The organism is Enterobacter cloacae complex sp. SHL001 (genome assembly GCF_049236825.1).
Lineage (GTDB): Bacteria > Pseudomonadota > Gammaproteobacteria > Enterobacterales > Enterobacteriaceae > Enterobacter > Enterobacter hormaechei_C.
Genome location: NZ_JBMKIP010000003.1, coordinates 115344 through 229216 on the forward strand (window position 1 = coordinate 115344; position 113873 = coordinate 229216).

The window sequence follows — 113873 nt, forward strand, 5'->3', positions numbered from 1 at the left end:
GCCGAGCCGAACAGCGTCGTCGCCATTTTTGATGGCGCCACGCAGATTGGTACGGTGTCGGCAGACGGTACCGGCGCCTGGACATTTACCCCTGAAACCGCCCTCGGGGAAGGAACGCATGACTTTACGGTCAGAGCGACGGATCCGCAGGGCAACGTCAGCCAGCCGTCCGGCGTCTGGAGCATCAATATCGATCTGACGGCGCCACAGGTGCCGACGATCGATACGGTCAGCGACAACGCTCCGGGTGGCGTAACCGGCCCGCTTACCGCCGGGCAGGTCACCAATGACACCACGCCAACCCTGAGCGGCACCGGCCAGGCGGGTACCACCATTCACGTTCTGAATAACGGCGTGGAGATTGGTACCACTACGGTCGACGGCAACGGTAACTGGACCTTTACGCCGGACCCGGTTCTGACGGACGGGACGTATAACCTGCGCGTCAACGCCAGCGATGATGTCGGAAACGTCTCCGCCAACTCGCCAGTATTCGCCTTTACGGTGGATACCACTGGCCCTGCGGCCCCGGTGGTTACCACGGTGATAGACGATGTCAGCCCGGGAACGGGAATCATCGCCAGCAACGGTTCCACCAACGACACCCGTCCAACCTTCAACGGTACGGGGGAAGTGGGCGCAACGGTGCACGTTATTGTCGATGATATGGAAATCGGCACGGCGGTCGTCAACGCCCAGGGTAACTGGACCTTCACGCCGACCACCGCGCTGGGTGAAGGGCCGCATACCATTACCTTCAACGCCACCGATGCCGCAGGCAATACCGGGGTCACCTCGCCACCGTTCAACCTGACGGTGGATACGTCGGTGCCCGACGCACCAGTCTTTACCCCTGCCACCGACAATGCCGGTCCCGTGCTGGGCCCGGTCGCCTCGGGACAAAGCACAGACGACACCACGCCAACGCTGAACGGCACCGCGGCAGCCAACGCGACCATCACCATCTATGAGAATGGTCAGCAGGTGGGCACCGCCGTGGCGGATGCCAACGGCGTATGGAGCTTCACCACCGGCACGCTGGCAAACGGCAGCCACACCTGGACCGCCACGGCAACCGATGCCGCGGGCAACGTCAGTCCTGCCTCACCAGGCTTTACGCTGGTTGTGGATACGACTGCGCCTGCCGCGCCGGTTATCACCCAGGCGATTGACGATGTTGGCACCATCACCGGGGCGATTGGCTCCGGCCAGACCACGAACGATCCTCTCCCGCGCCTGGTGGGGACCAGCGAGCCGCTGGCCACCGTGAATATCTACGAAGGCACTACGCTGGTGGGCACCGGTACTGCCGATGCTAACGGCAACTGGACCGTGGATATCACCGTGCCGCTGGGCACCGGGTCACACACCTTTACCGCAGAAGCAACGGATCAGGCGGGGAACACCGGCACGCCGTCCGCCGACTTCAGCCTGACCATTGACACCACGCCGCCAGCGCTACCGGTGCTGACCAGCATCACCGACGACGTCGGTAATGCTGCGACGCCTGTCGCCAACGGCGGGTTAACCAACGATGCACGTCCAACGCTCACCGGTACGGCAGAAGCCGGCGCGACGGTAACCATCTATGACAATGGGGTACAGATTGGCACCGCGGTCGCCACCGGCGGCGCGTGGAGCTTTACGCCGTCCACCCCGCTGGCTGACGGGCCGCATAATCTGACCTTCTCCGCCACCGACGCCGTGGGCAACGCCAGCGCGCAGACCGGGGGTTACACCATCAATGTGGATGCCACCGCCCCTGTCGCACCGGCAATCACCTCGATTGTGGATGATGTGGGAACCGTCACCGGCCCTGTCACCGGCACCAACCCAACCAACGACACCCGTCCGACCTTAAACGGTACGGCGGAAGCCAATGCCACCGTACGTATTTACGACGGCACGACGCTGGTAGGAACCGTCACTGCCGATGCCAACGGCAACTGGACGCTGCCGCAAACCAGCACCACGCTGACCGAAGGCGCGCATAACTTCACCGCCACCGCCACCGATGCCGCGGGCAATACCAGCGCGCCATCGCCGATTATCACGATCAACGTTGACCTGACGCCGCCACCAGCCCCAACCGGGCTGGCGGTGATCACCAACGGGACGCAGGTTACCGGTACGGCGGAAGCAGGAAGTACCGTCACCATTACCAGCAGCACCGGAACCGTGCTTGGAACGGCCGTCGCGGACGGCAGCGGAAACTTCAGCGCCACCCTCACCCCTCCACAGACCGGCGGGGAGTCACTGATTGTATTTGCTACCGATAAGGCCGGTAACGCAGGTATCACCACCTCAGTGATTGCCCCGATCACCACGATCCCGAACGCGCCGGTTATCGCTAACATCGACGATAACGTTGGCACGGTGACGGGCAACCTGACCAACGGGAAAACCACCGATGACACCACGCCAACCCTGAGCGGCACGGCGCAGCCAAACGCGACTATCACCCTCTATAACAACGGGGTGCTGATGGGCACAGTCACCGCAAATGCCAGCGGCAACTGGAGCTTCACCACGCCGGTGCTGAGCGAAGGGCCGCATGCCTTCACCGCCACGGCGAGCAACGGCTCGGGCACCAGCCCGATTTCCACCTCGACCACCGTCATTGTCGATCTCACTGCGCCAACGGCCCCGACCGGGACCTTCAACGCAGACGGCAGTGTACTGACCGGTAGCGCCGAAGCGGGCAGTACCGTCACCATCCGTCTGGCGGATAACTCAACGGTCACCGCCACGGCAGACAGCAACGGCTCCTGGAGCTACACCTTCCTCAATAAACAGACGGAAGGCCAGACGCTGCAAATCACCGCCACCGACGCGGCAGGCAACGTCTCGCTGCCCGGCTCAGCCCTTGCGCCGGTGGTGCCGCTCTCAGCCAGCACCAACGTTGAAGAGCTGGCGCTGACAACCACCGCAACGGTGACCAACTCACAGTACAGCGACTATGGTTTCCTGCTGGTGGGCGCCGTAGGTAACGTGCTGACGCTGCTCGGCAACGACACCGCGCAGGTAGGTTTCACCGTCGGCAGCGGCGGCAGTGCGGATATTGCCGTGAACGCCAACGCCACGGGGGCCGTACTCTCCCTGCTCAATACCCTTGAGCTGGTGGTACAGCGCTTTGACGCCGCCAACAACACCTGGACCACCGTGGTCGACACCGGACAGCCGCAGTTCGCTGACCTGCTGACCCTCGGCGCGACGGGGGTGTCGCTGAACCTGACCGGCCTGGCGGATGGTCAGTATCGCGTCCTGAGCTACAACACTAACCTGCTGGCAACCGGCTCTTACACCAGCCTCGATGTGGCGGTGAAAGAGACCAGCGCAGGCACCGTGTCCGGCGAGACCAGCGTTGTCGGGAACGTCATCACCGACGTGGATCCAACCGCAGGCAGCGACAACGCCCCGGCGGGCACCACCGTCACCGCGGTCACCAACGCCCAGGGCACCACCACCAGCGTCACGGCTGACGGCACGGTGATTCAGGGGCAGTACGGCACGCTGACCATCAACCTGGACGGCAGCTATACCTATAACCTGACCAACACCAGCGCCGCCGTCATTGGGCGCACGGAGAACTTTACCTACACCATCACCCACAACGGCACCAGCGCCTCGGCAAATCTGGTGCTGTCGCTGGGCGAAGGCACCAGCAGCAGCGGTATCGTGGCCGTGGACGATACCGCCTCGCTGACCTTCGATACCACCGTGGAGGCGATCAACAACGGCACCTCGTCGCAGGGCGGCTTTACCCTGGTGGGGATCAACCTTGGCAATACGCTGGGGCTGAACCTGCTGGACGATCTGGCCAACCCGATCATCTATAACGTGGAAGAAGGCACCACCCGCACCATGACCGTTCAGGCGTCCGTGGGCGGCGTGGCGCTGGCCTCGGTGTTCGACCTCTACATCTATAAGTTCAACAATGCGACGCAGACCTTCGAGCAGATGCGCGTTGAACCCGGCTGGCTGCGCGCGCCGCTGCTGGGGGGCACCTCCTCGCAGCTGACGCTGAATCTGCCTGCCGGTGAGTACCTGTTCCTGCTCAATACGGCGGCGGGGATCACCGCGCTGACGGCCTACACGCTGAACGTCTTGCAGGATCATGTCTACAGCGTGGCAAGCGTGAGCGAGAGCACCACCGGGGATGTGCTGGCGGATGATATTGCACCAGCGGGTACCGTGGTCTCTGACGTGAACGGCGTGGCGGTGAACAGCAGCGGCCTGACGGAGATCACCGGCGAGTACGGTACGCTGCGGATCAACGCGGCCGGGGAGTACACCTACACCCTGGACAGCGGGGTCGGCGCGGACCATATCAGCACGCCGGATACCTTCGTCTACACCATCACCGCGCCTGACGGCTCGAAGGACACGGCATCGCTGAACATCACCCCAACCGCGCGCCCAATGGATGCGGTAAACGATGTCAGCACCGCGATGGACGTCACGTCGGTTCACCATACGTCAACCTATACGGATACCTCCGTCGGCACCGCCAGCTGGACTACCGCCCTGTTGGGGTCAACGCAGGGCAGCGGAAGCGGGACCTTCGTGGTGGATGCAAACACCGCGCTGCATAACGCCTCGCTGCACTTTAACGTGGCCTCGCTGCTGGCACTGGGCGGGCTGACGGTGAACTGGTCAATCACTGACGGGACGAATGTGATTCGCAGCGGCTCCTTCAGCGGAGGCTCACTGCTGGGCGGCAGCATCGACGTTCCGCTGACCGGGCTGGATCTCAACGCCGGGACCTATACGCTGAACTTTACCGGCAGCGTACCGGGGCTGAGCGTGGGGAACATCACCATTACCCCAAGCGTAAACGGCACGACCTACTCCCTGTCGCAGTACGACGCGACGGGCACCCACACCGTTGACGGCAATATCTTCGACGGCACCGGCTCCGCAGGAGCAATGGACCAGCTGCACTCGGTTGATACCCGTGTGAGCATTACCGGCTACGACGGCGTTACCACCCCCCTGGATCCGTACACCGGCAGCACGATGTCAAACATCACGGGCCACTACGGGACGCTGGCGATTGCCGCTGACGGCAGTTACACCTATACCCTTAACCCGGGGATCTCGCTCTCTACCATTACCAGCAAGGAGGTCTTTAACTACACCCTGACCGACGCCAGCGGCACCACGGATACCGCGTCGCTGACCATTGACATGGCGCCGAAGTTTGTCAGTTCGGAGCATAACGATGTGATTAGCGGCACGGCCTACGGCGACACGCTGATTTATCAGGTGTTGAACAATACGGCGGGTAACGCTACCGCAGGTAACAGCACGGGCGACCACTGGACGAACTTCTCCCTCACGCAGGGAGACAAGATCGACATTGGCGATCTGCTGGTGGGCTGGAACGGTAGTGCGTCGACGCTGGGGAACTATGTGTCTGTTTCACAAAGCGGTAACAATACTGTGATCTCCATCGACCGTGACGGCACGGGAGCCGCCTACACTAAATCTGCGCTCGTTACGCTGGACAACGTTCAGACCACCTACGACGAGCTTGTAAACCAGCAACACATCATTACCTGATAGCACCTGCAAGAAATGACCCGGGCGCGAACAGCGCCCGGGCATAAACAAAAAAGCAGTACTTTTTTATTAGGGACAAGACATGGGAAAGAAGATGCCTTACTGGTGGCTCTCGTGCTGCCTGATATCTGTGCCCGCTATCGCGGCAAACCCTGCGGCGATGATTAATACCGGACAATTAAGCGAAACGCAGGAACTCCCCTCTTTAAATGGTCGCGTGGCGCCCGTAGCCAGCAAAGCCGCCCCCGGCACGCTACAGCTGAATGAAGCGGTTAACCGCGCCGTGACCTGGCATCCGGCCATCAGTGAAGCCGTCGGCAAACTTTATCAGCAGAGCGAAAATGTGGACGTCGCCAAATCGAAATATTATCCGCAAATTAACGCCGGCATGGATAACGGCTATAGCCACGACGGTGACGATAATGGCTTTACCCCTTCGCTGGTGCTTTCTCTTTCGCAAATGCTTTACGACTTCGGCAAAGTCGCAAGCCAGGTACGCGCGGAAAACGCGGGCGTCGCCCAGCAGCAGGCCAACGTGCTGGTGAGCATCGACACCATCGCCCACGATACCGCCATCGCCATGGTGCAGGTGCAGACCTGGCAGCAGATGGTCGAGACCGCCAAAGAACAGCTGGATGCCCTGTCCTCCATCGGCACCCTGACGAAACAACGTAATGATGAAGGCGCAACGTCACTCTCTGACGTGGTGCAGACCGACGCCCGCATCGAAGGGGCGCGTGCGCAGCTGATGCAGTATCAGGCCAGCCTCGACAGCTCGCGCGCCACGCTGATGAGCCTGCTGGGCTGGGACAGCCTGAACGCGGTCAGCAATGACTTTCCGCAGAGTCTGGCCCGCAGCTGCGACATCGCCGAGCCGGACGATCGTCTGGTGCCCTCGGTATTAGCGGCCTGGGCGCAGGCCAACGTCGCGCAGGCTAATCTCGACTATGCCAACGCGCAAATGACCCCTACCGTTTCGCTGGAGCCGGAAGTTCGTCACTACCTGAACGACCGCTACGCCGGCAACGAAACGCGGGACCGCACCCAGTACTCCGCGTGGGTAAAAGTGCAGATGCCGCTCTATCAGGGCGGCGGCCTCACCGCCCGGCGTAACGCCGCCGGACACGCGGTGGAATCCGCCCAGTCCACCATCCAGCGCACCCGTCTTGAGGTGCGGCAAAAACTGCTGGAAGCGCGCAGCCAGGTGATGAGCCTGATGAGCACGCTTCAGATCCAGGGCCGTCAGGAAGCGCTCAGCGCCCGCACCCGCGAGCTGTATCAGCAGCAGTATCTCGATCTCGGTTCCCGCCCGCTGCTCGACGTGCTCAACGCCGAGCAGGAGGTGTATCAGGCGCGCTTTACCCAACAGCAAACCGCCGGACAGCTGCATCAGCTTCAGCTCAACTGTCTGTACAACACCGGGCGCCTGCGTCACGCGTTCGATCTTGAAAACCGCACCATCCAGACCGTGGAGATCCAGCCATGAAGCAACGCGATATTCCGCAGGGTGAAAACATGACGGATGAGGCGCTGGAGCAGTGGGCGCAGGCGTTTGGCTATGTGGCGACGCGCTATCGCGTTGCCTGCTCGCCAGGCTCGCTGATCGCCGGCGCGCCGTGGCTGAAAGGCAAACCGATGGTGCCCGCGCTGACGCAGCTCGCCCGTGAAGCCGGGCTGACATTCCAGCTGCTGACGGCCGATCAGCACGCTATCAACAGCTGGCGTCTGCCGGTGGTGGTGGAGCTGAACGACGGTAAAATCGGCGTGATCGACAATTTCGACGGCGAGGATACGCTTGAGGTCAGCTTTTTCGACGACAGCACGCACACCAACCGCCTGTCGATGAGCGCGATGCTGCCTGCCATCCGCCACGTCATCGCCCTGCGTCCGCTGGCGGCGCTGAAGGACAGCCGCGTGGATGCCTATATCTCAAAATACCGCCCGGACTGGCTCTACCGGCTGGTGATGCGCGACCTTCGCCCTTACAGCTGGGTGATGCTGGCGGCACTGTTCATTAACGTGCTCTCCCTCTCGGGCATCGTCTTTTCCATGCAGGTGTATGACCGGGTGATCCCCGCCCAGTCCTATCCGACGCTCTATGTGCTGACCATCGGGGTGCTGATCGCCACGCTGTTTGGCTTTGTGCTGCGCGTGGCGCGCGGACACATTATGGATCTGCTGGGTAAACGCTCGGATCTGCGCGTCTCGGATCGGGTGTTCGGCCACGCGCTGCGGCTGCGCCACAGCGCCATTCCGCGATCCACCGGCAGCTTTATCTCCCAGCTGCGCGAGCTGGAGCAGATCCGCGAGATGGTCACCTCCTCCACCATCTCCACCATCGTCGATCTGCCGTTTTTTATCCTGTTTGTGATTGTGCTGGCGATCATCGCTCCGCAGCTGGCGTGGATCGCCCCGGTGGCGGCGGTGATCATGGTCCTGCCTGGCCTGCTGCTGCAAAAGAAGCTGGCGGAGCTGGCGAAGCAGTCGGCGCATGAATCAACCCTGCGCAACGCGGTGCTGGTGGAGAGCGTGCAGGGGCTGGAGGACATCAAGCTGATGCAGGCGGAGAACCGCTTTTTGCAGCAGTGGAACAGCTATATCCAGATCACCGCTGAATCCGGCCTGCGCACCCGCGAGCTGACCCAGAACCTGATCAGCTGGGGGATGACCATTCAGAGCCTGGTGTATGCCGGGGTGATCGTGGTGGGCGCGCCGATGGTGATCGACGGCACCTTAACCACCGGTTCAGTGGTGGCCGCCTCAATGCTCGCCTCACGGATGATCGCCCCGATGGCGACGCTGTGCGGCGTGCTGGCCCGCTGGCAGCAGGTGAAGGCGGCCAAAGAGGGGCTGGACAGCATTATGCAGCTGCCGACCGAGAATCAGCGCGAAGAGACGCCGATCCGTCAGGACGTGCTGCGCGGACATTACCTGTTCGAGCAGGCGCAGTTTCGCTATCACCCGGAAGATCCGCGTATGGCGCTGCGCATTAACCGTCTGGAGATCAAAGCGGGCGAGAAAGTGGCGATCCTCGGGCGCAACGGCGCGGGCAAATCAACCCTGTTGCAGGCGATGGCGGGCGGGATGGATCTGGCGGGCGGTGAACTGCGGCTCGACAACCTTAGCCTGCCGCATCTGGACGTGGCTGACGTGCGGCGAAACGTCGGCTTTATGACCCAGAACGCCCGGCTGTTTTACGGCACCCTGCGCGAGAACATCACGCTCGGCATGCCGCGCGCCACCGATAAAGAGATCTTCGAGGTGCTGGAGATGTGCGGCGCGGCCAGCTTTGTGCAGAAGCTGCCGAAGGGGCTGGATTACCCGATTATGGAGAACGGCGTCGGGCTGTCCGGCGGGCAGCGGCAGTCCATCCTGCTGGCACGGATGCTACTGCGCGATCCGAATATCGTGCTGATGGACGAACCGACCGCTTCCCTTGATGAGCATACCGAGCGGGAATTTATTCAGCGCCTCGGGGCGTGGCTTGGCAACCGCACGCTGATTGTCGCGACCCACCGCGTGCCGGTGCTGGAGCTGGTGGAGCGCGTGGTGGTACTCAAAGATGGCATGCTGGTGATGGACGCGCCAAAAGCCCAGGCGCTGAACAACAGCCGTATGCAGCAACAGCAGCAGGCAACCGGACGGGAGTGGAAAAATGAAAATCAGTCAGCGTGACGTTGCCGCAGTAGAAGATCTGGATAACGCGCTCGACTCAGAAAGCGGTTATACCGGTGCCCGGCGCATTGTTTTCTTCTCCCTGCTGATGTTTGTGGTGCTTGGCGTCTGGGCGTGGTTCGGGGTGCTGGACGAAGTCTCAACCGGCACCGGGAAAGTGATCCCCAGCTCACGCGAGCAGGTATTGCAGTCGCTGGATGGGGGGATCCTCACCGAGCTGAACGTGCACGAAGGGGATCAGGTGCAGGCCGGACAGGTGCTGGCGCGGCTGGATCCTACCCGCTCGGAATCCAACGTCGGCGAAAGCGCGGCGCGTTACCGGGCATCGCTGGCCTCCAGCGCGCGTCTGTATGCCGAGGTGAACGATCTGCCGCTCAAATTCCCGCCGTCCCTGGCGAAATGGACCGACCTGACCGCCGCTGAAACGCGGCTCTACAACTCGCGCCGCGCCCAGCTTGAGGATACCCAGCGGGAGTTGCGCGCCGCGTTAGATCTCGCGAACAAAGAGCTGGCGATCACCCAGCGGCTGGTGAAAACCGGGGCCGCCAGCCACGTGGAAGTGCTGCGCCTGCAACGGCAGAAAAGCGACCTGGAGCTGAAGCTCACCGACGTGCGTTCCCAGTATTACGTGCAGGCCCGTGAAGCGCTGTCGAAGGCCAACGCCGAGGTGGATATGGTGTCAGCGATCCTGAAAGGCCGCGAGGATTCCGTTACCCGTCTGACGGTGAAGTCTCCGGTGCGCGGGATCGTGAAAAACATCAAAGTGACAACGATTGGCGGTGTGATCCCGCCCAACGGTGAGCTGATGGAAATTGTGCCGGTGGACGATCACCTGCTGATTGAAACCCGCCTCTCGCCGCGGGATATCGCCTTTATCCACCCTAATCAGGAGGCGCTGGTGAAAATCACCGCCTACGATTACGCGATTTACGGTGGGCTACACGGGGTGGTGGAGACCATTTCGCCGGACACTATTCAGGACGAAGCGAAGCCGGAGGTGTTCTATTACCGGGTGTTTATCCGTACCAGCCAGGATTATCTGGTGAATAAGGCGGGCAGACACTTCTCGATCGTGCCAGGGATGATAGCGACGGTGGATATCAAGACCGGTGAGAAAACGGTGCTGGATTATATGATCAAACCGTTTAACCGGGCGAAGGAGGCGCTGAGGGAGCGGTAGTCAAACGCCGGGTGGCGGCTGCGCCTTACCCGGCCTACATTCTCGCAGGCCCGCGCAAGCGCAGCGCCGCCGGGCATTAATCCGCACGCAAGACGTGGAATCCGCCTCGAAGAATTAACCTTTAGTCATGCATCACACTTCCCTTCAGCCATGACCAGGGTAATATTACTCGAAGACAAAACGCACTTGCGCACAGTGCAGGAGTGCATTACTATCCACTCAGCTTCAAGGACTGGAGCTTACCAGCATTATGATTAATCATTTTCGGGATCAATGGCTTGAGGATTTTTTTCTCTACGGGAGATCGAGCAATGTTATCCCTTTGAATCTGGAAACAGCGCTTGCAAGAAAGCTCGACATCATCAATGCGGCCATGTCGCACCTGGATTTACGATCGCCACCGGGCGATATGTATGAAGCATTGAGTCCTCCGTTGAAGGGATATTCCTCTATCCGGGTAAACAGACAATACAGGCTTGTATTTCGCTGGTCAGAGGGAAAAGCAGACGATCTCTATCTCTCTCCACACAAGTACACGCAACACAAGTGAGGCATCACCTATGACACTTCAACAGGCACTCCGCAAACCCACCACGCCGGGCGAGGTGTTGCAGTATGAGTATCTTGAACCGCTCAATCTGAAAATCAACGATCTGGCAGAGATGCTAAATGTACACCGCAATACCGTAAGCGCATTGGTCAATAACAATCGCAAACTTACTGCCGATATGGCGATCAAACTGGCAAAAGCCTTTAATACCACTATTGAATTTTGGCTGAACTTACAGCTAAACGTTGATATCTGGGAAGCGCAATCTAACTCCCGCACGCAGGAGGAGTTAAGCCGGATAAAAACCGTGGCGGAAGTCATGGCGAAGCGAAAATCCGGCAAGCCAGACGTTACCCTGCACGGGAACAGCGCATAACGGCATCTGCCATTATGCGCACCCTGTTACAGGGAAATTTTGAGGCGTCGAACCGCTTCTTTAAGCTGCTCATCCGTTGGGGTAACGAAAGACATGCGCAGCGTGGTATGGTCCGGCTCGTTGCAGTAGAAGAACTCACCCGGCACAAACACGACGCCGTTGCTCAACGTTTTTTCCAGCCATTTCGTCGTATTGATGCCGTTGTTCATTTTCGCCCACAGGAACATGCCGCCCTTTGGCTTGTGGAACGACATCACATCGCCCAGCTCCGCTTCCAGTTCCGTTGCAAAGGTCTGGTATTTCTGGCGATAGGCTTCGCGGATCATTTTAATCTGATTCGCCAGACGACCGGTTTTCAGATACTCGTACGTCATCAGCTGCGACAGCGTGCTGGTGTGCAGATCGGTGGTTTGCTTGAGGTTCACCACCGCGCGCTTCAGCCACTCCGGCACCAGCACCCAGCCCACGCGGGTGCCCGGCGCGAGGATTTTAGAGAAGGTGGAGGTGTACACCACGTTATCCTCATTGCCGATATCTTTGGCATGAGCAATCAGCGGGCGGAACGCTTCGTCGGTGTAGTTGATCTCGCTGTACGGGTCGTCTTCGATAATCACGAAGTCATAGCGCTTCGATAATTCCACCAGCTGTTTACGACGCGCTTCGGAGAGCGTCACGCCGCCCGGGTTACCAAAGGTTGGCACGATATAAACCGCTTTGATGGTTTTGGTGGCTACCAGCGCTTCAAGTTCATCCACTTTCATGCCGTCACCGTCGGTGCCGACGGATTCAAAATTCGCCTGCGCCAGGCCAAAGACCTGCAACGCGGCGAGGTAGGTAGGCCGCTCCACGACGACCGTATCGCCCGGGTTAATTAACGCCCGCGCCAGCACGTCAAGCGATTGTTGCGAGCCGGAAGTAATGACCACGTCATCGGCTTTACAGGCGATGCCGCGACCTTCACAGATGCGTTGGATCTCTTCGCGCAGCCCCGGGACGCCTTCCGTCAGGCCATACTGGAACGCTTCGCCAAAATGCTGAGAAAGCACGGCATCAGCGGCGATTTTTAAACCCTCATGATCGAACAGGTCCGGATTTGGAATACCGCCACCCAGCGAAATCACGCCTGCCATTTTGCTATGTTTTAATAATTCACGGATGGCAGAGGATTGCAGGCCCTGCGCGCTGCTGGCGAGTTTGTTTGCAGACATTCTTTACTTACCTTCTTTTTTTATATTGTGCCCAATCTTAGCAGAATATGGGCAATAAATTCCGTTAGCTTAGGCAGCGGCCGCAAATCCTGACGCCACAGTAAATGCACCGGCCTCGGCGCGGGCGTAAACGCTTCCAGAACCCGAACCAGCCTGCCGCTCGCCAGCTCTTCCGCCACCAACACTTCCGGTTGCAGCAGGAGTCCCGCCCCGGCTCGCGCCGCCATGCGTAAGCCGTAGCCGTCATTGCATCGTAAGACGGCATCACGCTTCCAGCGCACTTCGCCTTCCACTCCCGGCAGCCGCCACTCGTTACGCGCCGTCCAGACCGTGTGCGACAGGCACAGGTGATCCACCAGATCGGCTGGCGTTTGCGGCGTACCGTGACGCGCCAGATAATCCGGCGCGGCGCAGATCACCATGTTGTAGGGACACAGGTATTTCGCCACCAGATCCTCATTACGGATCTCACCGATACGAATGGCCAGATCGACCCCTTCCTCTACCAGATCCACCATTCGGTTGGTGAGATCCAGTTCGATGCGCACTTCCGGGTAACGCTGCAAAAACGTGGCCGTCAGAGGCGCGATAACGCAGCCGCCAAACGAGGTAGGCGCCGTCACGCGCAGGGTGCCGGCGGGTGTGGCTCGCAGACGCTCAACCGCGTTTTCAGCAATCGAGACCTGCTCCAGCACGCGCCTGGCCTCTTCGAAATAAACGCGTCCGGCATCCGTCAGGCTCTGGCGACGGGTGTTGCGCTCCAGCAGCCGCGTACCGAGCTGCGATTCCAGCTGCGCAATATACTTCCCGACCATTACCGCCGACATCTCCAGCCGGGCCGCCGCGCCGGTAAAGCTGCCGCTTTCCACCACCGCGATGAACGTCTCCATGCCGCGAAGCTTATCCATATTACGAACCTCTGGTTAGTAATCTTCTAACATCATCCCAGTTTATCTGAATTTTTATTTATTAAAGAATGAAGGCTCACAACATAAGGAGTCTGCTATGAAAATCGTCATTATTGGTGCCAGCGGTACCGTCGGTCGTGCTGTGACAGAAGAGCTAAGCCGTCGCCACGAGGTGATCCGCGTGGGTCGCACGCAGGGCGATCATCAGGTGGATATCACCTCGCAGGCGAGCGTGCAGGCGCTGTTCAAAAAGATCGGTCCGGTGGATGCGATTGTCTCCGCCAGCGGAGGGTTGCACTTCGGCCCGCTCTCAACCATGACCGACGGCGAGTTCAACCAGGGTTTGCAGGATAAGCTGCTGGGGCAGGTTCGTCTGGCGCTGACCGGCCAGCACTACCTGAACGAAGGTGGCTCGATTACGCTGATAAGCGGGATTGTGGCGCACGAGCCGATTGCCCAGGGTGTGAATGCCACCACGGTTAACGCCGCGCTGGAAGGGTTTGTGCGCGCCGCGGCCTGTGAACTGCCGCGCGGTATTCGCATTAATCTGATCAGCCCGACGGTGCTGACCGAATCCGCCGAAGCGTACGACGGCTTCTTCCCGGGCTTTGAAAGCGTTCCCGCCGCGACCGTTGCGCAGGCTTACCGCCGCAGCGTCGAAGGGGTGCAGAGCGGGCGGGTGTATAAAGTCGGTTATTAAGCCTTACGGGCGGCGATCAGCACCAGCATCGGGCGCTCTGCCTCTTCTGCCAGCGCGGGCCAGGCGTCAATTTGCGCCTGCGTTGGTCCCCACTCATTGACTTCGCTTATTGTTAATCCGGCCTTGATCAGCGCGTTAAGCGTGGTGCCCAGCGTACGGTGGTATTTAATCACCCCGTCTGCCAGCCAGTTGCTGACGCGCTGGCTTTCGTCCTGATAATGGTTCACGCCCCAGAACCGCTCGCCGCGGTTGTCCGTCAGCCAGCCCTGACGGGAGGCGCAGGTGTAAATCGGGTGCTCCATTGAGAAGACCAGGCAACCGCCGGGTTTAAGCGCGCGTTGAACGTGGGCAAATAATGTGTTCAGTTCCGGCAGATAGTGCAGCGCCAGCGAGCTGTAGACCAGATCGAGGCTGTTCTCGTTGAGCTTGAGAGACTCCAGATCGCTACGCTGATAGTGAATCTGTGGATCGGCGGTGAGCTCCACTGCGCGAGCGAGCATCTTTTCGGAGATATCCACGCCCGTGACGTCAGACGCGCCCAGCTCACGCGCCGCGCGGCAGAACCAACCATAGCCGCAGCCAAGATCGATAACCGATTTGCCGGTTAAATCCGGCAGCATCGCCCTGAGCGCAGGCCACTCCGGCGCGCCGTCCAACCCCTGCACCGAGCGCGGAAGCTGAGCGTAGCCTTCGAAAAACGCCGGATTGTCGTAGATGTTTTGTGCCATGGCAGATCCCTCTTTAAGAATGTGCATAGCAGTATACTGCATTGTCGGGTGGCGGCTTCGCCTTACCCGACCTACAAAATCTCCGAACCGTAGGCCGGGTAAGCGCAGCGCCACCCGGCACCACATTAGCCCACAGAGCCCCAGACCAGATTCCCCTTATGGAACGTCGCGGTACGCGGAGAGATGCGTGCCACGGCCTCGGCGGAACAGGAGGCATCCACCAGCACAAAGCTGGCGTCATCCTGCGCTTTCGGCCACGCGCGCTCGCCTTTGTCGTTCAGCGGCAGTACGTCGCCGGTGGCGATGCCCAGCGCACGCGAAAGCGTCTGCTCATTCGGGCGAATATAGAGCTGTGCATAGAGGTTGGCTTTCTCCAGCATGTCCCCCAGACCGTACGGCGACCAGTGGTCGATCACGCTGTCGGTACCGGTCATGACAAACACGCCTTTATCACGCAGCTGCTTCAGCGGCATGTGCAGAGTGCCAATCGGCACGGTGGAGGCGATGGTCACCTGTTGTGCCGCCATGCGGGTGGCGATCTCATCCACCTCTTGCTCGTTAAGCGTCGCCAGGGCGAAGGCGTGGCTGATGGTCAGCTTCCCCTTCAGCGCCGGCGTTTTCTCCACGGTTTGTACCATGTAGTTCACCGCCGCCACGCCCGCCGGGCTGGTTTCATGCAGATGGATATCCACCCCTTTGTCATAATCCAGCGCAATCTGGAACATGGTGTCGAGGGATTTCTCCATCGCGCCGTCGACGTTGGTCGGGTCCAGCCCGCCCACGTAATGCGCCCCCGCCTGCATCGCCTCGCGCATCAGCTTTTCAGAATGAGACAGCAGCAGGCCGTGCTGCGGGAAGGCAACGATTTCGCAGTCAAAGCCTGCGCCCCGGCGCGCCAGTACCGCCTGCAAATTTTCCAGGTTTTTCAGGCCGGAAACCGGCTCTATGTTGCAGTGGCTGCGGGCGATGGTTGACCCTTTGGACTGGAGCAGGTCGATCAGCTTTTCGGCGCGTTCTTGCGTGTAGGGCTGTAACTCCGGCAGCAGCTTCTGCTCCAGGCGGATCATGTCCTGAATGGTGGTGCCCGCCGGACGGTTCAGGGAGCGCCACGGGCCGCCGTAGAAGGTTTTATCCAGATGGATGTGCATGTCGCGCATCGCCGGGAGCATCAGCTTTTTGCCCGCGTCGAAGTGCGGCAGGGTCGCGTCCGCGTGGCTGTTGTTGTCGCGCAGGGCGAAGATTTTCCCGTCTTTGATTTCCAGCGTTTTCAGCTCGGTGCGGGTACTTGTCGCCACGCTGCCGTCGAAGTTAAACCCGGCTTCCAGCAGCACGTTGTCGAGATAGTAATGTTTTGCGGTGATGTTCATCGGTTTACCCGTCTCGCAGGTTGCCTTTGCAGAATCGGCAGCATACGCGACGGAACCCGTGGCGCCAAACAGCGCGCAGGCGGTAGCCATTTTGCCGCTCTGGCTGATAAACTCGCGGCGGCTTTTATTCTCACTCATCTTATCTTCCTTCATTAATAATGTGGGTACCCGTTTCACCGCGCAGCGCCGCGGGCAGGCAGTCCGGCGAGGTAATGATCACCCGCCTGCCGCCATGGCGTAAAAATTCCAGCGAGGCGACGATTTTCGGCAACATGCTGCCCGCCGGAAAATGCCCTTCTTCCATATAGCGCGTCATCTGCGCCACGTTCACCGTGCTCAGCGCCTGTTGATTCGGCTTGCCGAAGTGGATGCACACTTTCTCCACGCCGGTGGTGATCACCAGCACGTCGGCGCGGATCTCGCGCGCCAGCAGCGCGGTGGAGAGATCTTTATCTATCACCGCGTCCACGCTCTGGTAATCGCCCTGTTCACTGCGCACCACAGGAATGCCTCCGCCCCCCGCGCCGATCACCACAAATCCTTTCTGCGTCAGCGCCTTGATGGCATCCGACTCAACGATGCGCCGCGGCTGCGGTGAAGCCACCACGCGGCGATACCCCCGGCCTGAATCCTCAACAAAATGCCAGTCCGGGTGCGCAAGTTGCAGTTCGTCGCGCTGCGCCTCGCTGAAGAACGCGCCGATGGGTTTCGTCGGGTGCGTAAAACCAGGATCGTTTTTATCCACCTCCACCTGGGTGACGACCGTGACCGCTTTTTGTTCCCCGCGCGCCGCCAGGCGGTTGTTGAGCGCCTGCTGGATCAGGTAGCCGATCCCGCCCTGGGTATCCGCCACGCAGTTTGCCAGCGGGGTCAGCGGCAGCCCTTCCCGCTCGTGGGCGATTTCGGCGCGGCGCAGATCCAGCCCCACCTGGGGGCCATTGCCGTGGGTGAGCACGATGTCATAGTCCGAGGACAGCATTTCGAGCACCGACTCTGCCACCGCTTTGACCGCCTGCGCCTGATGCTCAATCGACTGGCTGGCGTTGTCTTTGATAATGCTGTTGCCGCCGATGGCGACGACCATAAGCTCTTTCATTTTGTTTCCTTTAGAAGGTGCGTTCTGGTGCCCTCATCCCGGCCCTCTCCCACAGGGAGAGGGGGATTAACAGAGGTATCCAGCACATGCTTCACCACAAACATCCCGCCCATCATCAGGTAGGCCGTGACGAACATCAGGGAACTGCCCTCGGCAAAGCCCACCACCGGCGCGTGGATCACCCCAAACAGCGCCAGCAGCGCTCCACCGGCCGCCGCGACGGCCCCCCGCAGCGGTTTGTTGAGGATGGCGAAAATGGCGATACAGCCCCAAAGCATGCTGGCGAGCGGCGCGCCGTTGCCGAGATGCATCAGGCCTTCGTAGTAGATCCCCTTGCTGTGCAGCACGTCGGTGCCGATTTTCGCCGCGCTGGTCCCCGCCGCGCTCATCACGCTGTTCATCATGGTCAGCGCCCAGTTGGCGATCCACGGGAACAGGCAGATGAAGATGACGGGTACCTCCACTTTCGGGGTTTCCCTCACCACCTGGTTGGCGGTGACGACGCCGATAAACACCAGAATCGGCACGATGGCGGTCATCGGTATGATGGCGAGCATAAAGGCCCCCAGCCCGAACAGCGGCACGATGAACATGGTCACGCCGGACGCCAGGGTGTAGCCGATGCTGGCGCCCATCGCTTTCCAGCCAGGATGGCCGACGTAGACCGTGACCGGGAACGGATTGCCCATCAGGCAGCCGAGCATCGAGGCCAGACCGTTCGCCAGCATTACCTTGCGGGTCGGGTATTCATCCCCCGCCGCGTGGGCGCTTTCGATGTTCTCCAGGTCAAAGATGTAGTTCGCCAGCCCCAGCGGTACGGCGGACGCCAGATACGGCAGCGCGTGCGGCAGTCCTTGCATGAAGCTGTCCACGTGCACTTCTGGCGGGTTAAAGCCGAATGATGACATGGACGCTTTAATGGCATCCGGGCTTTGCAGGCCGGAGATCCACGCAAGCAGAGTACCGGCAATTAACAGCAGCAGGCCGGTCGGGATTTTGGCAAAAATCGGCTTTTTACCGAACCAGTTAATGAAGATCAGCAGCAGGACGATAAACGACACGGTCGGCGCTTCGAACGCCTGCAACATCGGGTTCATCGCCAGCAGCAGCAGGCCAAGACCGGACAGGCACGACAGCAGCACGGTACGCGGGATCATCTTGCGGATGGTTTCCCCCAGGAAGGAACCGCCCGCGAGGATCATCGCTTCCACAAAGCACCACACCAGGCCAATCTGAATCGCGAAATCCGCATCGCCGGTTTGCTGGTAAACCGGCATTAAGACCAGGAAGGTCACGGTAAAAATCGACGGCGCGCTTGGGCCGGACGGCAGCGCGGTGACGTCCGTTCGTCCGGTGGCGCGCGCCATTTGCAGGCCAAACCACGTATAGCAAAGACTCGCCACCAGCACCGCCAGCCCGAAGGCTGGCGCGATGCGTCCATAAACAATCTCCTTCGGGATGCCGACGACAAAAATGAGCAGCCCCATCATGGTCAGCAAATTGGTCAGGTTGTTGGTCATCAACCCGAAATAAGCTGCCCAGTCACCTCTTTTCCACTCCAGTTTCATGTTTTTCATGGATGCATACCTTATAGAACGTAGCGATCGCGGAAGGTTAACAGCGCCTTTTCAAAACAGCTAAACGGCGGGTGAACGATGCCCGCCCCAATCATGCCGATCCCGGCGTCCTTGTGGGCAATGGCGGTATTAATGACCGGCAGAATGCCGCTGCCCGCAACCTTCATGATGTCGATGGCGGTCGGGATGCCCATAAACGACAGCAGCGGAATGGTGACGTTCGGGTTTTCGCCGAGGGTGATTTCGCGCATCTGGCGAGAAAAATCGATGGCTTCCTCCACCGTGCCGCCCACCAGCGCAACGATGGCCGGGGCCGTCGCCATTGCAAAGCCGCCGATGCCGTAGGTTTCGGTAATCGCGCTGTCGCCGATATCCAGCCCGGAGTCTTCCGGCTTATAGCCCGCGAACATCGGGCCGATCACCTGCTGCGCCGGGCCGGTGAACCACTGCCCCGGCAGGCCGGAAACGCGCAGGCCGAACTCGTAGCCGTTGCGCGCCATGGTGGTGACGACGGTGCTGTACTCAATGCCGTGGGCGGCATCCAGCGCGGCCTTACACATCGCCATCCACGTCGGACCGGAGAAGTAGTCGCTGCTGGCGACAAACTCGAACACTTCACGCTGCTGCGCCACCGGATAGCCCGCCTGGATCAGCCCCGGCGTCAGCGCCTGAATAAGCAGCGTGGTGCCCGCGTTGTTGCGGTTGTGGCACTCGTCGCCCATGTGCAGCGCCTGGGCCAGCATCAGGCGCAGGTCGATTTCGCCGATAATCTTCATTGCGTCGCGCAGCATCGGGCCGAGCACGTCGCGCATCCAGTTCAGGCGCTCGATCACGCTCTGGTCGTTAGCCCCCATGCGCAGGATCTTCGCCATTTGCTCGCTGAGGTTGGTGAAGGCGCGGTTGCCGTAGGTTTTGTTCTCAACGATGTGCATAAACATCGACGCGGAGGTGACGCCCGCCATCGAGCCCACGCAGTCATGCTCGTGGCAAGGCGAGAACGTAATATCTCCGGAGGCGGCGATCCTTGCCGCATCGTCCAGATCTTTCGCCAGCCCTTCAAACACCAGCGCCCCGGTGACCGCACCCTTCATTGCCCCGCACATGTTCTCCCAGGTAACAGGCGGACCGGCGTGCAGAATGGTCGTGCGGGTCATGCCCGGCACCACGTTGATGGCCTGGTCATAGCCCACCAGCACCGGATGGGACTGAATAATCCGCTCAAGGGCAATTTTGTTCGCGGCGGCAATTTTCTCCGCCAGCGGTTTTTCCACCAGCCGATCCAGCGCGTCCACCACCTGCATATTGCCCTGCCCCGGCGGCGTCCAGTCGAGCTGGGTCACGGGAACGTGCTGTTTTTTGAGGTCGTTGCTGAACATCGCAATCCCGACGTTAATCACGTTCAGCGGCTGGTTGAATAAGGTCGTCATTATGCTCTCTCCCCTTTGCAGACAAATTCGCGTGCCAGTAATCCGGTATTGGTGCTGCTGCTGGCCCAGATGACGCCTGCGTCAGTCAGCAGCTGGCACTGCTGCGCCAACGACTGCGGATCCTGATCGGTGCCGAGCACGTAGCCGAGAATTTCCAGCGGACGGTTGTCGGCTTTCGCGATCGCCTGTGCCTCTTTGATCGCCTCGATCATCACCCCAACCGGATCGTCATGCGCGCCAAAGCCAAGCACGAAATCCATCACGATCACCCCCACCTGCGGATCGCGCGCCTCCTGTAGCAGGCGGCTGATGCGGTTGGTCGGGTCGATCATCGGGTGTGGCTTGCCGTTGGTGAAGTCATCGTCACCGAAATCAAGGAAGGTGTGGGTCTGGCTGACGCTGATGTCTTTCAGACGCCTGGCCGGGTCCGGCTGGATGTTGCTGTAAACATCGTCAAACTTCTCCAGCGCGGCAAACATCGCTTCGTCGCACAGGGTGCCGCCGCAGAACAGGCCGCGAATGTACTTCTGCTGCGGCGTCAGGCGGGCGCGTACCTCTTCGATTAGCGGCCAGTTGAGCGGATGTAAATCCAGGGTGTCTTTTTTAATGCCGGTAAGCAGCACCGCTTTCAGGGCCGCCTCTTTGGTGCCACGAGCAAACTGTAAACGGTCTTCATCGGCAGGCGGTTCGTTGCGGCCCAGGAAGCACACAACCACAGGCTTGCGGCAGGCGCGTGCCCGGGCCAGTACTTTCTCAGCCACCGCGGGTGCAGGCGGTTTGGAGATGAGCGCTATCACCCGGGTCGCGTCGTCCGCCTCCAGCATGTCGATGGCATCGAGCATCATCAGGCCGCCGATCTTCTCGCTGAGATCGCGTCCGCCGGTGCCAATCAGCTGCGACACGCCGCCGCCGAACTCGTGAATGCGCACGCTCAGCTCCTGGCTGCCGGTGCCGGAGGCACCAACGATGCCAATCTGCCCGCGACGCACCGCATTGGCGAAGCACAGCCCCGCGCCGTTGATAATGGCGGTGCCGCAGTCTGGCCCCATCATCAGCAGACCCTTTTCATGCGCCAGCTGCTTCAGCGCCAGCTCGTCGTCGAGCGATACGTTATCGGAGAACAGCATCACGTTAAGATCGTTTTCCAGCGCCTGGCGCGCTTCCCGTGCGGCGAAGGTGCCGTTGACGGAAATCACCGCAAGGTTGCTGTCCGGACGATGGGTTTTGGCGCTGGCAATCGTCGCGTAGCGTGCTTCATGGGAGCCAGTGCGCTCTTTACGCGTGAATAACGCTTCAATGGCGGCGAGGGTTTCCTCATTCGCCGCGTCGCCTTTAATAACGATCATCAGGTCGCCGTTTTTCGCGTCCGCTAATTCCGGCGTTAATAGCCCGAGGTTTTTTAATACCCCTTTGTTCATTTCCGTCGCCATCGCCACAAACGCCTGCTCGACGCCCGGCAATTTATTGGCTTTGGTGGAAACCGACATTAAGGAAACCGAATCGAAATACGTATTCTTTTTTATGACGATTTTGGTTGGCATTATTTTCACCTGTTTAAGATAAAAGGGGGCCGCCGTCGTGCTAAATGCACGTCGGTAACAATGCGTTTATTGATTAACGGCCAGCCAGGGGAAGGCTGACCGAATGCACTATGCGCCTGCCGCCAGCAGCAGGTCTGCGATCGCGTTGAAGCCTTTTTCCCGCGCCAGTTCGAGCGGGGTTTTGCCGTATTTATCGGTCATGTGCGGGTTCGCGCCGTGATCGAGCAGCAGCTTCACAATTTCCTGCTGCTTTGCGCCGCCGTCGTTTAATACGATGGCCTCCAGCAGCGGCGTCCAGCCGACAAAATTGGTGTGGTTGACGTTGATGTCGGTTTTTTCCAGCAGCTCACGCACGATTTCAACGTGCCCTTTTTCACTGGCAGGGGTAATGCCCACGCCGCCAAAGCGCGTCAGACGATCGAGATTCGGATTTGCCGGAAGGACAATGCGCAGCAGGGTTAAATCATTGGTCAGGCAGCCGATCAGGAAGGGGTTAAAACAGGTCTGGTCCTGTTTATCAATATCCGCCCCGGCGGCAATTAAAAACTCCACACAGGCGTAATGCCTTTTCAGACTGGCAATAATGATGGCGGTTCTTTTCTGGCGGTTGGTCGCGTTAATATCCACGCCTTTCTCCAGGCAGGCTTTTAGCGCGTCGATATTGCCCTCTTCTGCCGCCAGCAGAAATTCTGTAACCAGTGCAGTTGCAGACATATTCAGACTCCCTATGTTTCACTTCTGATGACCTGAGAATAGCAACAGCCTGGTCATAAAAGAATCCGCTTAAAAATGATTCATCGACACGCAATTCATTGTTGAGTTAAATTCAACAGTCCGGGAGAAATGTGCGTCTGTGCAACCTTTTTCTTATGTTTTACCGCTTTTACGCGCTTCAGGCTGCATTATCCTTATGGCTGAAAAAGCCTTACACAGCGCGGTTCTACGTAAAAATCCAGAACTGTGATCGACATCAACTATGATGTAACGCCGCTGTTAAAATATGTTCAAAACTGATGGTCACCAGGAGCCATAATATGAATTCCATCTTTACCGAAGAGAATTTGCTGGCCTTCACCACCGCGGCACGTTTTGGCAGTTTTAGCAAAGCGGCTGCCGAACTGGGCGTGACCACCTCCGCCATCAGTTACACCATCAAACGCATGGAGACCGGACTGGACGTGGTGCTGTTTGTACGCAACACGCGCAGCATTGAGCTGACCGAATCCGGTTTTTATTTTTATCGTAAAGCGACCGACCTGCTGAATGACTTTCATGCCATCAAGCGCGGGATTGATACCATTTCTCAGGGCATTGAGACGCGGGTGCGCATCTGCATAAATCAGCTTTTGTATACGCCACGCCATACCGCGCGTTTGCTCCAGGTGCTGAAAAAACAGTTTCCCACCTGCCAGATCACGGTGACGACCGAGGTGTATAACGGCGTCTGGGATTCCATCATTAATAATCAGGCCAACATCGCCATTGGCGCGCCGGATACGCTGCTGGACGGCGGCGGCATTGATTACACCGAGATAGGGGCGATCCGCTGGGTATTTGCCATCGCGCCCACGCATCCGCTGGCGTTCGCCCCGGAGCCCATTTCCGAAAGTCAGCTGCGTCTGTATCCCAATATCATGGTCGAGGACACCGCGCATACCATCAACAAGAAGGTGGGCTGGCTGCTTCACGGTCAGGAGGCGATTCTGGTGCCGGACTTCAACACGAAATGCCAGTGTCAGATCCTGGGGGAAGGTATTGGCTTTTTACCGGAATATATGACGCGTGAGGCGGTGGAGGAAGGGCTGCTGGTAACGCGGCGGATCAATAATCCACGTCAGGATTCGCGCATGCTGCTCGCCACGCAGCATGCGGCGACCGGTCAGGTCACGCGCTGGATCAAACAGCAGTTTGGCCCGGAAGGCGTGCTGACCCGGATCTACAGTGACTTACTGTGGCGTACCTAGCTCTTCGTCTGAACCCAAAACGCGTGGATAAGACCGGGGAAGTAGCCCAGGATGGTCAGAAGGATATTCAGAATAAACGCCCAGCCCAGCCCCTTGCCAAGCAGCACGCCCAGCGGCGGGAGAATAATCGTAAAAACAACGCGCCAAAAACCCATAAAAAACTCCGTGCAAGCTAACCAATTGAAAATTATAAAAGACACTTCTCTAAGCGTAGCCAGTTTACGGTTAACTGCCATGCGTCTCTCGCGCTTTTACCTGCCTTTACCCTCTTTACACTGGCTTAAACCCCCGCCTTAAATGCTCTACTGTTCTGAAATTGACCGTAAGGAAACGCAATGTCTCTTCCTCTTATGTCGCCGCAGCAGGCAAACGCGCTGATTGCTGAAAGTGATGCCGTGGAACCGACGTACCTGATAAGGAGTATCTGAAAGATTAGGCTGTACCCCGCCCCCGGACGTGGGCTATGGTGAAGATCATGACAATGATGAGGAGGTGCTATGTTTTCTGTCGGTGATTATGTCCAACCGCGTCAGGGCGGTCCGAAACTGAAAGTGCTCGAAGTGAATGGTGAAAACATTGTGGCTGTGCAGGCCAGCAATGAGCAGGGCGAGAAATATCACCTGAAATCGGCGGACGTGGTTCTGTACTCCGAAGACGGTGACTTTGGCGTCTGCTAAGTCAATAATCGGGCGGAATACACCGCCCGAATAATCATCAGATCAGGAAATCGTCCAGCGATTTACCGTTTGCCAGTGCGGTTGCAATTGGCTTTGGCGTACGCCCCTGGCCGGTCCAGGTTTTTTCTTCACCGTTCGCGTCAATAAAACGATATTTCGCCGCACGCGCTTTACGTTTTTTCGTCGGCTGACCCGCCTGCGCCAGATCACTGCCTAACAGATCGCTCGGAGAAATACCGTCAGCTTTCATCAGTTCCAGCAGAGCATTAATTTTATCCTGCTGTTCAGCGCGTTGACGCTCTAATTCAGCCTGCTCGCTGCGTTTTTCTTCAGTGACAATCCGGAATTTTTCCAGCACTTCTTCCAGAACATCCATGGATAATTCACGTGCCAGCGCCCGGAGGGTACGAATATTATTAAGATTCTGTAACGTTAAAGCCATAATAATGAAAAACCTTTCTTCGTGTGTATAACATAAATCAGGCAACAGAATAATTGATTTTGGTTCTGATATCTACCCACCCTGACGTTTTGACATTATTGTAAATGTTTTAGAATATCCCGTTAATATAACCCCGAAATATATGTCTGTTTTAATGTGTAATATACCGCCCTTCCCCTGACCACAAGCTCCTGTTTAAAACAGTTCAAAAAACCGCCTCCACTCTCCCACACAACAGAGGTTTCACACGCACACAGACAAACTAATCCATTGATATATTTCACTAAAATAGGCGCGAGGAGAGAAAATAACGAAGCGCGCAAAAAACGAACAATTTTAGAGAATTTTATGGCCAAAGCGCCTGTAAATAAAAATTAATCACTACTTGTTAGTTAAAAGCCAGAGAGATACGCTATACACTCATAGCAAACCAACCTAAAGCACTAAAGGCCGCAGGTAAAACGCCACTTTTTTGTCCTGTTCGAGGAGTTCAGACATGTTCTCACCGCAGTCTCGCCTGCGCCATGCGGTAGCGGATACGTTCGCGATGGTCGTTTACTGTTCCGTCGTGAATATGCTGATTGAAATTTTCCTGTCGGGAATGTCCTTTGAGCAATCCCTCTCGTCGCGCCTGGTGGCCATTCCGGTGAATATCATGATTGCCTGGCCGTACGGCCTGTATCGCGATGCAGTGATGCGTTTAGCCCGGCGTATTAGCCCGGCGGGTTGGGTAAAAAACCTGGCGGACGTGCTGGCTTACGTGACGTTCCAGTCCCCGGTGTATGTGGTTATTTTGCTGACGGTGGGCGCAGACTGGCATCAAATCGCCGCTGCGGTAAGTTCAAATATCGTGGTATCTATGCTGATGGGTGCGGTGTACGGTTACTTTCTTGACTACTGCCGCCGCCTGTTTAAAGTCAGTCCTTATAGCCAGGCAAAAGCGTAAGTTAAGGCGACTGGCTCAGGCCAGTCGCAGAGTTATTGTACGTCGCCAAACAGCCCTTTCAGGAACCGCTCCAGCGCCATACGCGAGCTGAAACCGTGCGGAATACCATAATGTTCATGCGTCTCGCCGCCTAAATAGAGCGGAAATTGCTGATAATGATCGCAGGTTTTAATATCCGAGGCGGGCTCAGCAAATGACAGGCTTCTGTCTTTGAGTGTCGGGTGAATAATGAGAGCAGTACGCCCCATTCTTGCTTCACGGTTGACGTAAACATAATTCTCACCACGGCGATATCCGTACGCTTTTGATGTTACCTCATCCATGGTGAACCCTTCTTTTTCAAGAACGCGCGCCACCTCATCGGGTCGTAAATACATATCTTTTCCTCATTATCATTCCTGCCCGGCAACCTTACAGTATTCAGCATTAGCAGGGCTTTCAGAATATTCCATAAACTGCCCGATAAGCCGTGACTCGCTTCAGATATTACATTTCTGGACTAAACTAAACGGGAACACAAATTATGGAGGATCGTATGTTTAACAGACCGAACCGAAACGATATTAATGACGACACACAGGATATTCGTAACGATGTCAGCCAATTAGCGGACACACTGGAAGCCGTATTGAAATCCTGGGGCTCTGACGCGAAGGACGAAGCAGATGCCGCGAAACGTAAGGCTCAGTCTCTGCTGCGTGAAACGCGGGCAAGGATGAATGGCCGCTCACGTACCACTCAGGCGGCCTGCGACATGGCCAGCTGCGCCACCACCTTCGTACGTGAAAAACCACTTTGTACGCTGGGAACGGTCGCGGCGGTCGGGATTTTTGTCGGCGCCCTGCTTAGCCTGCGTAAGTAAGCGCGCGTTCTCAGCCCCGGTCGCCTCAGGCGCCGGGGCTTTTCTTTGCCTGACAGCCTGAAAAACCCGCACAGCCCGCCCTGCCCCGCCAGGCTCATCATTGGGGCCTTATTAATCTGTATTTCCCATATCTTGTGTGGTTGAAACTTATCGCAACTACATCTAGTATTCCCTTTAGAAAGACACACACAACATGACGCGTTTACTCGCGCCGTTCTCTCATTCTAAATGGAAATACGAATCATGAGCATTATTATTTACACTCGTAACGATTGTGTTCAGTGCCACGCCACGAAACGGGCGATGGAGAGCCGCGGCGTGGCATTTGAGATGGTCAATATTGATCAGGTGCCCGACGCGGCAGACACCCTGCGGGCGCAGGGGTTTCGTCAGCTTCCGGTTGTCGTTGCCGGCGACACCAGCTGGTCTGGCTTCCGTCCGGACATGATCAACCGCCTTGCCGCTCAGGGCGTCAGTGCATGAGCACGCTGGTCTACTTTTCCAGCAGCTCGGAAAACACGCTTCGGTTTATGGAGCGTCTCGGGCTGCCCGCGATACGCATTCCGCTGAACGAGCGGGAGCGTATTCAGGTAGACGAACCCTACATTCTGGTGGTGCCCAGCTATGGAGGTGGCGGCACCGCAGGGGCTGTGCCTCGTCAGGTGATCCGCTTTCTGAACGATCCCCATAACCGGCAGCTGATTCGCGGCGTGATCGCCGCAGGCAATCGCAACTTCGGCGAGGCCTTTGCCCGCGCCGGGGATGTCATCTCTCAAAAATGCGGCGTGCCGTATCTCTATCGTTTTGAACTGATGGGGACACAGCAGGACGTAGAGAACGTGCGTAAAGGAGTGAACGAATTTTGGCAACGACAACCGCAGAACGCGTGATTCAGGCGACGCCGGATTACCACGCATTAAACGCCATGCTAAACCTCTATGACCGCGAGGGGCGCATTCAGTTTGGCAAAGATCATGAGGCGGTGGACGCCTTTTTTGCCGCTCATGTACGCCCGAACAGCGTCGTCTTTGGCAGCCAGCAGGAACGTCTCGACTGGCTGGTAAAAGAGGGTTATTACGAAGAGCGTGTCCTCACCCGCTACGACCGCGCCTTCGTGGTGGCATTGTTCGAACGGGCGCACGCCAGCGGTTTTCGCTTCCAGACGTTTCTCGGCGCGTGGAAGTATTACACCAGCTACACCCTGAAAACCTTTGACGGCAAACGCTATTTAGAAAGCTTTGAAGATCGGGTGGTGATGGTGGCGCTGACGCTGGCGCAGGGCGATGAAGCGCTGGCCGAAAGACTCACGGAGGAGATCCTCTCCGGTCGCTTCCAGCCCGCCACGCCAACGTTCCTTAATTGCGGGAAAGCCCAGCGCGGCGAGCTGGTATCCTGCTTCCTGCTGCGTATTGAAGACAATATGGAGTCGATTGGCCGTGCGGTGAATTCGGCGCTACAGCTTTCGAAACGCGGCGGCGGCGTGGCGTTTCTGCTCTCGAACCTGCGGGAAGCGGGCGCGCCGATTAAGCGCATCGAAAACCAGTCTTCCGGCGTCATCCCGGTGATGAAGATGCTGGAAGATGCCTTCTCATACGCCAACCAGCTCGGCGCACGTCAGGGCGCGGGCGCGGTTTATCTGCACGCGCATCACCCGGACATTCTGCGTTTTCTGGATACCAAACGTGAAAACGCCGACGAAAAGATCCGCATCAAAACCCTGTCGCTTGGCGTGGTGATCCCGGATATCACGTTTAAGCTGGCTAAAGAGAATGCCGACATGGCGCTCTTCTCACCGTATGACGTTGAGCGGATTTACGGCAAAGCCTTTGGCGACGTGGCGATAAGCGAGCTGTACGACGAGCTGGTGGCCGACGATCGCATTCGCAAAAAAACCATCAACGCCCGCGATTTCTTCCAGACGCTGGCTGAAATTCAGTTTGAGTCCGGCTATCCGTACATCATGTACGAGGACACGGTGAACCGCGCTAACCCGATTGCCGGGCGCATCAACATGAGCAATCTGTGCTCGGAGATTTTGCAGGTCAACAGCGCGTCCAGCTACGACGAAAACCTCGACTACGCGGACGTGGGCAAGGATATCTCCTGTAACCTCGGGTCGCTGAATATTGCCCATACCATGGATTCACCCGATTTTGGCCGCACGGTACAGACCGCCATTCGCGGGCTGACGGCGGTATCGGACATGAGCCACATCCGCAGCGTACCGTCCATTGAGGCGGGCAACGCCGCGTCGCATGCCATCGGCCTTGGGCAGATGAACCTGCACGGCTATCTGGCGCGGGAGGGCATCGCCTACGGCAGCCCGGAAGGGCTGGATTTCACCAACCTTTATTTCTACACCATCACCTGGCATGCGCTGCATACCTCGATGATGCTGGCGCGCGAACGCCACCAGCGGTTCGCAGGCTTTGAGCAGTCCCGCTACGCCAGCGGAGAGTATTTCAGCCAGTATCTGGAAGGCGACTGGCAGCCGAAAACCGAAAAAGTACGCGCGCTGTTTGCCCGCGCTGGCATCACCCTGCCGACGCGTGAGATGTGGCAACAGCTGCGTGAAGAGGTGATGCGCTACGGCATTTATAACCAGAACCTTCAGGCGGTGCCGCCAACCGGCTCCATTTCCTATATCAATCACGCCACGTCGAGCATCCACCCCATCGTGTCGAAGATTGAAATCCGTAAGGAAGGCAAAACCGGGCGTGTCTACTACCCTGCCCCGTTTATGACCAACGAGAATCTGGCGCTGTACCAGGACGCCTATGAGATTGGCCCGGAAAAGATCATTGATACCTACGCCGAGGCGACTAAACATGTGGACCAGGGGCTGTCGCTGACGCTCTTCTTCCCGGACACCGCCACCACGCGGGATATCAACAAAGCGCAGATCTACGCCTGGAAGAAAGGCATCAAAACGCTGTACTACATTCGCCTGCGCCAGCTCGCGCTGGAAGGCACCGAAATTGAAGGCTGCGTGTCCTGCGCGCTGTAAGGAGAAAGGATGAAACTGTCACGCGTAAGTGCCGTTAACTGGAACAAAATTCAGGATGATAAAGACCTGGAGGTCTGGAACCGCCTGACCAGCAACTTCTGGCTGCCGGAAAAGGTCCCGCTCTCCAACGATATTCCGGCCTGGCAAACCCTGAGCCATGCCGAGCAGCAGCTGACAATCCGCGTCTTTACCGGCCTGACGCTGCTGGACACCATTCAGAATACCGTGGGTGCGCCCGCGCTGATGAGTGATGCGCTGACCCCGCACGAAGAGGCGGTAATGTCGAATATCAGCTTTATGGAGGCGGTGCATGCCCGCTCCTACAGCTCGATTTTCTCCACCCTGTGCCAGACCAGAGACGTGGACGCGGCCTACGCCTGGAGTGAAGAGAGCGCGTCATTGCAGCGCAAGGCAGATCTGGTGCTGGAATATTACCGGGCCGACGAGCCGCTGAAGAAGAAGATCGCCAGCGTGTTCCTGGAATCTTTCCTCTTCTATTCCGGCTTCTGGCTGCCTATGTACTGGTCGAGCCGGGGCAAGCTCACCAACACCGCCGATTTGATTCGCCTCATCATCCGCGATGAAGCGGTACACGGGTATTACATCGGCTATAAGTATCAGAAAGGGCTGGAGAAAGTCAGCGCGGAAAAACGCGAGGAACTCAAAGGTTTTGCCCTCGATTTACTGATGGATCTGTATGACAACGAGCTGAGCTATACCGAAGAGCTGTACGCCGGAACGGGCTGGGAAGAGGACGTAAAAGCTTTCCTCTGCTATAACGCCAACAAGGCGCTGATGAACCTGGGCTACGAAGCGTTATTCCCACCAGAAATGGCGGAGGTGAACCCGGCGATCCTCGCGGCGCTGTCGCCCAACGCCGATGAAAACCACGACTTCTTTTCCGGGTCCGGCTCGTCGTACGTGATGGGTAAAGCGGTGGAAACGCAAGACGAGGACTGGGATTTTTAATGAATGACTTAACGTTCATTAATTAACTCTGCATTTCATTATTTCCAGCCGAATATTCCACGACGTACTACACTGTAATTTCCCCGTCATATTCGCCTGAATCACACCGATTCAGGCGAAATTCTCCCATGCAACAGCAAAAAATTGAGAAAAATTCAAACCGCCCTCAGCCCTTTATTCATGGGAAATTCAGCCGTTTCGCTTGCGGCAAAATTCCGGCCTCAGGCCGGTCCAGGGTTGTCTCAGATTCTGAGTATGTTAGGGTAATGCCAGTTAACTATTTACCATGGTAATCATATCGACATAAACAAATAACAGGACACTCTCTATTGCATGGCAATTAAATTAGAAGTGAAAAATCTTTATAAAGTATTTGGCGAGCACCCGCAGCGCGCATTCAAATATATTGAGAAAGGCCTTACGAAAGAGCAAATTCTGGAAAAAACCGGGCTATCGCTTGGCGTTAAAGACGCCAGTCTGGCCATTGAAGAAGGCGAGATTTTTGTCATCATGGGATTATCCGGTTCGGGTAAATCCACTATGGTTCGCCTTCTCAATCGCCTGATTGAACCCACCCGCGGACAGGTGCTGATAGACGGCGTGGATATCGCCAGAATATCAGACGCAGATCTCCGTGAGGTGCGCAGAAAGAAAATTGCGATGGTGTTTCAGTCATTTGCACTGATGCCGCACATGACGGTACTCGATAATACCGCCTTTGGCATGGAGTTAGCCGGCACGCCCGCTCAGGAACGTCAGGAAAAAGCCCTTGATGCACTGCGTCAGGTCGGGCTGGAAAATTATGCTCATGCGTATCCGGATGAACTCTCCGGCGGTATGCGTCAGCGTGTGGGATTAGCGCGTGCATTAGCGATTAATCCGGACATTTTATTAATGGACGAAGCCTTCTCGGCGCTCGATCCCTTAATTCGCACCGAGATGCAGGATGAGCTGGTAAAATTACAGGCCAAACATCAGCGCACCATTGTTTTTATTTCTCACGATCTGGATGAAGCCATGCGTATTGGCGACCGTATCGCCATTATGCAAAATGGTGAAGTGGTGCAGGTCGGCACACCGGATGAAATTCTCAATAATCCGGCGAATGATTATGTGCGCACCTTCTTCCGCGGCGTGGATATTAGCCACGTATTCAGTGCGAAAGATATTGCCCGTCGAACACCAAACGGCATTATTCGTAAAACGCCAGGTTTTGGCCCGCGCTCCGCGCTGAAGCTGTTGCAGGACGAAGACCGTGAATACGGTTATCTGGTTGAACGCGGCAATAAATTGGTCGGCGTGGTCTCCATCGACTCTCTGAAAACCGCCCTGAGCGAAAACCAGGGAATCGATGCGGCGTTGATTGACGCTCCGCTTGCCGTGGACGCCGAAACGCCGCTCAGCGAGTTGCTCTCTCACGTGGGTCAGGCGCCGTGCGCCGTGCCGGTCGTCGGTGAAGAACAACAGTACGTTGGCATCATCTCAAAACGGATGCTGCTACAGGCTTTAGATCGCGAGGGGACAAACAATGGCTGATCAATCAAACCCATGGGGCACCACTGAAGCAGCGGACAGCGCGGCGCAATCTGCCGATGCGTGGGGGTCGACGCCTGCGCCTGCCGATGGCGGCGGCGCGGCAGACTGGCTCAACAGCGCACCAGCGCCTGCCCCAGAGCATTTCAATATTATGGATCCGTTCCACAAGACGCTGATCCCGCTGGATAGCTGGGTAACGGAGGGGATCGACTGGGTCGTTACCCACTTCCGTCCGGTGTTCCAGGGGATCCGCATCCCGGTGGATTACATCCTGAACGGCTTCCAGCAGCTGATGCTGGGCATGCCCGCGCCGGTGGCGATTATCCTGTTCTCGCTGATCGCATGGCAGTTCGGCAGCGCGGGTATGGGGATCGCCACGCTGATCTCCCTGATTGCCATCGGCGCGATTGGCGCGTGGTCTCAGGCGATGATCACCCTGGCGCTGGTGCTGACCGCCCTGCTGTTCTGCGTGGTGATCGGCCTGCCGATGGGGATCTGGCTGGCGCGCAGCCCCCGGGCCGCGAAGATTATCCGCCCGCTGCTGGATGCGATGCAGACCACGCCAGCGTTCGTTTACCTGGTGCCTATCGTGATGCTGTTCGGCATCGGTAACGTACCGGGGGTGGTCGTGACCATTATCTTCGCCCTGCCACCGATTATTCGCCTGACCATTCTGGGCATTAACCAGGTGCCTGCGGATCTGATAGAGGCATCGCGCTCGTTCGGCGCCAGCCCGCGTCAGATGCTGTTTAAGGTTCAGCTTCCGCTGGCGATGCCGACCATTATGGCAGGTGTTAACCAGACGCTGATGCTGGCGCTGTCGATGGTGGTGATCGCCTCGATGATTGCCGTTGGCGGGTTAGGTCAGATGGTACTGCGCGGCATTGGCCGTCTCGATATGGGGCTGGCGACCGTCGGCGGCGTCGGGATTGTGATCCTCGCCATCATTCTTGACCGCCTGACCCAGGCTGTCGGTCGTGATTCACGTAGTCGCGGCAACCGTCGCTGGTACACCACCGGCCCTGTCGGGTTACTCACCCGCCCATTTACAAAATAAGGAACAACGATGCGACATAACGTACTTTTTGCCACAGCGTTTGCGACCCTTGTCTCCACCAGCGCAGTTGCCGCTGACCTGCCGGGCAAAGGCATTACCGTGCAGCCGGTGCAGAGCACCATTTCGGAAGAGTCCTTCCAGACCCAGATTGTCAGCCGTGCGCTGGAGAAACTGGGCTATACGGTGAATACCGCCAGCGAAGTGGATTACAACGTGGGCTATACCTCCATTGCCTCCGGTGATGCCACCTTTACCGCCGTGAACTGGCAGCCGCTGCACGACGACATGTATGCCGCCGCAGGCGGTGACAAGAAATTCTACCGCGAAGGCACCTTTGTGACCGGCGCTGCGCAGGGATATCTGATCGACAAGAAAACCGCCGATAAATATCACATCACCAATATTGAACAGCTGAAAGATCCGAAGATCGCAAAACTGTTTGATACCAACGGTGACGGTAAAGCCGACATGATGGGCTGTTCGCCGGGCTGGGGCTGTGAAGCGGTGATTAACCACCAGAACAAAGCCTTCGATCTGGCGAAGACCGTCGACGTGAGCCACGGCAATTACTCTGCGATGATGGCCGACACCATCGCCCGCTTTAAAGAAGGCAAGCCGGTGATCTACTACACCTGGACGCCGTACTGGGTGAGCGACGTGCTGAAGCCGGGCAAAGACGTGGTGTGGTTGCAGGTGCCCTTCTCCTCCCTGCCAGGCGAGCAGAAAGATATCGACACCAAACTGCCAAACGGCATGAACTATGGCTTCCCGGTGAACACCATGCATATTGTGGCGAACAAAGCCTGGGCCGAGAAAAACCCGGCGGCGGCGAAGCTGTTCTCGGTGATGAAACTGCCGCTGGCAGACATTAACGCCCAGAACGCGATGATGCACGCGGGTAAATCATCCGAAGCTGATATCAAAGGCCACGTGGATGGCTGGATCAAAGCCCACCAGCAGCAGTTCGATGGCTGGGTGAAAGAGGCGCTTGAGGCGCAGAAGTAAAACATTTTCCCTCACCCTAACCTCTCCCAGGGGAAGAGGGAACGATGACCACCCTCTCCCCCTGGGAGAGGGTCGGGGTGAGGGGATCAAACCGCACCCAACCTTAACCGCACAATCCACCACGTAACAATTCCCCAACATTCACCATCATTGGTTATTATGTTTCCGGAAAAATAATCACTTAACTCACGATTCCTGAAACTAATGACAAAAACAACTCAAGGGCTTAGCCCCGCACTCATCCTTTTAATGTCCGTGGCAACGGGTCTGGCCGTCGCCAGCAACTATTACGCACAACCACTGCTCGACACCATCGCACGCGCCTTCGATCTTTCAGCCAGCTCCGCCGGGTTTATTGTCACCGCCGCACAGCTCGGCTATGCGGCCGGGCTGCTGTTCCTGGTGCCATTAGGCGATATGTTTGAGCGCCGGATGCTTATCGTCTCCATGACACTGCTGGCGGCGGGCGGGATGTTGATCACCGCCAGCAGCCAGTCGTTAACGATGATGATTATCGGCACCGCGCTGACGGGGCTGTTCTCGGTGGTGGCGCAAATTCTGGTTCCCCTCGCCGCGACGCTGGCTTCCCCGGAAAAACGCGGCAAAGTGGTCGGCACTATCATGAGCGGCCTGCTGCTGGGCATCCTGCTGGCGCGAACCGTTGCCGGGCTGCTGGCGAGCCTCGGTGGCTGGCGCACCGTTTACTGGGTGGCGAGCGTGCTGATGGTTATCATGGCGCTGGCCCTGTGGCGCGGCCTGCCAAAGGTGAAGCAGGAAAATCACCTGAACTATCCGCAGCTCCTCGCCTCCGTTTTCAGCCTCTTCACCCGGGATAAACTCCTGCGCACGCGCGCCGTTCTGGGGTGTCTCACCTTCGCTAACTTCAGCATCCTATGGACGTCGATGGCGTTTCTGCTCGCCGCACCGCCGTTTAACTACTCAGAAGGCGTGATTGGCCTGTTCGGGCTGGCAGGCGCGGCTGGCGCACTGGGCGCGCGCCCGGCGGGTGGGCTGGCCGACAAAGGCAAATCTCATATGACCACCTCCGCAGGGCTGGTTTTACTCCTGCTCTCCTGGGCGGCCATCTGGTACGGACACGTCTCCGTGCTGGCGCTGATTGTCGGTATTCTGGTGCTCGACCTCACCGTGCAGGGTGTACATATCACCAACCAGACCGTGATTTACCGCGTGAAGCCGGATGCCCGTAACCGTCTGACGGCCGGGTACATGACCAGCTACTTTATCGGCGGCGCGGCGGGCTCGCTCATCTCAGCCTCCGCCTGGCAGCATGCGGGCTGGACGGGCGTGTGCGCCATCGGCGCCATCGTCGCGGCGATAAATCTGCTGGTATGGTGGCGCGGCTATCACCGTCAGGAAGCAATTCACTAAGTTTTACATTGCTTTGGGCCCCCTGGGGTGTAAAGGGGGCCTGCATCTGTTAAGGTAACGGTAATCATTTATCCCAGAAATTTTACTGTGGGTGACATATTTACTACCGGCATGAATAGTTCAGACCCCTGTCCTCACATCCCCTCTTTCGCGGGTACACACCCCACGCTCTCTGTGCTCACCGGGTCACGGATTTACCCGGCGCTTTCTGATGGTGACATACGTTTGGCGGATATAACCGCACAAATAATTCATTTACATTATTTGTCACTGTCGTTACTATATCGGCTGTAATTAATGAGGTTATGCCCAAAATGGATAGTTCGTTTACGCCCATTGAACAAATGCTTAAGTTCCGCGCCAGTCGTCATGAGGACTTCCCGTATCAGGAAATTCTGCTGACCCGCCTGTGCATGCACATGCAGGGTAAGCTGCTGGAAAATCGTAACAAGATGCTGAAAGCGCAGGGGATTAACGAGACGTTGTTTATGGCGTTGATTACGCTGGAGTCTCAGGAAAATCACAGCATTCAGCCGTCGGAACTGAGCTGTGCGCTGGGGTCATCCCGTACCAATGCGACCCGTATCGCGGATGAACTGGAAAAGCGCGGCTGGATTGAACGCCGTGAAAGCGATAACGATCGCCGCTGCCTGCATCTGCAACTGACTGAAAAAGGTCACGAATTCTTGCGCGAAGTGCTGCCACCGCAGCACAACTGCCTGCACCAGCTCTGGTCTGCCCTCAGCACCGCCGAGCGCGACCAGCTTGAGCACATCACTCGCAAGCTGCTCACCCGTCTGGACCAGATGGATGAAGATGGCGTCATCCTTGAGGCGCTGCGCTAACGCGACGATCCGCTCAACATTCCAGATTGCTAAAAAGAAAAACTGACAGGCCAGCACGTGAAACTGCTGGCCTTTCTGACAACAGGTCGGCTCAGCCGATGTGAAAATAAAAAGATCGTGGAGAACAACAATGAGCGCAAATGCGGAGAACACCCTCCCGCAGCAACCGGCCAACAAAAAGGGCAAACGTAAGAGCGCCCTTATTCTGCTGACCTTGCTCTTTATTATTATTGCCGTGGCATATGGGATCTATTGGTTTTTAGTCTTGCGTCATGTTGAAGAGACAGACGATGCATACGTGGCAGGGAATCAGGTTCAAATCATGGCGCAGGTGTCAGGCAGCGTGACGAAAGTCTGGGCTGATAACACCGACTTTGTGAAAAAAGGCGATGTGCTGGTCACGCTCGACCCGACCGACGCCCAACAGGCGTTTGAAAAAGCACAAACGGCGCTGGCCTCCAGCGTTCGCCAGACCCGCCAGCTGATGATCAACAGCAAGCAGCTTCAGGCCAATATCGACGTGCAGAAAACGGCCCTGGCTCAGGCGCAGAGCGACCTCAATCGTCGTGTTCCTCTCGGCACCGCCAACCTGATTGGCCGTGAAGAGTTGCAGCACGCCCGCGACGCGGTGGCCAGCGCACAGGCGCAGCTGGACGTGGCGATCCAACAGTACAACGCCAACCAGGCGATGGTGTTGGGCACCTCTCTGGAAAACCAGCCAGCGGTGAAACAGGCAGCGACCGAAGTGCGTAACGCATGGCTTGCCCTGCAACGTACCAAAATCGTCAGCCCGATGACCGGCTACGTTTCCCGTCGTTCCGTACAGCCTGGGGCGCAGATTGGCACCACCACGCCGCTAATGGCGGTCGTTCCGGCGAACAATCTGTGGGTCGATGCGAACTTCAAAGAGACCCAGCTGGCGCATATGCGTATCGGCCAGACCGCGACCGTGGTCAGCGATATTTACGGCGATGACGTCAAGTACACCGGAAAAGTGGTCGGTCTGGACATGGGGACCGGCAGCGCGTTCAGCCTGCTGCCTGCACAGAACGCCACCGGCAACTGGATCAAAGTGGTACAGCGCTTGCCTGTGCGTATCGAGCTGGATCCTAAGCAGCTGGCAGACCATCCGCTGCGAATTGGCCTTTCCACGCTGGTGACGGTCGATACCGCTAACCGCGACGGTCAGATCCTCGCAAGCCAGGTGCGCAGTACGCCAGCTTATGAAAGTAACGCCCGTGAAATTAGCCTCGATCCGGTCAATAAGCTGATCGATGACATCGTGAAGGCAAACGCCGGTTAAGCCGAAGGTGAGCGTTATGCAACAGCAAAAGCCGCAAAAACCGCTGGAGGGGGCGCAGCTGGTCATTATGACCATTGCGCTGTCGCTGGCGACATTCATGCAGGTGCTGGACTCCACCATCGCAAACGTGGCGATCCCTACGATCGCCGGGAACCTTGGCTCATCGCTGAGCCAGGGGACCTGGGTCATTACCTCGTTCGGGGTGGCGAACGCCATCTCCATTCCCATCACCGGCTGGCTGGCGAAGCGCGTCGGTGAAGTGAAGCTGTTCCTCTGGTCGACGATCCTGTTCGTGCTGGCCTCCTGGGCCTGCGGCATGTCCAGCAGCCTGACGATGCTGATTTTCTTCCGCGTCATCCAGGGGATTGTCGCCGGGCCGTTGATTCCGCTGTCGCAGAGTTTGCTGCTGAACAACTATCCGCCCGCCAAGCGCTCCATCGCGCTCGCGCTGTGGTCGATGACGGTGATCGTCGCCCCAATTTGCGGGCCAATCCTCGGCGGCTATATCAGCGATAACTATCACTGGGGCTGGATCTTCTTCATCAACGTGCCCATCGGTGCGCTGGTGGTGCTGATGACGCTACAGTCTCTGCGTGGTCGCGAAACGCGGACCGAACAGCGGCGGATCGACGGCATCGGGCTGGCACTGCTGGTTGTCGGCATCGGCAGCCTGCAAATCATGCTCGACCGCGGCAAAGAGCTGGACTGGTTTGCCTCTACGGAAATCATTGTGCTGACGGTGGTCGCCGTGGTGGCCATCAGCTTCCTGATTGTCTGGGAGCTGACGGACGATAATCCGATAGTCGACCTCTCGCTGTTTAAATCGCGAAACTTCACCATCGGCTGCCTCTGTATCAGTCTCGCCTATATGCTCTACTTCGGCGCGATTGTTCTGCTGCCGCAGCTGTTGCAGGAGGTGTACGGCTATACCGCAACCTGGGCGGGGCTGGCCTCCGCGCCGGTGGGGTTAATTCCGGTTCTGCTGTCGCCGATTATTGGCCGTTTCGCCCATAAGCTCGACATGCGCAGGCTGGTGACGTTCAGCTTCATCATGTACGCCGTGTGCTTCTACTGGCGCGCGTATACGTTTGAACCGGGAATGGACTTTGGCGCCTCCGCGTGGCCGCAGTTTATTCAGGGCTTCGCCGTAGCGTGCTTCTTTATGCCGCTGACCACCATTACGCTTTCCGGCTTACCGCCTGAGCGGATGGCGGCGGCATCGAGCCTGTCGAACTTCACCCGTACGCTGGCGGGCTCCATCGGGACTTCGATCACCACCACGCTGTGGACCAACCGGGAATCGATGCACCATGCTCAACTCACCGAAGCGGTGAACCCGTTCAACCCTAACGCTCAGCAGATGTATAGCCAGCTTGAGGGGATGGGGATGACGGAGCAGCAGGCGTCCGGCTGGCTTGCCCAGCAGATCACCAACCAGGGGCTGATTATCTCGGCAAACGAGATTTTCTGGATATCGGCGGGGATCTTCATCGTCCTGCTGGGGCTGGTGTGGTTTGCCAAACCACCGTTTGGGGCCGGTAGCGGGGGCGGTGGGGCGCACTAGCCCTGTGCACGGGTTGCCGGGTGGCGGCTACGCCTTATCCGGCCTACGATCGTAGGCCCGGTAAGCGCAGCGCCACCGGGCAACAATCGCCCCCCTTGTCCAAAACGCGACAGCGATTGTCAGTTCCGATAAAGCAGCGCGCCTGAAATCGATTCACGATAGTGAAAAGACAACAGGAGCGCACCATGCTGAACACACCCGCCGACAAATACCAGCCTTACCCCACCCTTTCGTTGCCCGACCGCCGCTGGCCGGAGCAGATTATCACCCGCGCCCCGCGCTGGCTCTCGACCGACTTACGCGACGGTAACCAGGCGCTGGCCGAGCCGATGGACAGCGCGCGCAAGCTGCAATTCTGGGATCTGCTGCTGAGCTGCGGGTTTAAAGAAATCGAAGTCGCCTTCCCGTCCGCCTCGCAGACGGACTTCAATTTTGTGCGTCAGCTTATTGAGGAGAACCGCATCCCGGATGACGTCACCATTCAGGTGTTAACGCAGGCGCGGGACGATCTTATCCGTCGCACTTTCGACTCCCTGCGCGGTGCGAAACAGGCCACCGTCCATCTGTATAACGCCACCGCCCCGCTGTTCCGCCGTCTGGTATTCGGCATGGAGAAAGCGCAAATCGTCGAGCTGGCGACGCGCGCGACGCGCCTGATTCGTCAGCTGTGTGAAGAGAACCCTGACACCCGCTGGCAGTACGAGTACTCCCCGGAAACCTTCTGCTTTACCGAACCGGAGTTTGCGCTGGAGATTTGTGAAGCCGTAGCGGAGATCTGGCAGCCGTGCGCGGCGCGTCCGATGATCGTCAACCTGCCCGCTACCGTCGAAGTGAGCACGCCGAACGTCTATGCCGACCAGATCGAGTATTTCTGCCGCCACTTCAGCCGCCGCAGTGACGTCTGTATCAGCGTGCACCCGCATAACGATCGCGGTACCGGCGTCGCCAGCGCAGAGCTGGCCGTCATGGCCGGGGCTGACCGCGTGGAGGGCTGCCTGTTTGGTAACGGTGAACGCACGGGCAACGTCTGCCTGGTGACGCTGGCGATGAACCTCTACAGCCAGGGCATTAGCCCGAATCTGGATTTCAGTGATATGAATCGGGTGGTTGAAACGGTAGAAACCTGCAACCAGCTGCCCGTCCATCCGCGCCATCCGTGGGCGGGTCGTCTGGCTTACACCGCCTTCTCCGGCTCGCACCAGGATGCCATCAAGAAAGGTTTCGATGCCCGTAAGCCTGGCGAACGCTGGGAGATGCCCTATCTGCCCGTCGACCCGCAGGATATTGGCTGTACCTATGAAGCGGTGATCCGCGTGAACAGCCAGTCAGGAAAAAGCGGAAGCGCCTGGCTTATTGAGCAAAACCACGGCCTGAAATTGCCTCGCGCCCTGCAACAGGATTTTAGCCAGCACGTGCAGCAGGAAACGGATAACCATGGAAAAGAGATGACGCAGAATGCGCTCTGGCAGCTGTTCCGCGCCCGCTACGGCCTGGTGGCGAGCCCGCCATTAGCGCTGCAATCGTACCGCAGCGACAGCCAGCAGGACGGCCAGCTGCGGCTGACGGCAAGCGTCGCCACGCAAGGGGGCACCCGCCAGCTGGAAGGCCAGGGAAACGGTTTGCTCTCCGCCGCCGCTCACGGCTTAAGCCGCTGGATCAACGCACCGTTTGTGATCAAGGATTATCACGAACATACGTTAGGCGAACGCAGCGACAGCCGCTCGGTGGCCTATATCCGCTGCCTGTTCCAGGATGGGACCAGCCGCTGGGGCGTGGGCATCGACAGCGACGTAGCACGCGCGTCGATTCAGGCGCTTTTTAACGCGGTCAGTCATTCCTGAAGTAATCGCTGGGTGAGAGACCCATCACCCGACGAAACATTGCCGTAAAGGCGCTGTGGCTACCATACCCCAGATCCAGCGCCACGCGTAATACTGGCTGGCCCTGCGCCAGCCGCACCAAGGCTTCCAGCAGTCGCGCCCTTCTCACCCACTCGCCGTAGCTCAGGCCTGTCTGCTGCTGAAAATGGCGGTTCAGCGTGCGTTCGCTCATCCCCACAATACCTGCGGCCTGGGCGCTGCTCCAGCTTTCTCCCGGGGCCATTCGAATCTGCTGGCAGAGATGGCGCAGCGCTTCGCTTTCCGGCTCGGGCAGGTGAAACGGCAGTACCGGCATGAGGCGAATTTCATCGAGGATCAGCTCATAAACACGTTCATCGCGGCTTCCGGGTGCGTAAGATTCAGGAAGCGTAAGGGAGGTCAGGATCAGCTCGCGCAGCAGGGGCGAGATCTGCACGATCTGGCAGGTCGCCGGGAGATCGGCGCGCGCCAGCGGGTCGATAAACAGCGTGCGGGCAGCAACGTTGCCGGTGATGCGCAAGGCGTGCTGCGTACCCGCAGGTAGCCAGACGCCGCGACCGGGCGGCACCACCCAGCAGCCGGATGCGGTATCGACCCGCACGACGCCGGTGAGGCTGTGCAGGAGCTGCGCGCAGTCGTGCTGATGCCACGGCTCGCTGTCGCCATGAGCATAATCATGCGAAAACGGCACAAGCGGGCGATGGGTAAAGGAGAAGGTGGTGGTTGTCGTCATCAGAATTGTAGGCCCGGTCAGCGAAGCGCCACCGGGCATCCACAGGCACGATACTAAATGTGCAGTTCCTGAAGTTTTTCTTTTGGCAGGGCCAGCTCGTCATTGCTGTTTACACGAACATCACGTTCGATGATATGACGGGCAATCTCCTGAGCTTCTTCCAGAGAGTGCATCTGGTAAGTGCCGCACTGGTAAACGTTCAGCTCAGGGATCTGGTTCTGCTCTTTCACCTTCAGCACGTCTTCCATCGCCGCTTTCCACGCATCCGCGACGCGTTTCTCATCAGGCTGACCAATCAGGCTCATGTAGAAACCGGTGCGGCAGCCCATCGGAGAGATATCGATGATCTCCACGCCGTTGCCGTTCAGGTGGTCGCGCATGAATCCGGCGAACAGGTGTTCCAGCGTGTGAATGCCTTTCTCTGGCATCACTTCTTTATTGGGCACGCAGAAGCGCAGGTCGAAAACGGTGATCGTGTCGCCGTGCGGCGTGTTCATGGTCTTCGCCACGCGGACTGCTGGTGCTTCCATACGGGTATGGTCGACAGTAAAGCTATCTAATAACGGCATACGTCACCTCCGATAGTGATTTTTTTAAAATAAACTGAACTCTTCTACAGAATGCGCGTCTGAGTATATGAAAGACGCGCATTTGTTATCATCATCCCTGAATTCAGAGATGTATATTTTGGCCACAGCGATGTGGCCTTTTTCTTTTTGGTTCAGGCCTGCTTCGCCAGAAACGCCTCAAACGACTCCGTATCCGCCGCTTCGACCTCTTTCTGACGCACAACGGACGCATCACGCTCTGCCACAAAATCCGCTTCGCTCAGGATCTCTAACGGCTCCTGCATCAGCATCTCACGGTACTCCGCTGAGAGTGAACGCCCTGTGCCACCAATTCCCTGTTCAATCATAGAACGCAGAATTCGTGCTGAGAATGTCAGTTCCGGGTTATCAAAGCTTTCAACCAGTTCGTCGCAGACCTTCTGGTAAGCTTCGCCGCCGTACACGCTGTCCAGCGTCTGGGCTACGCGCTTCAGGTCATGGAACAGATCCTTCCCTACCTTAGACAGTGGGAACTGAGCCGTTTCACAGCCAATACCTAACGTCAGACCCGGCTTGCGCCCTTCCAGAATCACGCGATTCCAGTTGGCACGGGTACACAGCAGTTCGTCGGAACTCATTTCCGGCGCATCCGCCAGTACGCACCAGACCATAAACAGGTCAAGGAAGCGAACCTGCTGTTCGTCAACGCCAATCGGTGAGAACGGGTTGATATCCAGCGAGCGCACTTCAATGTATTCGATCCCGCCGCGCTGTAGCGCATCCGACGGCGTTTCACCGCTGCGCGTTACGCGCTTCGGACGAATAGGCGCATACAGCTCGTTTTCAATCTGCAATACGTTGGTGTTAATTTGCAGGCGCTTACCGTCTTTTTCGAGGCCGATTTTTTCGTACTCTTCCGACGGGGTTTTTATCGCCCGCTTCAAGCCTGCCACATATTCGTGCAGATCGTTAAACGTAATTCCGAGATTACTTTGCGATTTATTGGTATAGCCAAGGTCGCTCAGGCGCAGGGAGGTCGCATACGGCAGGTAATACATGCCACATTCGGTCTTCTCGAACGGCAGCGTGGTCGGTTTCCCTTGCAGGAACGAAGAACAGACGGCCGGTGACGCGCCGAACAGATACGGAATAACCCAGCCAAAGCGGTAGTAGTTGCGGATCAGGCGGAAATAGCCCGCGGAGATCGCTTCTTTATCCGTTTCACCGCACTTCGCCTGCCAGAACGCCATCGGCAGAGAGAAATTGTAGTGCACGCCAGAGATCGTCTGCATCAGTGCGCCGTAGCGATTTTTCAGTCCTTCGCGATACAGCGTTTTCAGCCGACCAATATTCGAGGTGCCGTACTGCGCCAGCTCGATATCCTGCCCCTGCTCGATATAGCACGGCATGCTGAGCGGCCACATACGCTCGTCGCCGAGGTTGCGGGCGGTGAAGCGATGCACGTCGCGCATGATCGTCAGCATATGATCAATATCACCGTCTACTGGCGTGATGAACTCCAGCAGCGCTTCGGCGAAATCGGTTGTGATCCATTTATGTGTCAGCGCCGAGCCTAACGCCTTCGGGTGTCCCGTAGTCGCTAAGCTACCATCCGCATTTACGCGCAGCGTTTCGCGCTCAAGCCCACGCTGAATACCCTTCAGTGCCTGAGGGTGATTTTCCAGCCAGGCCAGCGCCTGTGATACGTCCGGGATCAATTTGACCTCCCGCCTGTCAAAAAATTGTCACTCAGCATAATTGTAATGGTTGACGATTGAAGGTCGCGAATTCATTCCACCAATTAGTGCCACCACGTCATACCCTGTAGTGTTACCCATGCCAGTAAAACATAGCGTAACGCCTTGCCAAGGCACAAAAAAAAGAGCACCGGTCCCCAGGAAATGCGCATCCATCCCGCCAGCAGACACAGTAAATCGCCTATTACAGGCATCCAGCTTAATAACAGCGTGGCAGCGCCATAGCGTTTTAGCCAGCCGACTGCCTTTTCCTGCCAGCGAGATTTTTCGCGTAGCGGAAAGAAACGTCCAAGAATAACGTTAGTCAGCCCTCCAAGGCTATTACCCATTGTTGCTATTAAGACCAGCAACCAGGGCTGACTTACGCCGGACAACAGCATCGCCACCAGCACCACTTCCGAATTCCCCGGTAAGAGGGTGGAGCTTAAAAAACTGCTGGCGAATAATGAAGCGAGTGACAGCGCGTCACTCACAGTAAGCGAACGTCCACCGCCGCCATTCCGGCATCACGCGCGGCCTGAATGCCAAAATCAGCATCTTCAAACACCACGCATTTTGCAGGTGGAACACCCATTAATTCTGCACAGAGCAGGAAGGTATCCGGTGCGGGTTTGTGATGTTTAACATGATCGGCGGCAACGACGGCAGAAAAATAGTGGCGCAGGCCAAGGTGGTTGAGTAGCGCTTCAGCAATCGCGCTCTCGCTGCCCGTGCCGACAGACATAGGACGACGCCCGTGCCACTCCTTGACGACGTCAATGAGTGGTAAAGGCTGCACGGTGTCTAACAGTATGGCTTTTACCGCGTCGGTTTTTTCACGCGCGAGCTGATGCGGGTCGAGATCGGCCTGATTCAGCTCAATCACGGCCTGTGCGATACGCCAGGTGGGCGATCCATTGAGGGCAATCATCGCCTGTAAATCGAAACGCATACCGTAACGGCCCAGGACTTCGGTCCAGGCCTGACGATGCGTGGGTTCGGTATCCAGGAGGGTGCCGTCCATGTCGAAGATCAAACCGTCATACTGTGCGTACATCGTGCTCTCGCTAAACGATTAACAAAGCATTACTTTATCGTAAAAGGGGATTTTTGTCGCTGATTGCGAAGTGATAACAATGAGAGTGATTAAGAACTAAACATCGAAGGGGATCACAAGAAGAGATGGTGCATCCGGGAGGATTCGAACCTCCGACCGCTCGGTTCGTAGCCGAGTACTCTATCCAGCTGAGCTACGGATGCATCGGGATTTACTGCTGTACTTCTCGATACTCATATCACTTCAAAAGCAATATGAATTAAAAAATGGTGCATCCGGGAGGATTCGAACCTCCGACCGCTCGGTTCGTAGCCGAGTACTCTATCCAGCTGAGCTACGGATGCATCGGGATTTACTGCTGTACTTATCGATACTCATATCACTTCAAAAGCAATATAAAGTAAAAAATGGTGCATCCGGGAGGATTCGAACCTCCGACCGCTCGGTTCGTAGCCGAGTACTCTATCCAGCTGAGCTACGGATGCATCGGGATTTACTGCTGTACTTATCGATACTCATATCACTTCAAAAGCAATATAAAGTAAAAAATGGTGCATCCGGGAGGATTCGAACCTCCGACCGCTCGGTTCGTAGCCGAGTACTCTATCCAGCTGAGCTACGGATGCATCGGGATTTACTACTGTACTGCTCGATATTCATATCACTTCGAAAGCAATATGAAGTAATAGATGGTGCATCCGGGAGGATTCGAACCTCCGACCGCTCGGTTCGTAGCCGAGTACTCTATCCAGCTGAGCTACGGATGCAAAATGGCGGTGAGGCGGGGATTCGAACCCCGGATGCAGCTTTTGACCGCATACTCCCTTAGCAGGGGAGCGCCTTCAGCCTCTCGGCCACCTCACCACACAACGCCTCTTTCGAGTGCTTCGAGCAACTCGTTAAGAGCTTCTCGTCGCTGCGTGGCGCATATATTACTTTCTGGGACTTATAAGTCAAACAATTTTCCACATGCTTTTTTCGTTTGCACAATTCGCACCCAATTCGCATGTAAAAGCCGCAAAGAGAGTGTTTTATAAGCGGATTTTGCAGGCATCTTCACAGAATTGTGTTGAGAGAAGCGCGTCTTTTGGATGAGATAAGATTATGAGAGTGGTCAAAAACGAAGCGTTTGAAATAGAACGGTAACTTTATGCAGCAAAAATAGCAGGAGGGTTGCGTCTCGCCCGACAGCGAGACGCGACAATATCAGTAACTGGACTGCTGGGATTTTTCAGCCTGGATACGCTGGTAGATCTCTTCACGGTGGACAGATACTTCTTTAGGAGCGTTAACACCAATACGTACCTGGTTACCCTTTACCCCTAAAACTGTCACGGTGACCTCATCCCCAATCATGAGGGTCTCACCAACTCGACGAGTCAGAATCAGCATTCTTTGCTCCTTGAAAGATTAAAAGAGTCGGGTCTCTTGTATCCCGGCATTATCCATCATATAACGCCAAAAAGTAAGCGATGACAAACACGTAAAGTGTAAGCAGTCACGGCATCACATTCTGTTAAACGTAAGTTTAGCCGATATACACAAACTCAACCTGACTTTATCGTTATCGATAGCGCAGTGAGCAAGACGCCATAACGTTACCGCTATGGCGTCTGCTTGTGCTTTGTAGTTATTACAGTTTCGCGCTTACCCAGCTTTCAACGCTGGCTAATGCCGCGGGAAGTGCCGCCGCATCCGTACCACCGGCTTGCGCCATGTCCGGACGACCGCCACCTTTGCCACCCACCTGCTGGGCGACCATGCCAATCAGTTCCCCTGCTTTAACACGATCCGTCACATCCTTAGAGACGCCCGCAATCAGAGAAACCTTACCCTCTGCGACCGTTGCCAGCACGATAACCGTCGAACCAAGCTGGTTCTTCAGATCGTCGACCATGGTACGCAGCATCTTAGGCTCAACGCCCGCCAGATCGCTGACCAGCAGTTTGACGCCCTTAATGTCTACCGCTTTGCTGGAGAGGTTTGCGCTCTCCTGCGCCGCAGCCTGTTCTTTCAGCTGCTGGAGTTCTTTTTCCAGCTGACGGGTACGATCCAGCGCGACACGCACTTTTTCGCCCAGGTTTTGACTATCGCCTTTCAGCAGCTGCGCGATCTCGTGCAGCTGGTCGCTCTGCGCATGCAGGCTGGCAATTGCGCCTTCCCCGGTCACCGCCTCAATACGACGCACGCCTGCCGCCGTCCCCGACTCGGAAACGATGCGGAACAAGCCGATGTCACCGGTGCGGGATGCGTGAGTACCGCCACACAGTTCGGTAGAGAAGTCGCCCATGCTCAGCACGCGAACGCGGTCGTCATATTTCTCGCCAAACAGCGCCATCGCACCTTTCTTCTTCGCTGCCTCAAGATCCATGATGTGGGTTTCGATTGGCAGGTTACGACGGATCTGGGCATTCACCAGGTCTTCCACCGCACGAATTTCAGACGGCTTCATTGCTTCAAAATGCGAGAAGTCGAAACGCAGCACTTTGTCATTAACCAGAGAACCTTTCTGTGCAACGTGCGTACCCAGCACTTCGCGCAGGGCTGCGTGCATCAGGTGGGTTGCCGAGTGGTTCAGACGAATGCGCGCGCGGCGAGCTTCGTCAACGTTGGCCTGAACGCCCTCGCCCACTTTCAGAGAGCCGGAAACCAGTTTGCCCTGGTGACCAATTGCCTGACCGTATTTCTGGGTATCGCTTACGCTGAAGCTGAAGCCATTGCCTTTCAGTTCGCCTTTATCGCCAACCTGGCCGCCCGATTCCGCATAGAACGGCGTTTTATCCAGGATAACAACCGCTTCCTGGCCCGCGCTAATGCTGTCTACGGCTTTACCGTCAACAAACAGCGCGGTCACGTTGCTGGTCAGGGCCAGCTCTTCGTAGCCTTTAAATTCAGACGCGCTATCAACGCGGATCATCGCGTTGTAGTCCGCGCCAAAACCGCTGGATTCACGCGCACGACGACGCTGCTCTTCCATCGCGGCTTCAAAGCCTGCTTCGTCAACTTTGATGTCGCGCTCGCGGCAAACGTCAGCCGTCAGGTCAACCGGGAAGCCGTAGGTGTCGTACAGGCGGAAAGCGGTTTCGCCATCCAGCGTGTCGCCCTTGAGTTTCGCCAGCTCGTCGTCCAGCAGCGCCAGACCGCGCTCCAGCGTACGGGCAAACTGCTCCTCTTCGGTTTTCAGAACCTGTTCAACCTGCGCCTGCTGGCGTTTCAGCTCATCGCCGGCAGAGCCCATCACGCCAATCAGTGGCCCAACGAGTTTATAGAAGAAGGTGTCCTTCGCGCCCAGCATGTTGCCATGGCGGATCGCACGACGAATGATACGACGCAGCACATAGCCACGGTTTTCATTCGACGGGATAACGCCGTCAGCAATCAGGAACGCACAGGAACGAATATGGTCTGCGATAACGCGTAGTGATTTGTTGCTCAGATCGGTTGCGCCCGTTACCTCAGCAACGGCTTTGATCAGGGTGCTGAACAGGTCAATCTCATAGTTGGAGTTAACGTGTTGCAGAACGGCCGCGATACGCTCAAGGCCCATACCGGTATCTACGGACGGTTTTGGCAGCGGCTCCATGGTGCCGTCGGCCTGACGGTTGAACTGCATGAAGACGATGTTCCAGATCTCAATGTAGCGATCGCCATCTTCTTCCGCGCTTCCCGGAGGGCCGCCCCAGATGTGGTCGCCATGATCGTAGAAGATCTCGGTGCACGGACCGCAAGGGCCGGTGTCGCCCATCTGCCAGAAGTTATCAGACGCGTAAGGCGCGCCTTTGTTGTCACCGATACGGATGATACGTTCGCGCGGGATACCCACTTCTTTTTCCCAGATGTCGAACGCTTCGTCATCGGTCTCATACACGGTCACCCACAGACGCTCTTTCGGCAGATTGAACCAGTTTTCACCGGTCAGCAGTTCCCACGCGTATTGAATGGCATCGTGTTTGAAATAGTCGCCGAAGCTGAAGTTACCCAGCATTTCGAAGAAGGTGTGGTGGCGCGCGGTGTAACCGACGTTTTCCAGATCGTTGTGTTTACCGCCCGCACGCACGCAACGCTGTGAGGTTGTGGCGCGGGAATAATTACGCTTGTCGAGACCAAGGAACACATCCTTGAACTGGTTCATCCCGGCGTTGGTAAACAGCAGAGTCGGGTCATTGTTCGGTACCAGGGAGCTGCTGGCAACAACCTGGTGTCCCTTACTATGGAAAAAATCGAGAAACGCCTGACGGATCTCAGCGGTGCTCTTGCTCATAATTATCCTGAAATCAAGCTAACGAAATGTCGCAGCAGATCTGTATCTGTAAACAGTTGGACGGACCAGCTACTGGAAAAAGTGGGAATAAGATAAGTTTTCTTTAGTGGGAAGTAAAATCCCGCATGCGTTCAATCGGTAAAATTACGCCAGATATCCTGAATATCTTCCATCAGGAAGCCGCGGTAGAGCAAAAAGCGCTGGATTTTAACTTTTTCTGAAAATTCACGCGGCAGCGGCTCACCGTACTTTCGTACCGCCTGCTCACGCGCCAGTTCGCACCAGTCAATTTCACTTTCGCGCATGGCTTTTTCAATCGATTCACGGGCTACCCCTTTCTGGTTCAGCTCCTGGCGGATACGCGCTGGCCCATAGCCTTTACGACCACGGCTGGCAAGAAAGCGAGCGGCAAAACGGCCGTCATCCAGATAGTGATGCTCGTAGCACCAGGCAACCACGCGGTCATAATCTTCCGCGGTGGCATCAATGTCTTCCGGACCGTTTTTGCTCATGACGGGCGCTGACAGTTTCCGCCGCAGCTCCTGTTCGCTATGGTCACGCACGGCAAGAATACGCACGGCCCGATCCAGCAAGCGTGAGTAGGCTGGTCGGCGTGATGTCGGTTCACTCATAAAAAACCTGTCGATTCAGAAATGCAAAAAGGGCCGCATCAGCAGCCCTTCATTTTTATCCGAGAGGATTAAAAGTCTTCGTTGGTTTCTTCAGCATCCGCGCCGTCGACCACGAAATCAGGTTTAGAGTCCTGGTTGTTCAGCAGGAGTTCACGCACCTTCTTCTCAATCTCTTTCGCCGCCGCCGGGTTCTCTTTCAGCCAGGAGATAGCATTCGCTTTACCCTGACCAATCTTGTCACCGTTGTAGCTGTACCATGCGCCCGCTTTTTCAATCAGCTTCTCTTTCACGCCCAGGTCAACCAGCTCGCCGAGGAAGTTGATACCTTCGCCGTAGAGGATCTGGAACTCAGCCTGTTTGAACGGTGCTGCGATTTTGTTCTTCACAACCTTCACGCGGGTTTCGCTACCGACTACGTTATCCCCCTCTTTCACCGCGCCGATACGGCGGATATCCAGACGGACAGAAGCGTAGAATTTCAGTGCGTTACCGCCGGTGGTGGTTTCCGGGTTACCGAACATTACACCAATTTTCATACGGATCTGGTTGATGAAGATCAGCAGCGTATTGGACTGCTTCAGGTTACCCGCCAGCTTACGCATCGCCTGGCTCATCATACGTGCCGCGAGGCCCATGTGAGAGTCACCGATTTCACCTTCAATTTCCGCTTTTGGCGTCAGCGCCGCAACGGAGTCGACGATGATCACGTCAACCGCGCCTGAGCGCGCCAGCGCGTCACAAATTTCCAGTGCCTGCTCGCCGGTGTCCGGCTGGGAGCACAGCAGGTTGTCGATATCAACGCCCAGTTTACGGGCATAGACCGGGTCCAGCGCGTGCTCGGCATCGATAAACGCACAGGTTTTACCTTCGCGCTGTGCCGCCGCAACAACCTGCAACGTCAGGGTAGTTTTACCCGAGGATTCCGGACCGTAGATTTCTACGATACGGCCCATCGGCAAACCGCCAGCGCCCAGTGCGATATCAAGAGAAAGCGAACCAGTGGAGATAGTTTCCACATCCATGGAACGGTCTTCACCCAGGCGCATGATGGAGCCTTTACCGAATTGCTTTTCGATCTGGCCCAGTGCTGCCGCCAACGCTTTCTGTTTGTTTTCGTCGATAGCCATTATTACTCCTGTCATGCCGGGAGAAGCAACTGCGCTTCACCATGGACTTCTGTTCTGTTGAGGCAATTATACTGTATAGTCATACAGTATCAAGTATTTTGTAGAAATTGTTGCCAGAGCGTTTTTAACGCGTATTCCGTTGCCTGACGACGCACGCTTTCGCGGTCGCCGCTGAAGCATTCCCGGCGGGTGATCCCTTCACCTTTTGAGGTGGCAAAGCCAAACCAGACGGTGCCGACAGGCTTCACGTCGCTGCCGCCGTCCGGCCCCGCGATACCGCTGATGGAGATAGCGTAATCTGCGCGCGCCTCTTTCAGCGCGCCAATCGCCATCTCGATCACCACCGGCTCGCTGACCGCGCCATGCTGCTCAAGCGTGGCTTCACGCACGCCGATCATCTGCGCTTTCGCCTCGTTACTGTAGGTCACAAAGCCGCGTTCAAACCAGGCGGAACTGCCAGCAATATCGGTAATTGCTTTCGCCACCCAGCCGCCGGTGCAGGATTCTGCGGTCGTGAGAGTCGCGCCGCGCTGTTTCAGCGCCAGCCCCACCACTTCGCTTAGCTGCATCAATTCATGGTCAGTCATTCTCGCTCCAGGCCTTAGAAAAACATGCAGCACAAGATAGCACTTTCTCATCAAATATGGGGATGCGCGTCGGGTTTTACGAGGGGGCTTCAGAAAAAAGCCGATGCGGACGCATCGGCCAGAGAGACGCTTATTTCATGCTGTTAGCGAGGGTGTCCACATTGTGGCGAAACGCCTTGACGTAGGTGTCCGCCACGCCGCCCTTCGCGGACAGCGCTTCCGGGTAAAGTTCACCACCCGGCTGGGCGCCCGTGGCGGTCGCAATCTGCTTCACCAGGCGTGGGTCAAGCTGGTTTTCCATAAACCAGGTTTTCACGCCGTCAGCTTTAATCTGATTGATGATCTCCGCTACCTGCGCCGCGCTGGCTTCACTCTCAGACGACAGCCCCTGCGGCGCCATAAACGTCACGCCGTAGGCGCGGCTGAAATAGCCGAAGGCGTCGTGGCTGGTCAGCACTTTGCGCTTCGCCTGTGGGATGTCGCTGAAACGCTTTTTAGCCCAACCGTCCAGCTGAGAGAGCTGCGCAATATAGGGTTTACCGGTAGATTCAAGCGCCGCCGTATCTTCAGGATCGGCCTTCACCAGCCCTGAGAGAATATTTTGCGCATACAGCGCGCCGTTCGCCGCGCTGTTCCACGCGTGCGGATCGGTCACGGTTTTACCGTCCTCTTCCAGCGTGTGCGTTTTCACGCCGTCCGAAGCAACCACCAGCTGGCCTTTGAATCCGGAGGCTTTCACCAGACGGTCGAGCCAGCCCTCCAGCCCCAGCCCATTGACCACCACCACGTCAGCTTTACTCAGCGCCGCGCTGTCTTTGGGCGAGGGTTCGAAAGTATGGGGATCACCGTCCGGCCCCACCAGCGTCGTCACCTTCACACGATCGCCGCCAACCTGCTGCGTGATGTCTCCCAGGATGGAAAAGCTGGTCACCACATTAAGCGTTTTCGCCATTACGCCGTGCGTCATCATGCCGAGCGCGAGCGCCACGGCTAATCCTGTACGTTTCATCGTTTCCCCTTGCGTTAAAAAAGCGCCCGCAGGCTATCCGCCAGCCTGCTGCGCGTGCCAAATAAAACTGAAATAAAGAACAATGCGCTGGCGGTCAGCACAATGGAGGGCCCGGCGGGCAGACTCACTGCCCAGGAAAGGCTTAAGCCCAGCCACGCGCAAAAAATACCGCTGATACCCGCCATCAAAAGTAACCCTGGCAATGTGCGCACCCAGCAGCGTGCCGCCACGGCGGGTAACATCATCAGCCCGACGGCCATCAGCGTGCCGAGCACCTGAAAACCGGCTACCAGGTTGAGCACCAGCAGCGCCAGAAACAGACCGTGTAACATCCCGGGCAGCCAGCGCGCGTTCACCTGCAACCACGCGGTATCAAACGCTTCGCTGACCAGCCCCCGATAAAAAATCGCCAGCGTGAGGAGCGTGAACATGCAAACGCCCGTCACGAACAGGGCTGACGCGCTATCCACGGCGAGAATGGAGCCAAACAGAAGATGAAGCAGATCGACATTTGAACCGCGCAGCGACACCAGCGTGACGCCCAGCGCCAGCGAGCCCAGGTAAAACCCCGCGAAGCTGGCATCCTCTTTAAGCGGCGTGCGGCGGCTGACCAGCCCGGCCACCAGCGCAACGGCGATCCCGGCAATAAACCCGCCGACAGTCATTGCCAGCAGCGACATCCCGCTGAGCAGATAGCCCACCGCGACACCCGGCAAAATGGCGTGAGAAAGGGCATCCCCCATCAGGCTCATCCGACGCAGTTGAAGAAATACGCCCAGCGCAGTGGTGCTGACGGAGAGCGCCAGGCAAACCACCAGCGCGCGCCGCATAAAGCCGTACTCAATAAACGGCTGGAAGAAGAGATGCCAGATCATGCCACCCTCACCCGCTCGGTTTTCCAGTGCGGCGTATCAGCATCCAGCCGCAGCGTTTGTGGGAAGTGGCGCGAGACGCGTTCGCTGTCGTGCAGTACCGCCAGCAGGGTCTGCCCCTGCATATACATCTCCAGCATCAGATCCATCAGCACGTTGCAGGTCGCTTCATCGACGCCGGTGAAAGGCTCATCCAGCATCACCAGCGGCGCCTGCTGCACCAAAACGCGGGCAAACAGCATGCGCTGAAACTGGCCGCCGGAAAGTTCATCAATGGTGGAGAGCGCCATGGACTCCAGCCCCACGCGCTCCAGCGCGCCAGCAATGCGCATGCGGGTATCCCGACGAAAACCGGCAAACAGTGAGATTGCTGGCCAGCAGCCCATACTCACCACGTCCTGCACGGTCAGAGGAAATTGCGCCTCCAGCGCGTGACGCTGCGCCAGCCAGCCCACCACCGGACGTCTCCCCTGCCAGCGAAACGTACCGCTGACGGGCGGAATAAAGCCGGCGAGCGTTTTCAGCAGCGTGGATTTGCCGCAGCCGTTGGCCCCGACGATAGCGGTCATGCTCCCGCGTTCAATCACGCCGGACAGCGCGCGCGTAACGGGCTGGCGATCGTAACCCGCCACCAGGTCGTTCATCACGATCATGGCAACGCCACCGCCCAGCGCACGGCCAGGCCGAGAAACAGAATGATCACCAGCGCCAGCAGCAGCCGAACCGGGGATGAGAGAGAAAACAGGGACATGGAAATCTCAATTCAAAAATAATGTTATAACATAACAATAATGAAAGTCGATTAAGATGTAAACGGTGGGAGTGAAATGGGAGTGTGGCGAAATGTTTCTGCAAAATTCCCCTCTCCCGTGGGAGAGGGTCAGGGTGAGGGCATCAGGCCGCACCGTGCATGCAGCCATGCCGGGTGGCGGCGTTGCCTTACCCGGCCTACCCGTCAGGGTAACTTACTGGCTAAACGGTGACGCTGCCGGCACACGCGCCTGAGACACCGCCAGCCCCAGCTGCCACACCGCCATCGCATAGTGCGTGCTGTGGTTGTAGCGGGTAATGGTGTAGAAGTTCGGCAGCCCGAACCAGTACTGATAACCGGTTCCGACATCCAGGCGCAGCAGGCTCACCTGGTCAACATTGCCCAGCGGCTGCGACGGCGTTAAGCCTGCCGCTGCCAGCTGCGCCACGCTGTATTTGGTTTTAAATCCGTTTTCCAGACCAAACGCCTCGCCGTTCGCCTGCACCGCCACCTGGCCGCCCGGCGTCCAGCCATGCGCTTTGAAGTAATTGGCCACGCTGCCAATGGCGTCTTCGGGATCCCACAGGTTGATGTGACCATCCCCGTTAAAATCTACCGCGTACTGCTTATAGGAGGACGGCATAAACTGGCCGTAGCCCATTGCCCCGGCGAACGACCCTTTCAGATCGAGCGGATCGTCCTGTTCGTCTCGCGCCATCAGCAGGAAGGTTTCCAGCTCGGAAGAGAAATACTCGGCGCGGCGCGGGTAGTTGAAGGAGAGCGTCGCCAGCGCATCAAGGATGCGGGTTTTACCCATAATGCGTCCCCAGCGGGTCTCGACCCCAATAATACCGACGATGATCTCCGGCGGCACGCCATAGACCTGCCACGCACGGTTCAGGGCGTCTTCATACTGATTCCAGAACACCACGCCATTCTGCACGTTGTCCGGGGTAATAAACTGTTTGCGATAGCGCAGCCACGCGCCGTTTGGCCCGGTCGGCACCTGGGCTGTCGGCGCCTGCCTGTCCATCAGGCGCAGCACGTAGTCCAGACGCTTCGCCTGAGACAAAATGGCATGCAGCTGCTGGCGGTCAAAACCGTGCTTGCTCACCATTTTATCGATGAACTGTTCGGCCGCAGGGTTATTCGCGAAGTCGCCGCCCATCTGCATCATATTGTGCTGCGGCTCCAGCAGGAATCCTCCGGAAGGCGCGCCCGCCGTTGGCTGAGCGGCTTCGGTCTTGGGTTTGCTACTACAGGCGGACAGGAGAATAAGCGCAGGCAACAGCGCTGCATAACGACGCTTGAACATGTGGCATCCATTTAACGAGTTCGGTAAGAACCCAGTATGGTAAAGCATCCCCAACTCCTCAAGGAAGCGGTACGCACCTCCCCGACGCAAATCCGTGCTTTTTTCCACCAAAAATTATTCACCTCACCAATAAACTTTCAAAATAATACATTTTTCTTTCATTGTGAGATATGATTAACACCTTAAAACCTTTCAAAGTGATTATTATTAGCCGCAGATAGACAAAAACAAACGCCCTACAGGAGAGAAGAATGATAGAAACCATCACCCACGGCGCCGAGTGGTTCATCGGGCTGTTTCAGAAAGGCGGCGAGGTATTCACCGGCATGGTGACCGGGATCCTGCCCCTGCTGATCAGCCTGCTGGTGATCATGAACGCCCTGATTAACTTTATCGGCCAGCAGCGTATTGAACGCTTCGCCCAGCGCTGTGCCGGCAATCCGCTGTCCCGCTACCTGATCCTGCCCTTCATCGGCACCTTTGTGTTCTGCAACCCGATGACCTTAAGCCTCGGCCGCTTTATGCCAGAGAAGTACAAGCCGAGTTATTACGCCGCCGCCTCCTACAGCTGCCATTCAATGAACGGCCTGTTCCCGCACATTAACCCCGGCGAGCTGTTTGTTTACCTCGGGATTGCCAGCGGTCTCACTACGCTGGGACTGCCGCTCGGCCCGCTGGCGGTGAGCTATCTGCTGGTCGGCCTGGTGACCAACTTCTTCCGCGGCTGGGTAACGGACCTCACTACCGCCATTTTTGAGAAAAAAATGGGCATTCAGCTTGATGAGAAAGTCCAGCTTTCGGGAGCCACAGTATGAACCGGATCCGCATAGAGAAAGGCACGGGCGGCTGGGGCGGCCCGCTGGAGTTCGACGCCACCGAAGGCAAAAAGATCGTCTACATCACCGCGGGCACGCGCCCGGCGATCGTCGACACGCTGCGCGAGCTGACCGGCTGGGAAGCAGTCGACGGCTTCAAAGAGGGTGAGCCGCCGGAAGCGGAAATCGGCGTGGCGGTAATCGACTGCGGCGGCACGCTGCGCTGCGGCATCTACCCGAAGCGCCGCATTCCGACGGTGAATATTCACTCCACGGGCAAATCAGGCCCGCTGGCGCAGTACATCCTTGAGGACATTTATGTCTCGGGCGTGAAGGAGGACAACATCACGCTGGTAAATGGCACACCCGCGCCGCAAAAAGCAGCCCCGCGCGACTACGACACCAGCAAAAAAATCACCGAGCAGAGCGACGGCCTGCTGGCGAAGGTCGGGATGGGGATGGGGTCCGCCGTGGCGGTGCTGTTCCAGTCCGGGCGCGACACCATCGACACGGTGCTGAAAACCATTCTGCCGTTTATGGCGTTCGTCTCGGCGCTGATCGGCATCATCATGGCCTCCGGCCTCGGCGACTGGATTGCCCACGGCCTCGCCCCGCTCGCCAGCCACCCGCTCGGCCTGGTGACGCTGGCGCTGATCTGCTCCTTCCCGCTGCTGTCGCCGTTTCTCGGCCCGGGCGCGGTGATTGCCCAGGTCATTGGCGTGCTGATTGGCGTGCAGATTGGTCTGGGGAATATTCCCCCGCACCTCGCCCTGCCCGCCCTGTTTGCCATTAACGCTCAGGCGGCGTGCGACTTCATCCCCGTCGGGCTGTCACTGGCGGAAGCGCGCCAGGAGACCGTGCGCGTGGGCGTCCCCTCCGTGCTGGTGAGCCGCTTCCTGACGGGCGCGCCAACGGTGCTAATTGCCTGGTTTGTCTCCGGCTTTATTTATCAATAAGAGGTTCCTGCCATGACCGTGATTTACCAGACCACCATTACCCGCATCGGCCAGAGCGCGGCCGATGCGCTGAGCGACCAGATGCTGATCACCTTCCGCGAAGGCGCCCCGGCAGATATCGAAGAGTTTTGCTTTATCCACTGCCACGGCGAGTTAAACGGCGAGCTGAAGGCCGGTGGCCAGCTGGAGCTGGGCAAGGCGCGCTATGCCGTAACCGCCGTCGGTGACGTCGCCGAGCAAAACCTGCGCGAGCTGGGGCACATCACCTTGCGTTTCGACGGCCAGCCGCGGGCGGAGTATCCCGGCACGGTTCACGTTGAGGGGCCGGTTCCGCAGGCCGTCACCCCAGGCTGCACGTTAAAATTTATTTCGTAATAAAGGAGAGACACATGAGTCAGGTTGCCGTTGTCATTGGTGGGGGACAAACCTTAGGCGAGTTCCTCTGCCATGGGCTTGTCGCAGAGGGCTACCGCGTGGCGGTCGTGGATATTCAGAGTGAGAAAGCCGCCCGCGTAGCGGACGCCATCAACACCGAATTTGGCGAAGGGATGGCGTATGGATTTGGCGCCGACGCCACCAGCGAGCAGAGCGTGATGGCGCTGGCCCGCGGCGTGGATGAGATTTTTGGTCGCACCGATCTGCTGGTCTACAGCGCGGGGATTGCGAAAGCGGCCTTTATCAGCGATTTCGAACTGGGGGATTTTGATCGCTCGTTGCAGGTGAATCTGGTGGGCTATTTCCTCTGCGCCCGCGAATTTTCCCGTCTGATGATCCGCGACGGTATTCAGGGTCGCATCATTCAGATCAACTCAAAATCGGGGAAAGTGGGCAGCAAGCACAACTCCGGCTACAGCGCGGCGAAGTTTGGCGGCGTCGGGCTGACGCAGTCTCTGGCGCTGGATCTGGCCGAATACGGCATAACCGTGCACGCGCTGATGCTGGGTAATCTGCTGAAATCCCCGATGTTCCAGTCCCTGCTGCCGCAGTATGCCGCCAAACTTGGCATCAAAGCAGAGGACGTCGAACAGTACTACATCGACAAAGTGCCGCTGAAGCGCGGGTGCGATTATCAGGACGTGCTGAACATGCTGCTGTTTTACGCCAGCCCGAAAGCCTCGTACTGCACCGGGCAGTCGATTAACGTCACCGGTGGGCAGGTGATGTTCTGAGTTCATTCCCCGGTGGCGCTGCGCTTACCGGGGCTACAATCCCCGTAGGCCGGGTAAGGCGCAGCCGCCACCCGGCAGTTAAGGAGCCGATATGGTCACCGCACTCATCACCGTCGCCGCCCTCGCCTGGCTTTGCCAGATGGCGTTTGGCGGCTGGCAAATCCGTCAGTTTAACCGCGCCTTTGATGCCCTGTGTCAGAAGGGACGCGTGGGCGTCGGGCGTTCCGGGGGACGCTTCAAACCGCGGGTTGTCGTCGCTGTTGCGCTGGATGAAAACAATATGGTTTGCGATTCCCTCATCATGCGCGGCGTAACGGTGTTTGCCCGTCCGACCAAAATCCAGGCGATCGACGGCATTTCGCTGCATGAATTACAACCTGATGTGATCTTCCCCCATGATTCACTCTGTCAGAATGCACTATCATTAGCGCTTAATCTGAAACATGGATAATTTCGTTGTGAAAGTTATAAACTTGCGGAATTATCATTTCGCAACGTAAGGAACGAAGCGCCTATGAAACCACGTCAGCGGCAGGCGGCCATACTTGAGCATCTGCAAAAGCAGGGAAAGTGCTCGGTAGAGGATCTGGCCCACTACTTTGACACCACCGGCACGACAATACGCAAGGACCTGGTGTTGCTCGAAAACTCCGGCGCCGTCATTCGTACCTACGGCGGCGTGGTGCTCAATAAAGACGAAGCCGACCCGCCTATCGACCACAAAACGCTGATCAATACTCACCAGAAAGCGCTGATTGCCGAAGCCGCCGTCAAATTTATCCAGGACGGCGATTCCATTATCCTCGACGCAGGCAGTACCGTCCTACAGATGATCCCGCTGCTCAGCCGCTTTAATAACATCACCGTGATGACCAACAGCCTGCACATCGTCAATGCCCTGTCAGAGTTCGACAGCGAGCAGACCATCCTGATGCCCGGCGGCACCTTCCGTAAAAAATCCGCGTCGTTTCACGGGCAGCTGGCGGAGAATGCCTTCGACCACTTCAGCTTCGATAAGCTGTTTATGGGCACGGACGGCATCGACCTCAACGCGGGCGTGACCACCTTCAACGAGGTGTTCAGCGTCAGCAAAGCGATGTGCAACGCCGCGCGGGAAGTGATTTTGATGGCGGACTCGTCGAAGTTTGGCCGTAAAAGCCCCAACATTGTCTGTAGCCTTGAAAGCGTCGATAAGCTGATTACCGACGCAGGTATCGATCCGGCATTTAAAAAAGCGCTGGAAGCGAAGGGCATCGACGTGATCGTAACCGGAGAGAAAAATGAGTGATTTTCTGTTAAACGCAGGCCGTCAGACCCTGCTGCTGGAGCTACAGGAAGCCAGCCGCCTGCCGGAGCGTCTGGGTGAGGATTTTGTTCGTGCAGCCAACACCATTATCCACTGCGAGGGCAAAGTGATCGTGGCGGGTATCGGTAAATCCGGTCATATCGGCAAGAAGATTGCCGCGACGCTTGCCAGCACCGGCACCCCGGCGTTCTTCGTGCATCCTGCCGAAGCGCTGCACGGCGATCTGGGGATGATCGAAAGCCGCGACGTGATGCTGTTTATCTCCTACTCCGGTTCAGCCAAAGAGCTGGATCTCATCATCCCTCGCCTGCAAGAAAAATCGGTGGCCCTGTTAGCGATGACCGGCAAATCCCGTTCGCCGCTGGCGCTGGCCGCGAAAGCAACGCTGGATATTTCCGTTGAGCGCGAAGCCTGTCCGATGCACCTGGCACCGACCTCCAGCACCGTCAACACGCTGATGATGGGCGACGCCCTGGCGATGGCGGTGATGCAGGCGCGCGGTTTTAATGAGGAAGATTTCGCCCGCTCCCATCCTGCGGGCGCGCTTGGGGCTCGTCTGCTCAACAAGGTTCACCACCTGATGCGCACCGACGATGCCATTCCTCAGGTTAAACTCGACACCAGCGTGATGGACGCCATGCTGGAGCTGAGCCGCACCGGGCTGGGGCTGGTTGCGGTATGCGACAACGACCGTCAGGTGAAGGGCGTCTTCACCGACGGCGACCTGCGCCGCTGGCTGGTGGGAGGCGGCAGGCTGGAGGCGCGGGTATCCGAAGCAATGACCCGGGGCGGGCTGACGCTGAATGCCGACAGCCGCGCCATTGAAGCCAAAGAGGTGCTGATGAAGCGCAAAATCACCGCCGCACCGGTGGTGGACGAGCACGGCAGGCTGTGCGGCGCAATCAACCTGCAAGACTTCTACCAGGCGGGGATTATTTAACCCTTCAGCCCCAGACGTTTCGCCAGCCTGTGGAGGTTGGCGACGTCCATCTCCAGCGCCCGCGCGCACGCCGCCCAGCTGCGGTTATTCTGCTCCAGCGCGCGGGCGATCATCTGACGCTGGAACGCATCCGTCGCCTCGCGCAGGTTTTCGTTCACGCTCTCAGGTATCACCGGCTTCACGGGCGGCATCGTTTCCTCATGCAGCGCGAAATGGCGCGCATGAATAACCACTTCATCCCCCGAACGCGTTGCCCGCGCCAGCACCACCGCGCGGTGGATCGCATGTTCCAGCTCACGCACGTTACCCGGCCAGCCGTAGCTCAGCAGGTGCGTCCTCGCGCCGGGACTTAGCACCACGCGGGAAAGCCCCATTTTGAGCCGACACTGTTCGCAGAAAAAGCCCGCCAGCAGAACCACATCCTCGCCCCGCTCGCGCAGCGGCGGCACCGTGAGCGGGAACACGCTCAGACGGTGGAACAGATCGGCGCGGAAATTCCCCGCCAGCACCTCTTCGCGCAGATCGCGGTTCGTCGCCGCCAGCACGCGCACATCCACGCGTAAGCTGCGATCGTCTCCCACGCGTTGAATATCGCCATACTGCAACACCCGCAGCAGTTTGGCCTGAAGCGAAAGGGAGAGTTCGCCAATTTCATCGAGGAACAGCGTGCCGTTATCAGCCATTTCGAACTTGCCGCTGCGGTTGCTGATCGCCCCGGTAAAGGCCCCTTTGACGTGTCCGAACAGCTCGCTTTCCGCCACGCTTTCCGGCAACGCCGCGCAGTTGAGATAGACCAGCGGATTCACCGCACGGGGCGAGGCTTCGTGGATCGCTTTTGCCACCAGCTCTTTACCGGTGCCGGTCTCCCCGAAGATCAGCACGTTCAAATCAGACGCGGCGACAATCTCAATCTCCTTTTTGAGCTGCGCCATGCCTGGCGAAAGGCCGATCATTTCGGTGTGCGCCACCTGCTCAAACGCCGTCGGGCTACCCGGAAGAATATTCTGGCTCTCCAGCTGTTCTATCAGCAGGGCGTTGTTCAGCGCCCCGGCCGCCAGCGCGGCAATCAGCCGTAGCTCTTCGTCGCTGAAGGTATCGAACTGATCCGGCGACATGCCGTCGAGGGTTAACGCGCCAATCAGGTTCTGCCCGGCAAACAGCGGCAGGCCGATACAGGCGTGCACCTTCAGGCTCTCCTGTCCGGGGATCAGGCCGTCGTAAGGATCGGGCAGATCGCTGTCTGCCGGGAAACGCACCACGTCACCCGCGCGGGCGATGGTTTCCAGACGCGGGTGGCCCTCCAGGGTAAAGCGCCGCCCGAGTACGTCCTTCGCCAGACCGTCGATAGCCAGCGGAATAAACTGCCGCCCTTCGTAACGCAGCAGCGCCGACGCATCGCAATCCAGCACGTGGCGCAACGTGGAGATCAGCCGCTGAAAGCGGTCCTGATGACCAATACCGGTTTGCAGTTCTATGGCGATCTTCGCCAGCACATCTACGGAAAAGCTCATCTCTGCCTCACTGTCATTTTGACAATACATAGTGTCATATTGACAATTTTTAAGATAGTCAAAATGACTACCCACTAAGGAGCATCGAAACGAAAACACATTATTTTCAACAAGTTAAAAAGTTGGCACGCAACTTGATATATGACAGTCATCTTATTTGAAAACGCCGTATTAAGTTGAGGTTGCTATGTCTATTCTGGTTAAAAATAACATTCATTGGGTGGGTCAACGTGACTGGGAAGTACGTGATTTTCACGGGACGGAATACAAAACGCTGCGCGGCAGCAGCTACAACAGCTATCTCATTCGTGAAGGTAAAAACGTCCTGATCGATACCGTCGATCACAAATTCAGCCGCGAGTTCGTGCAGAACCTGCGCAGCGAAATCGATCTGAATGAGATCGACTACATTATCATCAACCACGCGGAAGAGGATCATGCCGGGGCGCTGACCGAGCTGATGTCCCACATTCCGGATACCCCGATCTACTGCACCACCAACGCCATTGACTCCATCAACGGCCACCACCACCATCCGGAGTGGAACTTCCACACCGTGAAAACCGGCGACACGCTGGATATCGGCAATGGCAAACAGCTGATCTTCGTGGAAACCCCAATGCTGCACTGGCCGGACAGCATGATGACCTACATGACCGGTGACGCGGTGCTGTTCAGTAACGACGCCTTCGGCCAGCACTACTGTGACGAACGTCTGTTCAACGACGAAGTGGATCAGACCGAGCTGTTCGAACAGTGCCAGCGCTACTACGCCAACATCCTGACCCCGTTCAGCCGTCTGGTCACGCCAAAAATCACCGAGATCCTCGGCTTCAACCTGCCGGTGGATATGATTGCCACCTCCCACGGCGTGGTATGGCGTGAAAATCCAACCCAGATTGTCGAACTGTACCTGAAGTGGGCGGCGGACTATCAGGAAGATCGCATCACCATCTTCTACGACACCATGTCCAACAACACCCGCATGATGGCGGACGCCATTGCCCAGGGCATCAACGAAGTTGACCCGAACGTGGCGGTGAAAATCTTCAATGTGGCGCGCAGCGATAAGAATGAGGTATTGACCAACGTCTTCCGCTCCAAAGGCGTGCTGGTGGGTACCTCCACCATGAATAACGTGATGATGCCGAAAATTGCCGGACTGGTGGAAGAGATGACCGGCCTGCGCTTTCGTAACAAACGCGCCAGCGCCTTTGGTTCACACGGCTGGAGCGGCGGCGCGGTAGACCGTCTCTCCACCCGTTTACAGGATGCCGGTTTTGAGATGTCCCTGAGCCTGAAGGCGAAATGGCGTCCGGATCTCGACGCGCTGGAAATCTGTCGTCAGCACGGTCGCGACATTGCCCGCCAGTGGGCGCTTGCGCCGCTGCCGGAAACCGCACCCGCCGCGGCGGTTACGCCGAAAGCTGTAGCAGAAGCTGCCGCTGCCGACCTTGGCCCTTGCATGCAGTGCAGCGTCTGCCAGTGGATTTACGATCCTGAGCTGGGCGAGCCGTTGCAGGATGTCGCGCCGGGTACGCCGTGGAGCGAGGTGCCGGACAACTTCCTCTGCCCGGAATGTTCCCTCGGGAAAGACGTCTTTGATGAACTGGCAACGGAGGCAAAATGAGCCACGGCATCGTCATTATCGGCTCGGGCTTTGCCGCCCGCCAGCTGGTGAAAAATATCCGCAAACAGGATGCTAACGTGCCGCTGACGGTGATCGCCGCCGACAGCATGGATGAGTACAACAAGCCTGATTTAAGCCACGTCATTAGCCAGAATCAGCGCGCCGACGATCTCACCCGCCAGACGGCGGGGGAGTTCGCAGAACAGTTTAACCTGCGTCTGTTTCCGTACACCTGGGTCACCGATATCGACGCCGACGCCCACGTGGTGAACGCGAAAGATAAAACCTGGCAGTACGACAAACTGGTGCTGGCGACGGGGGCATCGGCGTTTGTGCCGCCGGTTGAGGGCCGCGAGCTGATGGTCACGCTCAACAGCCAGCAGGAGTATCAGGCCAGCGAGACCCTGTTACGCGACGCCACGCGGGTGATGATTGTCGGCGGCGGACTGATTGGCACCGAGCTGGCGATGGACTTCTGCCGGGCGGGAAAATCCGTCACCCTGGTTGACCACGCGGCCAGCATTCTGTCAGGGCTGATGCCAGCAGAAGTAAGCAGTCGCTTACAGCATCGTCTGACCGACATGGGCGTGCATCTGCTGCTGAAATCGCAGTTACAGAGCCTGAGCAAAACCGAAACCGGCATTTGTGCGACGCTCGACCGCAACCGCAGCGTGGAAGTGGATGTGGTTATTGCGGCGACGGGGTTGCGCCCGGAAACCGCGCTGGCGCACCGCGCGGGCGCAGAGATCAATCGAGGCGTGAAGGTGGATAGCTACCTGCAAACCACCCGGCCGGACATTTATGCCCTGGGCGACTGCGCGGAAATTAACGGCCAGGTGCTGCCGTTCCTGCAACCGATTCAGTTAAGCGCCATGTTCCTGGCGAAAAACCTGCTCGGCGGCAACGCCCCGGTGAAATTACCCGCCATGCTGGTGAAGGTAAAAACGCCGGAACTACCGCTGCATCTCGCAGGTGAAACGCAGCGTCAGGATCTGGACTGGGAGATTGTCCTTTCGCCTCAGGGCATGGTGGCGCGCGGCACCGATACCGACGGTCAGATGCGCGCCTTTGTCGTCAGCGAAGACAGAATGAAGGAGGCCTTCGCGCTGCTGAAATCGCTACCAGCTTAACCCTCGTCATGCCGGGTGGCGCTCCGCTTACCCGGCCTACAGTACTGCCACGCTTACTTAACCTTTGGATTTTGTTGTCCACCGCCCCGATGTCCCGGGGCTTTTTTTATCGCTACACTTTCAGCGTCAGGAGCGCACCACCAGCGCGTCATAACCGCGCCAGCGATAGTTCGCCATCGAGATCAGCCAGCAGGCGACAAACAGCCCGACCACCACAAATCCGGCGTCGCCCAGGTTATCGTTCACCGCGCCAATCAGATCCCACACGCCGCCGCTGAGGGCGAACTTGTCCATCAGCAGACCCATCGCTTCCAGGCCGCCGATAAACAGCGCCACCACCACCGAAGTGCCGGTGATGGTCATGTTGTAGTAGAGCTTGCGCTGCGGCTTGTTAAACGCCCAGCCGTAGGCACCCACCATCAGCAGGTTATCGAGCGTATCCACCAGCGCCATGCCGCTGGCGAAGAGCGCCGGGAAGATCATGATCGACCACACCGACATCCCGCTGGAGGCGCTGGCGGCGGAGATCCCCAACACGCCGATTTCGGTGGCGGTGTCGAACCCCAGGCCGAACAGGAAACCGACCAGGTACATCTGCCAGCTTTTATTGACGAGGCGGAAGGTTTTGCCGAACAGCCAGTTCATGACGCCGCCCTGTGCAGGCAGCGTGATGTCGCCCTGCACGGGATTGCCGTGTTTCAGCGCCTGAAAACTGCGCCAGACGCCGCGCAGGATCACCATATTCACCAGCGCCATCGCCAGCAGGAAGGTGGCGGAGACGGCGGTGCCAATCAGGCTGCCGGTTTCGTGGAACCATGCCATGTTTTTCTGAAACGCCGTGGCGGTCGCGGCGATAGCAATGGAGGCCAGCACCACGATGGTGGAGTGTCCGAGGGAAAACCATGCGCCCACGCCGGACGGGCGCTTGCCCTGCTGCATCATTTTACGCGTCACGGTATCAATCGCGGCGATATGGTCGGCATCCACCGCATGACGCAGTCCGTAACACCAGGCCAGCAGGCTGGCCGCCATCAGCGCCGTACTGCCGCTAAAGGTGTGCCACGCCAGCCCCCAGGCCAGCAGGTTAGCCATCCCGAGAGCCAGCAGCAGGCACGCTGCACGAGGTTCATTGCGTAAAAGTCGTAACATTTTAAATCCCTTGTGAACATGATCGGGCGGCAGCAACCACCGCCTGCCCGAAGGAGATCGCTCCGTCGCCTGCGGGCAGGCGCGAAGGAAAAAGAAGCGTGAAATCAGAAAGGTAATGACGAAGGCGCGCGCGCAGCAGGCGGTTGTGAAGGACGCCTCCGCTGAAGCACACCGTCGTGAGCGACCGTCGGCGGGCATGCGTTGCCGCCAGTTCGCTCAGCCCTTTTGCCAGCGCATCGTGAAAAGCCCAGGCACGCTCGCCGGGTTCCGCCCGCCAGGTAAGCCACTGTTGCCAGAACAGCGCAAGGTTATCCGTCTGGAGCGTCACCGGATGATCAACCCCTGCGCAGCGTTCGGCCAGCGCCTCCAGCCGGCACGCGGCTTCGCCCTCATAGCGTTGCGTTTCAATGCCCAGCGCACAGGCCACGGCGTCGAACAGACGACCACAGGAGGAGGCCCGCGGCGCATTGATACCGCGCGACACAGCCGTTGCCAGCAGCGGCCAGTTTTGACGCTGTACCACCTCTGTTTCCGGGTACTGCTGCCAGTCAGGTACGAACGCCAGACAGTGGGCGAGCAAATTGCGCCACGGCTGTTTTGCCGCCAGATCGCCCCCCGGCAGCGCAACGGCTGGCAGACCGCCCAGCCGTTCGCAGTCGCGATAGTTCACCCGCAGGCACTCGCCGCCCCACAGCGCGCCGTTCTCGCCCATGCCGATCCCGTCCAGGGTCAGGGCAATAACATCCCCGCCGTCGAGCGGCCAGCCATTCTCCGCCAGACACGCTGCCGCATGCGCATGATGATGCAGCACGGTCTCAACGGGCAGCGCCTGCGCCCGGGCCCACTGTCGGGCGTGATATCCCGGATGGGCATCGCACACCACGCGCTCAGGCTGAAAGGCGTAGATGTCCTGCATCGTCGAGAGCGCACTGCGCCACTGCGCCTCTACCCCCTCGTCGCTCAGATCGCCAAAATGCTGGCTCAGCACCGCCTGGTTGCCACGCACCAGGCTGAAGGTGTTTTTCATCTCCGCGCCGGTGCATAACATGGGCGGGATGTCGCGGAATCCGGCGGGCAATGTGATGGCATCCGGCACAAAACCGCGTGCGCGACGCAGCATCGTGCCCTCCTGGTCCATCACTGAATCATCCATCCGTTGCAGGATGTCGCGGTTGTGCAGCAGGAAGCCGTCAGCGATGTCACTGAGTTCTTCCAGCGCCTGCTGGTTGCTTATGGCGGGTGGATGGCCGCTGAGGTTGCCGGAGGTCATCACCAGCGGGCGCTGGCAGTCCAGCATCAGCAAATGCTGGAGCGGGTTCGCAGGCAGCATCACGCCGACCGTATCCAGCCCCGGCGCAATCTCCTCAGGAAACGCAGGAAGGCAGGCTTTTGGCGTCAGCACAATCGGCGCAACGGGTGAACGTAACAGCGTCTGGATGGCCTCCGGCAGATCGTCCGCATGCGGGATCATCACCGCCAGCGGCCTGGTCGGGCGCTGCTTGCGTGCCCGTAATTTCCGAACCGCCTGCGGGTTAAGCGCGTCGCAGACCAGGTGAAAACCGCCCAGCCCTTTGACCGCCACAATCCCGCCGCCTTCCAGCATCGCCACCGCCGCGCTTAACGCCGATTCGCGGGTGGCAGCAGCCTCCCCGGCTCGCCACTCCAGCTGCGGTCCGCAATCCGGGCAGGCCACCGGCTGGGCGTGAAAACGCCGGTCAGCCGGGTTGAGGTACTCCGTTTCACAGGGCACACAGAGCGGGAATGGCGCCATTGACGTGGCCGGGCGGTCATAGGGCATGGCGCGGATAATGGTAAACCGCGGCCCACAGTGGGTGCAGTTGATAAACGGGTAGCGGTAGCGACGTTCGCGGGGATCGCGCATCTCCGCCAGGCATGCGGGACAGGTGGCGGCATCCGGGACGATTTGCGTGTCCATCGCCCCACTCTCGCTGTGGCGGATGACAAACTCGTCCGGCAGCGTCGTCCAGCTGAACGGCTGCGTTTCAACGCGATCGATGCGCGCCAGCGGTGGGCAGTCCTGGCGCAGTCTCGCGGTAAAGTCACCCCCACTGCCCGCGAGACGCACCAGGACACCCTCTCCGTCGTTGCAGACGTCGCCTGCCAGCCCCAGCTGGTGCGCAAGCTGCCAGACGAAAGGACGAAATCCTACCCCCTGCACCTTGCCGCGTACCCGAAGCTGTACGCCGTTAACGCTCATCGCAATTTAAAACAGCAGCGATGACGAGGTGTCGAACGCCGCGCGGCGGCGTTTTTCGGCACTCATCTGTTCGAGCTTGTCGCGATCGACGCAGACCAGCGCATGCGTCGGACAGGCTTCCATACACGCCGGACCGGCGTCGCGGTGGTAGCAGAGGTCACATTTATTGGCTTCGGCTTTCTCCGCGCGCACGCTCAGCCCGATACCGCTGTTGCGCACTACCGGGCGAACCACCACCTCCATCGCGCCATACGGGCACGCCACCACACAGGTTTTGCACCCGATGCAGCGCTCCTGCATCACATGCACGAAGCCTTTCTCGCGCTTAATCGCCCCGTTCGGACAGACGTTGGCGCACGGCGCGTCTTCGCACTGGCGACAGATAGCGGCGGTAGAAATATTCACGCCTTTAATGACGTGGATGCGCGGCAGGAAAGTATCAGGGGTGAGAGAGGCGCAATCCTGCTCTGCCTGATGGGACACCACGCACGCCACTTCACAGGTACGGCAACCAATGCATTTGCTGGCATCGGCCATAATAAAACGGTTCATCTGCTTCTCCGGCATTACTGTTATGCGCGAAGCTATTCATAAACCGTGCCAATATTTAATGCATTGATTTTATAGGGAAATTTAAAAGAGAAGGATCTGTCATCGTCATTAGTGACGATGACAGATGTCGACGTCAGCGATGCGGGCCGTCAATGACGGAGTCGCGCAGGATAAGCTCGCCGGAGAAGGTTTGCTGAGGCTTAAACTCACCGCCGTCGAGCATGAAAATCATACGGCTGATGGTCTCCTGAATCATCTCCGTTACCGGAATACGCACGCTGGAGAGGGACGGCACGATATAGGGCGCGATTGCCACGTCGTCAAAGCCTATGACGGACACTGCGCCCGGCGTGGCGACGCCGCTCTCGTGCAGCTGCCTGATGGCGCCAATCGCCATATCGTCGTTACTCGCCACCAGCGCGGTAAACGTTTCGCCGCGGGTGAGCAACTGAGAGACCGCCGCCGCGCCGCTGGCCGGGTTCCACTTCCCTTCGGCGATCAGCGCGTCGCGAACTGCAATCCCGTGCTGCGCCAGCGCGTCCTTGTAGCCGGAAAGACGCTCCACCCCGGTGGGGGAATCCAGCGAACCGGTGATAAACGCAATCTCCCGGTGGCCTTTCTCAATCAGCTGCGATACCGCGTCCTGACACGACGCTTTATGATCGGACCAGACGCTGTGACTGCTGTTTTTCCGCAAACGGCGGTTGAGCACCATGATCGGCTGCTCGCATTTCTCAATGATCTCGTCCAGCGCTTCCACGCTCAGAAAACGCGGATAGATGATTACCGCGTCGCAGCGCATGTCGAGCAGGTACTGGATCGCCTCGCGCTCCTCTTCGGCGCTGTGCTTGCCGTCCGCCAGGATCAGCTGACGCCCCTTCTCTTCCGTCATCCGCGCGGCGTTAAACAGCAGCTCGCTAAAGTAGACCCCATGGTACAGGGTGTTCGTCACTACCAGCCCCAGAGTCTGGGTGCGTTTGGTCGCCAGGTTTCGCGCCAGCAGATTGGGGCGATACCCGCTCTCTTCGATGGCCTGAAAAACCCGGTCTTTCGTCTCCTGGCTGACGTAACCGTTCCCCGACAGTACCCGGGAGACCGTCGCTTTTGATACGCCTGCCCGCTTCGCCACTTCCAGCATCGTGGTCATATTATTATTCCGTCTGAACCTGATGGGCGCAGTGTACTGCACCGCAGAAAAATTGTCGCAGCGGCGTTATCACGCTTTTTACGGCCACGAGTGATCGTCATCACGAAACGAAAAAATGCATAAAAAGTGGTCTTGTTTCATTAAAAGAAACTCATGATGATTGTGTGAAACCGGTTTCCTACACTTCTCACAACGATAACAGGATCACATCCGATGGCAAAAAATTACGCTGCGCTGGCGACCGACGTCGTTAGCGCGCTGGGCGGCAAAGAGAACATCGTCGCCGTCACCCACTGTATGACGCGACTGCGCTTCGTCCTGAAAGACGAAAGTCTCACCGACGCCGCACGCCTGAAAAGCATCAGCGGCGTGCTCGGCGTGGTGCGCAACGACAACCAGTGTCAGGTGATCATCGGCAACACCGTGTCCCAGGCATACCGTGAAGTGGTGAGCCTGCTGCCCGCTAACCTGCAACCTGCCGTAGCGGAAGGTCCACAGAAGCTCACGCTGCGCCGCATTGGTGCCGGGATCCTCGATGCGCTGATCGGCACCATGTCTCCGCTGATCCCGGCGATCATCGGCGGGTCAATGGTCAAGCTGCTGGCGATGATCCTTGAGATGACCGGCGTGCTGGGCAAAGGCGACCCGACGCTGACGATCCTGACCGTTATCGGCGATGGCGCGTTCTTCTTCCTGCCGCTGATGGTGGCGGCGTCCGCGGCGGTGAAGTTCAAAACCAACATGTCGCTGGCAATCGCCATCGCGGGCGTGTTGGTTCACCCGAGCTTTATCGAGCTGATGGCGAAAGCCGCGCAGGGCGAGCACGTTGAGTTCGCCTTCATTCCGGTGACGGCGGTGAAATACACCTACACGGTGATCCCCGCCCTGGTGATGACCTGGTGCCTGTCATACATCGAACGCTGGGTGGATCGCATTACCCCGGCGGTGACCAAAAACTTCCTCAAGCCGATGCTGATCGTGCTGATTGCCGCCCCGCTCGCCATCGTGCTGATTGGCCCGCTCGGGATCTGGATCGGCAGCGCCATCTCCGCGCTGGTCTACACCATTCACGGCTATCTGGGCTGGCTCTCCGTTGCCATTATGGGCGCGCTGTGGCCGCTGCTGGTGATGACCGGGATGCACCGCGTGTTTACGCCGACCATCATCCAGACCATTGCCGAAACGGGCAAAGAAGGGATGGTGATGCCGTCGGAGATCGGCGCCAACCTGTCGCTCGGCGGCTCGTCGCTGGCGGTGGCGTGGAAAACCAAAAACCCGGAGCTGCGCCAGACGGCGCTGGCCGCGGCGGCCTCCGCCATCATGGCGGGGATCTCTGAACCGGCCCTGTACGGCGTAGCGGTACGCCTGAAGCGTCCGCTGATTGCGAGCCTGATCAGCGGCTTTATCTGCGGCGCGGTGGCAGGCATGGCAGGCCTTGCCAGCCATTCGATGGCGGCGCCGGGGCTGTTTACCAGCGTGCAGTTCTTCGACCCAGCCAACCCGATGACCATCGTCTGGGTGTTTGGCGTGATGGGTCTGGCGGTAGTGCTGTCGTTTGTGCTAACCCTGCTGTTAGGGTTTGAGGATATCCCGGTAGAAGACGAAGCCGAAAAAGCACGCGCCCTGCAAACCGCACCGGTACAGAACAAAGCAGCAGAAGCATAAACTGAAAGCGAGGTAAGAATGTCTGTTTTTCCACAAGGATTTTTATGGGGCGGCGCGCTTGCCGCCAACCAGAGTGAAGGGGCTTACCGTGAAGGCGGCAAAGGACTGACGACGGTCGACATGATCCCCCACGGCGCAAACCGTCTGGCGGTAAAAGTCGGCAAGGAAAAACGGTTTTCGTTGCGGGACGACGAATTCTACCCGAGCCACGAGGCGATTGATTTTTACCATCGCTACAAAGAAGACATCGCCCTGATGGCGGAGATGGGCTTTACGGTGTTCCGCACCTCGATTGCCTGGAGCCGCCTCTACCCGAACGGCGACGAACCGCTGCCGAATCAGGAAGGCATTGCCTTCTACCGCGCGGTGTTCGAGGAGTGTAAAAAGTACAACATCGAGCCGCTGGTGACGCTCTGCCACTTCGACGTGCCGATGCACCTGGTGACGGAGTACGGCTCCTGGCGCAACCGTAAGATGGTGGATTTCTTCGCCCGCTACGCCCGCACCTGCTTCGAGGCGTTTAACGGGCTGGTGAAATACTGGCTGACCTTCAACGAAATCAACATCATGCTGCACAGCCCGTTCTCCGGCGCGGGGCTGGTATTTGAAGAAGGTGAAAACGAGGACCAGGTGAAGTACCAGGCCGCGCACCACGAGCTGGTGGCGAGCGCGCTGGCGACCAAAATTGCCCACGAGGTGAACCCGGAAAACCAGGTCGGTTGTATGCTGGCGGGCGGCAATTTTTACCCCTGGTCCTGCAAGCCGGAAGACGTGTGGATGGCGCTGGAAAAAGACCGCGAGAACCTGTTCTTTATCGACGTGCAGGCGCGCGGCAGCTATCCGGCTTACTCTGCCCGCGTGTTCCGCGAGAAAGGCGTGGTGATTGTGAAAGACCCGGGCGACGATGAACTGCTGAAAAACACCGTCGACTTTGTCTCGTTCAGCTATTACGCCTCGCGCTGCGCGTCGGCGGACATGAACGCGGGAAACACCAGCGCGGCGAACATCGTGAAGTCCCTGCGCAACCCGCATATTCAGGTGAGCGAATGGGGCTGGGGCATTGACCCGCTCGGCCTGCGCATCACCATGAACATGATGTACGACCGCTACCAGAAGCCGCTGTTCCTGGTGGAAAACGGCCTTGGAGCGAAGGACGTCATTGATGAAAACGGCGAGATCAACGACGACTACCGCATCAGCTACCTGCGCGAGCATATTCGCGCGATGGCTGATGCGATTGAGGACGGCGTACCGCTGCTGGGCTACACCACCTGGGGCTGCATTGACCTTGTCTCGGCCTCAACGGGGGAAATGAGCAAGCGCTACGGGTTTGTGTACGTCGACCGGGACGACGCCGGCAACGGCACGCTGGACCGCAGGCGCAAGAAATCGTTCTGGTGGTATAAGAAGGTGATTGCGAGTAACGGGGGGGATCTGGAGTAGCCTGTTGCCCTCACCCCAGCCCTCTCCCACAGGGAGAGGGAGATGGGTTTGGTAGGCCGGGTAAGGCGAAGCCGCCACCCGGCACTGCTCAGAGCTGAGAAAATCCCCCATCCCCAACCCACCCGGCAAGCCGTGAATAGACCACGTCCACCGCCTCTTTCACCGGCTGCGTCATCGGGTAATAGAACCCGACAATGTCCGGCTGAATCCCCAGAAACAGCACCTCACCCACGTCGTCTTTAATCTGATCGACCAGGTAGTTCAGCGGCATATTGTGCGTCGTCATCATAAACATTTCGGCGATGTCGTCCGGGTCAATCAGGCGGATCTCACCGGGGTTGAGCCCCATATCGGTGGCATCAACGATTAACAGCCTGTCCGGGCGCAGCTCGCGAATGGCCACCACGTCGTTTTCCGGCGCGCTGCCGCCGTCAATCACCACCCAGCTGCCCGGCGGGTTTGCGGCGCACAGTTCCGCCAGCAGCGGACCCGCGCCGTCGTCGCCCATCATGCTGTTGCCGACACACAGTAAAACGTCAGTCACGTAATCTCCTCACCATCAGGTAGATGGCACTCTCCTGATGAATATCGTGCAGCATGCTAAGCAGTGTTTTGCTCCACGCCTGCTGCTCGGGGGTTTGCCTGCTCAGCGCCTCGTCAAAGGCGTTGGCGAGCATCGCAATGTGGTTGGCATCGATGACGATCTCGCCGTATTTCGGCACGCCCTCCATCTTGCGCCGCGCCGTGCTGCCCTCCTCCAGCGTGGCGATCCACGCCAGGTAATCGGCCCACGGGCAGCTCAGCGCCGCCTCCAGGCAGTCGATCACCCCTAGGTGATGCCCAATCGCCAGGCTGTAATAGACCACCTGCTGCGCCGCAGCCGGCGTGGCATCGTTCTCATCAATAAACTTACGGCTCAGCTGGCTGAACACCACCGTTTCACTCATCGGATACGCGCCTCATCGACGATGCTGTTCAGGTTCGCCACGATCTCATTGAGACGCGGATCGTTTTCCGCCTCCAGCCAGCGCGCCACCTGATGGTCGCCCTGGCTCAGCAGGCGCAGATAATCGTCGGCAATCTGGCGTCCGTAGCGGTAGCCCGCCAGTTTCCGCGCCGTGCGGTCAACCTTCACCCGCAGCGGCTGCACCATATCCGGGTGCAGGATAGTGGCTGGCTGGTTGTCCAGCTCGCCCGGCTCGCGGGCGTGGATTTTCTGCTCCAGCAGGCCGAGCGCCATGGCAAAACCGTACAGCGTCGCGGCGGGCGTCGGCGGGCAGCCCGGAATGTAGACGTCCACCGGCACGATTTTGTCGGTGCCGCCCCAGACGCAGTACAGGTCGTGGAAGATGCCGCCGCTGTTGCCGCAGGCACCGTACGAGATGCAGATTTTCGGGTCCGGCGCGGACTGCCAGGCGCGCAGCGCGGGGGATCGCATGGCGCGGGTGACGGCCCCGGTAAACAGCAGAATGTCCGCATGGCGCGGAGACGGCACCACTTTGATGCCGAAGCGCTCGGCGTCAAACAGCGGTGACAGCGTGGCGAAGATCTCAATCTCGCAGCCGTTGCAGCCGCCGCAGTCCACGCGGTAGACGTAGGCCGAGCGTTTGATTTTTTTCAGCAGCGACGCCTTCATGCTGGCGATGGATTCGTCCACCGTCATCGGCACCGGAATGCCGTTAGCGTCGCGCGGGCCGAGTAAGTTTTCCATCAGCTGGCCTCTCTCATATGGCGGGTTAAATCGATGCGGTCAGACGGCAGCAGGCATTTCTGACGCTTGCACTCCGGGCAGGTTTCGAAGTTTTCGCGGTGATGCTCCGCGCGGACGTCGCCGTTGTGCTTCAGCAGCGCGATGGCGTAGTCGATCTCTTTTTGCACGGCGAACGGACGCTTGCAGACGCGGCAGTTGCACAGCGCAAAGCGCGACTGCTGGAGGAAGTCCTCTTTTTTCCACACCGCCAGCTCGTACTCCTGAGACAGGCGAATGGCCACCGTCGGGCAGACCTCCTCGCAGCGGCCGCAGAAGATGCAGCGCCCGAGGTTAAACTGCCAGGCCAGCTCGCCGGTTTTCAGGTCCGTTTCCACCGTTAAGGCATTCGACGGGCAGGCGTTGACGCAGGCCGCGCAGCCGATGCACTGCTGCGGGTTGTGCTCCGGCTTGCCGCGAAAGTTTTTATCCACCGGGATCGGCTCCAGCGGATAACTGCTGGTCTGCGCGCCGGTTTTGATCACTTTTTTGATGAAGGTAAACATGGCGAATCCTTATTTCAGCGGCGAGTTCTTACGCTCGATGCTGTAGCGCTCAAGCTCTTTGTACGGCACCACCTGGCTTTTCTTCTTGCGCACGTCCACGACGGTCATGCGGTCGGTGCAGGAGTAGCACGGGTCGAGGCTGCCGATGATCAGCGGCGCGTCAGAGACCGTATTGCCGCGCAGCATGTAGCGCAGGGTTGGCCAGTTGGCGTAGGTCGCCGCGCGGCAGCGCCAGCGGTAGAGCTTCTGGTTGTCGCCGGTCATGCTCCAGTGGATGTCGTCCCCGCGCGGCGCTTCGGCAAAGCCGAGGGCAAAGCGGTTTGGAATGTAGGTGAAGCCTTCCACCATCAGCGGGCCGCCCGGCAGATTATCGAGGCCGTAGTCGATCATGTTCAACGCGGTGAATACCTCGTTGATGCGCACCTTCAGACGGGAGATGACGTCGCAGCCCTGTTCGCTGTGCACGGTCATCGGCAGCAGGCCGTAGCCGACGAACGGGTGATCGGCGCGGGTATCGCGGGCGTGGCCGCTGGCGCGCACCATCGGACCAACATTACTGAAGTCGCGGGCGATTTCCGGGTCAAGACGGCCGATGCCCACGGTGCGCTGCTCGATGTTTGGCGTGCTGAGCAGCATGTCCACCAGCTCCTGCACGTCCCGCCGCATCTGCTGCGCCAGCTGGCGGGTCTGGATCATGTCGTCTTTCAGCAGGTCGCGGCGGATCCCGCCGATCAGGTTCAGGCCGTAGGTTTTACGCGCCCCGGTAAGGATCTCCGCCATCTTCATCGACGCCTCGCGCACGCGGAAGAACTGCATAAACCCGGAGTCAAAGCCGACGAAGTGGCAGGCCAGGCCGAGGTTGAGCAGGTGCGAGTGCAGGCGCTCCACCTCCAGCAGAATGGCGCGGATCATCTGCGCGCGTTCCGGCACCACGATCCCCATGCCGTTTTCCACCGAGGTGGTGTAGGCGGTGCTGTGGGCAAAGCCGCAGATGCCGCACACGCGGTCAGAGAGGAACGTGACTTCGTTGTAGCCCATGCGGGTCTCCGCCAGCTTCTCCATGCCGCGGTGGACGTAGAACAGGCGGTAGTCGGCGTCGATAATGTTCTCGCCGTCGACGAACAGGCGGAAGTGGCCCGGTTCGTCGGAGGTAACGTGCAGCGGGCCAATCGGCACCACGTTATTCTTCTTGCTGCCCAGCTCGTTGATGAACTCGTAGGTTTCGCTGTCGGTGGTCGGGGCCGGGCGCTGGCGATAGTCCATGCTGTCCTTGCGCAGCGGATAGAGTTCATCCGGCCAGTCGTCCGGCAGCACCAGGCGACGCTCGTCAGGCAGGCCAACCGGCACCAGACCATACATGTCGCGCACTTCGCGCTCGCCCCAGACGGCGGCAGGCACGCGCGGCGTGACGGAGGGGTATTCCGGTTTAGCCGGATCGACCTCTACGCGCACGGTGAGCCAGCACTTCTCCCCCTGCTCCATCGACATCACGTAGTACACCGCATAGTTGCCACACAGCTGACGCTCGTCGTTGCCGAACAGCACTGACAGCCAGCCGCCCTGCTGGTAATAGAGAAACTCCACCACTTCCGGCAGATAGTTCACCTTAATGGTGACGGTGATCTGGTCTTTGGTTTGCCAGGACTCCTCCAGCACCACGCCCGGGAAAGCCTGATGCAACGCGGCGAGATACTGCTGACCTTTCTTTTCTTCAGACATAAACACTCTCTTTAATCACGCCACCAGCAAGGAGACGAACGCTAAAAATGCAAAACCAAAACCGGCCCAGGTGATGCGTGACGTTTCGACAAAACGCAGGCGCGCCATGCTGTTTTCAAACAGGGCAATCACCAGCACGCCGATAAGCAGCTTGAGCGCAGCCACCACCACGGCCAGCAGCAGGCCGCCCGCAGAGAAGTGCGTCATCTGCCCCCACGGGAAGAAAACGCCGACGAACATCTGCAACACCACCAGCTGCTTGAGGCTGATGCCCCACTTCAGCACCGCAAAGCCGTAGCCGCTGTATTCGGTGAGCGGCCCCTCCTGTAATTCCTGCTCCGCTTCCGCGAGATCGAACGGCAGCTTGCCCATCTCGATAAAGGTGGCGAACGCGCAGGCGCAGAGCGCCAGCACCAGCGGGAGAGAACGTGAAACCGGCCAGTGGTAAACGGTGTCGGTGATGAAACTGATGTGGGTCGAGCCTGCAACCTGCGCGGCGACCCACAGCCCCAGCAGCAGAATTGGCTCAACCAGCACGCCGAGCATCGCCTCGCGGCTGGCGCCGATACCCGTAAACGGGCTGCCGGTATCCAGACCCGCAATCGCAAAGAAGAAACGCGCGATGGCGAAGAGGTAGATCAGCGTAATCAGATCGCCCAGCACCGGCAGCGGCGAGCCCACCGTCACCACCGGCAGCGCGGTGGCGATGGTCAGCATCACGCCCACCATCACAAACGGCGTCAGGCGGAACACCCAGCCTGCGGCGTCCGGCGCGACGCTCTGACGGGAAAGCAGTTTGAAGAGATCGCGGTACTCCTGGAGCACGCCAGGTCCGCGACGGTTGTGCAGCCGGGCGCGCGCCACGCGCGTGATGCCCGACAGCAGCGGCGCGGCGGCGAACAGCACCAGCGCCTGAAGAATTGCCAGTAACAGACTCATGTCAGGCTCCTCGTGAAATGACAATCACCACCAGCACCGCCAGCTCGATCAGCGCCAGGCGGCGGAACAGCACGGGCACGGCGGCACCCTGCCAGCCCGGCACCCAGCCCACCGGGTTCAGCCAGTGGCGCAGCTTCAGCACGGCGGCGAAGTTCTCCTTCACCGGCATAGCGAAACCGTGGGCGGTGATGACCATCGACTGCTCATGTTCGTAGCCGCAGGCCCACGCCGCGCCGCGCGAGCGGGAGGCGAGACGGTCGCGTCTGAAGAACAGCATCAGCACGAACGGCAGGAGCGGCGCGGCAATCAGCAGCAGCGCCATCATCGGCTGGGAAACGACGGTATGCGCAGTGACCAGCGGCAGCGGAATGGCGTGGCCCAGCAGCGGCAGCAACCACGGCGCGGCGACGCCGCCCGCGATGCAGCACAGCGCCAGTGCAACCACGCTTACGCCCATCAGTAGCGGTGCGCAGCAGGCGTTCTCAGCCTCACGCGTACGCGGTGCGCCCAGGAAGGTGACGCCGTAAACCTTCGCCATACACATCACCGCCAGCGCGCCGGTGATCGCCAGGCCCACCGCCAGCAGCGGGCCGAGTAAACGCCCGATAAACGCCTCGCTCTGGCCGAGGGCGAAGAAGGACTGATAAATCACCCACTCGCCGGCAAAGCCGTTCAGCGGCGGCAGCGCAGCCATCGCCATCAGCCCGACCAGCATCGCCAGCGAAATGACGGGCATTTTTTTGCCAATCCCGCCGAGCTTTTCAATATCGCGGTGCCCGGTGCGGAACCAGACGCTGCCCGCACCGAGGAACAGGGTGCTTTTAAACAGACTGTGGTTGATAAGGTGATACAGACCGCCAATAAACCCGGCGGCAATCAGCGCCGGCTGGTTGAGCGCCAGCCCGGTGACGCCCGCGCCCATGCCGAGCAGGATAATCCCGATGTTCTCCAGGGTGTGGTACGCCAGCAGACGCTGGATGTTGTGCTCCATCAGCGCGTACAGCCCGCCGACGAACGCGGTGATCATCCCCGCAATCAGCAGCGCCACGCCCCACCACAGCGGCGGCTGACCGCCCGTCAGGGTTATCATCAGGATGCCGAACAGACCGACCTTCATCACCACGGTGGAGAACAGCGCAGCGGCCGGGGCTGAGGCATTGGCATGCGCCTGCGGCACCCAGCCGTGCAGCGGGATAATCCCGGCCAGCAGGCCAAAACCGACTACGCCCAACAGCCAGACGCCGTTGCCCAGCGGCTGACCGTTAAGCGCGGCAAAATCCAGCGTGCCGAAACGCTGCCACACCAGCCAGCAGGCCAGCGCCAGCAGCAGCGTACCGAGACGTCCGAGCGCAAACCACAGCTTGCCGGAGGCGCTGCATCCGGTCAGGAACACGCCGCACAGGGCCATGATTTCTGCCATCACCACCAGCGCGCCGAGGTTGCTGGCGATAACGGTACAGACCGCGGCGGCCATCAACAGGTTAACCAGCAGGCCGTTGGCTTTGGTGTGCTGATGTCGGTGCCAGTCGATATTAAACAGGCTGATAAACAGCCCGCACAGGCCAAAGGTTATCAGCCAGATGGCGTTCAGCGGCGTAAGGTCAACGGCGTGGTGAATCAGCGGGATGAGGGTGTCAACAGACTGGCCGTCGATCAGGACAACCCCGCCCGCCGCCAGCGTCATCAGGCTGCCAACCGCCCCGCCGATACCGGCGATCACCCCGCTCAGCGTTTTATGGAAGGAGAGAAGCAGCGCCAGGACAGCGGCGGCGGCAAACCAGGCCACACCGCTGGTCATCATAACTATCGCGTTCATTTCGCCCCCTCGTTAAGCGCCCGCAGTAGCGAAAGATCGCCGACGTCGGTATTGATGGTCAGCTCGCGCTTGCGTTTGCTGGTGCGAGCGATGTCGCGGATGTTGACCAGGACCAGCGCCCGGGTCGGGCAGGTCCGCACGCAGGCCGGACCCTGCTCATCGAAGCTGCACAGATCGCACTTCACCGCAACGGCGCGAATGCCCGGCACCCAGTCCAGCAGCGTACTCACGCGTGCCGGAGCCGGTGGCGCAGGCGGCGCTTTCGCAGTATTAGCATTCGCCGGAATATGCAGCGGGCGGCTGCCTGAAAACTCAATGGCGCCGAACGGACAGGCGATGCCGCACAGCTTGCAGCTCACGCACAGGCTTTCGTTCAGCTGTACCGCGCCGTCAACGCGGGTGATGGCATTGACAGGACAGACGCCCGCGCACGGGGCGTCTTCACAGTGGTGACAGAGCTGCGGGGCAGACTCTTTCTCATTACGCATGACGCGCAGGCGCGGCATGGACTGTAGCCCGTGCAGGCGGTGCGTTTCCGAGCACGCCGCCTCACAGGTCCGACAGCCAATACAGACCGTCGAGTCAGCAATTACAAAACGGTTCACCGGGTCATCCTCTGGTGATGGTCATTTTTGACGAAAAAAAACTGTCTTATCGACACTTCTCGACACTCGTTTTTCAGGCCACGTTCGCGGAGGATTTTCCGTCGATCAGCTGTTTCAGGTTGACTGGGCTGTCATGCTCAACGGCGGCGTAGAGGCCGTTATAAACCGGCGCGATTTTCTCCAGATAGTGCTCCAGCACCTGCTGGCGATCGCGGTTGCTGACGTGACCGTCCACCATGCCGTCCGCCATCAGCTGCGCCCGGGCGATGCAGTGCCTGTCGCCCTCTTTCGTCTCGACGTAGTACTCAATCGTGTGGCTGTTGAAGGTCTCCGCCAGGGTGACGTAAATCGTAAAGTGACCGAACAGGACAAAACGCATATCCCCCTGCGCCGCACAGCTCATGGCGTGATGCAGATGGGCCTTCGACAGCGTGATCCCCTGGATCAGTGAATTGCAGTACAGGTGCCATTGCTCCTGGAGCTGCTGATGACGTTGTGCGATGTAATCCGCTTTTTCGCTAATTTCCCAAATAGTCATAAAAGGTATCCGGTTAATGGAGTTAGCGGCTGTTAAGCAGATTTCGTGCCAGTTTTTAATTTGTTGATTTAAATGGATTTTAAAGAGATGCGCACTGTCACCGCCGCGGTGTCGACGTGTCATTTCGACAGCGTTGACATCGTCACGCCGTAACGCAAATCAAGCTGGCACCGTTATTGCATTGAAGGGGCAATTCATTAAGGAGGCGTCATGCACGAAATCACCCTCTGCCAGCGGGCACTGGAACTTATCGAACAGCAGGCAGTGCAAAACCACGCGAAACGCGTCACCGCCGTCTGGCTGAAGGTCGGGGCGTTTTCCTGCGTCGAGACCAGCGCCCTCACCTTCTGTTTTGAGCTGGTGTGCCGCGGCACGCTGGCGGAAGGCTGCGCGCTGCATATCGACGAGCAGCAGGCAGAGTGCTGGTGCGAGCAGTGTCAGCAATACGTCACGCTGCTGTCATCGAAGGTACAGCGCTGTCCGCAGTGCCAGAGCAGCGGGCTGCGCATCGTGGCGGATGACGGTATGCAGATCCAACGCCTCGAAATCGAGAAGGAGTAATGTATGTGTAGTACCTGCGGTTGCGCTGAAGGCAACCTGTATATAGAAGGGGATGAACACCGTCCCCACTCCGCGTTTCGCTCCGCGCCCTTTTCTCCTGCCCCGCGTCCCGCGGCGGCCCTGACCGGCATCACCTTTGCCCCGCAGCGTTCCGACGCGGGCGACCTCCATTACGGCCACGGCGAAGCGGGTACGCACGCGCCGGGCATCAGCCAGCGCCAGATGCTGGAGGTGGAGATCAACGTGCTGGACAAGAATAACCAGCTCGCCGCCCGCAATCGCGCCCGCTTTGCCGCGCGCGAACAGCTGGTGCTGAACCTGGTCTCCAGCCCCGGCTCCGGTAAAACCACGCTGCTGACCGAAACACTTAAACGTCTGAACGAACACGTCTCCTGCGCCGTAATCGAAGGCGACCAGCAAACGGTAAACGACGCCGCGCGCATCCGCGAAACCGGTACGCCTGCGATTCAGGTCAACACCGGGAAAGGGTGCCACCTGGACGCGCAGATGATTGCCGACGCCGCCCCGCGCCTGCCGCTGGCGGATAACGGTATCCTGTTTATTGAAAACGTCGGCAACCTGGTCTGCCCGGCAAGCTTCGACCTCGGCGAGCGGCATAAAGTGGCGGTGCTCTCCGTGACCGAAGGGGAAGACAAGCCGCTGAAATATCCGCATATGTTTGCCGCCGCCTCCCTCATGCTGCTGAACAAGGTCGACCTGCTGCCGTACCTGAATTTCGACGTGGATAAGTGCCTGGCTTACGCCCGGGAAGTGAACCCGGACATTGAGATCCTGCTGGTTTCCGCCACGCGCGGCGACGGGATGGACGCCTGGCTGAACTGGCTGGAGAACGAACGATGTGCATAGGCGTCCCCGGACAAATTCATTCCCTCGACGGCAATCAGGCCAAAGTGGAGGTCTGCGGCATCCTGCGCGATGTCGACCTGACGCTGGTAGGCAGCCACGATGAGACCGGCGCAACGCGTCTCGGCCAGTGGGTGCTGGTCCACGTGGGTTTTGCCATGAGCGTGATTAATGAGGAAGAAGCCCGCGACACGCTGGATGCGCTACAGAATATGTTTGACGTCGAGCCGGACGTGGGCGCCCTGCTGTATGGCGAGGAGCGATAACACATGCGTTACGTTGATGAATATCGCGCGCCGGAGCAGGTGTTGCAGCTTATCGATCGCCTGAAAACCCGCGCCTCGCTGCTGGACTACACGAAAGAAAAACCGCTGCGGATCATGGAGGTGTGCGGCGGACACACCCACGCCATCTTTAAATTTGGCCTCGACCAGCTGCTGCCGGAGAACATCGAGTTTATCCACGGCCCCGGCTGCCCGGTGTGCGTGCTGCCGATGGGGCGCATCGACAGCTGTATCGACATCGCCAGCCGCCCCGGTGTGATTTTTTGCACCTTTGGCGACGCCATGCGTGTACCGGGAAAAAATGGCTCGCTGCTCCAGGCGAAGGCGCGCGGCGCAGACGTGCGGATCGTCTACTCACCGATGGATGCCCTGACGCTGGCGATGGCTAATCCTGAGCGTAAGGTCGTCTTTTTCGGGCTGGGTTTTGAAACCACCATGCCCGCCACCGCCATTACCCTCCAGCAGGCGAAAGCCCGCAACGTCACTAACTTTTACTTTTTCTGCCAGCACATCACGCTTATTCCCACGCTGCGCAGCCTGCTTGAAGCGCCGGATAACGGTATCGACGCGTTTCTGGCGCCGGGCCACGTCAGCATGGTGATCGGCACAGAAGCCTACGGTTTTATCGCTGAACAGTACAATCGTCCGTTAGTGGTGGCTGGTTTCGAGCCACTTGATCTACTGCAAGGCGTGACCATGCTGGTTGAGCAGAAAATAGCGGCCCTGAGTGCGGTGGAAAATCAGTATCGTCGCGTGGTGCCCGATGCAGGTAACAGACGGGCACAGCAGGCCATAGCCGACGTGTTTAGCGTCGAAGGCGACAGCGAGTGGCGCGGACTGGGGCTGATTGCCGAATCCGGCGTGCACCTGACGCCCACGTATCGCGCCTTCGACGCCGAAGCGCATTTCCGCCCGCAGCCGCAGCAGGTGTGCGACGATCCCCGCGCCCGCTGTGGCGACGTACTCACCGGCAAATGCAAACCTCATCACTGCCCGTTATTTGGCAACGCCTGTAACCCGCAAACCGCGTTTGGCGCGCTGATGGTCTCTTCCGAAGGGGCATGCGCCGCGTGGTATCACTATCGCAACCAGGAGTGTGAAGCATGAACACGGTGGAAATGGCGCACGGAAGCGGTGGACAGGCGATGCAGCAGCTGATTAACCGGCTGTTTATGGAAGCCTTTAATAACCCCTGGCTCGCCGAGCAGGAAGATCAGGCGCGTATTGACCTCGCGGCCCTGACCGCCCACGGTGACAGGCTGGCGTTCTCTACCGACAGCTACGTGATTGACCCGCTGTTCTTCCCGGGCGGCGATATCGGCAAGCTCGCCGTCTGCGGCACGGCAAACGACGTCGCCGTCAGCGGCGCGATCCCCCGCTACCTCTCCTGCGGGTTTATCCTCGAAGAAGGGTTACCGATGGAGACGCTCACGGCGGTGGTCAACAGCATGGCGCACACCGCCCGCGAGGCGGGGATCGCCATCGTCACCGGGGATACCAAGGTGGTGCAGCGCGGCGCGGCGGATAAGCTCTTCATCAACACCGCCGGGATGGGGGCGATCCCTGCCGACATTCACTGGAGCGCGCAGCAGCTTTGCGCAGGCGACGTGCTGATTGTCAGCGGCACGCTGGGCTGCCACGGGGCAACCATCCTGAACCTGCGCGAAGGCCTGGGGCTGGATGGCGAGCTGCGCAGTGACTGCGCGGTACTCACGCCGCTGATCCAGACGCTGCGCGACATGCCGGGCGTAAAAGCCCTGCGCGACGCCACGCGGGGCGGCGTGAATGCCGTGGTGCACGAGTTCGCGGCAAGCTGCGGCTGCGGGATTGAGCTGACCGAGCGCGGCCTGCCCGTTAAGCCCGCCGTGCGCGGGCTGTGCGAGCTATTAGGGCTAGACCCGCTTAACTTTGCCAACGAGGGCAAGCTGGTGATCGGCGTGGAACGCGCGGCGGCGGAAGCCGTACTTGCACAGCTGCGCGCGCATCCTTTAGGGAAAGACGCGGCCATCATCGGCGACGTGGTTGAGCGCAAAGGGGTGCGCCTGACCGGGCTTTACGGCGTGAAGCGCACGCTGGATCTGCCGCACGCTGAACCGTTACCCCGAATTTGCTAGACCGCGCCAAAAGCGGTCAGCGCTGAATTTCTCTTTTTGCCAGTTTCTATTGGAAAGCAACAATGCCGTATACACCGATGAGCGATCTTGGACAGCAGGGCCTGTTTGACATCACGCGCACACTTTTACAACAGCCCGATCTCGGCGCGCTGAGCGATGCCCTGACGCGGCTGGTCAGGCAATCAGCGCTGGCGGACAGCGCCGCCATTGTGCTCTGGCATAGCGCAACCCACCGCGCGAGCTATTTCTCTACGCGTGATAACGGCAAAATCTTCGAATATGAAGATGAAACGTTTCTGGCCCACGGCCCGGTGCGGCGTATCCTCTCCCGCCCGGAAGCGCTGCACTGCAATTTTGACCAGTTTCGCCAGGCCTGGCCGAAGCTGGCAGAGAGCAATCTTTACCACCCGTTCGGCCACTACAGCATGCTGCCGCTGGCGGTGGAAGGGCAAATTTTTGGCGGCTGCGAGTTTATCCGCGATACCGACCAGCCCTGGAGCGAGGCGGAGTACGAACGCCTGCACACCTTTACCCAAATTGTGGCCGTTGTCGCGGAGCAGATCCAAAGCCGCGTCACCAATAACGTGGATTACGACCTGCTGAGCCGCGAGCGCGATAACTTCCGCATTCTGGTTGCCATCACCAACGCCGTGCTCTCCCGCCTGGACATGGATGAGTTGGTCAGCGAAGTGTCAAAAGAGATCCATCACTATTTTAAAATCGATGCCATCAGCATTGCGCTACGCGGCAACCGGAAAGGCAAGCTGAACATCTACTCCACCCACTACCTTGATGAAGCCAACCCGGCGCACGAGCAGAGCGAAGTGGACGAAGCGGGAACGCTGTCCGAGCGGGTATTTAAAAGCAAAGAGATCCTGCTGCTCAATCTCAATGAACAGGATCCGGTAGCCCCCTACGAGCGGATGTTGTTCAACACCTGGGGCAACAAGATCCAGACCCTGTGCCTGCTGCCGCTGATGTCCGGCAACACCATGCTCGGCGTGCTTAAACTGGCGCAGTGCGATGAGGCCGTATTTACCACCGCCAACCTGAAGCTGCTGCGCCAGATCGCCGAGCGTATCTCCATTGCGCTGGATAACGCCCTCGCCTATCAGGAGATCCACCGCCTGAAGGAGAGGCTGGTGGACGAAAACCTGGCGCTGACCGAGCAGCTCAACAACGTGGACAGCGAGTTTGGCGAAATCATCGGACGCAGCGATGCCATGTACAGCGTCCTTAAGCAGGTGGAAATGGTGGCGCAGAGCGACAGCACGGTGCTGATCCTCGGTGAAACCGGCACCGGGAAAGAGCTGATTGCCCGGGCGATCCACAACCTGAGCAACCGCAACAGCCGCCGGATGGTGAAGATGAACTGCGCGGCGATGCCTGCGGGCTTACTGGAAAGCGACCTGTTCGGCCACGAGCGCGGCGCCTTTACCGGCGCCAGCAGCCAGCGGCTGGGCCGTTTTGAACTGGCGGATAAAAGCTCGTTGTTCCTCGACGAAGTGGGCGATATGCCGCTGGAGCTTCAGCCCAAGCTGCTGCGCGTTTTGCAGGAGCAGGAGTTCGAGCGCCTCGGCAGCAACAAGCTGATCCAGACCGACGTGCGTCTGATTGCCGCCACCAATCGCGATCTGAAAAAAATGGTCGCCGACCGCGAGTTTCGCAGCGATCTTTACTATCGCCTGAACGTCTTCCCGATCTGCCTGCCGCCGCTGCGCGAGCGCCCGGAAGATATTCCGCTGCTGGTAAAAGCCTTTACCGCGAAGATTGCCCGCCGGATGGGGCGAAATATCGACAGTATTCCTGCCGAAACGCTACGCACACTCTCGGCGATGGAGTGGCCGGGGAACGTGCGCGAGCTGGAAAACGTCATTGAGCGCGCGGTCCTGCTGACCCGCGGGAACGTGCTCCAGCTCTCCCTGCCAGAGGTTACTCTCTCTGAAACGACCGTGACCGCAACCGAGCTTGCGAAAGAGGGAGAAGATGAATATCAGCTCATTATGCGAGTGCTGAAGGAGACCAACGGCGTGGTAGCCGGACCGAAAGGTGCGGCGCAACGGCTGGGGCTGAAGCGTACCACCCTGCTCTCGCGCATGAAGCGTCTGGGAATCGATAAAGAGAGCCTGAATTAACCCGTCATTCCGGCGACGTCGCCCTGCGCGTAATTTGTCGCCCACTGCGGCGCGGAGCCGGTTATTTTTTGGGCCGATACTTTTCGGGTAATTCCGGAACCGGACGGCGATCGTCGATCAGATGACGGATGGTCAGAATCGGATGGCGCCATAACATACGTGGCCCTGCCCAGCGCATCACCTGCTTCATCTCTTCCCGTCGGGCGGGCTGATAACAGTGCACAGGGCACTGTTTGCAGGCAGGTTTTTCCTCACCAAACACGCATTTATCCAGCCGCTTATCGGCATAAGCCTTGAGCGCTGAATAGTGCCCCTCTTCTTTTATGGCGTGCGGACACCTGTTTTCGTACAGGGCGATCATTCTGGCGATCGTCTTTTTTTCTCGTGAAATACGTTTACCGGACATAACGTCGTCCTCAACAATAAAGTGCATTTATAATACCCTTTTATCCGCACATTTTCAGTCATTGCATTCCATTTTCTGAAGCGCCCTTCCAGAATTACCCCGCCCCCCGCTGCGTTTTACTGGTATTTTATACAGGCATAAATAACCACCTTTGACCGCATTCACCGGAGAGCTTATGCAAGAGATCGCGATCGCCAAACCCTATCGTCACTTGAAAGTGGGTTACTTCAGAAAACGTCATGAAGACCGTAAAACGAAAATTCCAAAACGCTACAGCGTACACGCAGCGCTGAGCCTGAAAGGCGACTGGCTTGAGCAAGCGGGATTTACCACCAACTCGCAGGTTCGGGTGGGCGTCGAGCACGGGAAAATCATCATTGAATTAATGGTGGAAGATGCCTCGTAAAGTCGTGACTTTTTTCTGCGCCGCACCTTTTTTTCATGCGACAATAGAAGGAACAATCGGCCATTGAGCCGCTCAAAGCGTAATATTTTCAAAGAAATGGATATCATAACTCCATGAGCACAATCGACAATTTCGACGCGCATACGCCAATGATGCAGCAGTACCTGAAGCTGAAAGCACAGCATCCGGAAATTTTGCTGTTTTACCGTATGGGCGATTTTTACGAGCTTTTTTATGACGATGCGAAACGTGCGTCTCAGCTGCTCGACATTTCCCTGACGAAACGTGGCGCGTCGGCAGGCGAGCCCATCCCGATGGCAGGTATCCCGCATCACGCGGTTGAAAACTATCTGGCGAAGCTGGTGAACCAGGGTGAGTCTGTCGCTATCTGCGAACAAATTGGCGACCCGGCCACGTCGAAAGGCCCCGTTGAGCGCAAGGTCGTACGCATCGTGACGCCGGGAACCATCAGCGATGAGGCCCTGCTTCAGGAGCGCCAGGATAACCTGCTGGCGGCGATCTGGCAGGACGGTAAAGGGTTTGGCTACGCCACGCTGGATATCAGCTCCGGTCGTTTTCGCCTGAGTGAACCGGCTGACCGTGAAACCATGGCGGCTGAACTACAGCGCACCAATCCGGCAGAACTGCTTTATGCAGAGGATTTCGCCGAGATGGCGCTGATTGAAGGTCGCCGCGGCCTGCGTCGTCGCCCACTGTGGGAGTTTGAAATTGATACCGCGCGCCAGCAGCTGAACCTGCAATTTGGCACGCGCGATTTGATTGGCTTTGGCGTAGAAAACGCCCCGCGCGGGCTGTGTGCCGCAGGCTGCCTGTTGCAGTACGTTAAGGATACGCAGCGTACCGCCCTGCCCCATATCCGCTCCATTACCATGGAGCGTCAGCAGGACAGCATCATCATGGATGCCGCCACCCGCCGCAACCTGGAGATCACTCAGAATCTCGCTGGCGGCATGGAAAATACGCTGGCGTCGGTTCTCGACAGCACGGTTACCCCCATGGGCAGCCGTATGCTCAAACGCTGGCTGCATATGCCGATCCGCAATACCGACACGCTTATCGGCCGCCAGCAAACCATTGCCGCATTGCAGGATCGTTACACCGAATTGCAGCCGGTGCTGCGTCAGGTGGGTGATCTTGAGCGTATCCTGGCGCGCCTGGCACTGCGTACCGCGCGTCCACGCGATCTCGCCCGTATGCGCCACGCGTTCCAGCAGTTGCCGGAACTGCGCGCCCAGCTGGGAGAGATCGACAGCGCGCCAGTGCAAAAGCTGCGCGAAACCATGGGCGAATTTACCGAGCTTCGCGAACTGCTGGAACGCGCCATCATTGATGCGCCGCCTGTTCTGGTGCGGGATGGCGGGGTTATTGCTCCGGGTTATAACGAAGAGCTGGACGAATGGCGTGCGCTGGCCGATGGCGCGACGGATTATCTGGATAAGCTGGAAATCCGCGAGCGTGAACGTCTGGGGCTCGACACCCTGAAAGTCGGCTACAATGCGGTACACGGTTACTATATCCAGATCAGCCGTGGGCAGAGCCACCTGGCACCGATTCACTACGTTCGCCGCCAGACGCTGAAAAATGCCGAGCGCTACATTATTCCCGAGCTGAAAGAGTACGAAGACAAAGTGCTCACGTCGAAAGGTAAAGCGCTGGCGCTGGAGAAACAGCTGTATGACGAGCTGTTCGACATCCTGTTGCCGCACCTGGCTGACCTGCAACTGAGCGCCGCTGCGCTGGCCGAGCTGGATGTCCTGGTTAACCTGGCCGAGCGCGCCGATACGCTGAACTACACCTGTCCGACCTTTACTGACAAACCCGGCATTCGCATTACCGAAGGCCGCCACCCGGTGGTTGAGCAGGTGCTGAACGAACCGTTTATTGCCAACCCGTTGAACCTGTCACCACAGCGAAGAATGCTGATCATTACCGGCCCCAACATGGGCGGTAAAAGCACCTATATGCGCCAGACAGCCCTTATCGCGCTGCTCGCCTACATCGGCAGCTACGTTCCGGCGCAGAAGGTTGAGATTGGCCCTATCGACCGTATCTTCACCCGTGTGGGTGCGGCGGACGATCTGGCGAGCGGTCGCTCTACCTTTATGGTCGAGATGACCGAAACCGCCAACATTCTGCATAACGCGACAGAGAACAGTCTGGTGTTGATGGACGAAGTAGGACGCGGTACCTCCACCTATGACGGCCTGTCCCTGGCCTGGGCGTGCGCGGAAAGTCTGGCAAATAAAATCAAGGCGCTGACGCTGTTCGCAACGCACTATTTCGAACTGACACAGCTGCCAGAGAAAATGGAAGGCGTGGCTAACGTCCACCTTGATGCGCTTGAGCACGGCGACACCATCGCCTTTATGCACACGGTGCAGGACGGCGCGGCAAGCAAGAGTTATGGCCTGGCCGTCGCGGCGCTGGCGGGCGTGCCGAAAGAGGTGATCAAGCGCGCGCGTCAGAAACTGCGTGAGCTGGAAAGTTTGTCACCGAATGCGGCGGCGACGCAGATAGATGGTACGCAGATGTCACTGCTGGCGGTCCCGGAAGAGACCTCTCCGGCCGTGGAAGCGCTGGAAAATCTCGACCCGGATTCCCTGACGCCGCGACAGGCGCTGGAGTGGATTTATCGGTTGAAGAGTCTGGTTTAGTTCTCTGCGGTCTTTTTTGCCGGGTGACGGCTTCGCCTTACCCGGCCTACAAAACCCGTAGGCCCGGTAAGCGTAGCGCCACCGGGCAAAGGACCGCACAATATTATCGCCCGGTAAGCGCAGCCGCCACCGGGCTTTTTTTACAGCAGCGGCGGGATCGTCGGCACCTGCGGCGCCTCATCAATATCCTTCTGCGTCATGCGGAACGCTTCCGGGTAATGCTCGCGGCTGGTACGGCGCAGCGGTTCGGTATCGCGCCAGGTATACAGACAGTGCTGACACTGGTATACCGTCCAGACACCTTTCACCGGTGATGTTGCCATCACTTCAATATGTTCATCGGCACAACGTGGACAAATCATTTTTTCCTCCTTATTGACGTGCCGCCAGCATCGCGGTCAGTTTTTCGGCCCAGGCTTTGGTTTCAGGGAGATCCTGTACCGGCTGGCTGTAGTGACCACGGTTGTCCGGGGCAACAGGGGTGGTGGCATCAATGATCAGCTTGTCAGTGATCCCCGCCGGGCTGGAGCCAGGGTCAAGCTCGAGCACAGACATATTCGGTAGCTGCACCAGATCGCCTGCCGGATTGACCTTCGATGACAGCGCCCACATCACCTGCGGCAGGTTAAACGGATCGACATCTTCATCCACCATAATCACCATCTTCACGTAACCCAGACCGTGTGGCGTGGTCATGGCGCGGAGCCCGACCGCACGGGCAAAACCGCCGTAACGCTTTTTAGTGGAGATAATCGCCAGCAGACCGTGGGTGTACATGGCGTTTACCGCCTGCACTTCCGGGAATTCAGCCTTCAGCTGCTGATAGAGCGGTACGCAGGTGGCGGGCCCCATCAGATAATCAATCTCGGTCCACGGCATGCCCAGGTAGAGAGATTCGAAAATCGGTTTAGTGCGGTAAGAAACTTTGTCGATACGCACAACCGTCATGTTGCGCCCGCCGGAGTAGTGACCGGTAAACTCACCGAAGGGCCCTTCAATTTCACGTTTCCGGCCTTCAATCACCCCTTCCAGGATCACTTCCGACCCCCACGGCACATCGAAACCGGTCAGCGGAGCCGTCGCAATCGGATACGGGCTTTCACGTAGCGCACCGGCCATCTCATACTCGGATTGATCGTATTTCAGCGGCGTGGCGCCCATCAGAGTGATGATCGGATCGTTACCCAGCGTAATGGCAATTGGCAGGTCTTCGCCGCGCTCTTCTGCCTTATGCAGATGCAACGCAATATCGTGCATCGGCACCGGTTGCAGGCCGAGCTTACGCTTGCCCTTCACTTCCATACGATAGATCCCGACGTTCTGCTTGCCGAAGTGATCGGGGTCGAGCGGATCGCGGGAGACAACGCATGCTTTATCGAGATAAAAGCCCCCGTCACCGTCGTTCAGGCGGAACAGCGGCAGAATGTCGAACAGGTTAATGTCTTCCCCGTCCACCGTGTTCTGCGCCCAGGCCGGGTTTGCACGACGCTCTGGCGCGACGGGAAATTTGTCCCAGCGACGAATAAACTCGTCGATCTGTTTTTTCACCGGGGTATTCGCCGGCAGCCCCATCGAAATAGCGTGGTTTTGCCACGAGCCGATAGTGTTCATCACCACACGGGCATCGGTGAAACCGCGAATATTATCGAACCACAGCGCAGGCGCGCCATCGCCAATGCGCCCGGTAGCGTTGGCGGCCGCCGCTAAATCCGGCTCAGCGTTTACCTCTTCCTCAATTTTCAGCAGCTGCCCTTGCTCATCGAGCGCCTGCAAGAAGCTTCTCAAATCATCAAATGCCATCTTTATTCTCCTGTGAAAAATGTTTCGCTGCCTGCAAACCTTCCCAGCGCCGGGCTTTTTTATGCTCCAGACCAAACTGGTCGAGAACGCGGGTCACGATATGCTGGGTAATGTCATCGGCGGTTTGCGGGTGGTTGTAGTACGCAGGCATAGGCGGCACCATCGCCACGCCCATGCGGGAAAGGGCAAGCATGTTCTCGAGATGGATGGTGCTGAGCGGCGTCTCACGGGGAACCAGCACCAGCTTGCGTCCCTCTTTCAGCACCACGTCTGCCGCACGCCCTACCAGCCCTTCGGCGTAGCCCGCGCGGATACCCGCAAGCGTTTTCATGCTGCACGGGATGACGATCATGCCGTCGGTGCGAAACGAGCCGGAGGAGATGGTGGCAGCCTGATCGGCCGGGCTATGGACGACATCCGCCAGGGCAGCAACGTCATGCGCAGTGAAGGGCGTTTCCAGCTCAATCGTGGTTTTTGCCCACTTCGACATCACCAGATGCGTTTCCACCTCCGGTATTTCCCGCAGCGCCTGCAACAACGCCACGCCTAATGGCGCACCCGTTGCGCCCGTCATTCCCACAATCAATCTCATTCAGCACCTCAATTAGTTTGTTCGTATACGAACATATTAATTAAACTACGCCTTGATCCTGCTGCTGACAAGATCGTTCGTATACGATCACACTAATCGCTAAAAAACTCTCGCGTTAAAATTCAGCCCGAGAGCGGCTATCATAGAGGGAGTATTTTTCCGTCGGAGTGTCCATGGAGTTAAGACAAGAAGCTTTCCACCTGCTACGTCAGCTTTTTCAACAGCATACAGCCCAGTGGCAGCACGCATTGCCGGAACTGACCAAGCCACAATATGCGGTGATGCGGTCAATTGCTGAAAATCCTGGCATTGAGCAGGTTGCCCTGACTGAAGTCGCGGTGAGCACCAAAGCGACGCTGGCAGAAATGCTGAGCCGCATGGAAGCACGCGGCCTGGTCAGGCGCGAGCACGATCCGGCGGACAAGCGCCGTCGGTTTGTCTTTCTGACGGCCGAAGGTGAGGCCCTGCTTGAGAGCAGTAAACCGATTGGAAATGAGGTGGATGAGGCGTTTTTAGGGCGCCTTAACGGCGCGGAACGAGAGCAATTTTCAGCGCTCATTAAAAAGATGATGCAGGATTAAGTAACCCTGACGCGCATAAAATCAATAAATGTTCGCACTTTCGCGGGCACATGCCGGGCATCAGGATAAACGGCATAGATGCCCTGCTGAGCGAACGTGTACGCCGGTAACAGCGAGACCAGTTCCCCTGCATCCAGTGCGTTTCGCACCAGCCACTCCGGCAGCAGCGCCACTCCACATCCCGCGAGGGCAAAAGCCATCAGCGTCTGGGCGCTGTCTGCATACAGGCGCGGCGCTCTCTTGATCTCAAAGGAAACCGACTGCCCATCAACGCCTCTCACCTGCCAGCGCAGCGGAGAGGTTAAACGCTCGTGAATGATCCAGTCCGCTTCCGCCAGCTGCTCCAGCGAGTTAACCGGATGGTTTGCCAGCCAGCCTGGCGTTGCCACGGGAAGGATGGTGAAGGAGGTCATCAACGCGGCGTGGTAGCGCGAATCTGCAAGCGTGCCGAGCCGGATAGCGACATCGAAGCGCTCGGCGATAAGATCGGCATGCAAAGAGGACGAGACATGCCGCACGCGGAGATCCGGGTGCAGCTGGCTAAATTCAGCCAGCAAAGGCACCACCACCTGCGAGCCATATTCGGGCGTGGTGGTGATCCGCAGTTCTCCCGTCAGCCCGGCGTGGTTGGCGCGAACATCATCCTGCAATCGCTCTGCATCCCGTAACAGCATCACGCTTCGTTGATGAAAGAGCTTCCCCGCCTCGGTCAGCGTCAGGCGTCGGGTGGTTCGCAGCAACAGGGTGACGCCCAGCTCCTCTTCAAGCTGACGAATATGAAAGCTGACCACCGCTTTTGTCAGCCCCATCGCCTCCGCTGCGGCGGTGAAACTGCCGGTGTCCGCTACGGCGATAAACATCGCCGTACGCTGTAAATTAAGCATCGCTTGCCTGGTTAACTGTCAAAATAATGTTGACAGTATATCGTGCTTTGTCGCGTTTATCCGTAACGCGCGGGCCGATACGATACGCCACCTCACCGGAGGAACTTCCATGACGTATCGCAGCAAAATCGCCGTCGTCTTTCTGCTCGGCTTTTTCCTTGATTTGATAAACATGTTTATTGCCAGTATCGCCTTTCCGGCGATGGCTCGTGCTTTCAATACCACACCTTCCGCGCTTGCCTGGGTAAGTAACGGATACATTGCCGGGCTGACGCTAGTCATCCCTTTCAGCAGTATCCTGACGCGCCGCGTCGGGCCGAAGCGCGTTATCCTGCTCTCACTGCTTCTCTTTAGCGCGGCCTCCGTTGCGGCGGGTCTCTCATCTTCGCTGGAAAGTCTGATTGCCTGGCGAGTCGTACAGGGCGCCGGAGGGGGTTTACTGATCCCGGTTGGTCAGGCGCTGACCTGGCAACAGTTTAAGCCTCATGAGCGGGCCAGACTCTCCTCGGCGGTGATGCTGGTCGCACTGCTTGCCCCCGCGTGCTCACCGGCTGTGGGCGGTATGCTGGTTCAGACATTCAGCTGGCGCTGGATATTTTTTGCCACCCTGCCCGTCGCCATTGTCACCTTTGCTTTGGCCTGCGCGTGGCTTAAAACAGAACCGTCGCCGATAAACACCACCAGGACAGTAAACCTGTCTTTGCTGACGGAACCGCTGTTGCGCTTATCCATGCTTATCTATGTGTGCGTACCCGGCATTTTTATCGGCGTGAACGTAACGGGCATGTATTACCTCCAGAGCGAGGCCAATATGACACCCGCCGCAACGGGCATGCTTATGCTGCCGTGGTCTGTGGCTTCGTTTGTGGCTATCACCGCGACAGGACGCTATTTCAACCGTATCGGCCCCCGGCCGCTGGTGGTCATCGGTTGCCTGTTGCAGGCGACGGGCATTCTGCTTTTAGTTAACGTCGGCCCGGCAATGCTGCTACCTGCCGTTGCGTTTGCGCTGATGGGCGCGGGGGGAAGCCTTTGCAGCAGTACGGCTCAGAGCAGCGCGTTTTTGACGATGCGACCGGAAGATATGCCCGATGCCAGCGCGCTATGGAATCTGAATCGTCAGTTGAGCTTTTTTGCGGGCGCTCTGCTGCTGGCGCAGGCGCTGAGCTTCATGCAGGATTATGTCGCGCCGCTGGCCGCCTGGCACGGGATGTTTGTTTTTGCCGCAGTCATCACCCTACTGCCCGTACTGTACGTCTACCGTCTTAACAACACGCAGTTACTTGCGCAACTGCAACAGGAGCAACCATGACCCATTTCGAACAAGAGATCCTCGACATTCACGTCGCCCTTGAAAACTGGTTAGGTGCAGGCGAAGGCGATCGGGACGCCCTGCTCGCCCGTTTCCGTCCGGATTTTCTGATGGTTCCACCGAGTGGCAACCCTTTAGATCATCACGCGCTTGCCCAATTTTTATATGCGCAGCGGGGAACCCGACCGGGGCTCAGGATCGACATTGATGCGTTAACAACGCTTCAGACATGGGACAACGGCGCAGTGCTCCATTACCGGGAGACGCAAACCCGGCCAGGCCAGCCCGTCAACGTGCGCTGGTCAACCGCAGTGCTTAATCAGGAAGGGGATAACATCACCTGGCGTTTGCTGCACGAAACGGCGCAGCCGTAAGGCATAAAAAAGGCCCGTCTCACGACGGGCCTTTTCTGACGAATGGTTGCTTACTCGCGGAACAGCGCTTCGATATTCAGACCTTGCCCTTGCAGGATTTCACGCAGGCGACGTAGTCCTTCAACCTGAATCTGACGAACACGTTCACGGGTCAGGCCAATCTCACGACCGACGTCTTCCAGTGTCGCAGCTTCATACCCCAGTAAACCGAAACGACGTGCCAGCACTTCACGCTGTTTGGCGTTCAGTTCGAACAGCCATTTGACGATGCTCTGTTTCATGTCATCGTCCTGCGTGGTGTCTTCCGGGCCGTTGTCTTTTTCATCGGCCAGGATGTCCAGCAGCGCTTTTTCGGAGTCGCCACCCAGCGGGGTGTCAACCGAGGTAATGCGCTCGTTGAGACGCAGCATACGGCTTACGTCATCAACCGGTTTGTCGAGTTGCTCTGCAATCTCTTCCGCACTTGGCTCGTGGTCCAGTTTATGGGACAACTCGCGCGCGGTACGCAGATAAACATTCAACTCTTTGACGATGTGGATCGGCAGTCGAATCGTACGGGTCTGGTTCATAATAGCCCGTTCGATGGTCTGACGAATCCACCAGGTCGCGTAGGTTGAGAAACGGAACCCGCGTTCCGGGTCAAACTTCTCAACTGCGCGGATGAGACCTAAGTTGCCCTCTTCAATCAGATCCAGCAGAGCCAGACCACGATTGCCGTAACGGCGGGCAATTTTCACGACCAGTCGCAGGTTACTTTCGATCATGCGACGACGCGAGGCAACATCACCACGCAAAGCACGACGTGCGAAATAGACTTCTTCTTCGGCCGTTAGCAGTGGGGAGTAACCAATCTCCCCAAGGTAAAGCTGAGTCGCGTCCAGCACACGCTGTGTGGCACCCTGCGATAACAGCTCTTCTTCAGCCAAATCGTTATCACTGGGTTCCTCTTCTACTAAGGCTTTTTCGTCAAAAGCCTCTGCTCCGTTCTCATCAAATTCCGCGTCTTCATTTAAATCATGAACTTTCAGCGTATTCTGACTCATAAGGTGGCTCCTACCCGTGATCCCTGGACGAGACACCCTGGCTGGCATGTCCCATCAATTTATCGCTGCGGTAAATATTGCAGCGGGTTTACGGATTTCCCCTTGTAACGAATTTCAAAATGCAAGCGTGTAGAACTGGTTCCGGTGCTACCCATGGTAGCGATTTTTTGCCCCGCCTTAACTTCTTGTTGTTCCCGGACCAGCATAGTGTCGTTATGGGCGTAGGCACTCAGGTAATCATCATTATGTTTGATGATAATAAGATTACCGTAACCGCGCAGTGCGTTACCGGCATAGACAACGCGCCCGTCTGCGGTCGCGATGATTGCCTGTCCTTTACTGCCTGCGATATCGATCCCTTTGTTGCCCCCCTCAGAGGTAGCAAAGTTCTCGATAATCTTGCCGTCAGTTGGCCAGCGCCAGGTGGTGATTGACGAGCTGGCATTCTGACTGCTTGCAGTCGGTACAGTAGAGCTAACCACAGGTGCCGTAGTCGGTGCTGTGACAACAGTCGCAGTACCTTTATTATTCGGCAACATTTTGTTAGCACTCTGATCACCTGAATCCTCAGAATACGTAATTACAGGTTGTGAAGCAACCACCGTGGTGGATTTTTGTGCAGGCTTAACGCTGTTATTTTGAGCCGTCACATCGGCCGCTGAAACCGTGTTGCCAGGCGTCAGTGGGGTACCCGTTGCATTGCCAACCTGAAGCGTTTGCCCGACTTCCAGACCATACGGGGCCTGGACGTTGTTTCGCTGTGCCAGATCGCGGAAATCGTTCCCGGTGATCCAGGCAATATAGAACAGCGTATCGCCGCGCTTCACGGTATAGGTGCTGCCGCCGGTATAGCTACCTTTCGGAATGTTCCCATACTTACGGTTATACACTATGCGGCCATTTTCGGTCTGAACAGGCTGATCCACTGGCTGAATCTGCGAAGGCTGCGTAACTGGACGCTGGACCGGCTGGATCTGCGGAGTTTGCTGCGCCGTGGACGTGCCCATTTTAGGCGGAGGGGTAATCAACATTCCGCTGGACGTGTTACCCGAGCCGCTGGTTCCATTGACGGAACTGACGGGCGCAGGTGCATTGTCAGAACTTGTACAGCCTGCCAGCCAGAGCGAAACCAGTGATAATGCCGCAACACGGCTGATGGTGAATTTTGGGCTTCCCGCGCTCATTTATCCCCCAGGAATGTGTTAACTACCAGTGACTTAAAAATAACCGTGATGGCACGAACCTATCGCGCCACACCATACGCTGAATTTGCCTCAATAACCCTGGAAAAATCCGAGTCTCAGGCCAGCTCGCCCTTAACCAGGGGCACAAAGCGCACGGCTTCCACGGTATCGATAATAAACTCGCCGCCGCGTCGACGAACGCGCTTTAAAAGCTGCTGCTCATCGCCGACGGGCAAAACTAGAATGCCGCCCTCGTCCAGCTGCGAGAGAAGTGCAGCGGGAATTTCAGGTGGCGCTGCCGTGACTATTATGGCGTCAAACGGGGCGCGAGCCTGCCAACCCTGCCATCCATCGCCGTGGCGTGTCGATACATTATGTAAATCAAGCTGTTTCAGACGACGGCGCGCCTGCCACTGCAAGCCTTTAATCCGTTCCACGGAACAAACATGGTGCACAAGGTGGGCCAGGATCGCGGTCTGATACCCTGAACCGGTGCCAATTTCCAGCACCCGGGAGTCTGGCGTTAACTCCAGAAGCTCCGTCATACGCGCCACCATGTAAGGCTGCGAAATCGTCTGGCCTTGCCCAATGGGCAGCGCCACGTTTTCCCACGCTTTGTGTTCAAACGCCTCATCTACAAACTTCTCACGGGGAACCTGGGCAAGCGCATCCAGCACCTGCTCGTTGGCGATCCCCTGTGCGCGTAATTGTTCCAGAAGAGTTTGTACACGTTTACTTACCATTGCGCGTTCACTCCGACCCGATCTAACCAGTCCGACACCACATCATGCGCGCTATAAGCGGTTAAATCTACGTGCAACGGCGTAACGGAAACGTAACCCTCATCCACCGCAGCGAAGTCGGTGTCTGGCCCGGCATCGCATTTATCTCCCGGCGGGCCGATCCAGTACAGGGTATTGCCGCGCGGATCCTGCTGGGGAATAACCTGATCGGCCGGATGGCGACTGCCGCAGCGCGTCACGCGGATCCCTCTAATCTCGTCCAGCGGGAGATCCGGCACGTTAATATTGAGGATACGTCCGGTACGCAGCGGCTCGCGGCCAAGCGCACGGAGAATGGAGCAGGTCACCGCGGCGGCAGTGTCATAGTGGGTGTGGCCGTTTAACGAGACCGCCAGCGCCGGGAAACCCAGGTGACGCCCCTCCATCGCCGCGGCCACGGTGCCGGAGTAAATCACATCATCGCCAAGATTCGGCCCGGCATTGATGCCGGAGACCACAACATCCGGCCGCGGGCGCATCAGCGCATTTACGCCCAGAAACACGCAGTCGGTCGGCGTCCCCATCTGGACGGCAATATCGCCATTCTCAAAGGTAAAGGTGCGAAGTGAAGACTCCAGCGTCAATGAGTTAGACGCGCCACTGCGGTTACGATCGGGAGCCACGACCTGCACATCCGCAAATTCGCGGAGGTGTTTCGCCAGCGTCTGAATACCTGGCGCATGGATCCCGTCATCGTTACTCAGCAATATTCGCATAATCACCCGACGTGTTGATAAGTTCCCTGACAACACTGGTGGCAAAGCTACCTGCCGGCAGCCAGAAGCGTAACTCGACGGTTACGTCATCCCACCAGTTCCAGCTCAGCTGTTGCGGGTAGAGGAGCATCGCACGGCGCGCCGCCTCGACTTTTTCCCGCACCAGCAATGATTGTAATTCTGGCGCATCCGCCACCGCTGACAGCTCAGCGGCCAGCGCCTCGCCCTGAGTTCCCCAGTCGCCTGAGCCCGGCAAGGCGGCGGTAATCATCAACGCTTTAGCGTCCACGCGCGACTGGGCATCGGCCATCTCATCGGCCGTTGCCACAAACCAGCTTCCGCGTCCCGCTAATTGTAGCGCATCGCCGACAACAACTTGATTCGCGTCCGGTTTTTTCAGCCGTTCGCTCACAATCTGATTAAACAACGCACTGCGGGCTGCCGACAACCAAAAACTGCGTTTATTCCTGTCGCGCACCGGCGCGCTGCTTTGCGCCCAGCGCAGCGCGCCCAGCAGGTTGCTGCCACCAATGCCAAAGCGCTGTGCGCCAAAATAGTTTGGCACGCCGCGTTCGGTAATGGCCTTCAGGCGTTTTTCAACGTCATCGCGGTCGGTCACTTCACGCAGCACCAGCGTGAAATCGTTGCCTTTCAACGCTCCCGGACGCAATTTGCGTTTGTGGCGGGCATACTCCAGTACCTTACAGCCCTCAAGCTCAAATTTGCTTAAATCGGGCATGGCATTGCCGGGCACGCGGGCGCAAAGCCACTGTTCGGTCACGGCATGCTTATCCTTTTGACCGGCAAAGCTCACTTCGCGGGCGTGAATTTTGAGGAATTTTGCCAGCGCGTCCGCCACGAAGCGGGTGTTGCAGCCGTTTTTCAGAATGCGCACCAGGATGTGCTCGCCTTCGCCGTCCGGCTCAAAACCCAGATCTTCCACCACCACGAAATCTTCAGGGTTGGCTTTCAGCAGACCCTTGCCCTGCGGTTTACCGTGCAGATACGTCAGGTTGTCGAAATCCGTCATTTGACCGCCTTCACCAGCAGCGCCACGGCTTCACAGGCAATGCCTTCGCCACGACCGGTAAAGCCCAGCTTCTCCGTGGTGGTCGCTTTGACGTTGACGTCGTCCATATGGCAGCCCAGATCTTCAGCGATAAACACGCGCATCTGAGGGATGTGCGGCAGCATCTTCGGTGCCTGAGCAATGATCGTCACATCAACGTTGCCGAGGGTGTAGCCTTTGGCCTGAATACGACGCCAGGCTTCGCGCAGCAGTTCGCGGCTGTCTGCGCCTTTAAAAGCAGGATCGGTGTCCGGGAACAGTTTGCCAATGTCGCCCAGCGCGGCGGCACCCAGCAGCGCGTCGGTCAGCGCATGCAGCGCCACGTCGCCATCAGAATGCGCCAGCAAACCTTTTTCGTATGGAATGCGCACGCCGCCAATGATAATTGGGCCAACGCCGCCAAAGGCGTGTACATCAAAACCGTGTCCAATACGCATTATGCCTTCTCCTGAGGGGTCGTACGGGTAAGATAAAATTCCGCGAGCTGTAAGTCTTCCGGGCGCGTCACTTTTATATTATCAGCGCGCCCTTCAACAAGCGTTGGGTGGAAACCGCAATACTCCAGCGCCGAGGCTTCGTCCGTAATGGTCGCACCTTCTTTAAGCGCACGCGTTAAGCAGTCGTGGAGTAATTCGCGGGGAAAAAATTGTGGCGTCAGCGCGTGCCATAAATCCACGCGCTCGACGGTGTGGGCAATCGCCGGTTTACCCGGTTCGGCACGCTTCATGGTGTCACGCACCGGGGCGGCCAGAATGCCGCCCACGTTACTGGTTTCACTCAGGGCCAGCAGACGTGACAGATCGTCGTGATGCAGACAGGGACGCGCGGCATCGTGCACCAGAACCCACTGCGCGTTCCCGGCAGCCTGAATGCCCGCCAGAACAGAGTCGGCCCGCTCGGCGCCGCCGTCAACAACGGTAATCTGAGGATGATTTGCCAGCGGGAGCTGCGCAAAACGCGCATCGCCGGGGCTGATGGCAATAACCACGCGTTTCACCCGGGCATGCGCCAGCAGCGCTGCCACGGCGTGCTCGAGGATCGTTTTATCACCAATTGAGAGGTACTGCTTGGGACACTCTGTCTGCATGCGCCGGCCAAAACCTGCGGCCGGCACCACGGCACAGACGTCCGAAAAAGTTGCTGCCATGTCGTAATCCTGGGCCTGATTATCGATTGTTTTGTGCGGAGCCCTGATTGCGTTTAGACGCATCCGGAACCAGGCGATAAAACGTTTCGCCCGGCTTAGTCATACTGAGTTCATTGCGTGCGCGTTCCTCAATCGCCTCCTGGCCGCCATTGAGGTCATCAATTTCAGCAAAAAGTTGATCGTTACGCGCTTTAAGTTTGGCGTTTGTAGCCTGCTGTGCCGCGACGTCATCGCTCACCCGGCTGTAGTCGTGCAGTCCGTTTTTGCCGAACCACAGCGAATATTGCAGCCAGACCAGCAAAGCCAGCAACAGCAGCGTTAGTTTACCCATCCTGCCCCCTGAAAAAACGGCATCATCATCCCATAACTTTCCGCTGGACTCTACTGCGGGGTTTTAATTATGCCGTAAGTTAGCCCATCAGCCATAAAAACAGCAGGCCAAAGATGACCACAACGGTGGCGATAGTGATGAGCGTACTATACAGGAGCTTGCCGTTGAAAAGGGAGTGCAGCGCCACGCCCACAACCACCGCAACGGGCATCAGCGCCAGAAAGAAAGGCCAGGTATAGAGGAAGAAAAAGAGGGTGTTACCACCGTAGATCAAAAACGGGATACCCAGCGCCAGTAGCCACGATACGAAGCCGACTATCGCCCCAGGGAAGGACCAGGTCGTCTCGTCGTCGGTCGTTAACGGTTCCGACCCGGTGGTAATCATGTAGTTTTCACTGTTGCGCATAGCTAATCCTGTGACCGTGACTCATCGCTCGGGAAGACAGCTCCCGAACGATACCGTCTCAGGATCTGATAATATCGTCCCGTCTGAGCAGGTCTAATAATTGGCTTACTAAATTTGTTACCAATTGTTGGCCTTCCAGATGAATCTCAGGGGATTCAGGCGCTTCGTAAACCGAGTCAATGCCGGTGAAGTTTCGCAGCTCTCCCGCGCGGGCTTTTTTGTACAGCCCTTTTGGATCGCGCGCTTCGCAGATTGCCAGCGGGGTATCCACAAACACTTCAATAAAGCGATTCTGCCCAACGCGCTCACGCACCATCTGACGTTCGGCGCGGTGCGGTGAGATAAACGCCGTTAGCACCACCAGCCCGGCATCCGCCATCAGGCTGGCGACTTCCCCTACCCGACGAATGTTCTCTTTACGGTCTTCATCGCTGAACCCTAAATCGCTGCACAGGCCGTGACGCACGTTGTCGCCGTCCAGCAGGTAGGTGCTCACCCCCTGCTGATGCAGCGCCTCTTCCAGTGCGCCTGCCACCGTGGATTTACCGGAGCCAGACAGCCCGGTAAACCACAGCACAACCCCACGGTGACCGTGGAGCTGTTCGCGCTGGGCGACGGTGACCGGATGAGGATGCCAGACGACGTTCTCATCATGGGCGGCCATCACTTGCCTCCCAGCAGATCGCGTGCGCCCCAGTGCGGGAAGTGCTTACGCACCAGCGCGTTCAGTTCCAGCTCGAAGGCGCTGAACTCAGACGTCACGCTCGCCTGTGCGTCAGGCTCGCGGACCATGCCGGCACCGACGGTGACGTTGGTCAGGCGGTCAATGAAGATCAGCCCGCCCGTCACCGGATTCTGCTGATACGGATCCAGCACCAGCGGCTCGTCGAAGGTCATATCCACCAGACCGATGCCGTTCAGCGGCAGCTCGCTCACGTCACGGTGGGTCAGGTTGTTGATGTCCACCTGGAACTGAATGCCGTCCACGCGGGCGCGGGTTTTCTTGCCGGCGATTTTAATGTCATAGCTCTGGCCTGCGGTCAGCGGCTGTTCGGCCATCCACACTACATCCACGGATGCGCCCTGCACCGCCGCCAGCGTTTCCTGCGCGTCGACCAGCAGGTCGCCGCGGCTGATATCAATTTCGTCTTTCAGTACCAGGGTTACCGCTTCACCTGCCCCGGCTTCGTCCAGTTCGCCATCAAAGGTGACGATACGGGCGATGGTCGATTCCACGCCGGATGGCAGCACCTTGACGCGCTGACCCACCTTCACGGAGCCTGAAGCGAGAGTACCGGAGAAGCCGCGGAAATCGAGGTTCGGACGGTTCACGTACTGCACCGGGAAGCGCATCGGCTGGGTATCGACCACGCGCTGAATTTCAACGGTTTCCAGCACTTCCAGCAGCGTCGGGCCGCTGTACCACGGCATGTTCGCGCTCTGAGAGGCGACGTTATCCCCTTCCAGCGCCGACAGCGGCACAAAGCGAATATCGAGGTTGCCCGGCAGCTGTTCAGCAAAGGTCAGGTAGCTCTGGCGGATCTCGTCGAAACGCGCTTCGCTGTAGTCCACCAGATCCATTTTGTTCACCGCCACCACCAGATGCTTGATCCCCAGCAGCGTAGAGATAAAGCTGTGACGACGAGTCTGATCCAGCACACCTTTACGGGCGTCGATCAGCAGGATCGCCAGGTCACAGGTGGACGCGCCGGTCGCCATGTTACGGGTGTACTGCTCGTGCCCCGGGGTATCGGCGATAATAAATTTGCGCTTTTCGGTAGAGAAGTAGCGATAGGCGACATCAATGGTAATGCCCTGCTCGCGCTCCGCCTGCAAGCCGTCCACCAGCAGCGCCAGGTCGAGTTTTTCGCCCTGGGTGCCGTGGCGTTTGCTGTCATTGTGCAGGGAAGAGAGCTGATCTTCGTAGATCTGGCGCGTGTCGTGCAGCAGACGACCAATCAGGGTACTTTTCCCGTCATCCACGCTGCCGCAGGTCAGGAAACGCAGCAGGCTTTTGTACTGTTGGGCGTGCAGATAAGCTTCTACGCCGCCTTCATCGGCAATTTGTTGGGCAATAGTCGTATTCATGGCGGCTCCTTAGAAATAACCCTGACGTTTCTTCAGCTCCATGGAGCCTGCCTGGTCGCGGTCAATCACGCGGCCCTGTCGCTCACTGGTGGTCGACACCAGCATCTCCTCGATGATCTCGGGCAGCGTCTGCGCACTGGATTCCACCGCGCCGGTCAACGGCCAGCAGCCGAGAGTACGGAAACGGACCATCTGTTTTTTGATCACTTCGCCCGGCTGTAAATCAATGCGATCGTCGTCGATCATCATCAGCATGCCGTCGCGCTCCAGCACCGGGCGCTCGGCCGCCAGATACAGCGGAACGATCTCAATATTTTCCAGGTAGATGTACTGCCAGATATCCAGCTCGGTCCAGTTGGAGAGCGGGAAAACGCGAATGCTTTCGCCCTTGTTGATCTGGCCGTTGTAGTTGTGCCACAGCTCCGGACGCTGGTTTTTCGGGTCCCAGCGGTGGAAGCGGTCGCGGAAAGAGTAGATACGCTCTTTGGCGCGGGATTTCTCTTCGTCACGTCGCGCGCCGCCGAAGGCCGCATCAAAACCGTATTTATTCAGCGCCTGCTTCAGCCCTTCGGTTTTCATGATGTCGGTATGCTTGGCGCTGCCGTGCACGAACGGGTTGATGCCCATCGCCACCCCTTCCGGGTTTTTGTGCACCAGCAGCTCGCAGCCGTAGGCTTTGGCGGTACGGTCACGAAACTCGTACATCTCGCGGAATTTCCAGCCGGTATCCACGTGTAACAGCGGGAACGGCAGCGTACCCGGATAAAACGCTTTACGCGCCAGGTGCAGCATGACGCTGGAATCTTTACCGATGGAGTACATCATCACCGGGTTAGAAAACTCGGCGGCCACTTCGCGGATAATGTGGATACTTTCCGCTTCGAGCTGCCGCAAGTGAGTAAGTCGTTTTTGGTCCATAACCGTTCCTTAAGCCAAATTTATAACAGAAGCGCCAAAGCCTTCTGTGTCGGTTGTATGTTGGAACCAGGCGAGCGTGCTGTGCAGCTGCACCACTTCTCCCACCACGATCAGGGCGGGCATTGGGGCGTCTTTCGCCAGGGTTGCAAGGTCTTGTAAGGTGCCGATGGCGACATGCTGATCGACGCGTGTCCCGCGGGAGATCACCGCTACCGGCGTCGTCGCATCGCGACCGTGCTGAATAAGCTGTTCGCTGATGTCAGCCGCTTTCATCGTGCCCATATAAATCGCCAGCGTTTGTCGGCTCTGGGCGAGATGCGACCAGTCAAACGGCGTGCTGTCGGCTTTATAGTGCCCGGTCACAAAGGTCACGCTCTGGGCGTAATCGCGATGGGTCAGCGGAATACCGGCGTAGGCCGTGACGGCAGACGCCGCCGTAATGCCGGGAACCACCTGGAACGGGACGCCCGCTTCAGCTGCCGCCTGCAACTCCTCGCCACCACGACCGAAGATAAACGGGTCGCCCCCTTTCAGGCGCACCACGGTCTTGCCCGCTTTCGCGGCGGCAATCAGCATCTGGTTGGTGTCGTGCTGGGGCACGGAGTGCTCGCCGGCACGTTTGCCGACGCAAATTTGCTCCGCGTCACGGCGGATCAGCTCGCGAATACCGTCGGTGACCAGGTGGTCATAGAACACGACATCCGCATCCTGAAGAACCTGGAGGCCACGCAGCGTGAGCAGCCCGGCATCGCCCGGCCCGGCGCCCACCAGAATGATCTCCCCACCCGTACTGCCGGGGTTATCCAGTTCGTCTTCGAGAATTTGTTGCGCTGCCGTCTCGTTACCGGTCTGCATCAGGCTGGCAAAGCGGCCGCGAAACACACGCTCCCAGAAGCGACGGCGTTCCGTCACGCTGGTCAGACGCGTTTTCAAATGGTTGCGCCAGTAGCTGGCCTTCTCCGCCATGCGTCCGAGGCTGGTCGGCAGCAGCGCTTCGATTTTTTCTCTCAGCACGCGCGCCAGCACCGGGGCGGTGCCGCCGGAGGAGATCGCTACCAGCAGCGGCGAGCGGTCGACAATCGACGGGAAGATAAATGAACATAACGGCTGGTCGTCTACCACGTTCACCAGACGGTGACGGGCCTGAGCTGCGTCGGAAATGCGGCGGTTGAGCGCCCGATCTTCGGTTGCCGCAATCACCAGCACCACGCTGTCGATCTGAGACTCTTCAAAATCCGCCTCTGCAACGATCTGCACCTGCGCCCCGGCGCGTTGCAGGAAGGCGATTTTGCGATCGGCAATTTCACCCGTCCCGACAACCAGTACCGGTCGGTCTTTTAAGGCAGCAAAAAGGGGGAGATAGTCCACAGGCAACAACTCACTAACAACCACGAATAAAGGGACTATAGGGGGCGGCTTAGATCGAATGAAATTACGAATTGGAATGAGTAGTTACTCAATGGAATAACGCCGTGGAAAAGCAAATATCAAAAAGTGCTTAACACGCGAAATTTCGGGCATTTAGGAGCAATTCAAATTGTGTCTACCCGATCACAGTTTCATACTATGCGGGTTAAAATTTTGCTCTGTTTTTAAGGACTCACTATGTTTTCCGCAATGCGCCACCGATTCGTTGCCCTGGCGCTCGGCGTTTGCTTTATCCTTCCGGCTCAGGCAAAAAATCAATCTTACGGTGAAATAGCCAGTATGCAGGCGCGGCATATTGCGACGGTCTTTCCGGGCCGTATGACCGGAACCCCAGCCGAGATGCTCTCGGCAGACTATATCCGTCAGCAATTTGCGGATATGGGCTATGAGAGCGACATTCGCGCTTTCCATAGCCGCTACATCTATACCACACGCAATAAAACGCAGAACTGGCATAACGTAACCGGCAGCACGGTCATTGCGGCGCACGAAGGAAAGGCGGCTGAGCAGATTATTATTATGGCGCACCTTGATACCTACACGCCGTTGAGCGACGCCGATGTCGATAATAACCTCGGCGGGCTGACGCTTCAGGGACTGGATGACAATGCGGCGGGTCTGGGCGTGATGCTTGAGCTGGCCGAACGCCTGAAGAATATTCCGACGAAATACAGCATTCGCTTTGTTGCGACCAGCGGCGAAGAAGAAGGAAAACTCGGAGCTGAGAATCTCCTTAAGCGCATGAGCGCTGAGGAGAAGAAAAATACGTTGCTGGTGATTAACCTCGATAATCTGATCGTGGGGGATAAGCTCTATTTTAACAGCGGACAGAGCACGCCGAGCAGCGTACGTAAACTCACCCGCGACCGTGCGCTGGCGCTTGCCCGCATGCATGGCGTCTATGCCGCGACAAATCCGGGCGGTAACCCGCAGTATCCTAAAGGCACAGGCTGCTGTAATGACGGTGAAGTGTTTGATAAGGCGGGCATTCCGGTGCTTTACGTCGAGGCGACGAACTGGGCGCTGGGCAAAAAAGATGGCTATCAGCAGCGCAGCAAATCGAAAGCCTTTCCGGACGGGACCAGCTGGCATGATGTGCGGCTGGATAATCAGCAGCACATTGATAAAGCGCTGCCGCAGCGGATTGAGCACCGCAGCCGGGATGTCGTGAAAGTGATGCTGCCGCTGGTGAAGGAGCTGGCGAAAGCGGGGAAAGCCTGATGTCGTTAAGCCCGGTGGCGGCTACGCCTTACCGGGCCTACGTTTTGTGCCGTTGTAGGCCCGGTAAGCGCAGCGCCACCGGGCGAAAAAACATTACCCTTCGTGCAGCCCGCACTCGCGCTTCAGCCCAAAGAATCGCGTCTCTTCTTCCGCCATTCCCGGTTCCCATTTACGCGTGGTGTGGGTGTCGCCTACCGACAGGTAGCCTTGATCCCACAGCGGATGGTACTTCAGCCCGTGCTTTTGCAGATACTGGTACACCGTGCGGTTATCCCAGTCGATGATCGGCAGCACTTTGAACACGCCGCGCTGCACCGCCAGCACCGGCAGCGTTGCCCGGCTCCCGGACTGCTCGCGGCGCAGGCCCGCGAACCAGGTCTGAGCGTTCAGCTCTTTCAGCGCCCGGTTCATCGGCTCGACCTTGTTGATCTCATTGTATTTCTCAATGCCCTCAACGCCCTGTTCCCACAGCTTGCCGTAGCGCGCCTCCTGCCAGGCCGCGCTTTCCGTCGCGCGGTAAACTTTGAGGTTCAGCTTGAGCTTGTCCGTCAGCTCGTCAATAAACTGGTAGGTCTCCGGGAACAGATAGCCGGTATCGGTGAGGATCACCGGAATGTCCGGGCGGATCCGATTCACCAGGTGCAGGCTGACCGCCGCCTGGATGCCAAAGCTTGACGACAGCACATAGTCACCCGGCAGGTTTTCCAGCGCCCACGCCACGCGCCCTTCGGCGTCGAGTTTTTCCAGCTGGGCGTTGGTTTCTGCCAGGGCCAGAATGCGTTCGACTTTTGGCAGGTCATTAAGGGCGTTTAGATCGAGTACGGACATAAGAACCTCGTTTGCCTGTTTTGCCGGGCGGCACTGCGTTTGCCCGGCCTACAAAACCCGTAGGCCCGGTAAGCGAAGCGCCACCGGGCAAAGGATGCGTTACTCCCAGAAATCCCTTGCGGGATCGAGCACCGGGCGAATGATGCCCGCACGCACCGTAAAGTCGCCGAAGCCTTCACCCGCTTCACGCTCTTTCGCCCAGCGCCCGACAAGCTCGTCGATGGAATCAAGAATTTCCGGTTCCGTAATATTTTCACGGTACATACGCGGAATGCGCGTCCCCATACGGTTGCCGCCAAGGTGCACGTTGTAACGACCCGGCGCTTTGCCCACCAGACCCAGCTCGGCCAGCATCGCGCGACCGCAGCCGTTCGGGCAGCCGGTGACGCGCATAACAATATGCTCGTCCGGAATACCGTGCTTTTCCAGAATCGCTTCCACTTTATCAGTGAAGGACGGCAGGAAACGTTCCGCTTCGGCCATCGCCAGCGGGCAGGTCGGGAACGACACGCAGGCCATCGAGTTTTCACGCTGCGGTTTAACCGCATTCATCAACCCATGATCGCGCGCCAGCTTCTCGATTTTAGCCTTCTGGCTTTCCGGCACGCCGGCAATAATCAGGTTCTGGTTGGCGGTAATGCGGAACTCGCCTTTATGGATCTTAGCAATTTCCAGCAGACCGGTTTTCAGCGGGCGGCCCGGATAATCCAGAATACGACCGTTTTCAATAAACAGCGTCAGGTGCCATTTATTATCGATACCTTTCACCCAGCCAATGCGATCGCCGCGACCGGTGAATTCGTAAGGGCGGATCGGCTCAAACTTGATCCCCGCGCGACGCTCCACTTCTTCTTTGAACGTCTCGACGCCCACGCGCTCCAGGGTGTATTTGGTTTTCGCGTTTTTACGGTCGGTACGGTTGCCCCAGTCTCGCTGGGTAGTAACCACCGCCTCAGCCACGGCCAGCGTGTGCTCCAGCGGCAGGAAGCCGAACTCGCTCGCGGTGCGGGCATAGGTTTTCTTGTTCCCATGCTCGATGGACAAACCGCCGCCCACCAGCAGGTTAAAGCCGACCAGCTTGCCATTTTCGGCAATCGCCACGAAGTTCATGTCGTTGGCGTGCAGGTCGATATCGTTCTGCGGCGGGATAACCACCGTGGTCTTGAATTTGCGCGGCAGGTAGGTCTGACCGAGGATCGGCTCTTCGTCCGTGGTCGCGACTTTCTCCTGATCGAGCCAGATCTCCGCATAGGCACGCGTGCGTGGCAGCAGGTGCTCGGAGATCTTCTTCGCCCACTCGTACGCTTCGGCGTGCAGCTCGGACTCATACGGGTTCGAGGTGCAAAGCACGTTACGGTTCATGTCGTTGGCGGTCGCCAGCGCGTCCAGCCCCACGGAGTGCAGCATCTGGTGCACCGGCTTGACGTTCTTCTTCAGAATGCCGTGGAACTGGAAGGTCTGACGGTTAGTCAGACGGATGCTGCCGTAAATCGTGTTTTCACCGGCAAACTTGTCGATCGCCTGCCACTGTTTGGTGGTGATGATGCCACCCGGCAGGCGGCAGCGCAGCAGCATCGCATGACGCGGCTCCAGCTTCTGTTCGGCACGTTCGGCGCGGATATCGCGGTCGTCCTGCTGGTACATACCGTGGAAACGGATCAGCAGGAAGTTGTCGCCTTTGAAACCGCCGGTCAGGCCGTCATTTAAATCTTCGGCAATGGTACCGCGCAGGTAGTTGCTCTCTACCTTCATGCGCTCGGCATCAGACAGTTTGCCTTCGACCACCAGTGGGCCAGGATGTTTTTCGCTCATTAGTAGACATCTCGCTGATAACGGCGCTCTACGCGCAGCTCACTTAAAAATTCATCCGCCGTTTCGGCATCCATACCGCCGAATTCGGCAATCACTTCCAGCAGTGCCTGCTCAACGTCTTTCGCCATGCGATTGGCGTCGCCGCAGACATAAATGTGGGCGCCGTCATTGATCCAGCGCCACAGCTCTGCGCCCTGTTCGCGCAGTTTGTCTTGTACGTATACTTTTTCTTTCTGATCGCGGGACCAGGCCAGATCGATGCGGGTCAGCACGCCCTCTTTGACGTAGCGCTGCCATTCAACCTGGTAGAGGAAATCTTCAGTAAAATGCGGGTTGCCGAAGAACAGCCAGTTTTTACCCGGCGCCTCGTCCGCTGCACGCTGCTGCATAAAGGCGCGGAACGGTGCGATGCCGGTGCCCGGGCCAATCATGATCACCGGCGTTTCCGGGTTTGCCGGCAGGCGGAAGTTGTCGTTGTGTTCGATAAAGACGCGCACCTCGCCCTCTTCTTCCACGCGGTCGGCCAGGAAGCCCGACGCCCCGCCCGCCCGCGCGCGGCCTTCGATGTCGTAACGCACCACGCCAACGGTGATGTGGACTTCGTTTTCCACTTCCGCCTGTGAAGAGGCGATGGAGTAAAGACGCGGCGTCAGCGGACGCAGCAGGCCGATCAGCGCGTCGGCATCCAGCTGTGCCGGGGAGAAACGCACCATGTCGACAATCGGCGTCGTCGCGGCGTAATGCTGTAACTTCGTCTTGTCCCCCACCAGCGGCAGAAGGGACTCGCTGCGCGTTAAGGTGGCGTAGTTTTCAACGATATTGGCGGTGTTCACCGTCAGCTCGAAATGCCACTGAAGCGCCTCAGAGAGCGGTAAGGTTTTACCTTCCACCTGGACCGGCTCCGTGCCTTTCAGCCACAGCAGCTCGACCAGCTCTTTCACCAGCGCCGGATCGTTCTGATACCAGACGCCCAGCGCATCGCCAGGCTGATAACGCAGGCCGGAGTCACCGAGGTCGATTTCGATATGGCGCACGTCTTTTTCCGAATCACGGCCCGTGATTTTCTGGTTTACCGACAGGCTCGCCGTCAGCGGCGCCTCTTTCGTGTAAGGGCTGGTGTGGATTTCGTTGACGGTGCCCGCTGCGGTAACGGCGGCCTGCGCTGGCGTCTCTTTCGGGACGCGGGCCTTCAGCACCTCAACGATGCGCGTCCGCCATTCGGCGGCGGCGGCCTGGTATTCGACATCAGCGTCTACGCGATCCAGCAGGCGCTCTGCACCCAGCTCCGCCAGCTTGCTGTCGAAGTCTTTACCGGACTGGCAGAAAAATTCATAGGACGTATCACCGAGGCCGAAGACGGCAAAGGCGGTGCCGTCCAGCTTCGGCGCTTTTTTCGAGAACAGGAACTTATGCAGCGCGACGGCTTCTTCCGCAGGCTCACCTTCCCCCTGCGTTGACGCCACCACCACCAGCAGTTTTTCTGACGCGATCTGTTTGAATTTATAATCCCCGGCGTTGACCAGGTTAACGTTCAACTTCGCGGCGAGCAGGTCATCACGCAGCGCTTCGGCCACACGACGGGCATTACCCGTTTGCGAAGCGGAGATAAGCGTGATGGCAGGAATTTCAACGGCCGTTGGCGGGACGCCAGCCACAGCACCCGGCTGCTGATTGAGCATTCCCCAGAAATAGCCGGAGACCCAGGCGAGCTGGGTGGGTGAAAAATCGGAAGTCGCGGCCTGGAGGCGCGCCAGTTGCTCCGGGTTAAGGGGAAGCAAATTTGAAGGTGGGGCCTGTGTTGTCATGCGTCGTTATGTTCCAGTAGCAAAGCGGACTTTAAGCGAATAAATCCAAACTGAAGATAAGGTTAACGGCGGGGATAATAACAATTAAAGAAGGGATGGAAATAATAAATAACCAAATGGACTAACCTGTTTTAGTTATCGTTCTTAACGATAAAAGCGATTAAATAACTATTTGAAATAAAACAATAAAGGCCGATAAACACCATGAATACGAGGCGGTGACCGTTCAGAGCCGTTTTAGTTAATGATAAAAATTGTGCTTTCCGGTACTATGCGGCGGTTTTTTCCGCATTCCTGAGAGCTATGATGTCCACCACACTGTTTAAAGATTTCACCTTCGAAGCCGCACACCACCTTCCACACGTTCCTGCCGGACACAAATGTGGCCGCCTGCATGGACACTCGTTTATGGTGCGTCTTGAAATCACCGGTGAAGTCGATCCCCATACGGGCTGGATCATGGACTTTGCCGAACTGAAGGCTGCGTTTAAGCCGACCTACGATCGTCTCGATCACTACTATCTGAATGATATTCCGGGCCTTGAAAACCCGACCAGCGAAGTGCTGGCGAAATGGATTTGGGATCAGATGAAACCGCTGGTTCCGCTGCTGAGCGCGGTGATGATCAAAGAGACCTGCACGGCAGGCTGCGTCT

The 113873-nt window shown here is 58.2% G+C and carries 110 protein-coding genes and 6 tRNA genes (3 of these 116 running past the window's edge); 48 read left to right on the forward strand and 68 right to left on the reverse strand.

Annotated features, from left to right (window positions below; all coding sequences use genetic code 11):
* From ACOTYH_RS09925 to ACOTYH_RS09950, 6 genes are all read left to right on the forward strand, one after another.
* A protein-coding gene (locus ACOTYH_RS09925; protein WP_421637722.1) for a BapA/Bap/LapF family large adhesin crosses the window boundary here: on the forward strand, positions 1–5565 show its 3' end. It extends 5859 nt beyond the left edge of the window; 5565 of the gene's 11424 nt are visible here — the last part of the coding sequence; the start codon falls outside the window, past its left edge; the stop codon is at positions 5563–5565.
* A gap of 82 nt (positions 5566–5647) precedes the next feature.
* Complete coding sequence (locus ACOTYH_RS09930; RefSeq protein WP_023295304.1) at positions 5648–7051, forward strand: TolC family outer membrane protein; 1404 nt, start codon at positions 5648–5650, stop codon at positions 7049–7051.
* Entirely contained in the window at positions 7048–9240 is a 2193-nt protein-coding gene (locus tag ACOTYH_RS09935; RefSeq protein ID WP_017692801.1) for a type I secretion system permease/ATPase, read from the forward strand. Before ACOTYH_RS09930 ends, ACOTYH_RS09935 begins: the two co-directional genes overlap by 4 nt.
* Entirely contained in the window at positions 9221–10420 is a 1200-nt protein-coding gene (locus tag ACOTYH_RS09940) for an HlyD family efflux transporter periplasmic adaptor subunit (RefSeq protein ID WP_017382757.1), read from the forward strand. Before ACOTYH_RS09935 ends, ACOTYH_RS09940 begins: the two co-directional genes overlap by 20 nt.
* 250 nt (positions 10421–10670) lie before the next feature.
* Positions 10671–10970, forward strand: coding sequence for a type II toxin-antitoxin system RelE/ParE family toxin (locus tag ACOTYH_RS09945; RefSeq protein ID WP_421637723.1), 300 nt, complete (start codon positions 10671–10673; stop codon positions 10968–10970).
* A 10-nt stretch (positions 10971–10980) separates the two neighbouring features.
* Positions 10981–11346 (forward strand): HigA family addiction module antitoxin, encoded by a 366-nt coding sequence (locus tag ACOTYH_RS09950; RefSeq protein ID WP_015571639.1) that lies wholly within the window; start codon positions 10981–10983, stop codon positions 11344–11346.
* Between the two features lie 26 nt (positions 11347–11372).
* On the opposite strand, the gene ACOTYH_RS09955 is transcribed toward ACOTYH_RS09950, so the two are convergent.
* Entirely contained in the window at positions 11373–12554 is a 1182-nt protein-coding gene (locus ACOTYH_RS09955) for a PLP-dependent aminotransferase family protein (RefSeq protein WP_017382758.1), read from the reverse strand.
* Between the two features lie 20 nt (positions 12555–12574).
* Positions 12575–13462, reverse strand: coding sequence for a LysR family transcriptional regulator (locus ACOTYH_RS09960; RefSeq protein ID WP_015571641.1), 888 nt, complete (start codon positions 13460–13462; stop codon positions 12575–12577).
* Positions 13463–13559: 97 nt separating this feature from the next.
* Between ACOTYH_RS09960 and ACOTYH_RS09965 the strand changes: the two genes are divergently transcribed.
* Positions 13560–14162: a short chain dehydrogenase gene (locus ACOTYH_RS09965; RefSeq protein ID WP_017382759.1), complete on the forward strand. Its 603-nt coding sequence runs from the start codon at positions 13560–13562 to the stop codon at positions 14160–14162.
* On the opposite strand, the gene ACOTYH_RS09970 is transcribed toward ACOTYH_RS09965, so the two are convergent.
* The 7 genes from ACOTYH_RS09970 to ACOTYH_RS10000 all read right to left on the reverse strand — a co-directional run bounded on the left by ACOTYH_RS09970 (position 14159) and on the right by ACOTYH_RS10000 (position 22612).
* On the reverse strand, positions 14159–14890 hold the full coding sequence (locus ACOTYH_RS09970; protein WP_163305786.1) for a class I SAM-dependent methyltransferase: 732 nt from the start codon (positions 14888–14890) through the stop codon (positions 14159–14161). The genes ACOTYH_RS09965 and ACOTYH_RS09970 overlap by 4 nt on opposite strands.
* A gap of 125 nt (positions 14891–15015) precedes the next feature.
* Positions 15016–16395, reverse strand: coding sequence for an amidohydrolase family protein (locus ACOTYH_RS09975; RefSeq protein ID WP_421637724.1), 1380 nt, complete (start codon positions 16393–16395; stop codon positions 15016–15018).
* A 1-nt stretch (position 16396) separates the two neighbouring features.
* Positions 16397–17353 (reverse strand): carbamate kinase family protein, encoded by a 957-nt coding sequence (locus ACOTYH_RS09980; protein ID WP_047055938.1) that lies wholly within the window; start codon positions 17351–17353, stop codon positions 16397–16399.
* Positions 17350–18930, reverse strand: coding sequence for a hypothetical protein (locus ACOTYH_RS09985; RefSeq protein WP_015571646.1), 1581 nt, complete (start codon positions 18928–18930; stop codon positions 17350–17352). The genes ACOTYH_RS09980 and ACOTYH_RS09985 overlap by 4 nt, the downstream gene beginning before the upstream one ends.
* Positions 18931–18941: 11 nt before the next feature.
* Positions 18942–20357: a DUF1116 domain-containing protein gene (locus ACOTYH_RS09990; protein WP_058689516.1), complete on the reverse strand. Its 1416-nt coding sequence runs from the start codon at positions 20355–20357 to the stop codon at positions 18942–18944.
* The gene (gene fdrA / locus ACOTYH_RS09995; protein WP_086626581.1) at positions 20357–21898 is read right to left on the reverse strand and encodes an acyl-CoA synthetase FdrA; all 1542 of its coding nucleotides are present in this window, start codon (positions 21896–21898) and stop codon (positions 20357–20359) included. The genes ACOTYH_RS09990 and fdrA overlap by 1 nt, the downstream gene beginning before the upstream one ends.
* Positions 21899–22006: 108 nt before the next feature.
* Positions 22007–22612: an ankyrin repeat domain-containing protein gene (locus ACOTYH_RS10000; protein ID WP_421637725.1), complete on the reverse strand. Its 606-nt coding sequence runs from the start codon at positions 22610–22612 to the stop codon at positions 22007–22009.
* 320 nt (positions 22613–22932) lie between these two features.
* Here ACOTYH_RS10000 and ACOTYH_RS10005 point away from each other — a divergent pair, with 320 nt between their 5' ends.
* The gene (locus ACOTYH_RS10005) at positions 22933–23862 is read left to right on the forward strand and encodes a LysR substrate-binding domain-containing protein (RefSeq protein WP_023295311.1); all 930 of its coding nucleotides are present in this window, start codon (positions 22933–22935) and stop codon (positions 23860–23862) included.
* Here the strand turns inward: ACOTYH_RS10005 and ACOTYH_RS10010 are convergent.
* Positions 23859–24017: a YqaE/Pmp3 family membrane protein gene (locus tag ACOTYH_RS10010; RefSeq protein WP_003862203.1), complete on the reverse strand. Its 159-nt coding sequence runs from the start codon at positions 24015–24017 to the stop codon at positions 23859–23861. The genes ACOTYH_RS10005 and ACOTYH_RS10010 overlap by 4 nt on opposite strands.
* A 342-nt stretch (positions 24018–24359) precedes the next feature.
* On the opposite strand from ACOTYH_RS10010, the gene ACOTYH_RS10015 reads away from it, so the two are divergent.
* The gene (locus tag ACOTYH_RS10015; RefSeq protein WP_032669335.1) at positions 24360–24539 is read left to right on the forward strand and encodes a hypothetical protein; all 180 of its coding nucleotides are present in this window, start codon (positions 24360–24362) and stop codon (positions 24537–24539) included.
* A gap of 37 nt (positions 24540–24576) precedes the next feature.
* On the opposite strand, the gene stpA is transcribed toward ACOTYH_RS10015, so the two are convergent.
* Positions 24577–24981 (reverse strand): DNA-binding protein StpA, encoded by a 405-nt coding sequence (gene stpA / locus ACOTYH_RS10020; RefSeq protein ID WP_022651717.1) that lies wholly within the window; start codon positions 24979–24981, stop codon positions 24577–24579.
* Positions 24982–25477: 496 nt separating this feature from the next.
* Between stpA and alaE the strand changes: the two genes are divergently transcribed.
* A complete protein-coding gene (gene alaE / locus ACOTYH_RS10025) occupies positions 25478–25927 on the forward strand; it encodes an L-alanine exporter AlaE (protein WP_015571653.1) in 450 nt (149 codons plus the stop codon).
* Positions 25928–25959: 32 nt separating this feature from the next.
* Here the strand turns inward: alaE and ACOTYH_RS10030 are convergent, their stop codons facing one another.
* Positions 25960–26304, reverse strand: a complete 345-nt coding sequence (locus ACOTYH_RS10030) for a DUF2002 family protein (RefSeq protein WP_006811693.1) — start codon at positions 26302–26304, stop codon at positions 25960–25962.
* A 158-nt stretch (positions 26305–26462) separates the two neighbouring features.
* Here ACOTYH_RS10030 and ACOTYH_RS10035 point away from each other — a divergent pair, with 158 nt between their 5' ends.
* The 13 genes from ACOTYH_RS10035 to leuA all read left to right on the forward strand — a co-directional run bounded on the left by ACOTYH_RS10035 (position 26463) and on the right by leuA (position 41305).
* Positions 26463–26789 (forward strand): DUF883 domain-containing protein, encoded by a 327-nt coding sequence (locus tag ACOTYH_RS10035; protein WP_017382769.1) that lies wholly within the window; start codon positions 26463–26465, stop codon positions 26787–26789.
* Between the two features lie 243 nt (positions 26790–27032).
* Positions 27033–27272: a glutaredoxin-like protein NrdH gene (gene nrdH / locus ACOTYH_RS10040; protein ID WP_017382770.1), complete on the forward strand. Its 240-nt coding sequence runs from the start codon at positions 27033–27035 to the stop codon at positions 27270–27272.
* Positions 27269–27679, forward strand: coding sequence for a class Ib ribonucleoside-diphosphate reductase assembly flavoprotein NrdI (gene nrdI / locus ACOTYH_RS10045; protein ID WP_015571656.1), 411 nt, complete (start codon positions 27269–27271; stop codon positions 27677–27679). The genes nrdH and nrdI overlap by 4 nt, the downstream gene beginning before the upstream one ends.
* Entirely contained in the window at positions 27652–29796 is a 2145-nt protein-coding gene (gene nrdE, locus ACOTYH_RS10050; protein WP_421637726.1) for a class 1b ribonucleoside-diphosphate reductase subunit alpha, read from the forward strand. Before nrdI ends, nrdE begins: the two co-directional genes overlap by 28 nt.
* 9 nt (positions 29797–29805) lie before the next feature.
* Positions 29806–30765 carry a class 1b ribonucleoside-diphosphate reductase subunit beta gene (nrdF, locus tag ACOTYH_RS10055; RefSeq protein WP_017382773.1) on the forward strand — a complete coding sequence of 320 codons (960 nt, stop codon included), beginning with the start codon at positions 29806–29808 and terminating at the stop codon, positions 30763–30765.
* A 333-nt stretch (positions 30766–31098) separates the two neighbouring features.
* Entirely contained in the window at positions 31099–32301 is a 1203-nt protein-coding gene (gene proV / locus ACOTYH_RS10060) for a glycine betaine/L-proline ABC transporter ATP-binding protein ProV (RefSeq protein ID WP_421637727.1), read from the forward strand.
* Positions 32294–33358, forward strand: a complete 1065-nt coding sequence (gene proW, locus ACOTYH_RS10065) for a glycine betaine/L-proline ABC transporter permease ProW (protein WP_015571659.1) — start codon at positions 32294–32296, stop codon at positions 33356–33358. The genes proV and proW overlap by 8 nt, the downstream gene beginning before the upstream one ends.
* Before the next feature lie 9 nt (positions 33359–33367).
* Complete coding sequence (gene proX / locus ACOTYH_RS10070) at positions 33368–34363, forward strand: glycine betaine/L-proline ABC transporter substrate-binding protein ProX (RefSeq protein ID WP_017382774.1); 996 nt, start codon at positions 33368–33370, stop codon at positions 34361–34363.
* Between the two features lie 204 nt (positions 34364–34567).
* Complete coding sequence (locus tag ACOTYH_RS10075; RefSeq protein ID WP_017692795.1) at positions 34568–35752, forward strand: MFS transporter; 1185 nt, start codon at positions 34568–34570, stop codon at positions 35750–35752.
* Between the two features lie 314 nt (positions 35753–36066).
* On the forward strand, positions 36067–36597 hold the full coding sequence (emrR, locus tag ACOTYH_RS10080) for a multidrug efflux transporter EmrAB transcriptional repressor EmrR (RefSeq protein WP_017694792.1): 531 nt from the start codon (positions 36067–36069) through the stop codon (positions 36595–36597).
* Positions 36598–36727: 130 nt separating this feature from the next.
* Positions 36728–37900 carry a multidrug efflux MFS transporter periplasmic adaptor subunit EmrA gene (emrA, locus tag ACOTYH_RS10085; protein ID WP_032654743.1) on the forward strand — a complete coding sequence of 391 codons (1173 nt, stop codon included), beginning with the start codon at positions 36728–36730 and terminating at the stop codon, positions 37898–37900.
* Between the two features lie 16 nt (positions 37901–37916).
* Complete coding sequence (gene emrB, locus ACOTYH_RS10090) at positions 37917–39464, forward strand: multidrug efflux MFS transporter permease subunit EmrB (protein ID WP_006811709.1); 1548 nt, start codon at positions 37917–37919, stop codon at positions 39462–39464.
* Between the two features lie 185 nt (positions 39465–39649).
* Positions 39650–41305, forward strand: coding sequence for a 2-isopropylmalate synthase (gene leuA, locus ACOTYH_RS10095; protein ID WP_062933552.1), 1656 nt, complete (start codon positions 39650–39652; stop codon positions 41303–41305).
* Here leuA and ACOTYH_RS10100 read toward each other — a convergent pair.
* The 20 genes from ACOTYH_RS10100 to mltB all read right to left on the reverse strand — a co-directional run bounded on the left by ACOTYH_RS10100 (position 41292) and on the right by mltB (position 55951).
* On the reverse strand, positions 41292–42056 hold the full coding sequence (locus ACOTYH_RS10100) for an AraC family transcriptional regulator (protein ID WP_003862181.1): 765 nt from the start codon (positions 42054–42056) through the stop codon (positions 41292–41294). The two genes, leuA and ACOTYH_RS10100, sit on opposite strands and share 14 nt — an antisense overlap.
* Positions 42057–42109: 53 nt before the next feature.
* Complete coding sequence (gene luxS / locus ACOTYH_RS10105) at positions 42110–42625, reverse strand: S-ribosylhomocysteine lyase (RefSeq protein ID WP_017382778.1); 516 nt, start codon at positions 42623–42625, stop codon at positions 42110–42112.
* A gap of 152 nt (positions 42626–42777) precedes the next feature.
* A complete protein-coding gene (gene gshA, locus ACOTYH_RS10110) occupies positions 42778–44322 on the reverse strand; it encodes a glutamate--cysteine ligase (RefSeq protein WP_032669330.1) in 1545 nt (514 codons plus the stop codon).
* Between the two features lie 83 nt (positions 44323–44405).
* Complete coding sequence (locus ACOTYH_RS10115; protein WP_017692791.1) at positions 44406–44834, reverse strand: YqaA family protein; 429 nt, start codon at positions 44832–44834, stop codon at positions 44406–44408.
* On the reverse strand, positions 44831–45397 hold the full coding sequence (gene yqaB, locus ACOTYH_RS10120) for a fructose-1-phosphate/6-phosphogluconate phosphatase (protein WP_015571665.1): 567 nt from the start codon (positions 45395–45397) through the stop codon (positions 44831–44833). Before yqaB ends, ACOTYH_RS10115 begins: the two co-directional genes overlap by 4 nt.
* 126 nt (positions 45398–45523) lie before the next feature.
* Positions 45524–45600: transfer RNA gene (locus tag ACOTYH_RS10125), tRNA-Arg, on the reverse strand.
* 64 nt (positions 45601–45664) lie between these two features.
* A tRNA-Arg gene (locus ACOTYH_RS10130) sits at positions 45665–45741 on the reverse strand.
* 64 nt (positions 45742–45805) lie between these two features.
* Positions 45806–45882 (reverse strand) — tRNA-Arg (locus ACOTYH_RS10135).
* Positions 45883–45946: 64 nt separating this feature from the next.
* A tRNA-Arg gene (locus ACOTYH_RS10140) sits at positions 45947–46023 on the reverse strand.
* 64 nt (positions 46024–46087) lie between these two features.
* A tRNA-Arg gene (locus ACOTYH_RS10145) sits at positions 46088–46164 on the reverse strand.
* Between the two features lie 4 nt (positions 46165–46168).
* Positions 46169–46261: transfer RNA gene (locus ACOTYH_RS10150), tRNA-Ser, on the reverse strand.
* Positions 46262–46603: 342 nt separating this feature from the next.
* Positions 46604–46789: a carbon storage regulator CsrA gene (gene csrA / locus ACOTYH_RS10155; RefSeq protein WP_000906486.1), complete on the reverse strand. Its 186-nt coding sequence runs from the start codon at positions 46787–46789 to the stop codon at positions 46604–46606.
* 241 nt (positions 46790–47030) lie between these two features.
* The gene (gene alaS, locus ACOTYH_RS10160; RefSeq protein ID WP_023295315.1) at positions 47031–49658 is read right to left on the reverse strand and encodes an alanine--tRNA ligase; all 2628 of its coding nucleotides are present in this window, start codon (positions 49656–49658) and stop codon (positions 47031–47033) included.
* 131 nt (positions 49659–49789) lie between these two features.
* A complete protein-coding gene (gene recX, locus ACOTYH_RS10165) occupies positions 49790–50290 on the reverse strand; it encodes a recombination regulator RecX (RefSeq protein ID WP_017382782.1) in 501 nt (166 codons plus the stop codon).
* A gap of 68 nt (positions 50291–50358) precedes the next feature.
* Entirely contained in the window at positions 50359–51417 is a 1059-nt protein-coding gene (gene recA / locus ACOTYH_RS10170; protein ID WP_015571667.1) for a recombinase RecA, read from the reverse strand.
* A gap of 89 nt (positions 51418–51506) precedes the next feature.
* Positions 51507–52004: a nicotinamide-nucleotide amidase gene (pncC, locus tag ACOTYH_RS10175; RefSeq protein ID WP_003862172.1), complete on the reverse strand. Its 498-nt coding sequence runs from the start codon at positions 52002–52004 to the stop codon at positions 51507–51509.
* Positions 52005–52134: 130 nt separating this feature from the next.
* On the reverse strand, positions 52135–53013 hold the full coding sequence (locus ACOTYH_RS10180; protein WP_015571668.1) for a metal ABC transporter substrate-binding protein: 879 nt from the start codon (positions 53011–53013) through the stop codon (positions 52135–52137).
* A gap of 14 nt (positions 53014–53027) precedes the next feature.
* Positions 53028–53888, reverse strand: coding sequence for a metal ABC transporter permease (locus ACOTYH_RS10185; RefSeq protein ID WP_015571669.1), 861 nt, complete (start codon positions 53886–53888; stop codon positions 53028–53030).
* The gene (locus ACOTYH_RS10190; protein ID WP_039269948.1) at positions 53885–54538 is read right to left on the reverse strand and encodes a metal ABC transporter ATP-binding protein; all 654 of its coding nucleotides are present in this window, start codon (positions 54536–54538) and stop codon (positions 53885–53887) included. Before ACOTYH_RS10190 ends, ACOTYH_RS10185 begins: the two co-directional genes overlap by 4 nt.
* A gap of 312 nt (positions 54539–54850) precedes the next feature.
* A complete protein-coding gene (gene mltB / locus ACOTYH_RS10195; protein ID WP_015571672.1) occupies positions 54851–55951 on the reverse strand; it encodes a lytic murein transglycosylase B in 1101 nt (366 codons plus the stop codon).
* Between the two features lie 251 nt (positions 55952–56202).
* Here mltB and srlA point away from each other — a divergent pair, with 251 nt between their 5' ends.
* The 7 genes from srlA to gutQ all read left to right on the forward strand — a co-directional run bounded on the left by srlA (position 56203) and on the right by gutQ (position 61137).
* On the forward strand, positions 56203–56766 hold the full coding sequence (gene srlA, locus ACOTYH_RS10200; RefSeq protein ID WP_015571673.1) for a PTS glucitol/sorbitol transporter subunit IIC: 564 nt from the start codon (positions 56203–56205) through the stop codon (positions 56764–56766).
* Positions 56763–57722 carry a PTS glucitol/sorbitol transporter subunit IIB gene (srlE, locus tag ACOTYH_RS10205; protein ID WP_045141877.1) on the forward strand — a complete coding sequence of 320 codons (960 nt, stop codon included), beginning with the start codon at positions 56763–56765 and terminating at the stop codon, positions 57720–57722. Before srlA ends, srlE begins: the two co-directional genes overlap by 4 nt.
* A gap of 12 nt (positions 57723–57734) precedes the next feature.
* Entirely contained in the window at positions 57735–58097 is a 363-nt protein-coding gene (srlB, locus tag ACOTYH_RS10210) for a PTS glucitol/sorbitol transporter subunit IIA (RefSeq protein ID WP_017692786.1), read from the forward strand.
* A gap of 14 nt (positions 58098–58111) precedes the next feature.
* Positions 58112–58891, forward strand: coding sequence for a sorbitol-6-phosphate dehydrogenase (srlD, locus tag ACOTYH_RS10215; protein WP_045339987.1), 780 nt, complete (start codon positions 58112–58114; stop codon positions 58889–58891).
* Positions 58892–58982: 91 nt separating this feature from the next.
* Positions 58983–59342: a transcriptional regulator GutM gene (gutM, locus tag ACOTYH_RS10220; RefSeq protein WP_015571675.1), complete on the forward strand. Its 360-nt coding sequence runs from the start codon at positions 58983–58985 to the stop codon at positions 59340–59342.
* Between the two features lie 63 nt (positions 59343–59405).
* Positions 59406–60179 carry a glucitol operon DNA-binding transcriptional repressor SrlR gene (srlR, locus tag ACOTYH_RS10225; RefSeq protein ID WP_015571676.1) on the forward strand — a complete coding sequence of 258 codons (774 nt, stop codon included), beginning with the start codon at positions 59406–59408 and terminating at the stop codon, positions 60177–60179.
* The gene (gene gutQ, locus ACOTYH_RS10230; RefSeq protein ID WP_023295321.1) at positions 60172–61137 is read left to right on the forward strand and encodes an arabinose-5-phosphate isomerase GutQ; all 966 of its coding nucleotides are present in this window, start codon (positions 60172–60174) and stop codon (positions 61135–61137) included. Before srlR ends, gutQ begins: the two co-directional genes overlap by 8 nt.
* Here the strand turns inward: gutQ and norR are convergent.
* Positions 61134–62648, reverse strand: coding sequence for a nitric oxide reductase transcriptional regulator NorR (gene norR / locus ACOTYH_RS10235; protein ID WP_017382788.1), 1515 nt, complete (start codon positions 62646–62648; stop codon positions 61134–61136). The genes gutQ and norR overlap by 4 nt on opposite strands.
* Before the next feature lie 187 nt (positions 62649–62835).
* On the opposite strand from norR, the gene norV reads away from it, so the two are divergent.
* Together norV and norW are read left to right on the forward strand one after the other, a co-directional pair.
* Positions 62836–64278, forward strand: coding sequence for an anaerobic nitric oxide reductase flavorubredoxin (norV, locus tag ACOTYH_RS10240; protein WP_063134888.1), 1443 nt, complete (start codon positions 62836–62838; stop codon positions 64276–64278).
* Entirely contained in the window at positions 64275–65408 is a 1134-nt protein-coding gene (gene norW, locus ACOTYH_RS10245) for an NADH:flavorubredoxin reductase NorW (RefSeq protein ID WP_032654776.1), read from the forward strand. Before norV ends, norW begins: the two co-directional genes overlap by 4 nt.
* Before the next feature lie 126 nt (positions 65409–65534).
* Here the strand turns inward: norW and ACOTYH_RS10250 are convergent, their stop codons facing one another.
* The 4 genes from ACOTYH_RS10250 to ACOTYH_RS10265 all read right to left on the reverse strand — a co-directional run bounded on the left by ACOTYH_RS10250 (position 65535) and on the right by ACOTYH_RS10265 (position 70498).
* A complete protein-coding gene (locus tag ACOTYH_RS10250; protein WP_032654779.1) occupies positions 65535–66557 on the reverse strand; it encodes a HoxN/HupN/NixA family nickel/cobalt transporter in 1023 nt (340 codons plus the stop codon).
* Position 66558: 1 nt separating this feature from the next.
* Positions 66559–68775, reverse strand: a complete 2217-nt coding sequence (gene hypF, locus ACOTYH_RS10255) for a carbamoyltransferase HypF (RefSeq protein ID WP_421637728.1) — start codon at positions 68773–68775, stop codon at positions 66559–66561.
* A 6-nt stretch (positions 68776–68781) separates the two neighbouring features.
* The gene (gene hydN / locus ACOTYH_RS10260) at positions 68782–69327 is read right to left on the reverse strand and encodes an electron transport protein HydN (RefSeq protein ID WP_017382793.1); all 546 of its coding nucleotides are present in this window, start codon (positions 69325–69327) and stop codon (positions 68782–68784) included.
* 133 nt (positions 69328–69460) lie between these two features.
* Entirely contained in the window at positions 69461–70498 is a 1038-nt protein-coding gene (locus ACOTYH_RS10265) for a LacI family DNA-binding transcriptional regulator (protein ID WP_323132051.1), read from the reverse strand.
* Positions 70499–70687: 189 nt separating this feature from the next.
* Between ACOTYH_RS10265 and ascF the strand changes: the two genes are divergently transcribed.
* Positions 70688–72139 (forward strand): PTS cellobiose/arbutin/salicin transporter subunit IIBC, encoded by a 1452-nt coding sequence (gene ascF, locus ACOTYH_RS10270; protein ID WP_017382795.1) that lies wholly within the window; start codon positions 70688–70690, stop codon positions 72137–72139.
* Positions 72140–72157: 18 nt separating this feature from the next.
* On the forward strand, positions 72158–73582 hold the full coding sequence (locus ACOTYH_RS10275; RefSeq protein WP_058686078.1) for a 6-phospho-beta-glucosidase: 1425 nt from the start codon (positions 72158–72160) through the stop codon (positions 73580–73582).
* An 88-nt stretch (positions 73583–73670) separates the two neighbouring features.
* Here ACOTYH_RS10275 and hycI read toward each other — a convergent pair whose 3' ends face one another.
* The 9 genes from hycI to hycA all read right to left on the reverse strand — a co-directional run bounded on the left by hycI (position 73671) and on the right by hycA (position 81452).
* Entirely contained in the window at positions 73671–74126 is a 456-nt protein-coding gene (gene hycI, locus ACOTYH_RS10280; RefSeq protein ID WP_017382797.1) for a hydrogenase maturation peptidase HycI, read from the reverse strand.
* Positions 74119–74529 carry a formate hydrogenlyase maturation HycH family protein gene (locus ACOTYH_RS10285; RefSeq protein ID WP_017382798.1) on the reverse strand — a complete coding sequence of 137 codons (411 nt, stop codon included), beginning with the start codon at positions 74527–74529 and terminating at the stop codon, positions 74119–74121. The genes hycI and ACOTYH_RS10285 overlap by 8 nt, the downstream gene beginning before the upstream one ends.
* The gene (locus ACOTYH_RS10290; RefSeq protein ID WP_063659142.1) at positions 74526–75293 is read right to left on the reverse strand and encodes an NADH-quinone oxidoreductase subunit B family protein; all 768 of its coding nucleotides are present in this window, start codon (positions 75291–75293) and stop codon (positions 74526–74528) included. Before ACOTYH_RS10290 ends, ACOTYH_RS10285 begins: the two co-directional genes overlap by 4 nt.
* Positions 75293–75835, reverse strand: coding sequence for a formate hydrogenlyase complex iron-sulfur subunit (locus ACOTYH_RS10295; RefSeq protein WP_033487580.1), 543 nt, complete (start codon positions 75833–75835; stop codon positions 75293–75295). Before ACOTYH_RS10295 ends, ACOTYH_RS10290 begins: the two co-directional genes overlap by 1 nt.
* A gap of 9 nt (positions 75836–75844) precedes the next feature.
* Complete coding sequence (gene hycE, locus ACOTYH_RS10300; protein WP_015571690.1) at positions 75845–77554, reverse strand: formate hydrogenlyase subunit HycE; 1710 nt, start codon at positions 77552–77554, stop codon at positions 75845–75847.
* Positions 77555–77569: 15 nt separating this feature from the next.
* Positions 77570–78493: a respiratory chain complex I subunit 1 family protein gene (locus ACOTYH_RS10305; protein ID WP_032625965.1), complete on the reverse strand. Its 924-nt coding sequence runs from the start codon at positions 78491–78493 to the stop codon at positions 77570–77572.
* 1 nt (position 78494) lies between these two features.
* Positions 78495–80309, reverse strand: coding sequence for a formate hydrogenlyase subunit 3 (gene hycC / locus ACOTYH_RS10310; RefSeq protein ID WP_196357077.1), 1815 nt, complete (start codon positions 80307–80309; stop codon positions 78495–78497).
* Positions 80306–80914, reverse strand: coding sequence for a 4Fe-4S dicluster domain-containing protein (locus ACOTYH_RS10315; RefSeq protein WP_017382803.1), 609 nt, complete (start codon positions 80912–80914; stop codon positions 80306–80308). The genes hycC and ACOTYH_RS10315 overlap by 4 nt, the downstream gene beginning before the upstream one ends.
* 73 nt (positions 80915–80987) lie before the next feature.
* Positions 80988–81452: a formate hydrogenlyase regulator HycA gene (gene hycA, locus ACOTYH_RS10320; RefSeq protein ID WP_196357078.1), complete on the reverse strand. Its 465-nt coding sequence runs from the start codon at positions 81450–81452 to the stop codon at positions 80988–80990.
* Between the two features lie 210 nt (positions 81453–81662).
* Here hycA and hypA point away from each other — a divergent pair, with 210 nt between their 5' ends.
* The 6 genes from hypA (at position 81663) to flhA (ending at position 87410) form a co-directional block, all read left to right on the forward strand.
* Positions 81663–82013: a hydrogenase maturation nickel metallochaperone HypA gene (gene hypA, locus ACOTYH_RS10325; protein ID WP_045347774.1), complete on the forward strand. Its 351-nt coding sequence runs from the start codon at positions 81663–81665 to the stop codon at positions 82011–82013.
* Positions 82014–82016: 3 nt separating this feature from the next.
* Positions 82017–82880: a hydrogenase nickel incorporation protein HypB gene (hypB, locus tag ACOTYH_RS10330; protein ID WP_032671926.1), complete on the forward strand. Its 864-nt coding sequence runs from the start codon at positions 82017–82019 to the stop codon at positions 82878–82880.
* Positions 82871–83143, forward strand: coding sequence for a HypC/HybG/HupF family hydrogenase formation chaperone (locus ACOTYH_RS10335; protein ID WP_015571696.1), 273 nt, complete (start codon positions 82871–82873; stop codon positions 83141–83143). The genes hypB and ACOTYH_RS10335 overlap by 10 nt, the downstream gene beginning before the upstream one ends.
* A gap of 3 nt (positions 83144–83146) precedes the next feature.
* On the forward strand, positions 83147–84268 hold the full coding sequence (hypD, locus tag ACOTYH_RS10340) for a hydrogenase formation protein HypD (RefSeq protein WP_032671927.1): 1122 nt from the start codon (positions 83147–83149) through the stop codon (positions 84266–84268).
* Entirely contained in the window at positions 84265–85275 is a 1011-nt protein-coding gene (gene hypE / locus ACOTYH_RS10345; RefSeq protein WP_023295335.1) for a hydrogenase expression/formation protein HypE, read from the forward strand. The genes hypD and hypE overlap by 4 nt, the downstream gene beginning before the upstream one ends.
* A gap of 62 nt (positions 85276–85337) precedes the next feature.
* Complete coding sequence (flhA, locus tag ACOTYH_RS10350) at positions 85338–87410, forward strand: formate hydrogenlyase transcriptional activator FlhA (protein WP_032669319.1); 2073 nt, start codon at positions 85338–85340, stop codon at positions 87408–87410.
* Between the two features lie 61 nt (positions 87411–87471).
* Here flhA and ACOTYH_RS10355 read toward each other — a convergent pair whose 3' ends face one another.
* Complete coding sequence (locus ACOTYH_RS10355) at positions 87472–87816, reverse strand: nitrous oxide-stimulated promoter family protein (RefSeq protein ID WP_022649174.1); 345 nt, start codon at positions 87814–87816, stop codon at positions 87472–87474.
* A 175-nt stretch (positions 87817–87991) separates the two neighbouring features.
* On the opposite strand from ACOTYH_RS10355, the gene ACOTYH_RS10360 reads away from it, so the two are divergent.
* Both ACOTYH_RS10360 and mutS read left to right on the forward strand, forming a co-directional pair.
* Positions 87992–88222, forward strand: coding sequence for a SymE family type I addiction module toxin (locus tag ACOTYH_RS10360; RefSeq protein WP_017692767.1), 231 nt, complete (start codon positions 87992–87994; stop codon positions 88220–88222).
* A gap of 113 nt (positions 88223–88335) precedes the next feature.
* On the forward strand, positions 88336–90897 hold the full coding sequence (gene mutS, locus ACOTYH_RS10365; RefSeq protein WP_048982056.1) for a DNA mismatch repair protein MutS: 2562 nt from the start codon (positions 88336–88338) through the stop codon (positions 90895–90897).
* A gap of 140 nt (positions 90898–91037) precedes the next feature.
* Here mutS and ACOTYH_RS10370 read toward each other — a convergent pair whose 3' ends face one another.
* The 3 genes from ACOTYH_RS10370 to ACOTYH_RS10380 are packed head-to-tail and all read right to left on the reverse strand — an operon-like array spanning position 91038 to position 93289.
* On the reverse strand, positions 91038–91259 hold the full coding sequence (locus ACOTYH_RS10370; protein WP_003862116.1) for a non-oxidative hydroxyarylic acid decarboxylases subunit D: 222 nt from the start codon (positions 91257–91259) through the stop codon (positions 91038–91040).
* A gap of 10 nt (positions 91260–91269) precedes the next feature.
* On the reverse strand, positions 91270–92697 hold the full coding sequence (locus tag ACOTYH_RS10375) for a non-oxidative hydroxyarylic acid decarboxylases subunit C (protein WP_015571702.1): 1428 nt from the start codon (positions 92695–92697) through the stop codon (positions 91270–91272).
* Complete coding sequence (locus ACOTYH_RS10380; protein ID WP_058689531.1) at positions 92687–93289, reverse strand: non-oxidative hydroxyarylic acid decarboxylases subunit B; 603 nt, start codon at positions 93287–93289, stop codon at positions 92687–92689. Before ACOTYH_RS10380 ends, ACOTYH_RS10375 begins: the two co-directional genes overlap by 11 nt.
* A 173-nt stretch (positions 93290–93462) precedes the next feature.
* On the opposite strand from ACOTYH_RS10380, the gene ACOTYH_RS10385 reads away from it, so the two are divergent.
* Positions 93463–93870, forward strand: a complete 408-nt coding sequence (locus tag ACOTYH_RS10385) for a MarR family winged helix-turn-helix transcriptional regulator (RefSeq protein WP_015571704.1) — start codon at positions 93463–93465, stop codon at positions 93868–93870.
* On the opposite strand, the gene ACOTYH_RS10390 is transcribed toward ACOTYH_RS10385, so the two are convergent.
* Positions 93867–94754, reverse strand: a complete 888-nt coding sequence (locus tag ACOTYH_RS10390; RefSeq protein ID WP_048973208.1) for a LysR family transcriptional regulator — start codon at positions 94752–94754, stop codon at positions 93867–93869. The genes ACOTYH_RS10385 and ACOTYH_RS10390 overlap by 4 nt on opposite strands.
* 109 nt (positions 94755–94863) lie before the next feature.
* On the opposite strand from ACOTYH_RS10390, the gene ACOTYH_RS10395 reads away from it, so the two are divergent.
* Together ACOTYH_RS10395 and ACOTYH_RS10400 are read left to right on the forward strand one after the other, a co-directional pair.
* On the forward strand, positions 94864–96066 hold the full coding sequence (locus tag ACOTYH_RS10395; RefSeq protein ID WP_058689532.1) for an MFS transporter: 1203 nt from the start codon (positions 94864–94866) through the stop codon (positions 96064–96066).
* Positions 96063–96440 (forward strand): DUF4440 domain-containing protein, encoded by a 378-nt coding sequence (locus tag ACOTYH_RS10400; protein WP_015571707.1) that lies wholly within the window; start codon positions 96063–96065, stop codon positions 96438–96440. Before ACOTYH_RS10395 ends, ACOTYH_RS10400 begins: the two co-directional genes overlap by 4 nt.
* A gap of 50 nt (positions 96441–96490) precedes the next feature.
* On the opposite strand, the gene rpoS is transcribed toward ACOTYH_RS10400, so the two are convergent.
* The gene (rpoS, locus tag ACOTYH_RS10405; RefSeq protein ID WP_013098493.1) at positions 96491–97483 is read right to left on the reverse strand and encodes an RNA polymerase sigma factor RpoS; all 993 of its coding nucleotides are present in this window, start codon (positions 97481–97483) and stop codon (positions 96491–96493) included.
* 59 nt (positions 97484–97542) lie between these two features.
* A complete protein-coding gene (nlpD, locus tag ACOTYH_RS10410; RefSeq protein ID WP_223230139.1) occupies positions 97543–98616 on the reverse strand; it encodes a murein hydrolase activator NlpD in 1074 nt (357 codons plus the stop codon).
* Between nlpD and ACOTYH_RS10415 the strand changes: the two genes are divergently transcribed.
* The gene (locus tag ACOTYH_RS10415; RefSeq protein ID WP_223230135.1) at positions 98549–98689 is read left to right on the forward strand and encodes a peptidase; all 141 of its coding nucleotides are present in this window, start codon (positions 98549–98551) and stop codon (positions 98687–98689) included. The genes nlpD and ACOTYH_RS10415 overlap by 68 nt on opposite strands.
* Positions 98690–98783: 94 nt before the next feature.
* On the opposite strand, the gene ACOTYH_RS10420 is transcribed toward ACOTYH_RS10415, so the two are convergent.
* The 11 genes from ACOTYH_RS10420 to cysG all read right to left on the reverse strand — a co-directional run bounded on the left by ACOTYH_RS10420 (position 98784) and on the right by cysG (position 107492).
* Positions 98784–99410, reverse strand: coding sequence for a protein-L-isoaspartate(D-aspartate) O-methyltransferase (locus ACOTYH_RS10420; protein WP_015571709.1), 627 nt, complete (start codon positions 99408–99410; stop codon positions 98784–98786).
* Positions 99404–100165: a 5'/3'-nucleotidase SurE gene (gene surE, locus ACOTYH_RS10425; protein WP_032619144.1), complete on the reverse strand. Its 762-nt coding sequence runs from the start codon at positions 100163–100165 to the stop codon at positions 99404–99406. Before surE ends, ACOTYH_RS10420 begins: the two co-directional genes overlap by 7 nt.
* Positions 100146–101195 (reverse strand): tRNA pseudouridine(13) synthase TruD, encoded by a 1050-nt coding sequence (gene truD / locus ACOTYH_RS10430; RefSeq protein ID WP_368749616.1) that lies wholly within the window; start codon positions 101193–101195, stop codon positions 100146–100148. The genes surE and truD overlap by 20 nt, the downstream gene beginning before the upstream one ends.
* On the reverse strand, positions 101192–101671 hold the full coding sequence (gene ispF, locus ACOTYH_RS10435) for a 2-C-methyl-D-erythritol 2,4-cyclodiphosphate synthase (protein ID WP_015571711.1): 480 nt from the start codon (positions 101669–101671) through the stop codon (positions 101192–101194). The genes truD and ispF overlap by 4 nt, the downstream gene beginning before the upstream one ends.
* Positions 101671–102381, reverse strand: coding sequence for a 2-C-methyl-D-erythritol 4-phosphate cytidylyltransferase (gene ispD, locus ACOTYH_RS10440; protein ID WP_017692759.1), 711 nt, complete (start codon positions 102379–102381; stop codon positions 101671–101673). The genes ispF and ispD overlap by 1 nt, the downstream gene beginning before the upstream one ends.
* 19 nt (positions 102382–102400) lie before the next feature.
* On the reverse strand, positions 102401–102712 hold the full coding sequence (gene ftsB / locus ACOTYH_RS10445) for a cell division protein FtsB (protein WP_003862095.1): 312 nt from the start codon (positions 102710–102712) through the stop codon (positions 102401–102403).
* Between the two features lie 79 nt (positions 102713–102791).
* Complete coding sequence (locus ACOTYH_RS10450; RefSeq protein ID WP_006811767.1) at positions 102792–103118, reverse strand: DUF3561 family protein; 327 nt, start codon at positions 103116–103118, stop codon at positions 102792–102794.
* Between the two features lie 58 nt (positions 103119–103176).
* Positions 103177–103782, reverse strand: coding sequence for an adenylyl-sulfate kinase (cysC, locus tag ACOTYH_RS10455; protein WP_015571713.1), 606 nt, complete (start codon positions 103780–103782; stop codon positions 103177–103179).
* Positions 103782–105206 (reverse strand): sulfate adenylyltransferase subunit CysN, encoded by a 1425-nt coding sequence (cysN, locus tag ACOTYH_RS10460; RefSeq protein WP_421637729.1) that lies wholly within the window; start codon positions 105204–105206, stop codon positions 103782–103784. Before cysN ends, cysC begins: the two co-directional genes overlap by 1 nt.
* 9 nt (positions 105207–105215) lie before the next feature.
* A complete protein-coding gene (gene cysD, locus ACOTYH_RS10465; protein ID WP_006811770.1) occupies positions 105216–106124 on the reverse strand; it encodes a sulfate adenylyltransferase subunit CysD in 909 nt (302 codons plus the stop codon).
* A 9-nt stretch (positions 106125–106133) separates the two neighbouring features.
* A complete protein-coding gene (cysG, locus tag ACOTYH_RS10470; protein WP_323618179.1) occupies positions 106134–107492 on the reverse strand; it encodes a siroheme synthase CysG in 1359 nt (452 codons plus the stop codon).
* A gap of 237 nt (positions 107493–107729) precedes the next feature.
* Here cysG and ACOTYH_RS10475 point away from each other — a divergent pair, with 237 nt between their 5' ends.
* The gene (locus tag ACOTYH_RS10475; RefSeq protein WP_058689536.1) at positions 107730–108773 is read left to right on the forward strand and encodes an aminopeptidase; all 1044 of its coding nucleotides are present in this window, start codon (positions 107730–107732) and stop codon (positions 108771–108773) included.
* 93 nt (positions 108774–108866) lie between these two features.
* On the opposite strand, the gene cysH is transcribed toward ACOTYH_RS10475, so the two are convergent.
* The 3 genes from cysH to cysJ all read right to left on the reverse strand — a co-directional run bounded on the left by cysH (position 108867) and on the right by cysJ (position 113218).
* Positions 108867–109601 (reverse strand): phosphoadenosine phosphosulfate reductase, encoded by a 735-nt coding sequence (cysH, locus tag ACOTYH_RS10480; RefSeq protein ID WP_017382820.1) that lies wholly within the window; start codon positions 109599–109601, stop codon positions 108867–108869.
* A gap of 99 nt (positions 109602–109700) precedes the next feature.
* Entirely contained in the window at positions 109701–111413 is a 1713-nt protein-coding gene (gene cysI / locus ACOTYH_RS10485) for an assimilatory sulfite reductase (NADPH) hemoprotein subunit (RefSeq protein WP_015571717.1), read from the reverse strand.
* A complete protein-coding gene (cysJ, locus tag ACOTYH_RS10490; RefSeq protein ID WP_058689537.1) occupies positions 111413–113218 on the reverse strand; it encodes an NADPH-dependent assimilatory sulfite reductase flavoprotein subunit in 1806 nt (601 codons plus the stop codon). The genes cysI and cysJ overlap by 1 nt, the downstream gene beginning before the upstream one ends.
* 303 nt (positions 113219–113521) lie before the next feature.
* On the opposite strand from cysJ, the gene queD reads away from it, so the two are divergent.
* Positions 113522–113873, forward strand: the 5' portion of a protein-coding gene (gene queD / locus ACOTYH_RS10495; RefSeq protein WP_006811776.1) for a 6-carboxytetrahydropterin synthase QueD. It continues 14 nt past the right edge of the window; 352 of the gene's 366 nt are visible here — the first part of the coding sequence; its start codon is at positions 113522–113524; the stop codon falls past the right edge of the window.
* Positions 113872–113873 carry a 2-nt sliver of a helix-turn-helix domain-containing protein gene (locus ACOTYH_RS10500; RefSeq protein WP_086626085.1) on the reverse strand. It continues 2353 nt past the right edge of the window, so a 2-nt sliver of its 2355-nt coding sequence is all that appears in the window; its start codon lies beyond the right edge, outside the window; only part of the stop codon is in view: it crosses the right edge, with 2 bases visible at positions 113872–113873. The two genes, queD and ACOTYH_RS10500, sit on opposite strands and share 16 nt — an antisense overlap.

Excerpts from the sequence above, each read along its gene's own strand:
- ACOTYH_RS10015 (WP_032669335.1), top strand. The coding sequence starts at position 24,360 with ATGTTTTCTGTCGGTGATTATGTCCAACCGCGTCAGGGCGGTCCGAAA.
- emrR (WP_017694792.1), top strand. The coding sequence starts at position 36,067 with ATGGATAGTTCGTTTACGCCCATTGAACAAATGCTTAAGTTCCGCGCC.
- ascF (WP_017382795.1), top strand. The coding sequence starts at position 70,688 with ATGGCAAAAAATTACGCTGCGCTGGCGACCGACGTCGTTAGCGCGCTG.
- hypF (WP_421637728.1), bottom strand. The coding sequence starts at position 68,775 with ATGAGCGTTAACGGCGTACAGCTTCGGGTACGCGGCAAGGTGCAGGGG.
- ACOTYH_RS10190 (WP_039269948.1), bottom strand. The coding sequence starts at position 54,538 with ATGATCGTGATGAACGACCTGGTGGCGGGTTACGATCGCCAGCCCGTT.
- ACOTYH_RS09950 (WP_015571639.1), top strand. The coding sequence starts at position 10,981 with ATGACACTTCAACAGGCACTCCGCAAACCCACCACGCCGGGCGAGGTG.
- pncC (WP_003862172.1), bottom strand. The coding sequence starts at position 52,004 with ATGACTGACCATGAATTGATGCAGCTAAGCGAAGTGGTGGGGCTGGCG.
- ACOTYH_RS10275 (WP_058686078.1), top strand. The coding sequence starts at position 72,158 with ATGTCTGTTTTTCCACAAGGATTTTTATGGGGCGGCGCGCTTGCCGCC.
- ACOTYH_RS09955 (WP_017382758.1), bottom strand. The coding sequence starts at position 12,554 with ATGTCTGCAAACAAACTCGCCAGCAGCGCGCAGGGCCTGCAATCCTCT.
- cysI (WP_015571717.1), bottom strand. The coding sequence starts at position 111,413 with ATGAGCGAAAAACATCCTGGCCCACTGGTGGTCGAAGGCAAACTGTCT.
- ACOTYH_RS10185 (WP_015571669.1), bottom strand. The coding sequence starts at position 53,888 with ATGATCTGGCATCTCTTCTTCCAGCCGTTTATTGAGTACGGCTTTATG.
- hypD (WP_032671927.1), top strand. The coding sequence starts at position 83,147 with ATGCGTTACGTTGATGAATATCGCGCGCCGGAGCAGGTGTTGCAGCTT.
- proW (WP_015571659.1), top strand. The coding sequence starts at position 32,294 with ATGGCTGATCAATCAAACCCATGGGGCACCACTGAAGCAGCGGACAGC.
- hypE (WP_023295335.1), top strand. The coding sequence starts at position 84,265 with ATGAACACGGTGGAAATGGCGCACGGAAGCGGTGGACAGGCGATGCAG.
- norR (WP_017382788.1), bottom strand. The coding sequence starts at position 62,648 with ATGAGCTTTTCCGTAGATGTGCTGGCGAAGATCGCCATAGAACTGCAA.
- fdrA (WP_086626581.1), bottom strand. The coding sequence starts at position 21,898 with ATGCCAACCAAAATCGTCATAAAAAAGAATACGTATTTCGATTCGGTT.
- ACOTYH_RS10035 (WP_017382769.1), top strand. The coding sequence starts at position 26,463 with ATGTTTAACAGACCGAACCGAAACGATATTAATGACGACACACAGGAT.
- mutS (WP_048982056.1), top strand. The coding sequence starts at position 88,336 with ATGAGCACAATCGACAATTTCGACGCGCATACGCCAATGATGCAGCAG.
- emrA (WP_032654743.1), top strand. The coding sequence starts at position 36,728 with ATGAGCGCAAATGCGGAGAACACCCTCCCGCAGCAACCGGCCAACAAA.
- csrA (WP_000906486.1), bottom strand. The coding sequence starts at position 46,789 with ATGCTGATTCTGACTCGTCGAGTTGGTGAGACCCTCATGATTGGGGAT.
- srlE (WP_045141877.1), top strand. The coding sequence starts at position 56,763 with ATGAACCGGATCCGCATAGAGAAAGGCACGGGCGGCTGGGGCGGCCCG.
- ACOTYH_RS10030 (WP_006811693.1), bottom strand. The coding sequence starts at position 26,304 with ATGTATTTACGACCCGATGAGGTGGCGCGCGTTCTTGAAAAAGAAGGG.
- surE (WP_032619144.1), bottom strand. The coding sequence starts at position 100,165 with ATGCGAATATTGCTGAGTAACGATGACGGGATCCATGCGCCAGGTATT.
- ACOTYH_RS10390 (WP_048973208.1), bottom strand. The coding sequence starts at position 94,754 with ATGCTTAATTTACAGCGTACGGCGATGTTTATCGCCGTAGCGGACACC.
- ACOTYH_RS10290 (WP_063659142.1), bottom strand. The coding sequence starts at position 75,293 with ATGGAAAACTTACTCGGCCCGCGCGACGCTAACGGCATTCCGGTGCCG.
- ACOTYH_RS09960 (WP_015571641.1), bottom strand. The coding sequence starts at position 13,462 with ATGGATAAGCTTCGCGGCATGGAGACGTTCATCGCGGTGGTGGAAAGC.
- ACOTYH_RS10375 (WP_015571702.1), bottom strand. The coding sequence starts at position 92,697 with ATGGCATTTGATGATTTGAGAAGCTTCTTGCAGGCGCTCGATGAGCAA.
- truD (WP_368749616.1), bottom strand. The coding sequence starts at position 101,195 with ATGACGGATTTCGACAACCTGACGTATCTGCACGGTAAACCGCAGGGC.
- ACOTYH_RS09945 (WP_421637723.1), top strand. The coding sequence starts at position 10,671 with ATGATTAATCATTTTCGGGATCAATGGCTTGAGGATTTTTTTCTCTAC.
- ACOTYH_RS10355 (WP_022649174.1), bottom strand. The coding sequence starts at position 87,816 with ATGTCCGGTAAACGTATTTCACGAGAAAAAAAGACGATCGCCAGAATG.
- ACOTYH_RS10075 (WP_017692795.1), top strand. The coding sequence starts at position 34,568 with ATGACAAAAACAACTCAAGGGCTTAGCCCCGCACTCATCCTTTTAATG.
- hycE (WP_015571690.1), bottom strand. The coding sequence starts at position 77,554 with ATGTCTGAAGAAAAGAAAGGTCAGCAGTATCTCGCCGCGTTGCATCAG.
- stpA (WP_022651717.1), bottom strand. The coding sequence starts at position 24,981 with ATGGCTTTAACGTTACAGAATCTTAATAATATTCGTACCCTCCGGGCG.
- hycA (WP_196357078.1), bottom strand. The coding sequence starts at position 81,452 with ATGACTATTTGGGAAATTAGCGAAAAAGCGGATTACATCGCACAACGT.
- cysD (WP_006811770.1), bottom strand. The coding sequence starts at position 106,124 with ATGGACCAAAAACGACTTACTCACTTGCGGCAGCTCGAAGCGGAAAGT.
- ACOTYH_RS10360 (WP_017692767.1), top strand. The coding sequence starts at position 87,992 with ATGCAAGAGATCGCGATCGCCAAACCCTATCGTCACTTGAAAGTGGGT.
- mltB (WP_015571672.1), bottom strand. The coding sequence starts at position 55,951 with ATGTTCAAGCGTCGTTATGCAGCGCTGTTGCCTGCGCTTATTCTCCTG.
- ACOTYH_RS09975 (WP_421637724.1), bottom strand. The coding sequence starts at position 16,395 with ATGAGTGAGAATAAAAGCCGCCGCGAGTTTATCAGCCAGAGCGGCAAA.
- alaE (WP_015571653.1), top strand. The coding sequence starts at position 25,478 with ATGTTCTCACCGCAGTCTCGCCTGCGCCATGCGGTAGCGGATACGTTC.
- hypB (WP_032671926.1), top strand. The coding sequence starts at position 82,017 with ATGTGTAGTACCTGCGGTTGCGCTGAAGGCAACCTGTATATAGAAGGG.
- yqaB (WP_015571665.1), bottom strand. The coding sequence starts at position 45,397 with ATGTACGCACAGTATGACGGTTTGATCTTCGACATGGACGGCACCCTC.
- ACOTYH_RS09990 (WP_058689516.1), bottom strand. The coding sequence starts at position 20,357 with ATGACGACCTTATTCAACCAGCCGCTGAACGTGATTAACGTCGGGATT.
- cysH (WP_017382820.1), bottom strand. The coding sequence starts at position 109,601 with ATGTCCGTACTCGATCTAAACGCCCTTAATGACCTGCCAAAAGTCGAA.
- ACOTYH_RS10305 (WP_032625965.1), bottom strand. The coding sequence starts at position 78,493 with ATGAGTCTGTTACTGGCAATTCTTCAGGCGCTGGTGCTGTTCGCCGCC.
- cysJ (WP_058689537.1), bottom strand. The coding sequence starts at position 113,218 with ATGACAACACAGGCCCCACCTTCAAATTTGCTTCCCCTTAACCCGGAG.
- ACOTYH_RS10335 (WP_015571696.1), top strand. The coding sequence starts at position 82,871 with ATGTGCATAGGCGTCCCCGGACAAATTCATTCCCTCGACGGCAATCAG.
- ACOTYH_RS10285 (WP_017382798.1), bottom strand. The coding sequence starts at position 74,529 with ATGAGTGAAACGGTGGTGTTCAGCCAGCTGAGCCGTAAGTTTATTGAT.
- ACOTYH_RS10100 (WP_003862181.1), bottom strand. The coding sequence starts at position 42,056 with ATGACGACAACCACCACCTTCTCCTTTACCCATCGCCCGCTTGTGCCG.
- leuA (WP_062933552.1), top strand. The coding sequence starts at position 39,650 with ATGCTGAACACACCCGCCGACAAATACCAGCCTTACCCCACCCTTTCG.
- proV (WP_421637727.1), top strand. The coding sequence starts at position 31,099 with ATGGCAATTAAATTAGAAGTGAAAAATCTTTATAAAGTATTTGGCGAG.
- ACOTYH_RS10475 (WP_058689536.1), top strand. The coding sequence starts at position 107,730 with ATGTTTTCCGCAATGCGCCACCGATTCGTTGCCCTGGCGCTCGGCGTT.
- ACOTYH_RS10450 (WP_006811767.1), bottom strand. The coding sequence starts at position 103,118 with ATGCGCAACAGTGAAAACTACATGATTACCACCGGGTCGGAACCGTTA.
- ACOTYH_RS09980 (WP_047055938.1), bottom strand. The coding sequence starts at position 17,353 with ATGAAAGAGCTTATGGTCGTCGCCATCGGCGGCAACAGCATTATCAAA.
- ispD (WP_017692759.1), bottom strand. The coding sequence starts at position 102,381 with ATGGCAGCAACTTTTTCGGACGTCTGTGCCGTGGTGCCGGCCGCAGGT.
- ACOTYH_RS10010 (WP_003862203.1), bottom strand. The coding sequence starts at position 24,017 with ATGGGTTTTTGGCGCGTTGTTTTTACGATTATTCTCCCGCCGCTGGGC.
- ACOTYH_RS10420 (WP_015571709.1), bottom strand. The coding sequence starts at position 99,410 with ATGGTAAGTAAACGTGTACAAACTCTTCTGGAACAATTACGCGCACAG.
- ACOTYH_RS10385 (WP_015571704.1), top strand. The coding sequence starts at position 93,463 with ATGGAGTTAAGACAAGAAGCTTTCCACCTGCTACGTCAGCTTTTTCAA.
- gutQ (WP_023295321.1), top strand. The coding sequence starts at position 60,172 with ATGAGTGATTTTCTGTTAAACGCAGGCCGTCAGACCCTGCTGCTGGAG.
- ACOTYH_RS09935 (WP_017692801.1), top strand. The coding sequence starts at position 7,048 with ATGAAGCAACGCGATATTCCGCAGGGTGAAAACATGACGGATGAGGCG.
- ACOTYH_RS10380 (WP_058689531.1), bottom strand. The coding sequence starts at position 93,289 with ATGAGATTGATTGTGGGAATGACGGGCGCAACGGGTGCGCCATTAGGC.
- gutM (WP_015571675.1), top strand. The coding sequence starts at position 58,983 with ATGGTCACCGCACTCATCACCGTCGCCGCCCTCGCCTGGCTTTGCCAG.
- ACOTYH_RS09940 (WP_017382757.1), top strand. The coding sequence starts at position 9,221 with ATGAAAATCAGTCAGCGTGACGTTGCCGCAGTAGAAGATCTGGATAAC.
- hycC (WP_196357077.1), bottom strand. The coding sequence starts at position 80,309 with ATGAACGCGATAGTTATGATGACCAGCGGTGTGGCCTGGTTTGCCGCC.
- nrdF (WP_017382773.1), top strand. The coding sequence starts at position 29,806 with ATGAAACTGTCACGCGTAAGTGCCGTTAACTGGAACAAAATTCAGGAT.
- cysC (WP_015571713.1), bottom strand. The coding sequence starts at position 103,782 with ATGGCCGCCCATGATGAGAACGTCGTCTGGCATCCTCATCCGGTCACC.
- recX (WP_017382782.1), bottom strand. The coding sequence starts at position 50,290 with ATGAGTGAACCGACATCACGCCGACCAGCCTACTCACGCTTGCTGGAT.
- srlD (WP_045339987.1), top strand. The coding sequence starts at position 58,112 with ATGAGTCAGGTTGCCGTTGTCATTGGTGGGGGACAAACCTTAGGCGAG.
- proX (WP_017382774.1), top strand. The coding sequence starts at position 33,368 with ATGCGACATAACGTACTTTTTGCCACAGCGTTTGCGACCCTTGTCTCC.
- srlA (WP_015571673.1), top strand. The coding sequence starts at position 56,203 with ATGATAGAAACCATCACCCACGGCGCCGAGTGGTTCATCGGGCTGTTT.
- ACOTYH_RS09970 (WP_163305786.1), bottom strand. The coding sequence starts at position 14,890 with ATGGCACAAAACATCTACGACAATCCGGCGTTTTTCGAAGGCTACGCT.
- ACOTYH_RS10400 (WP_015571707.1), top strand. The coding sequence starts at position 96,063 with ATGACCCATTTCGAACAAGAGATCCTCGACATTCACGTCGCCCTTGAA.
- srlB (WP_017692786.1), top strand. The coding sequence starts at position 57,735 with ATGACCGTGATTTACCAGACCACCATTACCCGCATCGGCCAGAGCGCG.
- cysN (WP_421637729.1), bottom strand. The coding sequence starts at position 105,206 with ATGAATACGACTATTGCCCAACAAATTGCCGATGAAGGCGGCGTAGAA.
- norW (WP_032654776.1), top strand. The coding sequence starts at position 64,275 with ATGAGCCACGGCATCGTCATTATCGGCTCGGGCTTTGCCGCCCGCCAG.
- flhA (WP_032669319.1), top strand. The coding sequence starts at position 85,338 with ATGCCGTATACACCGATGAGCGATCTTGGACAGCAGGGCCTGTTTGAC.
- norV (WP_063134888.1), top strand. The coding sequence starts at position 62,836 with ATGTCTATTCTGGTTAAAAATAACATTCATTGGGTGGGTCAACGTGAC.
- ACOTYH_RS10005 (WP_023295311.1), top strand. The coding sequence starts at position 22,933 with ATGAATTCCATCTTTACCGAAGAGAATTTGCTGGCCTTCACCACCGCG.
- ACOTYH_RS10000 (WP_421637725.1), bottom strand. The coding sequence starts at position 22,612 with ATGTCTGCAACTGCACTGGTTACAGAATTTCTGCTGGCGGCAGAAGAG.
- srlR (WP_015571676.1), top strand. The coding sequence starts at position 59,406 with ATGAAACCACGTCAGCGGCAGGCGGCCATACTTGAGCATCTGCAAAAG.
- luxS (WP_017382778.1), bottom strand. The coding sequence starts at position 42,625 with ATGCCGTTATTAGATAGCTTTACTGTCGACCATACCCGTATGGAAGCA.
- nrdH (WP_017382770.1), top strand. The coding sequence starts at position 27,033 with ATGAGCATTATTATTTACACTCGTAACGATTGTGTTCAGTGCCACGCC.
- nrdI (WP_015571656.1), top strand. The coding sequence starts at position 27,269 with ATGAGCACGCTGGTCTACTTTTCCAGCAGCTCGGAAAACACGCTTCGG.
- ACOTYH_RS10370 (WP_003862116.1), bottom strand. The coding sequence starts at position 91,259 with ATGATTTGTCCACGTTGTGCCGATGAACATATTGAAGTGATGGCAACA.
- ACOTYH_RS09985 (WP_015571646.1), bottom strand. The coding sequence starts at position 18,930 with ATGAAAAACATGAAACTGGAGTGGAAAAGAGGTGACTGGGCAGCTTAT.
- hydN (WP_017382793.1), bottom strand. The coding sequence starts at position 69,327 with ATGAACCGTTTTATTATGGCCGATGCCAGCAAATGCATTGGTTGCCGT.
- ispF (WP_015571711.1), bottom strand. The coding sequence starts at position 101,671 with ATGCGTATTGGACACGGTTTTGATGTACACGCCTTTGGCGGCGTTGGC.
- ftsB (WP_003862095.1), bottom strand. The coding sequence starts at position 102,712 with ATGGGTAAACTAACGCTGCTGTTGCTGGCTTTGCTGGTCTGGCTGCAA.
- ACOTYH_RS10180 (WP_015571668.1), bottom strand. The coding sequence starts at position 53,013 with ATGAAACGTACAGGATTAGCCGTGGCGCTCGCGCTCGGCATGATGACG.
- hypA (WP_045347774.1), top strand. The coding sequence starts at position 81,663 with ATGCACGAAATCACCCTCTGCCAGCGGGCACTGGAACTTATCGAACAG.
- emrB (WP_006811709.1), top strand. The coding sequence starts at position 37,917 with ATGCAACAGCAAAAGCCGCAAAAACCGCTGGAGGGGGCGCAGCTGGTC.
- ACOTYH_RS10295 (WP_033487580.1), bottom strand. The coding sequence starts at position 75,835 with ATGTTTACCTTCATCAAAAAAGTGATCAAAACCGGCGCGCAGACCAGC.
- recA (WP_015571667.1), bottom strand. The coding sequence starts at position 51,417 with ATGGCTATCGACGAAAACAAACAGAAAGCGTTGGCGGCAGCACTGGGC.
- rpoS (WP_013098493.1), bottom strand. The coding sequence starts at position 97,483 with ATGAGTCAGAATACGCTGAAAGTTCATGATTTAAATGAAGACGCGGAA.
- alaS (WP_023295315.1), bottom strand. The coding sequence starts at position 49,658 with ATGAGCAAGAGCACCGCTGAGATCCGTCAGGCGTTTCTCGATTTTTTC.
- ACOTYH_RS10395 (WP_058689532.1), top strand. The coding sequence starts at position 94,864 with ATGACGTATCGCAGCAAAATCGCCGTCGTCTTTCTGCTCGGCTTTTTC.
- ACOTYH_RS09965 (WP_017382759.1), top strand. The coding sequence starts at position 13,560 with ATGAAAATCGTCATTATTGGTGCCAGCGGTACCGTCGGTCGTGCTGTG.
- ACOTYH_RS09930 (WP_023295304.1), top strand. The coding sequence starts at position 5,648 with ATGGGAAAGAAGATGCCTTACTGGTGGCTCTCGTGCTGCCTGATATCT.
- ACOTYH_RS10250 (WP_032654779.1), bottom strand. The coding sequence starts at position 66,557 with ATGTTACGACTTTTACGCAATGAACCTCGTGCAGCGTGCCTGCTGCTG.